The sequence below is a fragment of the Vibrio palustris genome (assembly GCF_024346995.1).
GTDB lineage: Bacteria > Pseudomonadota > Gammaproteobacteria > Enterobacterales > Vibrionaceae > Vibrio > Vibrio palustris.
In genome coordinates this window covers 1,151,876-1,267,218 of sequence record NZ_AP024887.1, presented here as the reverse complement: position 1 = coordinate 1,267,218, position 115,343 = coordinate 1,151,876, and the positions used below count along the sequence as shown (strand labels likewise).

Annotated in this window: 100 protein-coding genes and 2 CRISPR repeat arrays (2 of these 102 running past the window's edge); of the genes, 51 read left to right on the top strand and 49 right to left on the bottom strand. The window is 44.1% G+C overall.

Features of this window, described 5'->3' with window-relative positions; all coding sequences use genetic code 11:
* The 6 genes from OCU30_RS06060 to OCU30_RS06035 all read left to right on the top strand — a co-directional run.
* Positions 1–69: the 3' portion of an L-serine ammonia-lyase gene (locus OCU30_RS06060; protein WP_077313074.1), read on the top strand. It extends 1,293 nt beyond the left edge of the window; the window shows 69 of its 1,362 coding nt (coding positions 1,294–1,362); its start codon lies off the left edge, out of view; it ends in the stop codon at positions 67–69.
* A gap of 180 nt (positions 70–249) precedes the next feature.
* Positions 250–1,431, top strand: a complete 1,182-nt coding sequence (macA, locus tag OCU30_RS06055; RefSeq protein WP_077313075.1) for a macrolide transporter subunit MacA — start codon at positions 250–252, stop codon at positions 1,429–1,431.
* Positions 1,431–3,419 (top strand): MacB family efflux pump subunit, encoded by a 1,989-nt coding sequence (locus OCU30_RS06050; RefSeq protein ID WP_077313076.1) that lies wholly within the window; start codon positions 1,431–1,433, stop codon positions 3,417–3,419. The genes macA and OCU30_RS06050 overlap by 1 nt, the downstream gene beginning before the upstream one ends.
* 6 nt (positions 3,420–3,425) lie before the next feature.
* Positions 3,426–4,844, top strand: coding sequence for an efflux transporter outer membrane subunit (locus tag OCU30_RS06045; RefSeq protein ID WP_235861826.1), 1,419 nt, complete (start codon positions 3,426–3,428; stop codon positions 4,842–4,844).
* 232 nt (positions 4,845–5,076) lie between these two features.
* Positions 5,077–7,014, top strand: a complete 1,938-nt coding sequence (locus OCU30_RS06040; RefSeq protein ID WP_077313077.1) for a RecQ family ATP-dependent DNA helicase — start codon at positions 5,077–5,079, stop codon at positions 7,012–7,014.
* Positions 7,015–7,111: 97 nt separating this feature from the next.
* Entirely contained in the window at positions 7,112–8,149 is a 1,038-nt protein-coding gene (locus tag OCU30_RS06035) for a purine-nucleoside phosphorylase (protein ID WP_077313078.1), read from the top strand.
* A gap of 72 nt (positions 8,150–8,221) precedes the next feature.
* On the opposite strand, the gene OCU30_RS06030 is transcribed toward OCU30_RS06035, so the two are convergent.
* Together OCU30_RS06030 and OCU30_RS06025 are read right to left on the bottom strand one after the other, a co-directional pair.
* A complete protein-coding gene (locus OCU30_RS06030; protein ID WP_077313079.1) occupies positions 8,222–8,563 on the bottom strand; it encodes an MliC family protein in 342 nt (113 codons plus the stop codon).
* Positions 8,564–8,596: 33 nt separating this feature from the next.
* Positions 8,597–9,640 carry a DUF1176 domain-containing protein gene (locus OCU30_RS06025; RefSeq protein ID WP_077313080.1) on the bottom strand — a complete coding sequence of 348 codons (1,044 nt, stop codon included), beginning with the start codon at positions 9,638–9,640 and terminating at the stop codon, positions 8,597–8,599.
* A gap of 203 nt (positions 9,641–9,843) precedes the next feature.
* Between OCU30_RS06025 and OCU30_RS06020 the strand changes: the two genes are divergently transcribed.
* The 3 genes from OCU30_RS06020 to OCU30_RS06010 all read left to right on the top strand — a co-directional run bounded on the left by OCU30_RS06020 (position 9,844) and on the right by OCU30_RS06010 (position 12,871).
* Positions 9,844–10,290, top strand: a complete 447-nt coding sequence (locus OCU30_RS06020; RefSeq protein ID WP_077313081.1) for a DUF2946 domain-containing protein — start codon at positions 9,844–9,846, stop codon at positions 10,288–10,290.
* A 78-nt stretch (positions 10,291–10,368) separates the two neighbouring features.
* Positions 10,369–11,679: a PepSY-associated TM helix domain-containing protein gene (locus OCU30_RS06015; protein WP_077313082.1), complete on the top strand. Its 1,311-nt coding sequence runs from the start codon at positions 10,369–10,371 to the stop codon at positions 11,677–11,679.
* A 175-nt stretch (positions 11,680–11,854) separates the two neighbouring features.
* Positions 11,855–12,871, top strand: coding sequence for a lipoate--protein ligase (locus OCU30_RS06010; protein WP_077313083.1), 1,017 nt, complete (start codon positions 11,855–11,857; stop codon positions 12,869–12,871).
* Between the two features lie 104 nt (positions 12,872–12,975).
* Here OCU30_RS06010 and OCU30_RS06005 read toward each other — a convergent pair whose 3' ends face one another.
* From OCU30_RS06005 to OCU30_RS05975, 7 genes are all read right to left on the bottom strand, one after another.
* A complete protein-coding gene (locus tag OCU30_RS06005; protein ID WP_077313084.1) occupies positions 12,976–14,193 on the bottom strand; it encodes a tetratricopeptide repeat protein in 1,218 nt (405 codons plus the stop codon).
* A gap of 12 nt (positions 14,194–14,205) precedes the next feature.
* Positions 14,206–14,835 carry an energy transducer TonB gene (locus tag OCU30_RS06000; RefSeq protein WP_077313085.1) on the bottom strand — a complete coding sequence of 210 codons (630 nt, stop codon included), beginning with the start codon at positions 14,833–14,835 and terminating at the stop codon, positions 14,206–14,208.
* A gap of 3 nt (positions 14,836–14,838) precedes the next feature.
* The gene (locus OCU30_RS05995) at positions 14,839–15,246 is read right to left on the bottom strand and encodes an ExbD/TolR family protein (protein WP_077313086.1); all 408 of its coding nucleotides are present in this window, start codon (positions 15,244–15,246) and stop codon (positions 14,839–14,841) included.
* Between the two features lie 25 nt (positions 15,247–15,271).
* Positions 15,272–15,799, bottom strand: a complete 528-nt coding sequence (locus tag OCU30_RS05990) for a MotA/TolQ/ExbB proton channel family protein (RefSeq protein ID WP_077313087.1) — start codon at positions 15,797–15,799, stop codon at positions 15,272–15,274.
* Positions 15,800–15,808: 9 nt separating this feature from the next.
* The gene (locus OCU30_RS05985; RefSeq protein ID WP_077313088.1) at positions 15,809–17,188 is read right to left on the bottom strand and encodes a MotA/TolQ/ExbB proton channel family protein; all 1,380 of its coding nucleotides are present in this window, start codon (positions 17,186–17,188) and stop codon (positions 15,809–15,811) included.
* Entirely contained in the window at positions 17,185–17,955 is a 771-nt protein-coding gene (locus tag OCU30_RS05980) for a DUF3450 domain-containing protein (protein ID WP_077313089.1), read from the bottom strand. The genes OCU30_RS05985 and OCU30_RS05980 overlap by 4 nt, the downstream gene beginning before the upstream one ends.
* A gap of 77 nt (positions 17,956–18,032) precedes the next feature.
* A complete protein-coding gene (locus tag OCU30_RS05975) occupies positions 18,033–20,516 on the bottom strand; it encodes a TonB-dependent receptor plug domain-containing protein (protein WP_077313091.1) in 2,484 nt (827 codons plus the stop codon).
* An 869-nt stretch (positions 20,517–21,385) separates the two neighbouring features.
* Between OCU30_RS05975 and OCU30_RS05970 the strand changes: the two genes are divergently transcribed.
* From OCU30_RS05970 to OCU30_RS05950, 5 genes are all read left to right on the top strand, one after another.
* Positions 21,386–22,405: an ABC transporter permease gene (locus tag OCU30_RS05970; RefSeq protein ID WP_077313092.1), complete on the top strand. Its 1,020-nt coding sequence runs from the start codon at positions 21,386–21,388 to the stop codon at positions 22,403–22,405.
* 1 nt (position 22,406) lies between these two features.
* Entirely contained in the window at positions 22,407–23,450 is a 1,044-nt protein-coding gene (locus OCU30_RS05965; RefSeq protein WP_077313093.1) for an ABC transporter permease, read from the top strand.
* Between the two features lie 23 nt (positions 23,451–23,473).
* Entirely contained in the window at positions 23,474–25,318 is a 1,845-nt protein-coding gene (locus tag OCU30_RS05960; protein WP_077313094.1) for an extracellular solute-binding protein, read from the top strand.
* Complete coding sequence (locus OCU30_RS05955) at positions 25,315–26,175, top strand: ABC transporter ATP-binding protein (protein ID WP_077313095.1); 861 nt, start codon at positions 25,315–25,317, stop codon at positions 26,173–26,175. Before OCU30_RS05960 ends, OCU30_RS05955 begins: the two co-directional genes overlap by 4 nt.
* 106 nt (positions 26,176–26,281) lie before the next feature.
* Positions 26,282–27,118 carry an ABC transporter ATP-binding protein gene (locus OCU30_RS05950; RefSeq protein ID WP_077313096.1) on the top strand — a complete coding sequence of 279 codons (837 nt, stop codon included), beginning with the start codon at positions 26,282–26,284 and terminating at the stop codon, positions 27,116–27,118.
* Between the two features lie 68 nt (positions 27,119–27,186).
* On the opposite strand, the gene OCU30_RS05945 is transcribed toward OCU30_RS05950, so the two are convergent.
* Both OCU30_RS05945 and OCU30_RS05940 read right to left on the bottom strand, forming a co-directional pair.
* A complete protein-coding gene (locus OCU30_RS05945) occupies positions 27,187–29,175 on the bottom strand; it encodes a methyl-accepting chemotaxis protein (protein ID WP_077313097.1) in 1,989 nt (662 codons plus the stop codon).
* A 26-nt stretch (positions 29,176–29,201) separates the two neighbouring features.
* The gene (locus tag OCU30_RS05940) at positions 29,202–30,185 is read right to left on the bottom strand and encodes a substrate-binding domain-containing protein (protein ID WP_159439104.1); all 984 of its coding nucleotides are present in this window, start codon (positions 30,183–30,185) and stop codon (positions 29,202–29,204) included.
* A gap of 486 nt (positions 30,186–30,671) precedes the next feature.
* Here OCU30_RS05940 and asnS point away from each other — a divergent pair, with 486 nt between their 5' ends.
* The 4 genes from asnS to OCU30_RS05920 all read left to right on the top strand — a co-directional run bounded on the left by asnS (position 30,672) and on the right by OCU30_RS05920 (position 36,348).
* A complete protein-coding gene (gene asnS, locus OCU30_RS05935) occupies positions 30,672–32,072 on the top strand; it encodes an asparagine--tRNA ligase (protein WP_077313099.1) in 1,401 nt (466 codons plus the stop codon).
* Positions 32,073–32,335: 263 nt separating this feature from the next.
* Entirely contained in the window at positions 32,336–33,526 is a 1,191-nt protein-coding gene (locus OCU30_RS05930) for an amino acid aminotransferase (RefSeq protein WP_077313100.1), read from the top strand.
* Positions 33,527–33,734: 208 nt separating this feature from the next.
* Entirely contained in the window at positions 33,735–35,624 is a 1,890-nt protein-coding gene (locus OCU30_RS05925) for a DUF294 nucleotidyltransferase-like domain-containing protein (protein WP_077313101.1), read from the top strand.
* A gap of 7 nt (positions 35,625–35,631) precedes the next feature.
* Positions 35,632–36,348 carry a 3'-5' exonuclease gene (locus tag OCU30_RS05920; RefSeq protein WP_077313102.1) on the top strand — a complete coding sequence of 239 codons (717 nt, stop codon included), beginning with the start codon at positions 35,632–35,634 and terminating at the stop codon, positions 36,346–36,348.
* A 103-nt stretch (positions 36,349–36,451) separates the two neighbouring features.
* On the opposite strand, the gene OCU30_RS05915 is transcribed toward OCU30_RS05920, so the two are convergent.
* The 3 genes from OCU30_RS05915 to OCU30_RS05905 all read right to left on the bottom strand — a co-directional run bounded on the left by OCU30_RS05915 (position 36,452) and on the right by OCU30_RS05905 (position 40,303).
* Positions 36,452–38,335 (bottom strand): methyl-accepting chemotaxis protein, encoded by a 1,884-nt coding sequence (locus OCU30_RS05915; RefSeq protein WP_077313103.1) that lies wholly within the window; start codon positions 38,333–38,335, stop codon positions 36,452–36,454.
* Between the two features lie 263 nt (positions 38,336–38,598).
* Entirely contained in the window at positions 38,599–40,170 is a 1,572-nt protein-coding gene (locus tag OCU30_RS05910) for a BCCT family transporter (RefSeq protein WP_077313104.1), read from the bottom strand.
* Entirely contained in the window at positions 40,160–40,303 is a 144-nt protein-coding gene (locus tag OCU30_RS05905; protein ID WP_159439105.1) for a hypothetical protein, read from the bottom strand. Before OCU30_RS05905 ends, OCU30_RS05910 begins: the two co-directional genes overlap by 11 nt.
* 249 nt (positions 40,304–40,552) lie before the next feature.
* Between OCU30_RS05905 and OCU30_RS05900 the strand changes: the two genes are divergently transcribed.
* Positions 40,553–41,029 (top strand): MarR family winged helix-turn-helix transcriptional regulator, encoded by a 477-nt coding sequence (locus tag OCU30_RS05900; RefSeq protein ID WP_077313105.1) that lies wholly within the window; start codon positions 40,553–40,555, stop codon positions 41,027–41,029.
* An 82-nt stretch (positions 41,030–41,111) separates the two neighbouring features.
* Here OCU30_RS05900 and OCU30_RS05895 read toward each other — a convergent pair whose 3' ends face one another.
* Complete coding sequence (locus OCU30_RS05895; RefSeq protein WP_077313106.1) at positions 41,112–41,501, bottom strand: MarR family transcriptional regulator; 390 nt, start codon at positions 41,499–41,501, stop codon at positions 41,112–41,114.
* Between the two features lie 214 nt (positions 41,502–41,715).
* Between OCU30_RS05895 and OCU30_RS05890 the strand changes: the two genes are divergently transcribed.
* Entirely contained in the window at positions 41,716–42,396 is a 681-nt protein-coding gene (locus OCU30_RS05890; RefSeq protein ID WP_077313676.1) for a DUF2982 domain-containing protein, read from the top strand.
* On the opposite strand, the gene OCU30_RS05885 is transcribed toward OCU30_RS05890, so the two are convergent.
* The 5 genes from OCU30_RS05885 to gyrA form a co-directional block, all read right to left on the bottom strand.
* A complete protein-coding gene (locus tag OCU30_RS05885) occupies positions 42,393–43,046 on the bottom strand; it encodes an MBL fold metallo-hydrolase (protein ID WP_077313107.1) in 654 nt (217 codons plus the stop codon). The genes OCU30_RS05890 and OCU30_RS05885 overlap by 4 nt on opposite strands.
* A gap of 50 nt (positions 43,047–43,096) precedes the next feature.
* Positions 43,097–44,704: a L,D-transpeptidase family protein gene (locus OCU30_RS05880; protein WP_077313109.1), complete on the bottom strand. Its 1,608-nt coding sequence runs from the start codon at positions 44,702–44,704 to the stop codon at positions 43,097–43,099.
* A gap of 168 nt (positions 44,705–44,872) precedes the next feature.
* Positions 44,873–45,472 carry a GTP cyclohydrolase II gene (locus tag OCU30_RS05875; protein WP_077313679.1) on the bottom strand — a complete coding sequence of 200 codons (600 nt, stop codon included), beginning with the start codon at positions 45,470–45,472 and terminating at the stop codon, positions 44,873–44,875.
* 197 nt (positions 45,473–45,669) lie between these two features.
* Positions 45,670–45,855, bottom strand: a complete 186-nt coding sequence (locus tag OCU30_RS05870; RefSeq protein WP_095532886.1) for a hypothetical protein — start codon at positions 45,853–45,855, stop codon at positions 45,670–45,672.
* A 410-nt stretch (positions 45,856–46,265) separates the two neighbouring features.
* Positions 46,266–48,944, bottom strand: a complete 2,679-nt coding sequence (gene gyrA, locus OCU30_RS05865) for a DNA topoisomerase (ATP-hydrolyzing) subunit A (protein ID WP_077313111.1) — start codon at positions 48,942–48,944, stop codon at positions 46,266–46,268.
* A 365-nt stretch (positions 48,945–49,309) separates the two neighbouring features.
* On the opposite strand from gyrA, the gene ubiG reads away from it, so the two are divergent.
* The 4 genes from ubiG to yfaE all read left to right on the top strand — a co-directional run bounded on the left by ubiG (position 49,310) and on the right by yfaE (position 54,286).
* Positions 49,310–50,020, top strand: a complete 711-nt coding sequence (ubiG, locus tag OCU30_RS05860) for a bifunctional 2-polyprenyl-6-hydroxyphenol methylase/3-demethylubiquinol 3-O-methyltransferase UbiG (RefSeq protein ID WP_077313113.1) — start codon at positions 49,310–49,312, stop codon at positions 50,018–50,020.
* A gap of 441 nt (positions 50,021–50,461) precedes the next feature.
* Positions 50,462–52,744, top strand: coding sequence for a class 1a ribonucleoside-diphosphate reductase subunit alpha (nrdA, locus tag OCU30_RS05855; RefSeq protein WP_077313116.1), 2,283 nt, complete (start codon positions 50,462–50,464; stop codon positions 52,742–52,744).
* Positions 52,745–52,874: 130 nt separating this feature from the next.
* Positions 52,875–54,008, top strand: coding sequence for a class Ia ribonucleoside-diphosphate reductase subunit beta (gene nrdB / locus OCU30_RS05850; protein ID WP_077313118.1), 1,134 nt, complete (start codon positions 52,875–52,877; stop codon positions 54,006–54,008).
* Positions 54,008–54,286: a class I ribonucleotide reductase maintenance protein YfaE gene (gene yfaE, locus OCU30_RS05845; protein ID WP_077313120.1), complete on the top strand. Its 279-nt coding sequence runs from the start codon at positions 54,008–54,010 to the stop codon at positions 54,284–54,286. The genes nrdB and yfaE overlap by 1 nt, the downstream gene beginning before the upstream one ends.
* Before the next feature lie 38 nt (positions 54,287–54,324).
* Here the strand turns inward: yfaE and OCU30_RS05840 are convergent, their stop codons facing one another.
* Both OCU30_RS05840 and OCU30_RS05835 read right to left on the bottom strand, forming a co-directional pair.
* Entirely contained in the window at positions 54,325–54,579 is a 255-nt protein-coding gene (locus OCU30_RS05840; protein WP_077313122.1) for a 30S ribosomal protein S6 modification protein, read from the bottom strand.
* A gap of 228 nt (positions 54,580–54,807) precedes the next feature.
* Positions 54,808–56,049 carry a CinA family nicotinamide mononucleotide deamidase-related protein gene (locus OCU30_RS05835; protein ID WP_077313124.1) on the bottom strand — a complete coding sequence of 414 codons (1,242 nt, stop codon included), beginning with the start codon at positions 56,047–56,049 and terminating at the stop codon, positions 54,808–54,810.
* Between the two features lie 465 nt (positions 56,050–56,514).
* Here OCU30_RS05835 and OCU30_RS05830 point away from each other — a divergent pair, with 465 nt between their 5' ends.
* Positions 56,515–58,125 carry a methyl-accepting chemotaxis protein gene (locus OCU30_RS05830; protein ID WP_077313126.1) on the top strand — a complete coding sequence of 537 codons (1,611 nt, stop codon included), beginning with the start codon at positions 56,515–56,517 and terminating at the stop codon, positions 58,123–58,125.
* 495 nt (positions 58,126–58,620) lie between these two features.
* Here OCU30_RS05830 and nhaA read toward each other — a convergent pair whose 3' ends face one another.
* The 4 genes from nhaA to OCU30_RS05810 all read right to left on the bottom strand — a co-directional run bounded on the left by nhaA (position 58,621) and on the right by OCU30_RS05810 (position 64,239).
* Positions 58,621–59,799, bottom strand: coding sequence for a Na+/H+ antiporter NhaA (gene nhaA / locus OCU30_RS05825; RefSeq protein WP_077313128.1), 1,179 nt, complete (start codon positions 59,797–59,799; stop codon positions 58,621–58,623).
* 201 nt (positions 59,800–60,000) lie between these two features.
* Positions 60,001–61,131, bottom strand: a complete 1,131-nt coding sequence (locus OCU30_RS05820; protein ID WP_077313130.1) for a lipocalin-like domain-containing protein — start codon at positions 61,129–61,131, stop codon at positions 60,001–60,003.
* Complete coding sequence (locus tag OCU30_RS05815; protein ID WP_077313132.1) at positions 61,131–63,587, bottom strand: ABC transporter permease; 2,457 nt, start codon at positions 63,585–63,587, stop codon at positions 61,131–61,133. The genes OCU30_RS05820 and OCU30_RS05815 overlap by 1 nt, the downstream gene beginning before the upstream one ends.
* Positions 63,568–64,239 (bottom strand): ABC transporter ATP-binding protein, encoded by a 672-nt coding sequence (locus OCU30_RS05810; RefSeq protein WP_077313134.1) that lies wholly within the window; start codon positions 64,237–64,239, stop codon positions 63,568–63,570. The genes OCU30_RS05815 and OCU30_RS05810 overlap by 20 nt, the downstream gene beginning before the upstream one ends.
* A 412-nt stretch (positions 64,240–64,651) precedes the next feature.
* On the opposite strand from OCU30_RS05810, the gene OCU30_RS05805 reads away from it, so the two are divergent.
* On the top strand, positions 64,652–66,097 hold the full coding sequence (locus OCU30_RS05805; protein WP_077313137.1) for a DUF2867 domain-containing protein: 1,446 nt from the start codon (positions 64,652–64,654) through the stop codon (positions 66,095–66,097).
* Between the two features lie 37 nt (positions 66,098–66,134).
* Here the strand turns inward: OCU30_RS05805 and OCU30_RS05800 are convergent, their stop codons facing one another.
* From OCU30_RS05800 to rsuA, 3 genes are all read right to left on the bottom strand, one after another.
* The gene (locus OCU30_RS05800; RefSeq protein WP_077313139.1) at positions 66,135–66,785 is read right to left on the bottom strand and encodes a DUF2913 family protein; all 651 of its coding nucleotides are present in this window, start codon (positions 66,783–66,785) and stop codon (positions 66,135–66,137) included.
* A complete protein-coding gene (locus OCU30_RS05795) occupies positions 66,785–67,984 on the bottom strand; it encodes a Bcr/CflA family multidrug efflux MFS transporter (RefSeq protein WP_077313141.1) in 1,200 nt (399 codons plus the stop codon). The genes OCU30_RS05800 and OCU30_RS05795 overlap by 1 nt, the downstream gene beginning before the upstream one ends.
* A gap of 110 nt (positions 67,985–68,094) precedes the next feature.
* The gene (gene rsuA / locus OCU30_RS05790) at positions 68,095–68,790 is read right to left on the bottom strand and encodes a 16S rRNA pseudouridine(516) synthase RsuA (protein WP_077313144.1); all 696 of its coding nucleotides are present in this window, start codon (positions 68,788–68,790) and stop codon (positions 68,095–68,097) included.
* A gap of 82 nt (positions 68,791–68,872) precedes the next feature.
* On the opposite strand from rsuA, the gene radD reads away from it, so the two are divergent.
* The 4 genes from radD to OCU30_RS05770 all read left to right on the top strand — a co-directional run bounded on the left by radD (position 68,873) and on the right by OCU30_RS05770 (position 73,185).
* Positions 68,873–70,636 carry a DNA repair helicase RadD gene (gene radD / locus OCU30_RS05785; protein ID WP_077313146.1) on the top strand — a complete coding sequence of 588 codons (1,764 nt, stop codon included), beginning with the start codon at positions 68,873–68,875 and terminating at the stop codon, positions 70,634–70,636.
* A 126-nt stretch (positions 70,637–70,762) separates the two neighbouring features.
* A complete protein-coding gene (locus OCU30_RS05780) occupies positions 70,763–71,152 on the top strand; it encodes a PepSY domain-containing protein (RefSeq protein ID WP_235861827.1) in 390 nt (129 codons plus the stop codon).
* A 16-nt stretch (positions 71,153–71,168) separates the two neighbouring features.
* Positions 71,169–71,828, top strand: coding sequence for a response regulator transcription factor (locus OCU30_RS05775; protein ID WP_077313149.1), 660 nt, complete (start codon positions 71,169–71,171; stop codon positions 71,826–71,828).
* On the top strand, positions 71,818–73,185 hold the full coding sequence (locus OCU30_RS05770; RefSeq protein ID WP_077313151.1) for an ATP-binding protein: 1,368 nt from the start codon (positions 71,818–71,820) through the stop codon (positions 73,183–73,185). Before OCU30_RS05775 ends, OCU30_RS05770 begins: the two co-directional genes overlap by 11 nt.
* A 173-nt stretch (positions 73,186–73,358) precedes the next feature.
* Here OCU30_RS05770 and OCU30_RS05765 read toward each other — a convergent pair whose 3' ends face one another.
* Positions 73,359–74,099: a glycosyltransferase family 2 protein gene (locus OCU30_RS05765; protein WP_077313153.1), complete on the bottom strand. Its 741-nt coding sequence runs from the start codon at positions 74,097–74,099 to the stop codon at positions 73,359–73,361.
* Positions 74,100–74,385: 286 nt separating this feature from the next.
* On the opposite strand from OCU30_RS05765, the gene rplY reads away from it, so the two are divergent.
* The gene (rplY, locus tag OCU30_RS05760; RefSeq protein ID WP_077313155.1) at positions 74,386–74,664 is read left to right on the top strand and encodes a 50S ribosomal protein L25; all 279 of its coding nucleotides are present in this window, start codon (positions 74,386–74,388) and stop codon (positions 74,662–74,664) included.
* Positions 74,665–74,914: 250 nt separating this feature from the next.
* Positions 74,915–75,243: a CRISPR direct-repeat array (repeat unit 28 nt; unit sequence TTTCTAAGCTGCCTGTGCGGCAGTGAAC).
* Between the two features lie 212 nt (positions 75,244–75,455).
* Here the strand turns inward: rplY and OCU30_RS05755 are convergent.
* The 9 genes from OCU30_RS05755 to OCU30_RS05715 form a co-directional block, all read right to left on the bottom strand.
* Positions 75,456–76,208 (bottom strand): MATE family efflux transporter, encoded by a 753-nt coding sequence (locus OCU30_RS05755; RefSeq protein ID WP_205408775.1) that lies wholly within the window; start codon positions 76,206–76,208, stop codon positions 75,456–75,458.
* Positions 76,205–77,344 (bottom strand): type III-B CRISPR module RAMP protein Cmr6, encoded by a 1,140-nt coding sequence (gene cmr6, locus OCU30_RS05750; protein ID WP_077313158.1) that lies wholly within the window; start codon positions 77,342–77,344, stop codon positions 76,205–76,207. Before cmr6 ends, OCU30_RS05755 begins: the two co-directional genes overlap by 4 nt.
* Positions 77,337–77,807: a type III-B CRISPR module-associated protein Cmr5 gene (gene cmr5 / locus OCU30_RS05745; protein WP_077313160.1), complete on the bottom strand. Its 471-nt coding sequence runs from the start codon at positions 77,805–77,807 to the stop codon at positions 77,337–77,339. Before cmr5 ends, cmr6 begins: the two co-directional genes overlap by 8 nt.
* Positions 77,804–78,649, bottom strand: coding sequence for a type III-B CRISPR module RAMP protein Cmr4 (cmr4, locus tag OCU30_RS05740; RefSeq protein ID WP_077313686.1), 846 nt, complete (start codon positions 78,647–78,649; stop codon positions 77,804–77,806). The genes cmr5 and cmr4 overlap by 4 nt, the downstream gene beginning before the upstream one ends.
* 14 nt (positions 78,650–78,663) lie before the next feature.
* Complete coding sequence (locus OCU30_RS05735; protein ID WP_077313162.1) at positions 78,664–79,836, bottom strand: type III-B CRISPR module-associated protein Cmr3; 1,173 nt, start codon at positions 79,834–79,836, stop codon at positions 78,664–78,666.
* Positions 79,833–81,707 (bottom strand): type III-B CRISPR-associated protein Cas10/Cmr2, encoded by a 1,875-nt coding sequence (gene cas10 / locus OCU30_RS05730; RefSeq protein WP_077313164.1) that lies wholly within the window; start codon positions 81,705–81,707, stop codon positions 79,833–79,835. The genes OCU30_RS05735 and cas10 overlap by 4 nt, the downstream gene beginning before the upstream one ends.
* Positions 81,708–81,709: 2 nt before the next feature.
* Complete coding sequence (gene cmr1, locus OCU30_RS05725; protein WP_077313165.1) at positions 81,710–83,035, bottom strand: type III-B CRISPR module RAMP protein Cmr1; 1,326 nt, start codon at positions 83,033–83,035, stop codon at positions 81,710–81,712.
* 192 nt (positions 83,036–83,227) lie between these two features.
* Positions 83,228–83,675: direct repeats of the CRISPR family, unit length 28 nt; unit sequence TTTCTAAGCCGCCTGTGCGGCGGTGAAC.
* A 130-nt stretch (positions 83,676–83,805) separates the two neighbouring features.
* Positions 83,806–84,369, bottom strand: coding sequence for a type I-F CRISPR-associated endoribonuclease Cas6/Csy4 (gene cas6f, locus OCU30_RS05720; RefSeq protein ID WP_077313167.1), 564 nt, complete (start codon positions 84,367–84,369; stop codon positions 83,806–83,808).
* 3 nt (positions 84,370–84,372) lie between these two features.
* Positions 84,373–84,720, bottom strand: a complete 348-nt coding sequence (locus OCU30_RS05715; RefSeq protein ID WP_139343475.1) for a type I-F CRISPR-associated protein Cas7f/Csy3 — start codon at positions 84,718–84,720, stop codon at positions 84,373–84,375.
* 653 nt (positions 84,721–85,373) lie between these two features.
* Here OCU30_RS05715 and OCU30_RS05710 point away from each other — a divergent pair.
* Positions 85,374–85,982 carry a cytochrome c oxidase assembly factor Coa1 family protein gene (locus OCU30_RS05710; RefSeq protein WP_159439106.1) on the top strand — a complete coding sequence of 203 codons (609 nt, stop codon included), beginning with the start codon at positions 85,374–85,376 and terminating at the stop codon, positions 85,980–85,982.
* Between the two features lie 301 nt (positions 85,983–86,283).
* Positions 86,284–86,523, top strand: coding sequence for a hypothetical protein (locus tag OCU30_RS05705; protein ID WP_077313171.1), 240 nt, complete (start codon positions 86,284–86,286; stop codon positions 86,521–86,523).
* Here OCU30_RS05705 and OCU30_RS05700 read toward each other — a convergent pair.
* Complete coding sequence (locus OCU30_RS05700; protein ID WP_077313173.1) at positions 86,515–87,687, bottom strand: flagellin N-terminal helical domain-containing protein; 1,173 nt, start codon at positions 87,685–87,687, stop codon at positions 86,515–86,517. The genes OCU30_RS05705 and OCU30_RS05700 overlap by 9 nt on opposite strands.
* Before the next feature lie 149 nt (positions 87,688–87,836).
* The gene (locus tag OCU30_RS05695; RefSeq protein ID WP_077313175.1) at positions 87,837–88,811 is read right to left on the bottom strand and encodes a calcium/sodium antiporter; all 975 of its coding nucleotides are present in this window, start codon (positions 88,809–88,811) and stop codon (positions 87,837–87,839) included.
* A 305-nt stretch (positions 88,812–89,116) separates the two neighbouring features.
* On the opposite strand from OCU30_RS05695, the gene OCU30_RS05690 reads away from it, so the two are divergent.
* Together OCU30_RS05690 and OCU30_RS05685 are read left to right on the top strand one after the other, a co-directional pair.
* On the top strand, positions 89,117–90,298 hold the full coding sequence (locus tag OCU30_RS05690) for a DEAD/DEAH box helicase (RefSeq protein ID WP_077313177.1): 1,182 nt from the start codon (positions 89,117–89,119) through the stop codon (positions 90,296–90,298).
* 238 nt (positions 90,299–90,536) lie between these two features.
* Positions 90,537–90,755, top strand: a complete 219-nt coding sequence (locus tag OCU30_RS05685) for a hypothetical protein (protein ID WP_077313179.1) — start codon at positions 90,537–90,539, stop codon at positions 90,753–90,755.
* 95 nt (positions 90,756–90,850) lie between these two features.
* Here OCU30_RS05685 and OCU30_RS05680 read toward each other — a convergent pair whose 3' ends face one another.
* Positions 90,851–91,153 (bottom strand): DUF1289 domain-containing protein, encoded by a 303-nt coding sequence (locus OCU30_RS05680; RefSeq protein WP_077313181.1) that lies wholly within the window; start codon positions 91,151–91,153, stop codon positions 90,851–90,853.
* 149 nt (positions 91,154–91,302) lie between these two features.
* On the opposite strand from OCU30_RS05680, the gene OCU30_RS05675 reads away from it, so the two are divergent.
* The gene (locus OCU30_RS05675) at positions 91,303–91,770 is read left to right on the top strand and encodes an META domain-containing protein (RefSeq protein ID WP_077313183.1); all 468 of its coding nucleotides are present in this window, start codon (positions 91,303–91,305) and stop codon (positions 91,768–91,770) included.
* A 65-nt stretch (positions 91,771–91,835) separates the two neighbouring features.
* On the opposite strand, the gene OCU30_RS05670 is transcribed toward OCU30_RS05675, so the two are convergent.
* The 3 genes from OCU30_RS05670 to OCU30_RS05660 form a co-directional block, all read right to left on the bottom strand.
* Positions 91,836–92,783, bottom strand: coding sequence for a class I SAM-dependent methyltransferase (locus OCU30_RS05670; RefSeq protein WP_077313689.1), 948 nt, complete (start codon positions 92,781–92,783; stop codon positions 91,836–91,838).
* Positions 92,784–92,826: 43 nt separating this feature from the next.
* Entirely contained in the window at positions 92,827–93,531 is a 705-nt protein-coding gene (locus OCU30_RS05665) for a TIGR01621 family pseudouridine synthase (RefSeq protein ID WP_077313185.1), read from the bottom strand.
* A 143-nt stretch (positions 93,532–93,674) separates the two neighbouring features.
* On the bottom strand, positions 93,675–94,961 hold the full coding sequence (locus OCU30_RS05660; protein WP_235861840.1) for a sodium-dependent transporter: 1,287 nt from the start codon (positions 94,959–94,961) through the stop codon (positions 93,675–93,677).
* A gap of 474 nt (positions 94,962–95,435) precedes the next feature.
* Between OCU30_RS05660 and cls the strand changes: the two genes are divergently transcribed.
* The gene (cls, locus tag OCU30_RS05655) at positions 95,436–96,890 is read left to right on the top strand and encodes a cardiolipin synthase (protein WP_077313189.1); all 1,455 of its coding nucleotides are present in this window, start codon (positions 95,436–95,438) and stop codon (positions 96,888–96,890) included.
* A 69-nt stretch (positions 96,891–96,959) separates the two neighbouring features.
* The gene (locus tag OCU30_RS05650) at positions 96,960–98,150 is read left to right on the top strand and encodes a cystathionine beta-lyase (protein ID WP_077313191.1); all 1,191 of its coding nucleotides are present in this window, start codon (positions 96,960–96,962) and stop codon (positions 98,148–98,150) included.
* An 89-nt stretch (positions 98,151–98,239) separates the two neighbouring features.
* Here OCU30_RS05650 and OCU30_RS05645 read toward each other — a convergent pair whose 3' ends face one another.
* Complete coding sequence (locus OCU30_RS05645; protein ID WP_420856671.1) at positions 98,240–98,830, bottom strand: DNA-3-methyladenine glycosylase I; 591 nt, start codon at positions 98,828–98,830, stop codon at positions 98,240–98,242.
* A gap of 470 nt (positions 98,831–99,300) precedes the next feature.
* On the opposite strand from OCU30_RS05645, the gene sapA reads away from it, so the two are divergent.
* The 7 genes from sapA (at position 99,301) to OCU30_RS05610 (ending at position 106,265) form a co-directional block, all read left to right on the top strand.
* Positions 99,301–100,923, top strand: a complete 1,623-nt coding sequence (sapA, locus tag OCU30_RS05640; protein WP_077313193.1) for an ABC transporter substrate-binding protein SapA — start codon at positions 99,301–99,303, stop codon at positions 100,921–100,923.
* The gene (locus OCU30_RS05635; protein WP_077313694.1) at positions 100,923–101,885 is read left to right on the top strand and encodes an ABC transporter permease; all 963 of its coding nucleotides are present in this window, start codon (positions 100,923–100,925) and stop codon (positions 101,883–101,885) included. The genes sapA and OCU30_RS05635 overlap by 1 nt, the downstream gene beginning before the upstream one ends.
* Positions 101,872–102,759, top strand: a complete 888-nt coding sequence (locus OCU30_RS05630) for an ABC transporter permease subunit (RefSeq protein ID WP_077313195.1) — start codon at positions 101,872–101,874, stop codon at positions 102,757–102,759. The genes OCU30_RS05635 and OCU30_RS05630 overlap by 14 nt, the downstream gene beginning before the upstream one ends.
* Positions 102,759–103,745: a peptide ABC transporter ATP-binding protein gene (locus OCU30_RS05625; protein ID WP_077313197.1), complete on the top strand. Its 987-nt coding sequence runs from the start codon at positions 102,759–102,761 to the stop codon at positions 103,743–103,745. Before OCU30_RS05630 ends, OCU30_RS05625 begins: the two co-directional genes overlap by 1 nt.
* A 6-nt stretch (positions 103,746–103,751) precedes the next feature.
* Positions 103,752–104,570, top strand: coding sequence for a peptide ABC transporter ATP-binding protein (locus tag OCU30_RS05620; protein WP_077313199.1), 819 nt, complete (start codon positions 103,752–103,754; stop codon positions 104,568–104,570).
* 131 nt (positions 104,571–104,701) lie between these two features.
* Positions 104,702–105,445 carry a substrate-binding periplasmic protein gene (locus OCU30_RS05615; protein ID WP_235861828.1) on the top strand — a complete coding sequence of 248 codons (744 nt, stop codon included), beginning with the start codon at positions 104,702–104,704 and terminating at the stop codon, positions 105,443–105,445.
* A 40-nt stretch (positions 105,446–105,485) separates the two neighbouring features.
* Complete coding sequence (locus tag OCU30_RS05610; protein WP_077313201.1) at positions 105,486–106,265, top strand: ABC transporter permease; 780 nt, start codon at positions 105,486–105,488, stop codon at positions 106,263–106,265.
* 207 nt (positions 106,266–106,472) lie between these two features.
* Here the strand turns inward: OCU30_RS05610 and focA are convergent, their stop codons facing one another.
* Complete coding sequence (gene focA, locus OCU30_RS05605) at positions 106,473–107,321, bottom strand: formate transporter FocA (protein ID WP_077313203.1); 849 nt, start codon at positions 107,319–107,321, stop codon at positions 106,473–106,475.
* Positions 107,322–107,688: 367 nt separating this feature from the next.
* Here focA and OCU30_RS05600 point away from each other — a divergent pair, with 367 nt between their 5' ends.
* Together OCU30_RS05600 and OCU30_RS05595 are read left to right on the top strand one after the other, a co-directional pair.
* Positions 107,689–107,919 carry a TIGR02647 family protein gene (locus OCU30_RS05600; protein ID WP_077313206.1) on the top strand — a complete coding sequence of 77 codons (231 nt, stop codon included), beginning with the start codon at positions 107,689–107,691 and terminating at the stop codon, positions 107,917–107,919.
* A gap of 231 nt (positions 107,920–108,150) precedes the next feature.
* Positions 108,151–108,975, top strand: coding sequence for an NAD(P)H-binding protein (locus OCU30_RS05595; protein WP_077313208.1), 825 nt, complete (start codon positions 108,151–108,153; stop codon positions 108,973–108,975).
* Positions 108,976–109,084: 109 nt separating this feature from the next.
* Here the strand turns inward: OCU30_RS05595 and OCU30_RS05590 are convergent, their stop codons facing one another.
* Both OCU30_RS05590 and aspS read right to left on the bottom strand, forming a co-directional pair.
* Entirely contained in the window at positions 109,085–109,663 is a 579-nt protein-coding gene (locus OCU30_RS05590; protein ID WP_077313210.1) for a thymidine kinase, read from the bottom strand.
* Between the two features lie 183 nt (positions 109,664–109,846).
* Positions 109,847–111,631, bottom strand: coding sequence for an aspartate--tRNA ligase (gene aspS / locus OCU30_RS05585; RefSeq protein ID WP_077313212.1), 1,785 nt, complete (start codon positions 111,629–111,631; stop codon positions 109,847–109,849).
* 279 nt (positions 111,632–111,910) lie between these two features.
* On the opposite strand from aspS, the gene OCU30_RS05580 reads away from it, so the two are divergent.
* The 4 genes from OCU30_RS05580 to OCU30_RS05565 form a co-directional block, all read left to right on the top strand.
* Complete coding sequence (locus tag OCU30_RS05580; RefSeq protein ID WP_077313214.1) at positions 111,911–112,777, top strand: DUF72 domain-containing protein; 867 nt, start codon at positions 111,911–111,913, stop codon at positions 112,775–112,777.
* 166 nt (positions 112,778–112,943) lie between these two features.
* A complete protein-coding gene (gene cmoA / locus OCU30_RS05575; protein WP_077313216.1) occupies positions 112,944–113,675 on the top strand; it encodes a carboxy-S-adenosyl-L-methionine synthase CmoA in 732 nt (243 codons plus the stop codon).
* Between the two features lie 87 nt (positions 113,676–113,762).
* On the top strand, positions 113,763–114,734 hold the full coding sequence (cmoB, locus tag OCU30_RS05570; protein ID WP_077313219.1) for a tRNA 5-methoxyuridine(34)/uridine 5-oxyacetic acid(34) synthase CmoB: 972 nt from the start codon (positions 113,763–113,765) through the stop codon (positions 114,732–114,734).
* A 182-nt stretch (positions 114,735–114,916) separates the two neighbouring features.
* A protein-coding gene (locus OCU30_RS05565) for an ATP-dependent zinc protease family protein (protein WP_077313221.1) crosses the window boundary here: on the top strand, positions 114,917–115,343 show its 5' portion. 332 nt of this gene lie beyond the right edge of the window; the window shows 427 of its 759 coding nt (coding positions 1–427); it begins with the start codon at positions 114,917–114,919; its stop codon lies off the right edge, out of view.

Below are 115,343 nucleotides of genomic sequence, written 5' to 3'. Positions count from 1 at the left end.
GGCAAAGACATGAATGCAAAATACCGCGAAACCTCTCAAGGCGGCTTAGCGGTAAAAGTCTTCTGTTAAGGCTTAATTAGCTAATAATCATATATTTATAACCGGGGGCGAAAACAAACGTTTGCCCCCGGTTTATAGATAAGACTGTAATCCATTAATATTTCAGCCTTTTTATCTTTGCATCTCTGCTCAATTCGTTTTATAAATATCTAATACGTTTCATTCACCCACCATGAGCACTCACAATCTATGCCTACTTTTTTAAAACGTAAAATCGTTTTTATCCCGTTAATTTTATTAATTATTGCAGGTGGTGCTTATATCTTAATGGCTCCAGAACCAGAAAAACCGCAATATACGACTCAGCCGGTCACCCGGGGTAACATTGAAAAAACCGTATTGGCGACAGGTATGTTGCATGCATCAACCATGGTGGAAGTCGGCGCGCAGGCATCAGGACAAATTAATCGATTAGCGGTCAATTTGGGTGACGATATCAAACAAGGTCAGCTCGTCGCACAAATCGATAGCATGACGCAACAAAATACTCTAAAAGAAGCACAGGCATCACTCAATAGTCTGCAAGCTCAACTACGCGCCAAACAAGCACAAATCCGCCAGGCGCAAGCAGAATACCAACGTCAACAAGCCATGCTCAAAGATCAAGCCAGCTCGAAGGCCGATTATGAAAGTGCTGAAGCTAATCTTGCCATTTTTAAAGCAGAGGCCGAGCAACTGGATGCAAAAATTCAGCAGGCGACCATTTCACTTGATACCGCCAAAGTCGACTTAGGATACACCACTATTTCAGCTCCTATGGACGGCACCGTTGTTTATAAAGCGGTATCCGAAGGTCAAACCGTCAATGCCAATCAAACCACTCCCACCATTATTGAGTTGGCTAACTTAAACAAAATGACCGTCAAGGTTGAGATTTCCGAAGCAGATATCATTCATGTAAAACCTGGCATGCCGGTGCATTTCACCATTATGGGCGATCCCGAACATCAATACGTAGCCAAGCTGCGTGCGATAGAACCGGGGCCGACTATCATGACTGGCGATGACAGTAATTTATCCGCAGGTGATAGTGATGCGATTTACTATTATGGATTATTCGATATTGCCAACCCAAATCACATTTTGCGAATTGGTATGACAGCTCAAGTCTCTATTGTTCTACAAGACGCCAACAACGTATTGATGGTGCCCTCTCAAGCTGTTAGCTCTACCACTGACGACACAGGGAAAAATCATTATACAGTGCCCGTTTTAGAGCAAGGAAAGATGGTCTATCGTGATGTGACTATCGGCGTAAATAACAAAGTGAATACAGAGATAGAATCTGGACTAAAACAAGGAGACGAAGTGATTGTTGGTATGCCAGGCGGTGACAACTTTGCCGATAAAATCGGACGAGGGCCGTTTTAATGTCAACACCTTTACTTGAAGTTCGTCATGTCTCTCGCTCTTTTAGCGCCGGCGACGAATCATTAACGGTACTCAATGACATCAATTTAACGATTAATCGGGGCGAAATGGTCGCCATTGTTGGCTCCTCGGGTTCCGGTAAATCAACGTTAATGAATACGCTAGGCTGTCTTGATCAGCCGACCAAAGGTCAGTATCTGGTCAATGGACAAGATACTTCACATATGGAATCGGATGAACTAGCTAGATTAAGACGTGAGTATTTCGGGTTTATTTTCCAACGCTATCACTTGTTAGGAGATTTGAACGCCCTTGGTAACGTTGAGATGCCCGCCGTGTATGCCGGCATAGAACGGAAAGCCCGCGAAGAGCGTGCGGCGGCTTTGCTTTCTCGGCTCGGCCTGCACGATAGACTGGATCACAAACCGAATCAGCTCAGTGGTGGGCAGCAGCAACGCGTTTCTGTCGCACGCGCGTTGATGAATGGTGGTGATGTTATTCTTGCCGATGAGCCGACCGGCGCGCTTGATAGTAAAAGCGGACAAGAGATGATGCAATTGTTGCGCGAGTTGCATCAGCAAGGTCACACAATCGTCTTGGTCACTCACGATATGGCAGTCGCCGAGTTTGCCGACCGAATTATAGAAATTAAAGATGGAGAAATAATAAGTGACACCGTCACTGAAAAATCATCTTCTCCAACCATAGCATCAGATCCTGTCATCTCGACCACACAACCGCCTGACGATGCCCCGCCCTCAACACGGAGCTTTCGTTTCGCGGGTCAGTTTGTCGATGCATTAATTGAGTCATTCAAAATGGCTCTCATTGCCATGTCCAACCATAAGTTACGCACGTTTCTGACCATGCTCGGCATTATTATTGGTATTGCCTCTGTCGTATCGGTAGTGGCATTGGGGCGAGGCTCACAAGAAGCGATTTTAGCTAACTTCAAATCCATGGGGACGAATACGATTAGCATCTATCCAGGGAAGGGATTTGGCGATCGAAAATCAGGCCGCATACGAACACTTAATTACAGTGATGTCGAAGCGTTAAAAGCGGCGCCTTATGTCGATAGTGCCACTCCGCAAATCTCTACATCTGCAGTCGTGCGTTATTTGGATAAAAATAAAACCGCCCGCCTCACTGGCGTTAATCAAGATTTTTTCCGTGTGAAAGGCTTCAGCTTAGCCAGTGGGCAGTTATTCAATGCACAAAGTACCCGCGCCATTGCATTAGAAGCCGTCATTAACGACAACACGAGAAAAGAGATCTTTCCTGACACCAATGCGGTTGGCAAAGTGCTGATCATCAATAATATTCCAGTGCGAATCATTGGCGTTACGGAGCCAACCAGTAGTCCATTTGGCAATAGTGAACAGCTCGAAATTTGGGTTCCTTATACTACGGTTAATACGCGATTTTTAGGCAGTTATTATTTAAGCACCATCATTATCCGCATTAAAGATGGCACGCCAATGAAGTCTGGCGAGCAAGCGATTAACTCACTCATGAAGATGCGTCATGGCGTGAAAGACTTCTTTACGTTTAACTTTGATACCGTGCGTAAGAATGTTGAGAAATCGACGCAAACAATGGCTATTTTAATCTCTGCGATTGCTATTATCTCGCTCATTGTCGGCGGGATCGGTGTAATGAACATTATGCTGGTATCTGTCACAGAGCGAACCAAAGAAATTGGTGTGCGCATGGCCGTGGGCGCCCGACAAGCCGATATCTTACGCCAATTTCTTATCGAGGCCATTCTCGTGTGCCTGTGTGGTGGTGCGATTGGTATTGGCTTAGCCTTTGGAATTGGGGCGGTATTTGACGCTGTGGTCAAAGGCAATATCCAAATGGTTTACTCAACCGCTTCCATTGTCTATGCGTTTGTATGCTCTACCCTCATCGGGATCGTGTTTGGCTTTTTGCCAGCGCGTAATGCTGCGAAACTCAACCCAATTGATGCCTTATCTAGAGAGTAGTTTGTCATGATAAAACCGATAATTCATATGACCACGGTGGCAATGTGCGTTTCATTTATGGTGGGATGTGTCAACCGTTCAGAGTTTAAGGCTCCACAAACGGATGTCCCAGCCCAGTGGCAACATAATAAAGCAATCGATAGTAAACGGGCCATTACCAGCCAGTGGTGGACTCAATTACACGATCCTAAGCTGAATCAATTAATTAAGCGTACACTCAACACCAATAACGATTTAATTCTTGCTGCACTCACGCTCAAAAAAGCCCGTTTGAATGCAGGCATTGATGAAAGAGCACTTTATCCAGATGTTAATTCTACAACGTCCGCTCAACGCTCTAAAGCACTCGACAACGGCAATAGCAGTACAGCAAGCTATTCAACCAATCTTAGCTTAAATTATGAAATCGACTTATGGAGCAAGCTGTCTCGGCAAAGTGATGCCAGCTCATGGGCCGCGATGGCTAGCCAAGAAGATTTAGAAGCGACCGCACAAAGCTTAGTATCAACAACTGCCCAACTTTATTGGCAAGTTAATTATCTCCACCAGCGCTTAGAGCTGAGCAAAGAAAATATCGCGTCAGCAAAGTCCACTTTGAAGCTGGCAAACAGCCAATATTCTCATGGTGCGGTGTCACGATTAAATGTGCTTGAAGCAAAACGCAATTTAGCGGGTTTAGAAGCGACTCACAGCAGTTTTGTGCAGCAGTTTTTAGAAGCTCGCAATGCGTTGGCAGTCTTATTTAATCAAGCGCCTAAAGCGATGTCATTACCACTCAAACCGTTACCAACCGGCGAATTACCGAAGATCCATGCCGGTATTCCAGCGCAACTACTCAAACGTCGCCCTGATGTTAAATCCGCTTTGTATCAATTAAAATCCGCTTTAGCCTCAAAAGATGCTACCGATGGTGCATTTTTCCCACAACTGAGTTTAACCGGTGCTATTGGTGGGACATCTGAGCAATTGAGTAACTTGCTGTCTAACCCTATTGGTACGCTGGGGGCCAACCTCACTCTGCCATTTTTAAATTGGAATCAAATGCAGTTGACCCGTGATATATCAGATGTGAATTATCAAACCGCAGTTGTCAATTATCGCCAAACGCTCTATTCCGCGTTCGAAGATGTGAATAATGCCCTATCCGCACGGATTAATTTGCGTATCCAACAAGATAAGCTGCAACAACAGTTCAATAATGCCTCAGAAGCCGAATCCATTTATCTTAGTCAATATGAAAACGGAGCAATCAGCATTACTGACTTGTTAGATGCACAAGAAAATGCCCGTAATGCCAAAGCCGCATTACTAGAAAATCGCTATAACCAATTAGTCAATTTAGCGACGGTTTATCAGAGCTTAGGCGGGAAAGATGTTCTCACCGACGCAGAGCCACTGCTTTCCGGCGAAAACACATCATCTTAACCACTTGCTTTGCCTTTATCTATGTAGTCAAAGCAATACGTTTAGACACCGCCTCATAACATAGTGCTGCGAATACCACGTCGCGGGAGACGCTCTGGCGAAGCGTGGTTCGCATCACACAGAGATACCATAGAGCTTAAAGTCGCATTAAATTAGTTATATTGATAAGGACTTTATACGCTATTTGGGTACCAACACCGCTCGTATTTATCCCCCAGCCGAGGACAGCAACATGACGACTCCCATTGAAGACACGCTACAACACTATTTTGGCTTTGATACACTCCGGCATGGACAATCAGAAGTCATTTCACGTGTCGCGGACGGTCAATCAGCTGCGGCGATATTTCCCACCGGATCAGGTAAATCACTCTGTTATCAACTACCGGCCTTACATCTCCCGCATCTCACTTTGGTGATATCCCCACTCCTGGCGTTAATGCAAGATCAGTTGGCGTTTTTACATAGCAAAGGGATTGCTGCGGCGAGTATTGACTCAACCCAAGACCGAGCCAGCGTACAGCAAGTCATGCAACAAGCGCGCTCAGGGGAGCTGCGTATCTTGATGATTTCCGTCGAGAGACTAAAAAACGAACGTTTTCGCCAGTTTATATCTCAAGTGCCGATTTCGCTCTTGGTTGTCGATGAAGCACACTGTATTTCTGAATGGGGTCATAACTTTCGTCCTGACTACTTAAAACTGCCTCGTTATCGTCATGAGTTAAACATCCCTCAAGTGTTATTGTTGACGGCGACCGCAACGGAGCAAGTCGTCACTGACATGAGTGAAAAATTCGCCATCCCCCGTGATGCCATCACGATTACCGGTTTCTATCGCCCCAATTTAACGCTCTGTGTACAGCCATGCCAAGACGCAGACAAAACTGCTCAATTAGAAAATATACTCCAACAAGCGCCTCATTCACCGACAATTGTCTACGTCACATTACAAAAAACCGCTGAAGATGTCGCCAGTACTTTGCAACGAGCTGGGATCAATGCCATCGCCTATCATGCAGGGTTAGCCAATGACCAACGCGAGTTTATCCAATCTCAATTTATGCAAGGTCAGATTCCGTGCATTGTCGCTACAATCGCCTTTGGCATGGGCATAGACAAAGCCGATATCCGCCGAGTGATTCATTATGATTTACCCAAATCGATAGAAAATTATTCACAAGAAATTGGCCGAGCTGGGCGAGATGGGCAACCGTCAGATTGCATTACACTTGCCAATACAGAACATGTGAATGTGTTAGAGAATTTCATCTACGGAGATACTCCCGACAAACCCTCGATTGCCACCGTTATTGAGCAAATCTATCAAAGTGAGCAAGGGGAATGGGAAGTAATGATGAATCGCCTTTCACGCGATAGCCATATCCGCCTACTGCCGCTAAAAACGTTACTGGTTTATCTAGAGCTTGAGCAAGTGATAGAAGCTCAATACAGCTATTTTGCGACCTATCGCTTTAAACTTATTGATTCAATCAAAAATATCATCGCGCGTTTTAACGGCGAGCGACGTCAATTTGTTGCCGACATCTTCCAATGTTCTATTCCTGCCAAAATATGGTACACATTAGATTTTGAGCGCTTATGGCAACAATGTCATGCCGATCGCCGCCGAGTAATTGCAGCAATTGACTACTTTCATGAACAAGGCTGGATCGAATTAGAAAGTAAGCAAATTACCGATGTCTATCGGGTATTACATACCGAGACTCCAGTAGTAGAGGTGGTGGAACGTTTACATCAACTCTTTTTGCAAAAAGAGCGCAGTGAAATTGAACGAATTCAGGTCATGCTAGACTTTTTTGCGAGTAATAACTGTCTGAGCCAAGAGCTGGCGCGCTATTTCTCTGATAACCATGCTCCCCAGCATTGTGGGCATTGCTCAGTGTGTTCAGGCTCGGTCGCACAACTGCCTAGTGCTGAATTAGCCCCGCTGCCTCATGATGCCATTCCGCAGTGGATCGCGCCGTTTGTTGAGGCTTGCCATCAGCAGGATATTACGCTGACAAACGCTGCAATTAGTCGTTTTCTATGCGGTTTAACCAACCCAATGACAACGAAAGTGAAAGCCAATAAAATGGCTGGCTTTGCACAGTTGGCAGACTATCCTTTTGCACAAGTCAAACAAGCCGTTCGTGAGCATAGAGCGGACTAGCCCTTCATTATCCTGATACGCGTCTTGAGATAACCTTCTGGGGATCCTCAGAAAATTTTGTTAGTATCTTGGCGCTTTTTACTTTTATAGGGATATCATGATAACACGTTCTTTTCTCACCGCGCTGAGCGCCCTTGCCGTTGCTGGCTCAGCCAATGCTTATACGACCGATAAACACACTATTATTACGCCAAAAGTCATGATCATCACCATGTTTGGTGGCGAAGCTAAGCCTTGGCTTGACGAGGAAAAGTTTACGCGCTCCATATCATTGCCTGGGCTCAACCCCGAGTATCCTAATATGTCTTGTACCAATAATGATGTATGTATGGTAACAACCGCAATGGGCTATGCGAACGCAGCCACCACGTTAACTGCGGTCGCATTCAATTCTCGCTTAGACCTATCGCATACTTATTTTATTATTGCGGGTGTCGGAGGTGTAGAGCCTAAATATGGGACACTAGGTTCAGCTCATTGGGCTCGTTATGTGATTGATGGAGGGTTACTGCACCGCATCGACACACGCCAAACCCCAAAAACATGGCAGCATGGTGTCTTCGAATTAGGTAGCGATGCTCCCGGCAAAAAGCCACAATGGCATGCTGGTACAGAAGTGTATCATCTCAACGAAGCTCTGGTTAACCAAGCGTATACAATCAGCAAATCAGTGAAACTATTCGATACGCCACAAGCGCAAAAGGAGCGTTCGACGTTTAAAGCAAACTCTATTGCTGCGAGTAAGCCCCGAGTGTCTATCTGTGACACGCTCTCCAGTGATACGTTTTGGGCCGGGTCTAAGATCGCGCAAGCCATGCAAAAACACGCAGCTTTACTCACGCAAGGTAAAGCAAAAATTTGTACAACACAGATGGAAGATAATGCCAGTCTTACCGCATTGAAGCGCGCGTCGCAAGCCAATCGCTTAGACTTCGATCGGGTATTAGTCCTACGTACGGCATCCAATTTTGATCAAGAAACGCCAGAAAGCACACCACTAACGACATTAACGCAAAGTAAAGCTGGCTATAAACCGGCCACCGTCAATGCGTACCGCGTTGCTCATGCTGTCTCATACGCAATATCGCACCATTGGTCTGATTGGAAAGACGGGATAAAACAACAAGTTAAATAGAACAGGTTACGCAAAGAATAAAAAATGGGGAACGTTCTGTTCCCCATTTTTAAGACGCAATGCTCATATCCCTTATCGCGCTTGTACGCAATGATACAAGGTATTATCAATGGTTAGGAGCGCCGAATTGTCTTTAGCCCAAAACTCAATAGACTCGCCAATATAACGCGCACCAGATGCAGACTCGGCACCTTGTAACACCGTTGTATCCGTTTGCGTTGATAACGCTATAACGTCGGAATCGGTATATTGCACATATACATCGTCTAATGAGCCACAGTGATAAGTCACCGCATGAGGGATAGACGTGTCAGAATCTAGCGGTGCCGATGAAGACCCCACTTCGACGCAGCCAGTCAGCCCTAGACTACTCATGGCGAGCATAGCGATCATGCTAGAATTATTCCATATCATAATATCTCCTCAACACGTTCTATCCCTCTCAGATTAGCGTGACGCAACAACCGCATGATACTGCGTCATTGCATCAATACCGCTCGCAATTTCGCGGCACAATCCTGTGGTACTTTGTGTGACTTTAGCAAACTTAAATCCATCGAACACCCATTTACCATGAGTCATACAATCGCCAATACCGCGACCTTTATGAGTATACGCCAACACACCGTGCTGGTAATGATTCACTTTTTTACTGACAATCTGTGGCTTAAAAAACGGTTTATCATTTTTCACCACCACCGCTAACTGACCTTGGTTATACGCACCTGAGTAGCATGTAGCGGTCAGTAATGTCCGCTTTTCCGTTAATTTAGCGACGTTAAAATGCGCTAATGGTACCGGTTTTCCTTGCTTTTTCGGCGCCATATCAGGACATTGCGCCTGCATAAGCTTATTCATCACAGGACTGAAGTGTTGATAAGCAGCTTGTCCTTTTTTCACAGGTTTTACGTTGTCATCAATGACATTGACTGGATAAATTACTGGCACAAAAGGAGCTGCGGGGACACTTGCAGTAGAGTTATTACCTTTATCGATCACGGCGCTAGGCGTGCCATTACGTTGTTGAATATCATCCATTTGACGAAATACATCACGTGCGCCCTGCGTTGATATCGGCCAACTCTCTTTACCTTCAGAGACGATGATGCTCGGTGAATTGCTCTGCATTGCATCAGTTAAAGCATTCACTTGTGGGCGCGTTAAATGACCACTGTTGGCAATACGCCCCAACGCTTGTCCATTGACCGTTAGACGGTAAGATTGCCTATTCTGGTGAGTGTGTTGGGCGGATTGAAAGAAAACTTTACCTTGAAAATCGGCGTCCCCGCCAGCTCGGCGAGTTAACTTAACTGCGGATGGATGCTCACTGCCGGGCTTCGTATATCCTGCGGCGCTACAGGTATTTTCATTATTACACACTAATATCCAATCTTGGCGTTGCAATGGTGTTTTGTTGGCAGACACCGACGACGGTGTACTACAGCCCACCATCAAAAACGGCACACTGAATATGAGCAATGGTTTTAACATGCTAATGTCATTCCTTATTCGTCTAAATTATACCCATCGAACGTCTCGTAACTCACTCGCAGAGGCCGAGTCAGCAGAGTACACAAACGGCTAATTCTAAAAGGGTTCATTATGTTTTATGTCAACAAAATCACAAAACCTCTGGTAACGACTGAAATTAAACGGCAGAATCGACCCGACTGAAGTAAAAAAAGCTAACGATTATGGTATATTCCCGCTTCTTCTCGGGGATTGGATTGTTCACTTTGTCGCAACAACGATTTAGACAGCCTAAATTTTTGCATATTGTCAGTCAGTTGGCTTTGTTTGCCATTTTGCTGCTGTACATTGCCCCTGTGATCTCGATGTCTATTGTCATGACGCGTCACCAACCGCTCATGGATATGTCATCGACCATGACATCGTCTAAAACGGTAACGATGGCAGCAATGTCACCATCATCCATGTCTCATCATGGCGGCTGGTGCCAATACTGTGACCTATTAGCAACCTTACATGGCTCGACGAGCTTGGCGCTGATCATGCCGCCAGTTGCGGGTCAATTGATTCTTACGCCTATCGAAGGTGGGCAACTCTCACCTATCGATAATCGCACATCCCATAACCTTCCTCGCGCCCCACCCGTAATACGCTCATTACCTTTTGTATAATCTAATTATTTCAACTAAGCCACGGTTTTAAACCTGGCATGGTTATACCGTTTATTTACTAATGAGAATTTTATTATTATGACTCGCTCAGCTCATAACTCGACCAATAGCTTGGCCGCATTTATTAAGCGTTTGCATTTCTATATCGGCTTATTTATTGGTCCTTTCATTTTTATGTCAGCCTTAACGGGTACTATCTACGTGATGACCCCACAACTTGAACACTGGGTTTACCATGATCAACTGACAACCACTTCTCAAGGTCCAGTACAGCCACTGAGTAAGCAAATTGCGGCCGCGCAGAACAGTCTTAAATCACCACTTGTAATTAAATCGGTACGTCCTGCCCCGCAACCAGGAGACACGACGCGCGTTTTATTTCGCGATCCAACATTAACGCGCTATCGTGCTAATACTGTCTTTATCGACCCTGTAACGTTAGAGGTCAAAGGCGATCTTGCCACCTATGGCACCAGCGGTATTTTACCATTACGTACCACCCTAGATTTCTTACATAAAGATCTCCTATTGGGAGATTTTGGTCGCTACTACAGTGAACTGGCCGCCTCATGGATGTGGATTGCGGCGATGGGTGGTATTATTTTGTGGTGGCGCCAGCGACGCAGTATTGCTCGCCAAGCTAAGGCTGGCACATTTGCACATTATCGTTCTAGACACAGTAAAGTGGCGCTATGGATAAGCCTTGGCTTGATCTTTTTTTCAGCGACAGGACTCACTTGGTCCAAATGGGCCGGAGGGAATATCGCACAATGGCGTCAAGCAATTGGCTGGGTAACTCCCTCACCAACACGTCAGCTCAATGATGAACCAAGTCATCCGGTGTCGATTACAAATCAAGAATTTGATCAAGTCCTTCACACAGCGCGTACCGCAGGTATTGAGTCGGGAAAAATAGAAATTGTCCCAGCTTACACGAGTGATCGAGCTTGGTATGTTCGTGAAATTCATCGCGCATGGCCAACACAAGTCGACTCTTTAACCGTTGATCCATCCACCATGCAAGTGATTTCTCACGCTGAGTTTGCGCACTTCCCACTCATCGCTAAACTGATCCGTTGGGGAATTGACGCCCACATGGGCGTGTTATTTGGATTACCGAACCAGCTAATACTCATCGCATTTGGTTTAGCTTTATGTGCGGTGATTGTTTGGGGATATAAAATGTGGTGGAAACGCCGCCCCACATCAGGCGATTCATTAGAACCATTAAGCAAAACATGGGCGGCGCTTTCTCCTCTATTACGTATTGTCGTGATTGTCATCGCACTAGGGTTAGGGTTTGCGCTACCTGTGATGGGGGTGAGTTTACTGATTTTCTGTATCATTGATGTGCTGCGCTGGAAATGTTTTCACGCAACCTCTAGCTAGACAACGTAACCGTCGATTTATCGCAAGAGGTGCCTAAGGCGCCTCTTTGCGTTATACGGGCGGAGACTGAAAGAATCCACTGGCGTCGTGATTAAAATATGCTATCGTCTCATCGATAAATCATCATGCCTGTTTAAACCATTGGTAGCATAGGCAACAGTGTTAGAGGAAGATAATGAATAAAACACGAGTGTTAATTTCCAACTCGCATAATCCTTGGTTTAATTTAGCCGTTGAAGACATCATATTTCGCTCTATGTCGGCCGATCAACGAGTCCTGTTTTTATGGCAGAACGACGATACCGTCGTGATCGGCCGTGCGCAAAATCCGTGGAAAGAATGTCGTACCGAGCAAATGGAACGTGACAACGTCACATTAGCACGTCGTCAAACTGGCGGTGGTGCTGTGTTCCATGATTTAGGCAATACCTGCTTTACATTTATGGCCGGAAAACCGGAATACGATAAAACCGTCTCCACGCAAATTGTTTTAGATGCCCTCGCCTCTTTAGGCATTGATGCCCAAGCCAACGGTCGTAACGATCTTGTCGTGAGCGATGAAAACGGCATCAGAAAATTCTCTGGCTCTGCTTATCGTGAAACGATCAATCGAGGTTTTCATCACGGTACTATTCTCATGAGTACTGATATGACGCGTTTGGGGGATTACTTAAACCCCGACGAAAAGAAATTGAAAGCCAAAGGTATCACATCGGTGAAATCTCGCGTGATCAATTTAAATACACTCATTGAAAACATTGATCATCCAATGATCTGTGAAGCCATGATTAATGCCTATTGCCACTATTTTGATACTGAGGTCGAGATTGAACACATCTCGCCCGATAATGCTGAATACTTACCCGATTTCAAAGAAAAATTTGCCAAACAAAGTAGTTGGGAATGGAACTTTGGCAGCACGCCTGCATTTGAGCACGCGCTAAGCGAGCGCTTTAGTTGGGGCGGCGTCGATATTCACTTAGATGTCGAAAAAGGCCAAATCTCTCGGGCACAGCTGTTTACCGATATGCTCGACCCGACACCAATTGAAGCACTACAAAGCGCGTTAGTTGGCTATAACTATGAGCCGCAAGCCTTATCTCAATGCATCGCGACCGTGCAAGCCGAGCTCCCTGAGCATACTGACCTATTGAACGATGTCAAAATCTGGTTGAACCAACAAGTTAGCTGATTAATACCATCGCGACTAAAAAAAAGGGAAGCCGAAGCTTCCCTTTGCTGCGTGCGACTGACTCACACTTAGCATCACTTTGTTAATACAAAGCCACACATTCTTTAGCCTTGTAGGTACGATATCCACGCTTGTGCCATCGGCTTAACCTCTTTCGATTGCACCGCTTTTTTCATCGCTTCTAACGCTTTACTGGTTTTATGCAATTCAAAATACGCCATCCCCGTTAGATACTTGAGTTCAGCTTTATTATCCGCATTCGCATCAGGCGAAGGCGTCTGCGCAAACGCTAATACACCTTGGTAGTCTTTATTTTGCAGCATCAGTTTAGTAATGCGCTGTTGAGCATCCCAAGTTGGCGCCATCTGGTACGCATCTTGGTAAGACTCAATCGCTTTATCCAATTCTTGTGCTTGATGATAAAAACTGCCTAACTGTTCAACGTGTTTGGCGCTACGTTCCACATTGCCCTGTTGCATCGCGGTCTCAAGAATTGTCGCCGCTCGATAAGGAATACTCATAAACGCTTCGAAATTCGATAACCGTAAAATTTCTTTTTCGTCGGTCATTAGACCTAAGTTATATGGCATTTCCAGCGCCGCTAACGCTTTTTTCTCTTGCTCAAGCTCCATATAGGCACCAGAGAGCTGAGTCCAGTAACGTTTTTTAGTTGGGTATTGAGTGGTTAAGCTTTTCAATACACCGACCATATTTTGATACTGGCCTAACTCATGGTAAGCCGCCATTAAAAGTAGATACCAGTTTTCACTGGGTGAGTCACTAAGCTTAATCGCTTGCTTCATTGGAGCCACAACATGACGATAGTCTTCAACCTGTGCATACGCACTCGCCAGTAACACATACGCGCTCGATTGCGGTTTTTCTTCAGTCGTTTTACTGACTGCAAACCACTGCTGCAATGTCGCAATTGACTCTTTATACTGCTCCTGTGCAAGATAAAGTTGTCCAAGGGCATAGCGCACTTGCTGAGCAACCTCAACAGGTAACCCCTGTGATTTAATCGCTTTAGCGAAGTATTCAATTGCCTTGGGGTAATTATCCTGCATCGAATATAAGTAGCCGATTTGTTGCATCAACACCGCTTTATCGAACTTGCGTGACGCCCCCTCTAACGCATGTTGCAACTTCTCATGCGCGTCGGAATACTTCTTCAACGCAATCAGACGCTGCACACTATTGACCACTCGATAGGTATAATCCGATAACTGCGGTTTAGATTTCGCATACACCGCCGTTGACGTTACCATATTGGTTAACAGCAAAGTTAAGGATGCCAGTAACACTGTCAGTATTTTTCTCATCGTTTACCTTCCTTAGTTAACCGAAAACTCAATTTCTTGAGAAATCCGTGCCGATGTCGGTTTACCATCCACCATTTTCGGTTTAAAGGTCCACTTCGCGACGGTACGCCTTGCCGTTCGACCAAGATTAAGATGACGCGGGTCTTCTTTGACCACTTTGACATTTTCTACCGCACCGTTCGCATTGACAGTAAATTCCAGTTGCACAATGCCTTTTTTCAAGCCAGAACGGGCCGCTTTACGTGGCATCTGCGGCAAAAACGTCGCTAATGGTGTCGGACCGTTACTACCAACAGCTTGTCCACCACCTTGGCCAAAACTGCCTAATACAGAGCCACCGCTAATATTAACGGGTAAGTCTAAATTGGGCATGTCCATGGCCATTTTTTGCACTGTCGGCTTAACCGTCGACGTCACTTTTAACTTCGGTGGTGGTGGCGGACGCTTCGGTGGTTTGGGCTTAGGAAGTTCACGCTTTTTCTCTTCAACTTTGTTATCGCGCTTAACACGTACAAAGTCGACCATGCTGACATCATCGCCAGATTTCAGCTGATGGTGCTCTTTGTTAACCAGCTTGTCCATGCCCCAAAATAGGCTTAAACAGACAACGAGCGCCAGTGCTATTGCAGCCAAATAGCGCATAGCTTACCCCTTATGCTTCGCGGCAATCGATATGTTCTGAACGCCAGCCATCCGAATTTGATCCATCACTTTAACGACAACACCTGCTCCGGCTTCTTCATCTGCTTGAATAACCACCGCGCCTTCAGGACTTTCGGCTCTTAAACGTTCAATATTGGCGCGGACAGCATCAACTTCAATACGCCGTTTATCCACCCAGACATCACCACTTGCTCCGACTGCAACCATAATGTTGCCTTTTGAGACGGTTTGCGCCGTATTGGCACTCGGACGGTTCACTTCAATCCCCGCCTCTTTAACAAATGACGTTGTCACAATGAAGAATATCAACATAATGAAGACGATATCGAGCATCGGTGTCATATCGATTGCTGCTTCTTCATCATTTTCAGTACTATAACGTCGTTTCATGACCTATTACCTCTCAATCCTTTGTTTAGACCATGTGCTTAAGCTGGTCTTCTAATTTCTGAGTTGTTACTTTCGCTAGATGGTCTAAGCGAGAGCTAAAAAATAACCCAGACAATGAGGCCACCATACCGGCTAGCGTTGGGATTGTTGCTTTTGAAATCCCAGATGCCATGGCACGAGGACTCCCCGTGCCAACCACTGCAAGAATGTCAAAGACATGGATCATTCCCACAACGGTACCCAGCAAACCTAATAATGGACACAACGCAATCAACACTTTGATTACCGGCAATCCTCGCCGATTCTCAACACTTTGTTGCGATACCAATTCATTACGAATGGCGTGTGCATTCCAGCTTTTCTTATCATCACGTGCCGTCCATAGTTCTAACGCTTGCTTACGTAGCCTCGGCGCCATGGTCGCAAAGTAGAACCAGCGTTCTAACATCAGGACCCATAAAACAACGGTCAGAACAAAAATGGCAACAAGAACACTGCCTCCCATACCCAAAAAGCGTTGTATATGGTCAATTTGTGCATATAACCACCACATAATCGCTCCTTAGGCGTGTGCCGTATTCAATTTTTCTTGGTAACGAGCAATAAAACCAGCACTTTGTTCTTCAAGGATCTGTACTAAACGTCGACCTTTACTGTGAACCAGTGAATATAAGAACAGCAATGGAATTGCCACGACCAAACCAAGCATTGTGGTCACTAGAGCCTCGGAAATACCGCCTGCCATCAGTTTTGGATCGCCAGTACCAAACAAGGTAATCGCCTGGAAGGTACCGATCATTCCCATGACGGTTCCCAACAAGCCAAGCAAAGGCGCTACCGACGCAATCAATTTAATAATACTAATGAAGCGCTGAATTTGAGGGCCATGACGCAAGATGATTTCATCCAATTTAGATTCCAAATCCTCTAAATTATCCCCAGCATGATTTTTATATGCCGCGATCACTTCACCAAGTGGATTCCCCTCAATAACTGCATCCGATTTCGCTTGTTTGCGCATTTTCCCGCCGATCATCGTCAAACGGATATAACAGGCGATCGCAATCAACGCACCTACCGCACCTAAAGCGAGGATGACATAACCGACCACACCGCCTTGCTCAACACGTTCTTCTACCGTTGGGCTTTGTACCATCAAGGATAAAATCGCGCCACGAGACGGATCTAAGAAGATCGGTTGATAGTCTTGCTTGCTATGCGTAAAGGTATCTAGTAATCCAGTCATCGAACTTGATGGTTGACGAGATAACTCTTCAAACTTACCCGTTGCTGGGGTATATGTGAGGTATTTACCATCAGCAATGGCATTAAACTCTCCCACCAAAGTAACATCTGTGGTGGCTTGTTTACCTTCGCCATACACCACTGTCGCCGGTGTCGTTGTCGTTTCACCAGAGGCGACTAATTGATGTAAAATGATCTGCCAAAAGGACTCAAGCTCTTCAGTGGAAGGCAGCTCTTTACTGGAAGCAAGCTTACTCAGTAGCGCATCACGTTCAGGAAAACGGACATCATTTTGCGAAGCATGGAACGACCCTTTAAACTCCCCCGCATATTGGCGTACCACACCAAACATTTCGCCCAATGAACCAGAACGTTGCTTAAGCTTTGCCGTTAATGTCGTTAACTGTTTATCATTACCATCGAAGCTGGCTTTGAGTTTATCACCACGCTGGGTTTCCGCTTTAAGATCCGCTTTGGCTTTTTTCAGTAATTGCGCTTGTTGTTTTTCATCTTGTAAAAAGCGTTGCTCACGCTGTTTATTGAGTGTCGACTCAACCACACTTTGCGATTGTATTTTACTCAATAAATCATTTAATGTTTTAGCCGGTGCTGTGTTCGTTGCATCTGCCGCCCAAGTTGATGACACCATACATACACTAGAGATAAGTGTTAACACCCCAAGTTTTATCGGTTTCATAGTGAGGTCTCCCCTGTGTAGATTGGTAATTTGATAAGTGCCGGTGGCGCTTGTTTTTTAGCAATGCGGATGCCTTCTTGTACCGATGCACGGTAGCTTTCGGGCAGAGTTTCCCAAGTATGGGTTTGCTTATTCCACATCCCAGTTTCATCACCATCAGGAGATTGATATAACAACGCGACACGCCCTAAACGTAAAAAATCATACGTCACGGTTTGTCCATCACGCTTGAGGCTCGCTTTATAGGATTCAATCGTGCGTGAGAAGCTTTCTTCAATCTGATAGGCGTCCATGACCTTACGGAATTTTTCAGAGGTTGTGACATCTGGGCTATCCATCAACTCACGCAAAGAAGCAATACGTTGCGTACGTTCTTTTTGCTGGAATGGTAAATCAAGAGCGATAAATTCATCCAACGCATCGACCATTTTGAGCATCAATGGCACAACTTCCATCGAGGTTTGATCAATTTGCTCAATTTGGCGATGCAAAGACGCCAGTTCGTCTTCTTGCTTGCTCACCATACGCTCAACTTGGTTGTTATAGACACGCATGCTATCAAGTTGACGTAACGTCGCTTTGTAATCCGCGAACATTTGTTGCGTTTTATCCGAGTATTGATCGATTTTCTTCTGCGACACTTGCGCGGAAGTGTCTGTTTTTTGCTGTGTTGTTACCACAGAGCCTGTATCTGCAGCAAACAACGAGCTACTTGAAAGAATCAAAGCGGTTGTCACTGCGCCGATGCGAAAGTGCTTGCACTTCATATCGTCTCCTTGTGTAAAGTCAGTCTAAAATCTGGCGCGAAAATCCTTTCGCGCCAGTGGTTAAGGTAAATATGAGGTTATAGAGAGTAGCTTAAGCCGGCATAAACATAACGGCCGATGTTGTTAGCATTGGCAATATCATAACCGTCTGAATAGTTATAAAATGGCGCATCTTCATCCAACACGTTATCAATGCCAAAGGTTAGCGTTAAGCGATCAAAGCCGCTATAACTGACTTGCGCATCCCAGGTTTTCCACGCTTCTACATTAGAATGCCCTGGAGTTTCATAGCGCTGCGTGTACCCGCCCGTGTAATTGACGGTATTGACTACTGAATAGTCGGCAATATTCCACACTAAATTCGCTTTACCTTTAAAACGCGCACCGTCGTAGTAGGTACCGATGTATTCTTCAACATTACCTTCAGAATCACTACGTTTGTGTTCAATATTGTAGGTACCACGTAGCGTGGTTTTAAACTCGCCCACATTTGCGGTATCGAAAATATAGTGAATTTCGCCATCTAGCCCAGAGACTTCTTGCTTCGAAACATTCAGGTAGCTACTTTGCACGCTACGAACTCGCCCATCGGGTTCGTACGTCACACCGATATTGTTATCAACCAAATCTTGCGTATCTAAGGTATCAATCATATTGGTATTGGTAATATGGAAATAGTCCAATTTCAACGTCAAACCATCCGTTGGGTTGACAACCGTACCAAAGTTAAAGCTGTAAGAATGCTCAGCTTCTAAGTCTTTATTACCGCCGCTAACCACTTCAACTTCTTCCTTTTCGTCACCTTTACGCGGGTTTTTTACTGTTTGATAACTCCGAGTAGCACTCATGTTGACTTCTGGAAGCGTTGGCGCTTTAAAGCCTTCACTGTATGATGAGCGGAACATAATAATCTCAGAGGGTTGGTAACGCAGGGCCACTTTCGGGCTAAATGCACTGCCAAAGTCACTATAGTGCTCACCACGTGCTGCCAATTGCATCTCTAAGGTTTCATGTAATGGAACATGCAATTCAGAGTAGGCGGCAACCACATTGCGGTGTCCATCAGAGCCTGTGCCACCAGAACCAATAATCGAATTACTGGCATTGAGCGGATCAGGCGTGTCTTCACCTGCTTCATAGCGGAACTCGGTACCGACGGCAAGCTGCATATCACCCGCCGACATGGCGTAAACAGGGAACGAGGCGTCAGCATTAAAGAATGCCAGCTTAGATTCTCCTTCGCGTTCCGTGTTCGCTTTGGCATTGGCTAAAGAACTTGGATCGTTATTGGCAACAAACGGGTTATAGGCGCCGCTATCAATGGCATCTTTGTATCCGGTTTTGGTGACGTAATTTTTGCCTTCCGATTTAGTTTTGGTGTAATGGTAGCCACCGGACACACTCCAATCCACCTCAGTTTCAAACAGCGAGGTATAGCCTTCCAGCCCCGTAACAAACCGCACAGAATCGGTGGTAATTTCGTTTTTACGTGCTCCTGCTTCCATAATGCGATGGTACAAATACACATCTTCGCCATAGGTGTTATTGGGATTAGCGGCACCGACTCTCGTTAACTCGCTGTCCGGCGTGGGTGCCAAATGCGTTTTGGTTTGTACCCGGTTATAGCTCAATTCCGTATTTAACGTCAGATCTGGATTAAGTTGATGCGTTAAGGTAGACAACAGACTAAAACGTTCGGTCTCTGGCGCAATTTGGCCATATTCAGCAAAATCGTACACACAATCTTCGCTGCCGCCACACAAGGAATCGATTTCATTACCGGTTGCATCTGACATCACGGTACCTGGAACACCGTAAGAACTGCGCCAGTCATCGCCGCCTAAGCGGGTTTGATCGGCAGTATGGGTATTAGAGCGGTTTTTCTTTTCAATGTTATTCTTGCGTACAAAGTTCGCCGTTACCATAACGTTAGTAAGGCCATCATTGAAATTTTTACCCCCCGTAGCTGTTAGATCGAGTGTTTCGCCATCTTTTTTGGTGGTTTCGCCAACTTTGGCATTAAAATCAAAGCCTTCGTAATCACGTTTAGTGATTAAGTTAATCACACCGCCAATCGCGTCTGCACCATAAATCGCCGACGCGCCATCTTTCAAAATATCGATACGCTCAACGGCAGAAAGGGGGATAGAGTTGAGATCGACGAACGTATCAGAAGTGTTTTGAGCAAACGCATAATTGGCGACGCGGTGGCCGTTGAGTAAGACCAAAGTACGGCTTTGTCCCAAGCCGCGCATCGAGACGCCTGAAGAACCGGCGGCGAAACCATTGGTAAAAGAAGCGCCATAACTGTTGCCGCCATTTTGCGTTAAGCCGCGCAGTACGTCACTGACATCCGTAGCTCCCATTTGTTTGATGTCCTTCGCGGTATAGACATCCACTGGGCTCGGACCTTCCATGTCCGTTGTCGCAATATGCGAGCCCGTAACTTTCATTTTTTGCATTTTTTCGACATTGTCTTCGGCATTAGCAGATGACACACACACAACGGTGCCTAATACCAAACCAATGGCCACTGATAGGCTGGTTCTTTTATTTAACATCCATATTCCTTACGTTTGCTTTCCATATTCGTTGTAATATTTGTCCTAACTAAGCCATAGTGCACCTTGATAGCGCCTATGTTATGTATGCTCAATACGTCTTAAAGTTAGGAGTTATTGATATACACCCCCAGGAGTCATGTCGTCAAACAGCCCCCCTGAACCATTAAGAAAGTGTAAAACGCTGGATTATTATTCAAATTTGGTTGTTTGTCATGATTTTGTCATCAATTGTCAGAACAAAAACAATGGATATAATATATATGAATGATTTATGGATATTTTATGACATAGTGAAATCGTTAGTTACATAAAAGAACATAATTTTAATAATCATTTTTAATATAGCATTTAACTCTTTTTGATAGCTTTATCATCACTTAAAAGAAGAGTGCTTTTTTATGTTATCAATTCGCTAGAAAATTAGGATTTCGTTGGCTATTAGCACGCTAAAGTGTTCGTAATGTGGTATTAAGCGCCTCATTACTTGTGTTTTTTCATTCAGTAAAAGTGATTAAATTAATATTATTAGAAATACAACTATAAGTAGTAAAAACTCTAATTTATTATTTAGTAGTTTTTTTTACTTTTTTTACCACTACAAAAATTCTGGTTAAGCGAGTTGAAGTAATATTTTATTTGTTATATGTTTCGAAATATAAAGAGATTTACGGATTTAATTGTTTCTTTCGCACTTTATTTGTGCTAAGTAACCAAAATGGTGCAATATCTTTGTATCAATTACATGAACTTAATCATATAGCAAGGTTCTACGCTAATATCATGTAAAATAACACGCAATTATACTTCTCTTTACCCCCCTAGTCGTTATGCATTGGATGCTGACAGTAAACACGGAGTTTTAAATTATGCTGTCTTATTTTTTACGGCGATTCGCGTTAATCATTCCAACCTTTTTAGGGATTACGGTATTAATTTTTGCGATCACCCGCTTTGTCCCTGGTGGTCCTGTTGAGCGCATGATTTCAAAAATGCAGGCTCAATCGGAAGGTGGTGCCGCCATTGGAGGCCACTCAAACGCTTTATCTAAAGGTCAAATAGCCGAGCTAAATGCATTTTATGGCTTAGATAAACCCGTCACCACCGCTTATATTGATTGGCTTACCAAATTAGTTCACCTCGATCTTGGCGAATCTACACGTTACTATCAGCCCGTTTCAACAATGATCGCAGAACGATTGCCAGTGTCATTATTTTATGGCGGTATGACTTTCTTCATTAGTTATTTTATATCCATTCCACTTGGGTATTGGAAAGCGATGAAGCATGGTTCTTTATTTGATTCTGCGTCGTCTGTGATGATCTTTATTGGCTTTGCCCTGCCCGGTTATGTCGTCGGTGTACTATTAATTACGTTTTTCAGTTATCAACTGGAATGGTTCCCAATGGGCAGCTTTGTCAGTGACGACTATGATGATATAACGTCTAGCTATCTACAAATCAAAGACATCATGTGGCACGCAGTACTCCCTTTAATTTGTTATCTTATTGGTGACTTCGCCATGCTAACCATGACGATGAAAAATAACCTGATGGAAAACTTGTCCTCAGATTATATTCGCACCGCAATTGCTAAAGGATTACCTTTTAAAACAGCAGTACGTAAACACGCACTTAGAAATAGCTTGATTCCGGTCGCCAGTCATTTTGGTAACTCACTATTATTTTTTATGACTGGATCGTTTTTAATCGAAGTGATTTTTAATATCGATGGAATTGGTTTATTAGGATATGAATCAATTATGGAACGCGATTATCCAGTGGTAATGGGTATTGTCGCAATTAACGCCGTATTATTGATGCTTGGCAATATTTTGTCCGACATCTGCGTTGCATTAGTCGATCCTCGCGTGAAATTTGGAGCTTAGCATGTTGGCAATCAGTCCATTAACCCGCAAGAAAATCACCAACTTTAAGCGTATTCGTCGCGGGTATTACTCTTTCGTTATCTTAACTCTATTAATCTTTCTTTCCTTAATTGCCGAACTCTTTATTAATAGCAAAGCACTCATGGTGCACTATGAAGGAAATAATTACTTCCCCGTGTTCAGTCATGTTCATCAAGCCAGTGAATTTGGCCAATCTGGCAGTGGCGAGGTTAATTATCGCCAACTACAGAAAACCTTTGAACACCAGCAAGGAGACAATTACGTCATTATGCCGATTGTCCCTTTTAATCCTTTAGAACAAGATTTTAGCGGCCATTATCCACCGACATCGCCGAATGCCGAGCAACAGCATTATTTAGGTACGGATGTCATCGGCCGCGATATCTTAGCGCGTTTAGTTTATGGATTTAGAACCGCAATTTGTTTTGCACTGGTCACTATGGTGCTGTCGTTTATGATCGGGATTACGGTTGGCTGTGCGATGGGCTTTATTGGTGGTAAATTCGATATGTTTTTCCAGCGCTTCATCGAAGTATGGTCCATGGTGCCCTTTCTATATGTCATTATGATTTTGGTTTCTATAATCCAACCAACCTTTACGCTTTTTGTCGCCATCAACGTCTTGTTTAATTGGATAGGGATCACTTGGTACATGAGAACCATGACCTATAAAGAAGCCTCTCGTGATTACGTAATGGCAGCCAAGGCATTAGGCGCGTCTTCCAGTCGTATTATTTTTAAGCATATTCTACCTAACACAATGGTGATGGTTGTCACCTTGGCTCCTTTTGCCATTGCCGGCAATATAACAGCGTTAACGGCATTAGATTATCTAGGGCTTGGTTTAATGCCACCGACTCCCAGCTGGGGAGAATTACTTCAACAAGGTAAATCGAATTTAGACTCTCCTTGGATAGTCTCTTCGGTCGTATGCTCAATTGTTGCTATTCTAGTGATGGTCACTTTTATTGGCGAAGCAGTACGTGCAGCGTTCGATCCAAAAAAATTCACACGCTATATTTAAGTTTCATAACTAAGGACAGGTTTATGAAAGGATTATCTCTTACCACGCTAGCTCTGCTCAGCGCACTTTCGAGTGGTGTTTCTGCCGCCAACCTACCGAGTCAACTACAGTGGGTGCATCATGATGATGAGCCGTTATTCGCGTCAGACAAAGCGCAATTTGGCGGCACATTTCATACCTTTATGAGCAGTTTTCCTCAAACTCTACGCAGTGTTGGTCCTGATGCCAACTCAGGCTTTCGCGCTTATTTAATGGATGGCACTCCTAAATTAGCGGGACGTCATCCCAACACTGGAAAATGGATCCCACAACTGGCTACCGCGTGGGCCTTTGGCGACGATCATCAAACCGTTTATTTTAAATTAGATCCTAAAGCCCGTTGGTCAGATGGAGAAAAAGTCACCGCCGATGACTACTTATTCATGCTGACTTACAATCGCTCAAAAGATATTGTCGATCCTTGGTATAACGACTTTTTCACCAACAAAATTACCGATGTGGTGAAGTACGATGATTATACGATCGCCATCAAATCTGGCGTAAAGATGACCAACGATGAGCTCATGATTCAGATCAACATGCCAAGTAATGGTTTACAGCCACGCCCAAAACACTTTTTTTCTAATGTCAGAAATGACAACAATAATGATGGAATGCCTGATGATTTTGTACGGCGTTACAACTTTAAATCCGAACCGACCACAGGTCCTTATTTCATTGACAAGATAAAACGCGGTAAACGTGTTGTATTCAAGCATGTCAAAGACTGGTGGGGGTACAGCAATCGTTATTACCAAAACCGGTATAATGTGGAAAAAGTCAGTTATCGTGTCATTCGCGATATGGATATCGCCCGCAAACATTTTGAGCGCGGTAATCTTGAGACTTTCGGGTTAGTCTTACCTTCTCTATGGCATGGAAAATCGAATACCGAACCTTATCAAACAGGATATATCGATAAGTTTTGGGGGTATAACCAAACACCGCAAGGCGCTGGCGGTTTATGGATGAATACAAAAGATACGTTACTCAGTGACCGTAATATTCGTGCTGGTATTACCTACGCTACCGATATTGATGGCATGATTAAAAAGGTGTTACGTGGCGACTATATGCGTCTACCAAGTGGTATGGGATTTGGTCATGGGGGCTATGATATTAAAGGCGAAACTGCGCCAAAATTTGATACCACACGCGCTATTAAGTACTTTGAAAAAGCCGGATTTACTCACATTGGATCTGACGGGATCCGCACCAACGATGCAGGCCAACGCCTAAGTTTTGCTATCACGTATAGTTCTAGAATGCATACACGACGTATCGCTTATTTAAAAGAGCAAGCCAAAAAAGCAGGCTTAGACTTTACCTTAAATTTACTCGATGGGTCATCGGCATTTAAATACATGCTAGAGAAAAAGCATCAAATTGCATTCCTGCATATGGGAGGTGGTGAAGTTCCCGCTTACTGGGAGTATCTCGATTCTGACAATGCCAAGCCACAAACCAATAACTTTACCAATTATAGTAACCCAGAAATGGATACCTTGATTGATAAATATAATCATGAATTTAATACGCAAAACAAACAGGCTCTCTCACATAAAATTGCACAAAAAGTAGCGGATGAATATTTAATTGTCCCTGGTTATATGGTGCCCTACACACGTGAGGCTTACTGGCGCTGGCTGAAATTCCCGAAAAATGCGATGACGAAAAAGACGCTTGGCTTATTTTCACCAATCGGAATTGCTAATTTTTGGATTGATGAAAGTACCAAAAAAGCAACAGAGCAAGCGATGGATGAAGGTAAAACCTTTGAACCAATCACGATTATTGATGACCGTTTTAAAGTAGGAGGTCAACAATGACGACGGATGTCATTCTTAAAGTCGATGATTTACACGTCTCTTTTACCAATGATGACGACACCGTCGAAGTGCTCCATGGCGTCAACCTGTCTGTTTATGCTGGACGAACATTAGGCTTAGTCGGCGAATCAGGCAGTGGTAAAAGCGTGACGGCCATGTCAATCATGGGGCTGCTTCCGCAGCCTTATGGTCAAATCACCCAAGGCAGTATTATGTACCGTGGGATAGATACCGTCACATTACCTGCCAAGCAGCTTTGGCAAATGCGGGGAAATCGCATCTCTATCATTTTTCAAGACCCGATGACCGCATTAAATCCAGTTCATACCATAAGAAGTCAATTGTATGAAATATTAGAATTGCATCGCCCTGAACTCAATAAAAAAGCACGCCATGCGGTCGCATTAGAGATGCTGGAGAAAGTGCGTATACCTTTACCAGAAAAGCGGTTGGATGAATATCCGCATAATCTATCGGGGGGCATGCGCCAACGAGTTATGATTGCCATGGCGCTTGCCTGTAAACCCGATATTTTGATCTGTGACGAGCCCACAACCGCACTGGATGTGACTGTCCAAGCTTCGATTCTCGATCTGATGAATGACCTACAAGCCGAGACAGGCATGGCAATGATTTTCATTACCCATGACTTAGGAGTCGTCGCTGAAGTATGTGATGATGTCGCGGTTATGTATAACGGTAAGATTGTTGAATATGCAGAGATTTTTGAACTATTTGACTTCCCAAAGCATCCCTATACCGAGAAACTGCTGGGCCTTATGCCAAGTTTAGATAGTGCACCTAAACAACGAATAGACATCAAAACACTCCCTGATGATGCCTTTATTGAAAGCTAGCGTTAAGTATGGCGTTGGAAGAAGCATCTTAGTCACCCGTTATGAAGGTTAGCAAGCGACTGAGCATGGGAAATGAGGATGATCAAAAACAGCATCAGAGGATAATATGGCTGAACTATTAAAGATAGAAAACATTAAGCAACACTTTGTCTCTGGCAAGCGGTTGTTTAATCAAGGCTATGTCATCAAAGCAGTCGATGGCGTATCTTTTTCGCTACAACAAGGTGAAACATTAGGTTTAGTGGGAGAATCTGGCTGTGGCAAAAGTACCTTAGGCCGCACTATTCTTAAACTGCTTGAGCCCACAGAAGGCCACATTTATTTTGAAGGCCAAGACATTACGGATTTATCGCCCAAAAAAATGGCCGTTCTGCGGCGTGAAATGCAAATCGTATTTCAAGATCCGATGGAATCGCTTAACCCTCGGCATAACATTGGCATGATTGTCCAAGAACCCTTTGATATTCACGGCATCGGAACGCAAGCGCAGCGCCAACAATGGGTCAAAGAGTTACTCGTAAAAGTCGGCTTACCCGAAAATGTAGTGAGTCGTTACCCTCATGAATTTTCAGGTGGACAACGTCAGCGTATTGGTATTGCGAGAGCCATTGCACTCAAGCCAAAATTGTTAATTTGTGACGAATCGGTCTCCGCTTTGGATGTGTCGGTGCAGGCGCAAATTTTAAATTTGCTGCTTGATTTACAACAAGAAATGAATCTTGCCATGATTTTTATTTCACACGATTTATCGGTAGTTAGGCATGTATCTGACACCGTCGCGGTGATGTACTTTGGTAAAATTGTTGAAATGAAAGACGCGGTATCGCTCTATGCCAATCCAGAGCATGAGTACACTCGCACCTTATTATCTGCCATTCCTATTTCTCACCCCAAAAATCGTAAAAAACGCCGTGCGGCGCAACTTGCCGTATCAGAGATATAACCCAGTATTCATCAATCACTTGGTACTGATAATGTGAATAAAAAAGGGAGCTAACGCTCCCTTTTTTATTAGACTTTAAATTGCTCTATTAGCGCCAATTGTCGCCGCGCCTGATCGCGTAAATCATCACTCGATGCTGCATTACTTGCAGCCCCTTTAGCCGTTTCTTCTGCCGAATCATTAATATGCACCACACTACGACTGATGTCTTTCGCCGTAGAGCTTTGCTCTTCGGTCGCTGTCGCAATTTGCATGTTCATATCAACAATTTGACCAATCAATTGGCTCATAGCCACCAGCCCTTGCCCTGCTTGCTCGGAGACCGCAATATTGGAATCATTTTTACTCAGGTTAACATTGATAACCTCGACAACCGCTTTGATTAACCGTTGCATGATCTCAATCATTTGCTGAATTTCTTCTGTCGATTGCTTGGTACGACTAGCCAGACTACGCACCTCATCAGCGACCACAGCAAAGCCACGCCCTTGCTCCCCTGCTCGCGCGGCTTCTATCGCAGCATTTAAAGCAAGCAGATTGGTTTGCTCTGCAATGTTTTGTATAGTATCGATGATAGTATCGATTTTCTCACCATACTCATTTAACTCAAGTGCGGTTTTCGACGTTTTTTCAATTTGCTCCGCTTGCTCTTTGATATTGGCAATCGCTTGTTTAATACTCTCGCCAACTTCATTGGTTTGGCCATGCGCTTGCTCTGCTGACATCATGGTATCTTGCGCACGTTGCGCCACTTCAGACACAGAGCTTTCCATCTCTGTCATCGCCGATGACGTCGATTCAAGTAAAGAGCGCTGATTCGATACCGCCGCTGTCGTCGTATTACTGATTTCAGCATTGCGATCGGCCACTTGAGACAGCATTTGCGCTGAGTCCGTTAACTGCGTAAAGGTGCTCCGTAAATTCGTTACCAAACCATTAAGATAACGCCCAAGCTCTCCAAACTCATCTTTTGATTCTTGTTGGAACGTCACCGTCAAATTACCTTCGGTCACTTGAATTAATGCTTGTTTAAAATCACCAATCGCCTTGCGCACCCATTTAGCAATCCATGTTGATACAATGATCGCCACTAACAAGGCAATACCACTCACAATCAACATTGCTAGCGTAATAAAAGCAATACTATCATGAGTACGATCCCGTGCTTGCGTCGCAAGTTGCGCGGCGGCTTGAGAGAATTCAATTACAGTATTTTGTAGTTGGCTGGTATTCTGACGAATCGCGTTCAGATTAGTATCTGTCTCTTGTTTAAGCCGCTCTCTATCTATATACAGATGATATAAGCCATCTTTTGCTGTCATTTCGTGCAATAAAGGAACCAGCATGACACTAAATAACTTACCCATGTCTTCATCGTGTTCTTTAATGGCATCAAATCGATTTTTAATCACAATATCCATACCATCAAGCCGTTTGGTCAGCTTATCAAGATCACGCCCCACCATGTATTGACTAAACGCAGTAAGTACTTGGCTTGCTTCACGATTCAACCCTGTAATCGTTGATTTAAAATCTGCATTGTTTTGGTAGTAACGTGGTTTTGAATATTTTGATAAATAGTAAGTTAACTGTTGCTCGATACTGGTAACCACTTTATTGTGTTTATCAATATTTTTGTCGTTGATTAACCGTTCACGTCGAATCCGAAATAATGCTTTACTTGCTTGCGTATATTGGGCTCGCAATGACTCAATAGACGTTATTTTCGCCTCGATCGCGCCGTCATCATTCAGTGCTTGCTGTTTCAACTGTGCAATACTTTCGGCTATTTTGTTGCCTTGAGTTTGAAATTTACTTTCAAGCTCATCAATTTTTGCTACCGACTGCTCGGCAAAAACACCGATCACATAGTTATTTTGTTGCAACATGTCACTACGTAAAGTGGCAACTCGTTGATTTATTGGAAAGGCAACGTCAGTCACCTGAGCGATATTCGATTCTATTTTATCCACAGAAAAGTAGTTCACACCGACTAATCCCAGCAGAAATATAACCAAGATGGTAAACCCGCTAATAATCCTAAAGACTAATGACATACTCTGTTACTCCAACCTTTCTCGAATTACTGATCGTTGTCGAGCAACGTCTGGTAATTATCTTTAGTGATTAATTTGAATGGAACCCAATGGGGATTAACGACAAATCCTTTGTTTATCATACGATAAGCAACATCAACGGCGGCTGCGCCTTGGCGGTGACCATCTTGCAATACAGTGACATCGACATCGCCTTTTTGCATCGCTAAAAGTGCATCATGTATGCCATCAACTCCGCCAGTATAATAAGATTTAACATCTTTACCGGAATCGTGGAGTGCCATAATGCCCCCTAAAAGCATCTCATCATTATTGGAGACGAGAATGTCGAAATCGACCTGATCCTTAACCCACTTCTCAACAATGTTATATCCTTGATTACGCTGCCAGTTACCCGCTTCAGCAGCGACCACGGACATATCTGGATATTGATCAGTCACGTTATAAACATCTTCGGTCCGTGTCACAGCAGCCGGATGGCTCATCTCACCTTTGAGCAATGCAATCTTCCCTTTGTAATTCGCCATTTTAGCCAATGCTTCCATTTGCATTGTACCGGAGTCTACTTCGTTCGATCCTACATACACGGTATTGGGCGGCATAAAGAATAAATCATCGACAGGCTCAGTATTGATAAAAACTAACGGTACTTCTTTTGCAAACTCAAACAATTGTTTATTTTGCTCTTTAGTACCAGTGGCAAATACAATGACTGCATCCGCTCCTGAATCAATATAATGACGAATTTGCTTAACCTGCTCAGCAAAATCATTATCCACATCCTCGATGTAGACATAATCGTTGCGGGCGTCAATGGCCTGCTCGATGCTTTCAGTAATCGTATTGCGAAAATTATCTTGAGAACTAACCGAAACGGCTATGAACTTAGCGTGCGCTTGCGCCGTTAAGACACAGCAAAACAATACTAATAGTGAATTAAGCCAGCCTCGCCGACTGGATTTAATTAAACTGAATACCTTATTCTGGTCGATTCGAACCATCCTAGTCATCACCACTTCCTCATTAGTCATGGAGAATCTAATTCGCTTTCAAAACACATATTAAGAAAAGAATTAGTTACTGTTATTTAATGAATACAATTACACAAAAACAAATAGAACAATATTCTCGACGTAGAGCGCGTTATTTATCGGCTTTTAAGTAAACTTATGTAATATAGTGTAAATGTCTAACAAATGAGATATCAGGACTGTGATAGCAGCTGCATATTAAAATAATTATGACCGCGAAATAATGATTCGTGATCGATCCCGCATTCGCACGTCAATAGCGTGTAAAATGGCAAGCCGCCACCTATTCGCCCAAATAATGTGCATTTTCGTCACATTAAGGGTTGAAGCGCAGGAATTGACAGGTAATATGGTGCGCTGCAACTGTAAAATTCCCTGCAACTCGATGTTTAGGCTATTTTTTGCCCAATACAGGGCAAAAACCACACGTGTTGTATTTTTACTTCTATGGAGACATAACAAAACATGACTTACGCGCCTGTAACAGACGTACTAAGCGGAAAGCTAGCAGTAGACAGTGAAGTCACTGTTCGTGGCTGGGTTCGCACACGTCGTGATTCCAAAGCTGGAATCTCTTTTCTTGCCATTTACGACGGCTCTTGTTTCAACCCGATTCAGGCCGTGGTTCCGAATAATCTGAATAATTACGAAAACGAAGTACTGAAACTGACTACCGGTTGTTCAGTCGAAGTTACAGGTACGATTGTTGCGTCTCCAGCGAAAGGTCAAGACTTCGAACTCGCCGCGACCAATGTGAATGTCGTTGGTTGGGTTGAAGATGCGGACACGTACCCAATGGCGAAAACTCGTCATTCTATTGAATACCTTCGTGACGTTGCCCACCTACGTCCACGTACCAATGTCATTGGTGCCGTCGCTCGTGTGCGTAACTGCTTATCGCAAGCCATTCACCGTTTTTACCATGAACAAGGCTTTTTCTGGGTCTCTGCACCACTGATCACTGCGGCCGATGCAGAAGGTGCGGGGGAAATGTTCCGCGTTTCAACACTGGATCTTGAAAACTTACCGCGCACAGCAGCAGGTAACGTTGACTACAACGAAGACTTCTTCGGTAAAGAAACCTTCTTAACGGTATCTGGTCAATTAAATGGTGAAGCATACGCGTGTGCTCTGTCGAAAGTGTATACGTTTGGCCCGACATTCCGTGCAGAAAACTCAAACACCAGCCGTCACCTTGCTGAGTTTTGGATGGTTGAGCCAGAAGTGGCATTTGCGGACTTAGAAGATATCGCGAAATTATCTGAAGACATGCTTAAGTACGTCTTTAAAGCGGTATTAGAAGAGCGCCGTGATGACCTTGAGTTTTTTGCTCAACGTATCGACAAAGAAGCAATTACTCGTCTTGAGAAGTTTGTGGATTCTGACTTTGCTCAAGTCGATTACACTGACGCCATCGATATTTTGATTGCATCTGGTAAAACGTTTGAGTTCCCAGTCGAATGGGGTATCGATCTAGCCTCTGAACATGAACGTTTCCTAGCGGAAGAACACTTCAAAGCGCCTGTGATTGTGAAAAACTATCCAAAAGACATCAAAGCATTCTACATGCGGATGAATGAAGATGGCAAAACCGTCGCTGCAATGGATGTTCTGGCCCCTGGTATTGGTGAAATCATTGGTGGCGCACAACGTGAAGAGCGTTTAGACGTACTTGATGAGCGTATGCGCGCAATGAACATCGATCCAGAAGATATGAACTGGTACCGCGATCTCCGTCGTTACGGCACAGTTCCACATGCTGGCTTCGGTCTTGGTTTCGAGCGTTTAGTCTCTTACGTTACTGGTATGGGTAATGTCCGCGACGTTATTCCTTTCCCTCGTACACCACGTAACGCCAATTACTAAGCTCAAAATCAGTAATTAGTACTGCGAAAGGCGACCCAAGGGTCGCCTTTTTTATTGGAGCACGAACTGAGTGCGGCAGTTATTAGCATGGCTCGTGTTATCGATAGAGGATGTCGCTATTTTATCTCACTATCACCTTCTATCAGCCAAGAACCTAGAGGCTAATTATTTGTGATCTTTTCGGTCTCGAGCAGTTGTTTCGACGCCACGAGACAGGTATAAATACACTAAGATTTCTCTTTCACCCTGACACGGATATTATTATGTTTGAAAAAATTGTCGCTGCGCCCGCCGATCCTATCTTAGGACTTACAGAAGAATTTAAAAAAGATCCTCGCCCAGAAAAAATCAACCTCGGCGTTGGCATCTATAAAGATGAATCAGGCGAGACTCCAGTTCTTGCGACAGTCAAAAAAGCAGAAGCCGCATTACTTGCCAATGAAAAAACCAAGTCTTACTTGAGTATTGAAGGCTCCTATGAATATGGCTTGGCCGTGCAAAAATTATTATTTGGTGATGATGCCTCGATTATCACCGAGCAACGCGCAAAAACCGCGCAAGCACCAGGCGGCACAGGCGCTCTACGTATTTCAGCCGAATTCATCAAACGTCACTTTGGCGCAGTAAAAATTTGGATAAGTAACCCGACTTGGGCAAACCATAATGCCGTGTTCTCTAGCGCTGGGTTAGAAATCGCTCAATATACCTATTATGATGCGGCCGCCAACGATAAAGACTTTTCAGCAATGTTAGCGGATTTAGAACATGCTTCGGTTGGCGATGTTGTGTTATTACATGGTTGTTGCCACAACCCTACCGGCATCGATCCGACTTTCGAAGAATGGCAAACTTTGGCGCAGTTTATTGCTGATAAAGGCTTGATTCCGATGTTTGATTTTGCTTATCAAGGCTTTGCAACCGGTGTAGAAGAAGATGCCGCAGGTTTACGCGAGTTTGCAAAGTGTAATCCAGAAATCCTTGTCGCCAGCTCTTTCTCAAAAAACTTTGGTTTATATAATGAACGCGTCGGTGCATTTACCTTAGTGGCAGCCGATGCCACAACCGCGAGCAATGCATTCTCGCAAGTGAAGAAAATTATTCGTGCCATTTACTCAAACCCACCCGCGCACGGTGCGGCAGTTGTCACCCATATTCTAAATTCAGTAGAGCTGCGCGCCGAATGGGAACAAGAAGTCGCCGATATGCGTCAACGTATTCATAATATGCGTCGTCTCTTTGTGCAAACGCTCAAAGACAAAGGCGTGAGTGCTGACTTTAGCTTTATTGAACGCCAAAATGGCATGTTCTCTTTCTCTGGCCTCAATAAACAACAAGTCGCTCGTTTGAAAGACGAGGCTGCGGTTTACATTGTAGGCTCTGGCCGTATTAGTGTTGCAGGCATGACGAAAAATAACATGCCGCCATTGTGCGAAGGCATCGCTAAGATCTTATAATTGGGATAACTCTTGTATAAAAGCCAGCCGTTCGCTGGCTTTTTTATTACCTCTGTCCCACTATTGTCAGGTCTTGGTCTCAATTTATATCAACGAGTGCAAGGACACAGCGTAAGCCGCTATTTTAGTGTAAAATAGTCCATTCCAATATCGGCAAACTGTGACACTGAAGATATATAGAACAACACGTTATTATAAGGAGCCTTCAATGGACGCTGAGCTGCAAGAAATTATTACCTTTCTCAGCCAATACCCTCCGTTTAACGATCTGCCAGAAGACATATTGGCAGACGTCGCCGGACAAATTGAGATAGCCTATTACCGACAAGATACCCCTATTATTCACTTTGGCGACTACATCGAAGACTTATTTATTATTCGCAGTGGTGTGGTTGAGTTATACCGGCGTAAAGGCGAACTCTATAACCGCTTAACTGAAGGGGATATGTTTGGTCAAATGGGCTTATTAACCAACAATAAAGTCCGCTTCCCCGTCACGGCCATTGAAGATACGCTCGTCTACTGTATCCCTGTTGCCCTCTTCCAACATCTATACGATGAGTATGATAACTTCGCCGATTTTGTTGAAGTTGAAGATAACGCCCGTTTGCGCCAAGCCGTTTCTAGCCAAACCGATGAAAATGACTTAACCACAGTAAAAGTCACCAGTTTATTAGCCGGTGAACCTTTGTTCGTGCATACCGACGCGACGATTCAAGAAACTGCGATTAAAATGTCAGAAGAAAACACCTCATCGGTATTGATCATTGATCCAAACCGTACTGATGACGATGAAGACGATAGTGCTGCCGTTGCAGGTATTATTACCGACCGTGATTTATGTCGCCGTGTACTTGTGACTGGGATGGATCATAGCCGTCCAGTTAGCGAAGTGATGACAACCGATGTGATCTCTTTGGATCATAATGCTTATGTCTACGAGGCCATGCTGATGATGTTACGTTACAACGTCCATCACCTGCCCGTCTTAAAAGAAAGTAAACCCATCGGTATTATTGAAATTTCTGATATCGTTCGTTATGAATCGCAAAACTCACTGTTACTCGTTAGCAGCATCTATCAGCAAAAAACCATTGATGACCTTGCGCAAGTCGCAACACAATTACAAGAAAGTTTTGTCCGTATGGTGCGCGAAGATGCCAACTCGCATATGATCGGTACCGCAATGTCGACCATCGGGCGTAGCTTTAAACAGCGTATTATTGAATTAGCAGAAGAAGAATTAGGCCCACCACCGATTCCATTCTGCTTTTTAGCACTTGGCTCAATGGGGCGTGATGAGCAATTGGTCGTCACCGATCAAGATAACGCGATCATTCTTGATGATAATTATAATGAAGAAAAACACGGTGCCTACTTCGAAAAAATGGCACACTTCATTTGTGACGCCCTAAACCAATGTGGCTATACCTATTGCTCAGGTGACATAATGGCCACCAACCCAGAGTGGCGTATGACTCGCCGCCAATGGGAAGCGTGCTTTGCCGATTGGATTGATAACCCAAATCCTAAAGCTCTCTTAAATGCCTCTATTTTCTTTGATTTAGACGGTGTATACGGCCGCTTGAAGTGGGCAGAGCAACTCAACGGATTCGTCGTTCGCCGTGCGCGTCGCAACAACCGCTTCTTAGCCTGTTTAGCTCGTAATTCACTCAACCGAACCCCTCCTCTGGGCTTTTTCAAAAGTTTTGTGATGGAAAAAGATGGGCAGCATAATAATTCCATTAACTTAAAACGTCGTGGTACCGCTCCACTGGCGGATTTAATCCGTGTGCATGCGCTCGCAGTCGGTTCACGTGCAAAAAACTCCTTTGAACGTCTTGATGACATCATTGACGCCGGTATTTTACCAAAGGGACGCGGGCAAGATTTACGTGATGCATTAGAATTTATCTCCGTGGTACGTATTCGTCACCAAGCGATTGATATTGAACAAGGCCAAGAGCCAGATAACAATATTGAACCAGAAAACTTATCCGATTTTGAGCGACGTAACCTCAAGGATGCATTCCAGATCCTAAGTAACGCGCAAAACTTTCTAAAATATCGCTATCAAGCCAGCGGCAGCTTTAAGTAGGAAAATTATGAGACAATCATTTGGCGCACCAAGTATTGATTGGCCATATAAGTTTCGTGCCAAGCTTAAAATGACCAAATACGAACCACTGAAACGCTTTTATGAAGCGGTGCCACCAGAAAAAGGCACACCGATTAGTGAAGTGGAATTTTTAGCGATGGACTTTGAAACAACAGGGCTCAATACGGATAAAGATGAGATTATTACGATTGGCCTGGTACCATTTTCATTAAATCGTATCTATTTAAATCGCGCCCGTCACTGGACGGTGCGCCCACGGCAAAAATTACAAGATGACTCCGTGATTATTCATGGTATCACCCATAACGATATCATGGACGCGCCAGATCTCAATGAGATCATTAATGATGTCTTAGAGGCGATGCAAGGAAAAATCATGGTGGTGCATTTTCGTAAGATAGAACGAATCATGCTCGATAAAGCACTGAAAAGACGAATTAAAGAAGGCATTGAATTTCCACTGATTGATACAATGGAAATCGAAAACCAGATTCAACGCCAAGTGTCAGGTGGCTTTTTAAATCGTTTATTAGGACGTCGTCCAGCGTCTGTACGTTTGGGTCAGTCTCGGCTGCGGTATAATTTACCCCCCTATACGGCGCATCATGCATTGACAGATGCGATTGCGACCGCAGAATTATTCCAAGCGCAAATGGCCCATCATTTTACTCCGGATGACCCCATTCATAATTTTTGGTTGTAACATCTAGTACTAATATAACTAACCACTCTTTTTATCAAAAAAAACCGACCCCTCAAGGGGTCGGTTTTTTCATCACTCACCGTCAAATGCGGTTAAGAGTATTTTACAACTTGAATCGACCGATTTGCTCTTGTAACTGATGAGAGAGGCTCGATAATTCAGACGCTTGTTCTGCCGCTTCACCCGCTTCTTTAGCAAGATCTTCAGACACATCTCGAATACCAGAGGTATTACGCGTAATTTCTGACGTGACCGATGCTTGCTCTTCGGCAGCTGACGCAATTTGCGTCGCCATATCACTAATGACTTCAACTGATTGCTGAATTTGCGTCAAGCTTGCCGCCGCTGCTGTCGCATCTTCTACAGATGTATCCGATAACTTATGACTTTCATTCATGATATTCACCGCTTTGTGCGTGGTGCTTTGTAGAGTTTCAATCATGCTTTGAATTTCAGTGGTCGAAGAATGTGTACGCTGGCTGAGTACACGGACTTCATCGGCTACAACCGCAAAGCCGCGTCCTTGTTCGCCAGCACGTGCTGCTTCAATCGCAGCGTTCAGCGCAAGCAGGTTAGTTTGCTCTGCAATACCTTGGATCGTTGCCAAGATAGAATTGATGTTATCAGCATGTGATTGCAGCTCTTCAATTACTGTAGTGGCTACACCAACTTCATCAGCTAAACGCGCAATTGAACTCTGTGTTTGCTTAACTTGCCCACTACCATGTTTTGCAGCGCTCACCGCTTCATTAGAACTACTCGCGGTATTATCGGCATTGCCTGCAATTTCATGGGTTGCCGCCGCCATTTCATTAATCGCTGTCGCGACCATATTGATCTCATCTTGTTGCACACGAATCCGTTCACTACGGCTTTCTGCATGTGTCGCCGTTGTGGTTGATTGACTATGCAGGCTTTGAGAGATACCTCTTAGAGTCATCATCATACTGTGCATATTACCGACAAAGATGTTGAAATTTGACGCCAATTTACCAACTTCATCCTGACTAGATACCGTCAAACGTTGTGTTAAATCTCCTTCTCCAGAAGCGATTTCACCCAAAGCGTTTGAGACTCGTAATAAATCTTTCGTGAGAATAGTGACAACATAAGCCATCACAAACAACATAATCACAGTGATGACAAGACCAGTGATGATCAGCTGATTTAACATACTGTAATATAAAGCAAACTCAGTATCTTTATCTAAATTCAGCGCCAGAATCCAATGGGTATTTGGCACGGATGAGAAATACATGAGTTTTTCTTGGCCATTCACATCAAACTGAACTAATTTCCCACTTTGCACAGCCGCTTGAATCCGATTCATTGATAAATCGTCGTCTAGTGCGGTAATCGGTTTGAGAATATTTTGACTGTTTTGTGTCGCGAGAATGGTTCCATTTTGACTATCAATTAATGAGGCAGAGGCATTTTTACCAATATTAAGACTAATAACACTCTTCACCAATTGTTCAATCAATACATCCCCAGCTAATACCCCTTGACGGCCACCCGCATGATGAATTGGTGTCGCTAACGTTACCATAAGCTCGCTTGTCGCCGCATCGCGGTACGCGGACGTTAACACCATGTGATTGGCTTGGGTGGCACTTTTATACCAACCACGTACTCGTGGATCGTAGCCAGCACTATTACGTTCAGGGCGAGAGCGTAGCATCTCTCCGGTACGTGTACCAAAATACACATCATCGAAGTTACCTGCTTTTCTGGCTTGCACAAGGAACGGTTCAATGTCATTGGCTTGCGTATTATCTTCCAGTGCCTTGATTAAGTTTTTACGTTGATCTATCCAACTCGCAATACCTTTATTGGCACTTTGCGAAACGGCCTGCGCCCTTAGTTGTACGCTGTTTTGAGTTTCTGATTGTAATTTACTCGCAGCAATCCAAATCAACGTTGTTGCCATAACAGCAAGTGCTAACACACTTACCGCAATTAATTTTTGTTTTAACGATAGATTCATAACAGTCTTTATCTCAAAAAGGTCTATACCCATATCCTTTCATATTTCTTACTTATGTGACATCTTTTTTTACGCTTACATGTTATATAAATCTTTTTTTTTACACTTAAATAACACTAAAACCTTAATTGCAGCTATTTGCTTGGTTTTTTGTTATTCAAATCACTCATTACACAAACGAATATACATAAGCAAACAATAAAAAAGGGCTGAGTTTGCACTCAGCCCTTTACATCATTTAGCACACTTATTGGTGCCAATCATTAATATTCTTCCGTGTTCATTCCTTTGACTAAGCTAAAGCACATTAACAACAAGATGATCGTGAATGGTAGAGCAGTACAAATGGCCGCCGCTTGCATCGCTTGAACCGCGTTACTGCCACCAATCCATAATAAAGCAATCGCAATCGCCCCTTCCATAATGGCCCAAAATACACGTTGTAACGTTGGTGCATCAAGCTTGCCGCCAGCAGTGATACTATCGATCACCAATGACCCTGAATCTGAAGACGTAATAAAGAAGACTAATACCAATACCACGGCAATCATAGACAATACCGTTCCGTATGGTAGCGCTTCAAACATTTGGAACATGGCTAACGACACATTGGTAATGCCTTTATCACCTAAAATGCCTACATGATTGATAATTTGGTCAATCGCCAAACCACCGAATACCGACATCCAAACGACAGTCACAGCGGTTGGGACAATTAATACAGCGGTCATAAATTGACGAACCGTACGGCCACGCGAGACACGTGCGATAAACATACCAACAAATGGTGACCAAGAAATCCACCATGCCCAGTAGAACACGGTCCATGCTTTAAGCCACGTTTCATCAGGGCGATCATGGGGGTTACTTAGCGCAACAATATTTTGAATATAAGACACTAACGTTTCTGGAATCGCCGCAAATGTCACATCGTAGCCTATAAAAGCGACCACTAAGAGCAAAATAAAGGCAACCACCATGTTGATGTTAGACACGACTTTTACGCCGCCATCTATACCGCGAATAACCGAGATGGTCGCTAAAATTGTCACACCGACAATGACGATAATCTGTAAGCTGATACCATCTTGAAACCCAAACACATGATGTAAACCACTCGCTGCCTGCTGCGCACCTAATCCTAACGAGGTTGCCAAGCCGAATAAGGTAGAAATAACAGCAAGAATATCAACTAAATGTCCAGCCCAACCCCAAGCGCGATCGCCTAGCACTGGGAAAAATATAGAGCGAATCGATAATGGTAAACCTTTGTTGTAGCAGAAAAAGGCTAAAGAAAGAGACATCACACCATAAATGGCCCACGGGTGTAAGCCCCAATGGAACATAGTGGCACCTAGCGCCAGTTTTGCCGCTTCAGGCGTGTTTGCTGTCACAGCCAAAGGTGTGCCATAAGCACCTGTATAGTATCCTGCCGGTTCTGCTACACTCCAGAACATTAAGCCGATACCCATACCTGCCGCAAACAACATTGATAACCACGAAAAGAAAGAATGTTCAGGTGTAGCCTCTTTGCCACCTAAACGAATGCGGCCATAAGGCAATACAATCATTGCTAGGCAGAAAATAATGAAGAAGTTGCCTGCCCACATAAACAGAGCATCAAAATTATCAATGATTTGACCTTTAATACCATTAAGGACACTTTTTGCTGTATCAGCATCCGACACTAATGTCGCCACTAAAAACAGAAGTATTAAACCAGCACTCACACCGAATACGGGGTTATGAACATCAAATCCCCATTTTTGGACATTATCTTGTCCTACCGTATAGTCGGTATTATCAATACTGTATTTATCAATACTATTTTTCATTTGACCTCTCTATAGATAGTTCTTGATTGACCCCAATAGTAACGAGTACTAAAGCAATATCATCTTCCATTGTCATTTTTTGTTTCGTACTCGATTCGTTTACTATCCAATCATCAGGCCGACGATTATACATAATAACGCACCCTAGTCTAATCAAATGGAAATTAAACCGTGAAAAGTGTCATAAAACTGTGATTTAGCACATTAATTGACCAATAAATACAAAAATAATGCTTTGTCTACTAAATATTTCACCTCATTCTATTACTGTATAAAAGCGAAATCTAAAGGAAGAAAAAAGTATGACATCAACACTTTTCAAGTGTTTGTAAGTGCGCTATTGTCGCCGACAAGTACAATCACTCTCTTTCGGATAAACAAATTGGAAAAACATGAAGAGGTTCTGGTCGCCATCCGCCAGATAATCCGAGCTATCGACTTGCACTCAAAACAATTGAGCAAACATGCAGGTTTAACGGGGCCGCAATTAATTTTAATGCGTTCAATAGAAACGCTTGGTCAAGTCACCATTCGTGAACTATCGAAGCACACTAATATGAGCCAAGCCACTGCGACAACGATACTGGACCGTTTGGAACGTAACGGTTACGTCACTCGGGTACGCAGTCAATCAGATAAACGCAAAGTCCACGCGCATCTGACTGAGTCTGGCAAAACCATACTCGCGAAAGCGCCACAGCCTTTACAAGATAATTTCGTCGCACGCTTTCATAAATTAGACGAATGGGAGCAAACTCTGTTGTTATCTTCTGTCCAGCGTTTATCAACGATGATGAATGCAGAGAACATGGATGTGGCACCAATGTTAGAGCTTGGTAGCATATCCAAGGGTGTATAGTATTGTTGATGATTTATAATTAAAAAGGCCCTGAACATATTCAGGGCCTTTTTAATGTCTATAAGGTCATTTATAAGGGCTATTACACCGCTTTATAAATGACTTTATTTCCACTAAGTTGTTCTTTTAAAACTAACTCTTCTTGAAGTAGTTTTTTCAACGCACCAGTCGCCCAAGAGGCCGCTTTCGCATCTTCTTGACCCGCAGATAGACCGATGGATTTTGGATTGATACCGTTAGCATTTGCGACGACAATATCTAATACTTGTTGCTGTTTAGGCGTCAGTGTTACGGTTACCTTTGCTGGCGCAGCGACGCTCTCTTGTTGAGGGGTCACAATGGCGGCTTTCTTTGCAACAGGCTCAACCTTAGCTGATGTATCCGCTTTCGGTGTAGAAGATAAGTTCGCTACAATCGCCTTCATACGCTTTTGCAGTTTCGACTGCACTTTGCGCTTATGAGCAAGTCTCATTGAGTATGTCTCCATTTCACTGCGTGGGTGCAGTGGTGAAAATTGAAGCGCGCTTTATACCAAATATTCCTGTTCATTTGTAGGGGCGGATACCACTTACCCCTAAAAAAGCGCGCTTTCTTCGACAAGCGGCTACTATTTAGCCATTAATTGTCGATTTATTGCGTGAAATACTTTAAACGATAATTGGCTTTACAAACGACGAAGAATGCTTATGCAAACCTTACACCTTCATAATCACACTTGGGATATCCATTCACCGCGCTGTCGGATTGTGTGTTTCATCGCCTTAATCGTATCCTTAATCGCGATCATGTTTTCACCTACGTTGACAATAGCACTCGCCGTTGCGGGTTTGATTGCCCTTTTATGGGGAGTCAGCTATTGGCTTATTGTCAGTAGTCGCGTGCAATACACCTTAACGGCGACACATCTACAGCAACATTTAGCTAAAGGCGGCTGGGTCGTAAAGTGGAATAATATCCATCGTATCGATGTCTGCCAAGATGGTGGTTCAGATAGCTGGGGCGCACCATTACCTTGGGTCGGCATTCGTTTAAAGCGCTATCAACCGTATTTGTGTAGTATTTGTCCCCGTATTGCCAGTGATATTCTCATGGATCAGCGTTCACTGCTTTATCTCGGAGTTAAACGTCACCCTAAGTACGCATTAGAGGACATTTTGCTGGATGCCGAGCCCTATTATGATGAGCACGGTCACCGGTATGCTGGCTTAATTGGTATGCTCGCGAATCGTATGCGCTATCAACGGGAGTTTCATGGCTATGACATCTATTTATCGGCGTCTGACCTTGATCGTAGCCCGGAGGAGTTTGTCGGCTTGACTCGGCGCTACTTAGCCGCCGCCGAGTCAGAGCTGCTGGAAGAGAATTAAAGCGCGACGTCATCCCCAACAAAAGGATTACTGGCTCGCTCCTGACCAATGGTTGATTTTGGTCCATGTCCAGGTAAAAATGTGACATCATTACCCAATGGCCACAATTTCGTCTTTATCGACGTCACAAGCTGGTTAAAATCGCCTTGTGGGAAATCGGTACGCCCTACACTACCGTTAAACAGCACATCTCCTACAATCACTAAGCGTGAACTCTCGCTAAATAACACCACATGGCCTGGAGTGTGGCCTGGGGTATGGTAAACCGATAACGTTTCATTGCCGAATGTAATCGTATCTTCTTCTTGTAACCATTGATCTGGTAAAAACGGACTCACAGGCGCAAATCCGAACATTTGGCATTGTTGTGCCATTCCTTCTAACCAAAATGCATCAGCTTGGTGAGGACCGACTATCGGCATTTGACCGAGTAATTGCACTAATTCTTGTGTACCACCAACATGGTCTAAATGCCCATGAGTCAAAACAATCTTCATTACGTTCACGCGAAGCTGTTCCACAAGCGCGGCCAGTTGCTGGGCATCGCCCCCCGGATCCACCACAATTCCCTCCATGGTTTCATCGCACCACACGATTGAGCAATTTTGCGCAAAAGCAGTAACTGGCACCACTTGATATTGTAAAGACATAATCGTAAGACCTTATTAATTCACATTTTTGCTACTATGACATTGAGATTTTACTTTGACAAGCGGGTCGAGACATCAGCCAATGTTGAATGGGGTGTTGGATTATCGATAAAGACATCATGGTGATAAATATCGTTACGGTAATGAATCTTACCTTCAGCATACCACGCTGTTTGATAGATCAAATGTACCGGGATCGCTTGTTGTAAGCGCACGCGGCTGTTCGCTTGGCTATGCGCTTGTTGCGCGTCCTCTTGCCTCGAGCCTGGTTGCGTCATAAGGACTTGTGCGAACTGCTTAGCATGCTCGACACGAATACATCCAGAGCTAAAGGCGCGTTGCTGTCGTGAAAATAAATACTTATGCGGGGTGTCATGTAAATAGATTGCACGAGCATTCGGAGTAACAAACTTATACTGTCCTAATGAATTATGAGGACCGGCTTTTTGTCTTAGCCGATAAGGAAAAACAGCCTTATCGATACGCTGCCAATCTATCGATTGCACGGCGACGGTTTTAGGATTACGCCAACTTTGAATAATTTCTAATTCATGAGTTGCTAGATAACTTTGATCTTGGCGTACTTTCGGTAGAATATCATCCATCATTATACGATAAGGCACGTTCCACGTTGGATTAAATACCACCGTTTGCAAACGCGTATTCATAACCGGAGTCGGACGGCTTCGACGTCCCACAATAACCTTCGATTGAAAAGCCACCTGCCCTTGATACCAATATTGCATATGATACGCCGGAATATTCACTTGCACATATGAACTCGCGTTTTCAGGCCACAATCTAATCCGTTCCGCGTTCACAGCGAGCAAATATTGGCGTTGTGCAATCGACATATTCAACCAATGTAATGTGGTTTTATCCAGTTTCCCGTCGGCTGGTAAACCATGCATCACTTGAAACGCTCTAATCGCGTGTTTTAAAGGTGGGCTAACGACCATAGAAGAGCGATCTACGGCACTAACATCAACATTAACGATGGCCAAACGTTGGACTAATATCGCTTTATGCGCGATAGGCTGTCCCAGCACTAACGCGCTGTCTGGGCGAAATTCTGCAACCTTAGCCTCTTGATGGTTAAGTAAAGACTCGTAGGCGTCAACCAATTGTTTATAAGCATCACTCTGCGGTGTGGCTTGATTAATCAGTACCGACACCGCTTTATGCTCGACAGCCCTTTGTAGCTCAACAACACTGGCTTTACTCAACGAAGGTAGCGCAATATTTAAAGGACGCTTAAAAAACCAGGTTTGCCCTTTCGTGGGAGCATATTGGGCATACTGCAAATACAAGATCAATGCATCCGTCGCTAATAAATCGTAACGGAACCAATCTTGCCTTGCATGATACAGACGCAAATACTTCAACTGACGATCAAACAAAGGGCTAATGCCAGCGGCATGAATTAATGTCAATTGCCGTTCTAGTGCTGATCTATCGTGAGGGTTTTGCCATATCCGTTGGTAATCGTTACTGGAATAAAGACTCTGTAGTTGCTTTGGGTACTCAAGAAAATAGGTCACGGGCTCTTTGGGTGTAATCCATCCTTGCTTAACAAACTCATTCAAACCTTGTGCATAGACAACTTGAGAAATACACGTCAATCCTATAGCAAGACAATAGACGATGACTCTTATCATTATTGATATCCGTTACTGTGTATCGCTTAATGAGTATGGCAAAGTTTATATAATTTGCCGCTCAGGTGATCCACTTAATCTCTGAGGTTGAGACGCGACCCAAAGATAATTAAATAAATAAAAAAAGCCCCAGTGAAAACTGGAGCTTTTTTAATCAGCAGCATGCAATTAAGTTAGCTTAAGTTGATGATGACCATGTGAGACCTTCGCTTTTAAATAGCTTTCGTTGCCATCTTTAATATGCGCTCCGGTGTGAACAACATCGACAATCTCAACACCAAATTCTTTTAAATCATGAATTTTCTTTGGGTTGTTGGTCACCAGACGAATTTTACTAATATTCAATGCTTGCAGCATTTGCGCCGCTTCAGAAAAATCACGCAAATCGTCGGGAAAACCCAAATGGTTATTCGCTTGATAGGTATCCATGCCTTCGCTTTGCAGTTGGTAGGCATCAATTTTATTATATAAGCCAATACCACGCCCTTCTTGACGCAGATACAAAATAATACCGCCGTGCTCTCCCATCTTCGCGATGGTTTCATCAAGTTGCTCGCCACAATCACATCGAGAGGAGTGAAAAACATCGCCTGTCAAACATTCAGAATGCATACGTACTAAAGGGATGTCTGACTGCGTATCTGCTTGTTTAAAGATCAGTGCAACGTGTTCTTTGTCTGAATTCAACCCATGAAATGATAAAATCTCAGCATCAATGCTGCTGTTAGCGCCGACTTTTAAGTCTACTCTGGCTCTTACTTCCGCCATATTTTCACTCACTTTATTCATTGTTGATGCATCTTAGCGAAACATGCATACAATTTCTATTTTTTGTTGTAGTTACTATGGGGCCTAGCTGGTGGGTTTTCAACGGTAAGCCACAGCTCATGGCAACGCCCAAAACACAAAAAACCCGACATTGGCCATATCGGGTTTATTTAAGAACATCTATTAAGGGTAACGTATCAATGACGTTGGCTGTTTTTCCACATAGTAAGTTCAATCCAGATTTGCTCCAATTCTTTTAACTCTTCATCGGTCAAAAATGACAATGTCGGCTTACACTGAGGCATGGCATTCGCTTGTAACGAGCTGATGCGCTTATAAAAATCCTGTTTTAATTGAATAATCGCTTCTTGTTCCAATGCCATTCCCCATAAACTTTAATTAAGTCTCAAAAATAATACCATTTTTCATTTTATCATGGCAAATAAACACTATATATGTGACAAGTGTCACAATAAATAGGGTTTTCGCAATCCTCTGTCTCAAACGTTTATCTTAGTGCCGTTTGCTGCCAACCAAAACTCAATGACTTACTTTGTATTAAGTATAGGAAAAGAAATTTAAAAGTCAGAAATTTTTCACCATTATTTTCATTTTTATATATAAAAATCATAAAGATCCATGGATCAAGTTCGATCCTTCTTCAACGATTTGGGATCGTCTCCCTTCGCGGGCTAAATGATGCTCATATAAGTACTTGCCAACATATTGAAGTATAAAAAAAGCCGGAGATCATCTCCGGCTTTTCACTTGCATCAACAATGATCAACTAAGATTAATCAATCTCTGATTCATCATCGTTTGCTTCAGATTGCGTGTCAGTTGTTGTATCCGCATTTTCTGCGCCTTCAACACTCTCATCCACACTATCACTTTGCGTCTCACTGGTTGACTCTTCACCCTCTTCTAGCGGTAAGTCTTCTTCAGCAATTTCTTCGATACGCTGTAGTGCAACCACATCTTCGCCTTCAGAAGTACGAATCAAGGTTACGCCTTGGGTATTACGACCCACTTGACTGACTTCATCAACACGCGTGCGCACTAACGTGCCCGCATTGGTGATCATCATGAACTCATCACGCTCATCTGCTTGAACAGCACCGATAACCGGACCATTACGCTCAGACACTTTGATAGAAACCACACCTTGTGTAGCTCGGCTCTTCGCTGGATATTCGGCAAGCTGAGTACGTTTACCGTAACCATTTTGTGTCACCGTCAGAATATCACCGTCGGTATGTGGCACAATCAATGACTTCACATGATCGCCTTCAGGTAATTTCATACCACGCACACCGGATGCAGTACGTCCCATCGCACGTACTTGGCTCTCGTTAAAGCGTACCACTTTACCCGATGCTGAGAACAACATAATGTCGTTATCGCCATGGGTAATATCTACACCAATCAACGAATCTTCTTCACGAAGATTAACCGCAATCAAACCGTTCTTACGTACATTTGAGAACTGATCCAACGAGGTTTTCTTAACCGTACCGTCACTGGTTGCCATGAAGATATAATGATCTTCAGAATACTCACTCACTGGCAGAATCGCAGTAATACGCTCCTCTGGTTCAAGTGGCAAAATATTCACAATCGGCTTACCACGCGCCGTACGCGTTGCATGCGGCAATTGATATACTTTCAAGCGATATGCTTTACCTCGTGTTGAGAAACACAAGATATTATCATGAGTGTTGGCAACCAACAGACGTTCGATAAAGTCTTCGTCTTTCATACGCGTAGCGCTCTTACCACGACCACCACGGCGTTGCGCCTCGTAATCACTCAGGATTTGGTATTTCACATAGCCTTCATGTGACAACGTCACAACAACGTTTTCACGGGCAATCAGCTCTTCCATGTCAATGTCATGGCTCGCCGCGGTAATTTCCGTGCGACGTTCATCACCGAAATTGTCACGGACAATTTCCAGTTCTTCGCGAATCACTTCCATCAAGCGTTCAGTACTCGCAAGAATATGTAAGTACTCAGCGATTTGATCCAATAGACCCTTGTACTCTTCGAGAATTTTTTCGTGCTCTAGACCCGTTAAACGGTGTAAGCGTAATTCAAGAATCGCTTGAGCTTGTTGCTCAGTGAGGTAATACATACCATCACGAATACCAAACTCTGGCTCTAACCATGCAGGGCGAGCAGTGCCTTCGTCACCAGCACGCTCAAGCATGCTTGCAACATGACCCAGTTCCCAACCGCGAGAAATTAAGCCAGTTTTCGCTTCAGCCGGTGTCGCAGCTTGGCGAATAAGCTCAATCACTTCATCGATATTCGCTAATGCCAGAGCCAAACCTTCCAAGATGTGCGCACGGTCGCGGGCTTTACGTAATTCGTAAACCGTACGACGCGTGACCACTTCACGGCGGTGGTTAACGAAACACTTCAGCATATCTTTTAAGTTAAACAGCTGAGGTTGGCCTTCGTTCAACGCCACCATGTTAATGCCAAAAGTGGTTTGCAACTGCGTATTGGTGTAAAGGTTGTTTAGTACCACTTCACCGACCGCATCGCGCTTACACTCGATGACAATACGCATACCTTCTTTGTCGGATTCATCACGCAGTGCGCTGATACCTTCGACTTTTTTGTCTTTTACAAGCTCGGCGATTTTTTCAATCAAACGCGCTTTGTTCACTTGGTATGGAATTTCGGTAACAATTATGGTTTCACGACCATGTTTGTCAGCTTCGATATCCGCTTTAGAACGCATGTAAACTTTACCGCGTCCTGTTTTGTATGCATCCACAATACCTTTACGACCACTGATCATCGCAGCCGTTGGGAAGTCAGGCCCAGGAATATATTCCATCAATTCGTCAATGGTGATGTCTTCATTATCAATATAAGCAAGACAGCCACTCACGACTTCATTTAAGTTATGAGGTGGAATATTGGTTGCCATACCAACTGCGATACCCGACGCACCATTAACTAGTAAGTTAGGAATTTTAGTCGGTAGCACCGCTGGAATACGTTCCGTACCGTCATAGTTATCAACATAATCGACGGTTTCTTTATCGAGATCGGCTAACAGCTCGTGAGCCATTTTCGCCATACGCACTTCCGTATAACGCATTGCCGCAGCCGAGTCACCATCGATCGAACCAAAGTTACCTTGGCCATCAACCAGCATGTAACGAAGTGAGAAAGGTTGAGCCATACGCACGATAGTGTCATAGACGGCTGTATCACCATGCGGGTGATATTTACCGATTACGTCACCTACCACACGAGCAGATTTTTTATAAGGTTTATTCCAGTCATTTCCCAGTACATTCATTGCAAATAACACACGACGGTGTACTGGTTTTAGGCCATCACGCACATCAGGAAGAGCACGACCGACGATGACTGACATCGCGTAGTCGAGGTAAGAACCGCGAAGCTCGTCCTCAATATTGATGGGCGTGATCTCTTTAGCAAGATCGCTCATAGAGCCATTATCCCTCTATAGTTTGATCGGTATATCCAGAACCGAGAATAAGGCGGGTTTCACGACTCATCAGTCCTTAGACACCGAATCATTATTCTGTCTGAATATAATTGATACGTATAAGGTGAAAAAATATAACACAAAAATCGAAACTTCGGCATTACTTTCCCAGTCCTTTTATCAGCATGTGATGTTAGCAGCCCTGTAGTTGACGATAAAAGCAACAAATTGAAAGTGCGCCCTTCTCCCTTGAACAAAAAAACAACACATAAGCAAGAATATGAGCGAACCGCTAGGAAAGTCGACCCGGAGAGTTATAATAGCCGTCTCTTATAAAACGGTGATAAAAGGTTAGTAGGCTCCCCATGACACAATCACAGAATGTTGATCCACTCGAAATCAAAAAGTTTGAAGATATGGCTTCACGTTGGTGGGACTTAAATGGTGAATTTAAACCATTGCATCAGATTAACCCACTGAGATTAAACTATGTGATGGATAAAGCGAACGGCCTATTTGGAAAAACTGTCCTCGACGTTGGCTGTGGCGGCGGTATTCTTGCTGAAAGCATGGCCAAAGAAGGCGCCGAGGTCACCGGTTTAGACATGGGTAAAGAGCCCTTAGAAGTCGCGCGTTTACACGCACTCGAAACAGGGACGAGTCTATCCTATATTCAAAGTACGATTGAAGATCATGCCAACACCCACGCGAATCATTATGACGTCGTCACATGTATGGAGATGCTAGAACATGTACCAGATCCACAATCTGTGATCAGTGCGTGTTGCACACTCGTTAAACCTGACGGACATGTGTTTTTCTCTACATTGAACCGTAACTTTAAATCGTATTTATTCGCCATCGTTGGCGCTGAAAAAATCTTAAAGATCGTTCCCAACAACACCCATGATCATAATAAGTTTATTCGCCCATCAGAGCTAATGAAGATGATCGACCAAACCCAATTACAATCACACGGTATTACGGGCTTACTCTATAATCCATTGACTGATACTTATCGCTTAGGTCGTAAGGTCGATGTGAACTATATTGTGCATACGCGCGCATCATCGTAGACAAAGTAAAATAATAGTGTTGGATACTTCGCGCCTATGCTATCGCTTAGCGGCGCGAATTTGAGCAATCGCTGCAGGTTTATACAATAAAAATATGAGAGCGTTTTTGGTCGAAAGATCAAGAGATTTTTTTTTGATTTGCTCGATAATAAATCGATTCTTGGTAGGCAAATATTTCGCTCCAATCCTACCCGTTTGTTGTCAGTTAGCGACTACTAACTGTTTTTTTTTGTTTACCGAGTTATCCACAAAATGTGCAAGATCTCGGACTTGCATTAGCCCTCCGATAGCACTATCTTGTAATACGAAAACATACAGACCCCTACATATAGTGTTTTGACCCACTAGATGTAGGGCGAGCTTTTTTGAAGAAAGCGGCATTAGCAAGCATTCAAACATGTTGATGCCGTTTTTTCAGTTTCATTAGGGAAATAAAGCAGAATGAACCAAGAACTCACTGTCACAAAACGTGATGGCCGTACAGAAAAGATCAATTTAGATAAGATTCACCGCGTAATCACATGGGCGGCAGAAGGTTTAACTAATGTGTCAGTTTCTCAAGTAGAACTCCGTGCTCATATTCAGTTCTATGAAGGCATCACCACTTCTGATATTCATGAAACCATCATAAAATCTGCAGCCGATCTGATCTCTGAAGAGAGCCCAGATTATCAATATCTAGCTGCGCGTCTCGCCATTTTCCATTTACGTAAAAAAGCGTATGGCGATTACCAACCACCTCGTCTTTTCGATCAAGTATCGAAAATGGTGGCGCTTGGTAAATACGATAATCACTTGATGGAAGATTACACAGAAGAAGAATTTGATCTTCTCGACTCCTATATTGATCACGACCGCGATCTTAATTTTTCTTACGCGGCAGTGAAACAATTAGAAGGCAAATATTTCGTACAAAATCGCGTTACTGGTCAAATTTATGAAAGCGCGCAATTCTTGTACATGCTGGTTGCAGCCTGCTTATTTGAAAACTACCCAAAAGAAACTCGTCTGGATTACATCAAGCGTTTTTATGATGCAACGTCGACGTTTAAGATCTCCCTACCAACACCGATTATGTCTGGAGTGCGTACTCCAACACGTCAATTTAGTTCATGTGTTCTCATTGAATGTGGCGATAGCCTTGATTCCATCAATGCAACAGCAAGCTCAATTGTTCGTTACGTATCACAGCGTGCTGGTATTGGTATTAATGCGGGTCGTATTCGTGCTCTAGGGTCTGAAATTCGCGGTGGTGAAGCTTTCCACACGGGTTGTATTCCATTTTATAAATACTTCCAAACCTCAGTGAAATGTTGTTCACAAGGTGGGGTTCGTGGCGGCGCAGCGACTGTTTTTTACCCTCTATGGCATGGTGAATCTCAATCGCTCCTAGTATTAAAAAATAACCGCGGTGTAGAAGAAAACCGAGTTCGTCATATGGATTACGGGGTGCAGCTTAATAAACTTATGTACCAACGTTTGGTTGATGGCGGGAATATTACCCTATTCTCTCCATCCGATGTTCCAGGTTTGTACGATGCGTTCTTCCAAGATCAAGCAGAGTTTGAGCGTTTGTACGTTCAATACGAAAATGATCCTGCAATCAAGAAAGAAAGCGTAAAGGCAGTTGATTTGTTCTCATTGCTCATGCAAGAGCGTGCATCAACAGGTCGTATTTATATTCAGAACGTCGACCACTGTAATACACACAGCCCATTCGATGAGCGTGTTGCACCAGTACGTCAATCTAACTTATGTTTAGAAATTGCACTGCCGACTAAACCGCTCTCGAACGTAGAAGATGACGAAGGTGAAATCGCACTGTGTACACTGTCTGCGTTTAACCTTGGTGAAATTAAATCTCTTGATGATTTTGAAGAACTCTCTGACTTAGTGGTTCGTGCGTTAGATTCATTGCTCGATTACCAAGATTACCCACTACCTGCGGCGCGTGTGTCAACCATGAACCGTCGTACTCTTGGGGTTGGTGTCATCAACTATGCGTACTATCTCGCGAAGAACGGCGTGAAATATTCAGATGACAGTGCACTCGCTCTGACTCACCGTACATTTGAAGCCATGCAGTATTACTTGCTTAAAGCATCTTTGGAACTTGCAAAAGAGCGCGGTCGTTGCCCATCGTTCCACGAGACAACGTATGCACAGGGTAAACTGCCAATCGACACGTACAAGCAAGATCTTGATGCACTATGCGACGAGTCATTGCATTACGACTGGGATACGCTGCGTCAAGACATCATGACGCACGGTCTACGTAACTCAACACTGACGGCATTAATGCCATCTGAGACATCATCACAAATCTCAAATGCAACTAATGGTATTGAACCACCACGTGGTTATGTGTCAGTTAAAGCCTCAAAAGATGGTATTTTAAAACAAGTCGTTCCTGAGTACAGTAAGTACAAAGACAACTACGAGCTATTGTGGAATATCCGTGGTAATGATGGGTATTTACATCTCGTCGGTGTGATGCAGAAATTTATTGATCAATCTATTTCAGCGAATACAAACTACGACCCTAGCGTTTATGGTTCTGGTAAAGTACCGATGAAGCAATTATTGAAAGATCTGCTTACCGCGTATAAATACGGTGTCAAAACACTGTACTACCATAATACTCGCGATGGTGCGTCTGACGCCCAGAATGATGCGGTACAACCTCAAGATGATGATTGTGCTGGCGGTGGTTGTAAGATTTAACTTTATAACTGACTGAACTCAGAGGGGAGACCATAGTATTATGGCTCCCCCGCTCCATTAGAGCATTACCCAATAAATTCTCTCATCTTTACTCGCTTGTTTGTAAAGATGCATAACGGATGAAAGTGACATGGCTTACAGTACTTTTACGCAAACTAAAAACAACCAATTGAAAGAACCCATGTTTTTAGGTCAACCTGTCAACGTGGCGCGCTATGACCAACAAAAATATGAGATTTTCGAAAAGCTAATCGAAAAGCAATTATCATTCTTCTGGCGTCCAGAAGAAGTCGATGTATCCTCCGATCGTATCGATTACGCAAAGCTACCTGAGCACGAAAAACATATTTTTATTTCTAATTTGAAATACCAAACATTGTTAGATTCTATTCAAGGTCGTAGTCCAAACGTGGCGCTACTCCCATTAGTATCATTACCAGAATTAGAAACATGGATTGAGACTTGGTCATTCTCAGAAACCATTCACTCACGTTCATATACGCACATCATTCGTAATATCGTTAATGATCCAGCACTGGTTTTCGATGACATCGTCGAAAACGAATACATTATTAAGCGTGCAGGCGATATTTCGAAATATTACGATGAGTTGATTGCCCTTTCGAATGACTATCATCGTTATGGTGAAGGCACACATACGATCAATGGCGAAGATGTCACCATCACGCTTAACGGCCTGAAAAAACAACTTTACCTATGCTTGATGTCGGTAAATGCCCTAGAAGCCATTCGTTTCTATGTCAGCTTTGCTTGTTCTTTTGCGTTTGCAGAACGTGAGTTGATGGAAGGTAACGCGAAAATCATTAAGTTAATTGCTCGTGATGAAGCACTCCACTTAACGGGTACGCAGCATATGTTGAACTTACTGCGCAACGGTATGGATGACTTCTCGTTCCTACAAATTGCGGAAGAAGCAAAACAAGAATGTTTTGATATCTTTAAAGAAGCAGCAGAACAAGAAAAAGAATGGGCTGAGTACTTGTTCAAAGATGGCTCAATGATAGGCCTTAATAAAGATATTTTATGTCAGTACGTCGAATATATTACCAATATTCGTATGCAAGCTGTTGGTCTAGAAGCGGCATACCCAGAAGCAACAACTAACCCAATTCCATGGATCAACGCCTGGTTGTCTTCTGATAACGTACAAGTTGCCCCACAAGAAGCAGAAATCAGTTCTTATCTGGTTGGCCAAATTGACAATCAAGTCAGTTCTGGTGACTTTGAGGGCTTTGAACTGTAATGGCGACGGTCAAAATCAACAAACAATTAATTATTGAATCGAACACTTCAGACACATTGCTGGAAACGTTTGAAAAAGCTGGGTTAGAACCAGAATACAATTGTCGAGATGGGCACTGCGGTGCGTGTCGCTGTCGGCTAACAAGTGGGTCAGTCGAGTATGTTGGTTTTGCCATGGCATTTCTAGAGCCTGGCGAAGTGCTGCCTTGCATTAGTAAGGCCAAAACAGCACTAGAATTGGACGAGGTCAATTACCAACCTAAGTCAAAATTCGCTTAGTCACGGCACTTGATAAGTCGCCAAGAAAAAGCCAGAGTTTACACTCTGGCTTTTTTTACATCTAATAGAAAATCTTCGACAAAAACGCTAGAAACGGCTTTCGCACCAATCTCTCGCCCATCAGCGTCAAATAGTGATAACCGATAGCCAAGATCTCCCTTCTCATCTTGGTAAAAGGGAATGCCTCGCCAAAGAGATGCCATATCATAACCACTATGGCTAAGCACTTCACCTAACAGTACTTTTTGATTCGATACTGCATACCAAACTAATATTTTTGATTGATTAAACATACCTGCCTCATGCCGCTTTATTATTTATTTAGAGCATTCAGTGTAACGACAATCGAAACAGGAAAAAGCGCAATTTTTGTGCTTTTTGAAGCATCACATCAAAATCATACGCTTAGTAATTAGACTGATTGAGCATATTGAATCGCATTTTACTCAAAGCGAGTATAAGCTTAAATTTCAATCTATTACGTGCCAATTATGTGACCATGTCACCGAAAAAGAGGAAATTTAATTTAACGCACTTGCCGGAATGAATAACGCTTTAATTTCCTTCGCTCCGCCGCATTGAGTTAAGACAGGTTTCCCTGATAAATAACGTCTTAGCATATCCGCTAGCAGTGTTCCTATCACGATCTTTTGTTCGTCAGCAGAATACTCACGAGTAAAGCGGAAAATTTGTCCCCATTCTCCTTCAGGGGCAGACAGTGCCAAAGAGAACTGCCCGTCAGCAGACAAGGGGCCAGTCACCAACGCAAGCTCAGTACCACACTTATCTTTCGTCGCTCCGGCTAACGCAAACACAGGCGCCAGGCCATCACTTTCACCTAAATTCGATTCAACATCGTGACTCAATATCCAGCTATGCCCACTGCGTGCTTCTATGTCAGTATTACTCATCAACCAATGAGACAACCAGCCTTTAGTCGATTGCTCCGCAATAGAGAGATGCAGCCCTTTACTTGCAACCAATTGACCAAGATGTTCCAACATAGGCTGATCAATACTCACTATATGCTGTTCTATATGCTGAAAAATCAGTTTAGCCACTTTTAAGCGGCGTTCATTATCCGCCTTGGGCCCAAAGAGTTTCACTTCGATAAATGGCAAGTACGAACGATAGCCAAGCGAATACCCTTGTGGTAACTGCAGCTTATCTAGACGATCCGCGATACCGGATTCAGACGAACCAAAGGTATAAAAATAACTGCACTCTTCACCGACTTGATCCGGGTACATGGTTTTCAGATCAGGGAGTACTTGCTCTGTAACCATTCGCTTAAACTCACTGGGTACACCCGGCGTAAAATAGAACCAACAATCATGGATTTTCATTTTAAATCCACATGCCGTTCCTATTGGGTTAACGATAATTTGTGCCCCATCGGGCAGCCTAGCCTGCTTAATATTGCTCTCCGGCATTGTCTTATTACGTGAGCTAAAATAAGCACGCATTGTTTCAACCCAAGAGTCAAACAAGACCAAGGGGCTGTCTGCGGCTTCTGATGCCGCTTCCGCACTCAAGTCATCTGTCGTTGGACCCAAACCACCATTCACAATAACGACGTCACAATTAAAAGCCAGCATGGTGAGCTCTTCAACCAAATCTTGTTTGGCATCACCTACGGTTGAACGTTTACACAAAGCAAAACCATGATGAAAACATTCACGTCCTAACCAAGCGGCGTTGGTATCCACAATATCGCCATGTAACACTTCTTCGCCCGTGCTTAACATTGCTACTTTCAGCATCGATTTCTCACCTCTGATTGACCGGTCGTTGCGCCAATGATTGATAACACATTACCGACCTTATCTTATGTATATCGACATTACTTATCTCATTAACAAGTGAGTATGTCATGTCACCTCAATTTTGATAATAAGAATTGTCTTTTTCTTATTCGGCCCTGCTCTCCACCGAGAAGACGTCCTCATATAGTGAACTATTTGACAGACAGTCATGTAGCCATTGTACGCATGTTTTAAGGAATAATTCACCTACCCATAGTCGTTTTTCTATTTTTTTCAATAACGTGGTCATACTTATATTTTTTTAAAAAAATTGATCTAGTTAACGTTCTACTCTGTTTAAATTCGAAAAAAAACACGAATAGACCACTCTTAGTGAGGGAAAAGGAAGATTTCCAATCATTCTTTGGATTGCCCAACCCATAAATTGTTTCTATAGACTAATTAGCTAGGTGGTAAACCAATATGTTTCAGCTTAAACATGTGAAGGTTGGACGAAAGTTCACCATATTAATCGGAGCCAGTTTACTGGGATTTATTATACTTCTCTTCATGTCTGCAACAGTATTAGAACGTGACTTAAAAGCCGAACGAAAAGATCAGTTAAAATCCATTATCGAAGGTACGGTTTCACAAATGCAGTATCTCAGTGACACATATCCAGAAAAACAAGCGAAGGAAATGGCCAAACACCTCATCGATAGGTTTCGATACTCTGATGGTGACTATATCTATGTGCTCAATAGCAGTAGAGAAGTATTGGTCCATCCAGACTCAGCATTAATCGGCCAAAAAATGGGAGAATCTGGTTCGAATACAGGCTCTATAGCGTTTTGGCAAAAAGTCGTTTCAATGGGAGATGGTGGGAAAAGTGGCACGATTGAATATCAATGGCCCGCCCCCGATGGCACCTTTTCAGAAAAAGTGGCTTATGTCCAAGGATTTGCACCTTGGGGTTGGGTTGTATCGACAGGAATACTCATTGACGATATAAATGCTGTCGTTTATACACAAATTTTATATATGGTCGTCGTGGCGTTTATCGCTATGCTCGCAATGATCACACTAGGGATCGTGATTCGCCGCTCAATTGTCAATCCGTTGCATATTATTATGGATACGATGAAAACCATTTCAAAAGGCAATATGACCGCGCGAGTTGATTATGACGGCCGTGATGAAATCGGTATGCTTGGCCGCGGAATTAATGACAGTATCAGCGATTTGCATATGGCGTTGGTAAAATCTGTGGAATCTGCCTCATCGGTCTCTGCTGCGTCAATACGGATTGCGTCTAGTGCCGAAGAAACCAGTCAAGCGGTGAATAGCCAACAACATCAATTGAGTAACCTAGCCACCGCTATGAATGAAATGAGTGCTACAGTATCTGAAGTTGCCCGCCACGCCGAAGACACGGCAGAAGATACGCAAAGTGCGACCCAAGAAGCCAATACGGGTAATAAAGATGTGAATTCGAGTGTGGATAGTATTCGAGCATTAACCAATGAACTCGAGCTGGCCAATACCAAAGTGAATGAGCTAAAAGAAGGCGTCATGGAAATCAGTGAAGTCACTGCTGTGATCAGTGGCATTTCAGAGCAAACCAATTTGTTAGCATTAAATGCCGCTATTGAAGCCGCTCGTGCTGGCGAGCAAGGCCGTGGTTTTGCTGTCGTGGCCGATGAAGTACGCAACTTAGCCAGTCGCACTCACCACTCCACCGATGAAATTCAAACAACCATTACTCGCTTACAACAGTTAGCAGTTGCGTCAGTGAGTTCGATGGAAGCGAGTCAAAAACTTGCATACTCCAGTGTCGAACGAGCAGAAAATGCAGGTAAAGATTTAGGTTTAATCGTCACGCACATTCAAAAAGTGAACGATAATGCGGCGCAAATTGCCACCGCCGCGGAAGAACAAAGTGTGGTCGCAGAAGATATGAATAAAAACGTGAGTAGTATTAATGACTCCTCATCTGAAATGTCGACCGCAGCGAATTATCTTGCTAAGGAAAGTGAGCAATTAGCCGGACTATCACGACAATTAGATGATGAATTGAAACACTTCATCTTATGACACCTGGCTTAACCCCCCTTCATACCAAGCGGTGAAATGAAAGTAAGCCTCATCAAAAGCAATGCATTAAGAGCATTGCTTTTTTATTAAACTATATAAAGCCTTAGCGGTAATAAAGTCATACCCACGACCACGCCTCAACGCGATTAATACCTTATGTCACTACCGCGACTCAACGTTTAGTGGTATCCATTACGGTTATTGAATTCCTAACTCAGTATCGTCATTACGCGATTGAAGCTCGCTTTTTCTTAACAAAGTGAGACAGCCTTGTGACTCGTTTATGTAACCGCGCCCACTAAACTCCACATCTTACGAGCGACACATGGACTCGGTTCAGATAGCTGAGAACTGACAATCATGCTGTTGGTCAATATAATCGCTCAGTATAAAAACCGTTTAGAACCTTATTCATGCCGGATAAATAAGCATAAAAAAAGCAGCGCTCGAGGCGCTGCTTTTTCATCATCAACGTAGGTAGAATACCTTATACCGTTAACTCTCTTCTGTCATCGGGTTAGGAACATTGCCTTTCTTTGGCAGCGACAAACTTAACAAAATAAAACCGACGATCGCCGCTATCGTCGAGCCCATCAAAATACCTAATCTCGCATAAGTATCGTAATGAGAGAGTTCACTACCGAATGCCAAAGACGCGATGAAGATCGACATTGTAAAACCAATACCACAGAGTACCGATACGGCAAAGATTTGTGTCATATTCACACCTTTCGGTAATTGAGCAATACCGGATTTCACAGAAATCCAACTAAAGGTGAAAATACCTAATGGTTTACCAATGAACAGAGCTAATGCCACACCGAATGGTAACGTTGACAGCAAGCCATCAATCGACACCCCTTTTAGTGAAATCCCCGCATTAGCGAAAGCAAATAACGGTAAGATGGCAAATGACACATAAGGGTGTAACGCATGTTCTAGACGTCCTAACGGGCTGTGTGACTCTTCGGTTTTTCCTTTTAATGGAATAGCAAAACCAATCACTACCCCCGCTAGCGTGGCATGGACACCAGATTTAAGCACTGCAATCCATAAAATCGCACCAATAATTAAATAAGCGGTGATACTAGTGACACGTTTCGCATTCATGATAAACAATGCGGTTGTCGCGAGAAATCCTACGCCCAACGCAATTGTTGATAAATCACTACTGTAAAACAACGCGATAATTATGATGACACCCAAATCATCAATAATCGCCAATGCTAATAGGAATACTTTTAAGCTCACTGGCACTCGCGGCCCCAATAACGCCATAATACCTAATGCAAACGCAATATCCGTCGCTGCAGGGATTGCCCAGCCTTGTATTGCTTGAGAGTCTTGATAGTTAAACGCCACATAAATTAATGCAGGTGCTAACATACCGCCGACAGCGGCAATGGCAGGAAAAAGTGCGGTTTCTTTCGATTTAAGCGCACCGTCTAAAAGCTCTCGCTTTACTTCCAGTCCAATCAATAAGAAAAATATCGCCATTAAACCATCATTAATCCAGTGAGCAACAGAAAGCCCTAAGATATAGTGATGCAATGCTCCATCATAGACATCGTACAACGGAGAATTTGCGACTATCATAGCGACGATAGCAGCAATAACGAGTAAAACACCGCCAGATGATTCCGTTTTAAAAAACTTGGTTAACAGCGCAGTCATTCAATTATCCTTATAATTGTATTCAAGATAACAACTTATCACACAGTGTAGCGCTAACCCATGTTTCTGAATAATCGCTTGTAATGAACAAACCCATCGGAAAAACCGAAATATCAGAAGGATAGCCACGTAAATACTGATACTTAGAGTATAGTTCAAAACATGTAATATTCGATGAGTCTTAGCAAAGAAAGTGTCGTATTAATAACCTGTTAACTGCATAAATCCAGTTGCAGCGTGCGAGCCACTCACATTGATGGGCCCCGCCCAATTGGGCAGTAGTAAAGGTGACCAATCGTTTCGGTTAACGGCTGTCACCGTAAAGTCCATATCATAGTTAGGTAACACCACGTGCCACTGATAAGGAATATGGTGCGATTGACCACTGACTCCCATTAAGGTTGGGGTCATTTGAATATCTTGCGCAGTTAAATTGACACTCTCACCACTATTAAACGTTAAGACACCTTTCACCTGAGGGGCTTGGTCAAACTCACGAAAACGCGTAATAGATAATGTTGTGCCTGATACCAGGTGGATAACGATCCAATCTCTACCTGTCTGTGGCTGTCCAAGTAAATGATTACCCCAGCGTTTCCCCAACCAAGCTTGTCCAGAGACTGGGATAGCTTCTGCTTGATTAGGCAATATGATACGGCCTTCTATCGCCACTTTGGGGATCTGCCATCCGACTAACGAAGACTCCCCTAATGGTTGCTTGGGCGTTTCTTTACCCCACGTTTCTAACCCCTGATGCCCAGGAAGTACCACATCAGACATCGAGGTAAGCGATAATTGCATACCCCATTGATTCGTCATTACCTCTAACTGCCCAGGTAAAGGCGATGCATTATCACCGCTAAAATGCCAAGCATCTATCCATAAATCGAATGGCGACACTTGTAAGCCTGCTTGCCCAGAACCACTGCGAGCAATCCGCTGGGCATACCAGTGATGATAACGATCAGACACGGTAACTTGAGCTAAATATAATTGGGGGTGCTCACCGGTATCGTGAGCTAAGCGAATGTATTGCCAATGAATACCATAGCGGTGCCCCGCCTCTGTGGTCACATTTGCTGCCAGAGTCCACCACTCGTGTTGATAATTATTATGGAAACGCAAACCATCCGGTAGTGTCACATCTTGTCGTTTAGAAATCGGCGGATAATCTTGATCACTACTCGTTGTGAAGCTATACCCACGGTGTTGGTTATGTGACGGTGATAATGGGTGCGTTTCGTTATGGCTCATAAACAAGTGATAGGCAATGCCACTCATTAACACCAATAAGATAACGATAGCAATAATACTGACTCTTCGGCTTACCATTATACCGCATCCCTAAATGACGTCATTGGTGAGCGTCTAACTAAACGCAGTACTGGTAACGCACCTGCAATTAAGAGTGCGAGCATAGAAAGCAGCGAGGTTTGTAGGTATTTTTCTGGAATCATTTGCACATCCATCGTCCAACCAAACGAATCTTTAATAAATACATTCATCATTAATTGCGATGACCAAATGCCTAATGGGATCGCAATCGCGACGGCAATCGCCCAAAATACCAAGAGTTGTAATGCGCCCATACAGACTAATTCTTTCGCAGAGACGCCCAGCACTCTGAGTAATGCCACATGTCGCTTGCGAGAAAACTCTCCGGCAACGGTCGCAAAGAAGATACCAAATACCGCGATAAGCATGGTGATATTGCCTAATGTATCAGTAATTAAAAATGTCCTATCAAACATTTTCATCGCCTGATTATGTAAATAGGCATTACTGTGTACACGCTCAACATCAAATAAGAAACGCTCGTTTAACCGTGATTTTAACCCTGCCGCATCATGTTGTCGGTCATGGGTTAATACCGCTAAAGCAACACGCCCCTGCTCAGCAAATGCGGATAACCAATGGTATTGAGACACCATAATTTGTCCGTAAGGGTTACCATAATCATAATACACGCCAGAAATAAGCCAATGCTTGCCCATGGGAGGCGGTAAATCGATAAATTGTCCCGGTCGTAAATGATGTTTTAATGCTAACGTTTCGCTAATCATCACCGAGCGAGATGCGTGTAAAAAATACCAATAATGAGGGACCGCTAATTTTACTGTCAACGCATCGCGTTCACGCGGCGAATTGCCGGTACTAACGATTTGCAACGTCCCTTTATTTGACGACACATCTTTTTCCCAGCGCCACCACACCGCACTGACTTCCGGCTGCTCTTCTAGCCAGTGGCTAACAACGGCCGCTTTATCACTGCTCGGGTATAAATATAAATCTGCGGCCAAGCGTTCATCTAACCATTTGTCCGTGGTGATTCGAAAACTCCCAACCATGGTTTCAACACCAATATTAGCCGCCATCGCGATAATAAACGCCATAGTCGCAATGCCGCGAAAGCTCATACTGGCCGCGGCATCTGCAAAAAACCACCGTGCTTTTACCCAAGGTAAACGAAAGGATAAAATATCAAACGTTTTCCAAATAATATAAGGCGTTAGCAACGCAACACTGAGTAAGATCAAGCCAATTAAAATAAAGCTTTGTGTCTGAGTCGTCGGCAATTGATTAACGAATACGGCCGCAATAATGAGTAACAAAGCCAATATGGCTTGTATCGTAAACTCTCGCCCAGCAAAACGAATTAATGATAATTTCGCCGTCAAACGTATTGGCGGAGATTTCAATAATCGGATTAATGGCCACGCACAAGAAAGAAAAGCCCCCACCGTTGCCATGACTAAGGTATAAAAACTCCACCCCCAATCCCAATGTACCGATAACCCGACATTGGCGGCATATAAATCACGTAAGCTTTGTGAGACTGATGGGATCAATTGATTGGCTAGCATCAAACCAAACACATTACCACATAACCAACTCACCAATATTAAACCGACTAACTCAATGCTGATTGCTTGCGCAAGCTGGATATGAGAGACCCCAGCTTGACGTAACAACCCCACCAGCGGTTGACGTTGAATCATCGAGAGCGACATGGCTTGATAAAAAATAAATAACCCAACCAGAAATGACAACATCCCCATCGCGGTCAGATTGAGATGAAACGCATGGGTCAAACGTTGTAACTCAGGTTTCGCGGTGCGTACCACAACCAAATCATCGGGTAATTGTTGTTGCAAGTTATGCAGTTGGTGAGATGTCATATCGCCACAAGCAATGACTCCCAACCCTGAATCATGCTTTAAGGCACGCACAACCGATAAGTCAGCAATGGCATGGGTGCCTTTTACTTGCCCTTGGTGATCAATCATAATCGGGCCAATCACAGCGCCATTATCTAACGCGACATCTTGGCCTTGTTGCCATTTCTGTCGTTTTGCTAAATCGGCACTCACCATCACGGGATATGGCGGATACATCAACGCCAATGTATTGGCTTTTTTAATCGTCAGTTGGCTGTCCAGCGGCAACATCGCCGTCGGATCAATGCCCATTAACGTCAACTCTTGACCATTCGCCGTGGTCATCGGGTAACTATCTAATGGCACACATTGAGAGAAACCGGCACGACGTAACTGAACATACACCTGCTGTGGTACGCGTTCAGCCATGCGCTTAGGACGAATACGGTAAGACAATGGCGTTGAGAATAACTTCTCACCGCTTTGATACGATTGCAGAGCATAATGATTGATCGCCGTAACACCGGATAGCAAAGACACCCCGAGCGTCAACCCTAGCCATACAAGAATTAACTGGGTTGGATAGCGACGATAATGACCAAGTAGCGCTTTAACTACGGGCCACAACATGCAAATGCCCTCCTTGCAATTTGATGCAACCATCCATATGTTGCGCAACTTTCTTACTGTGAGTCACCAATAATAACGTGCAAGATACTTCACGCGCTAAATTCGTTAATAAACGCATGACCGCTTCTGCATTACGTTCATCCAAACTGCCTGTCGGCTCATCGGCCAGTAAAATACTTGGCTCCATATACAACGCACGCGCAATCGCTGCGCGCTGTTGCTGCCCGCCCGACATTTCTTCAGGATACCGGCCAAGCAATGGCATCAGATCTAGAGATGAGAGGATTTGACGCCATAAACCAGGATCTTGAGGCAGACCTTTTAACTGACGACAAAACCGAATATTATCCGCGACATTCAAGGTTGGCAATAAATTAAACTGCTGAAAAATATGACCAATATTACGCCGACGATAGAGGGTCCTTTGTCGCTCACTAATATTGTGCATAGGAAAATCGTCAAACCAAATTTCCCCACTATCTACAACATCCAACCCAGAGATCAGATTCAGTAAGGTACTTTTACCAGAACCGCTTTCTCCCATCAGTGCAAGCTGATCACCACGATGAACGGTTAACTTTGCGCCTTGCAGCACAGGGTGAAATTCTCCGCCCTCTTTATAGCCTTTAGATAAGTCAACCAGTTGTAACATCCTTTCTCTCACCGTGATTATTTTGGAAATGAGAATCTACACGAAAACCCTACTATGAGAAAGCGTTTTACTGCGCTCCAACCGCTAAGTCGCCCCGACCTTATGATTGTCGTCGAACAATACCGCGTCATGATCTTCACAGTTCACCGTTCGTGCCCATCCTACTAAGCGAGTGCTTAAATGAACACTCGCATTCTAGGGCACATATTTAATCGTAAAGCCCTAGTTTTTGTGTGATTATGGTAACATAATTAATTATTGAATGTGCAATGATAGATAACTAATAAGATCATATATTTAGCAAGTAAATTCGCCGCTCTTTTTGCCTCACCGTTGCTGGATACATTCGCCAACTTAGATTAAGCCAAAAGTGCGTGCACATCGCTTTCTCGCGCTCGGTTAAGGATGACTCATGAAGCAAATTATCGTTCTTGGTGCCTCAGGCTATATTGGCTCTCAGCTTGTGCCATTATTGCTCTCCCAAGGCCATCATGTGACGGCTGCCGCTCGGCACCGCGAAACATTAGAAAAACGCTTTACCGACCATCCAAATCTATCACTAATCGCCTTAGATTTAGCTGATGATGCCGCGGTACATGCCTGTATTCCCGACTTTGATACCGTATTCTTCCTTGTTCATGGTATGTCTCATGGCGATCACTTTATCGACTATGAATTATCTCTTGCTCAGAATGTCTGTAATGCCCTGCGACATAGCCATGTACAGCATGTAATTTACCTTAGCGCTCTCCAGCCCAAACACGGTACATCAGCCCATGTGGACGCGCGTCGCCAAACAGGGGTAATACTCAGAAACAGTGGGGTTCCAATCAGTGAGCTACGTGCCGGTATCATTATCGGCCCAGGGTCGGCGGCTTTTGAAATCATGCGTGATTTTGTTTATAACCTGCCTATTCTGATTACGCCCAAATGGGTAGATGCGAAAGCAAATCCGATTGCGCTCGATAATCTCAATCACTATTTACTGGCACTGGTACTCGATCCGCCTAATGATCATCAAACTTTCGACGTCGGTGGGCCCAGTATTGTCAGTTACCGAGAACAGTTTAAGATCTTATGTCATTTAACGGGTAAGCCCTATCGCTTATGGTCTACCGCCTTACTCTCCCCCAACATGGCTTCCCATTGGCTCTCTGTTATCACCTCTGTTCCGGCCCCGATTGGAAAAGCGTTACTCGGCGGCTTAGAGCACGATTTTATTGCCCATGCTACGCCCATCTCCATGCGCTACCCACAACGTTTGCTTACCTATACCGAGGCATCCTCGGCCGCTATCGCGCAAGATGGCGAGTTTATTCGCCGTAAAGTTTGGGGGTACGATCCTGTCGCGATTAATCGCTGGCAACCAGGATTTGGGTATTACCCTAAACAAGCTGGCGCCTCTCTCTCTACGCAAGTATCTGCTGAAGCGCTCTGGCAAATAATTCAACAAACGGGCAGTCGGCAGCAGGGCTATTTTTACGCGAATCCATTATGGCGATTACGAGAGTGGTTAGATATTTTCGTTGGGGCGGGACGCCCAATCAGGCGCAGTCCACCAGGGCCAGAATTACAGGTGGGGGATTATATTGACTCTTGGAAAGTGATCCGGTGCCAGCCTAAACAGTTTTTATCACTATTATTTGGGCTACGCGCGCCAGGGTTAGGTCGTCTAGAATTTACGATTAGAGAAGAAAATGAGCAGCGAAAATTAGACATTCGTGCTTGGTGGCACCCTAAAGGATGTCGTGGCTTATTATATTGGTTTGCTATGATGCCTGCACACGTCTTTATTTTTCGCGGTATGGTAAGAGTCATTGAGAAAAAAGCACGTGCATTAGACAATGAGCAATGCTGATCCTCAATAAACGAGTCTCAGCATTGCCCTTACCACATTACGCTTGGAAACTTAACGGAATTTCAGCCAGCTGTAAGCCTTGGTTACCAGGGAATATTTGATATTCTCCATGATATTTAACCACAGATTTATAATCGGTTTGTTTGTGCAAAACAAAGCCCGCATTAGAGGCTAATTCAATAAACGCTTGGTGATTCCCGCGGACAAACCAGCTCATTGGACGAACAAGCACTTCGCCATCAAAACAGCTATCACATTGATCCGCACACAAGGCTAACGAGTTTTGCCCATCGGTATAAATTTGGACTTTACGCTGCCCAACAATCGGCTCTGACGTGGATACTTCCCACCCTAGCCCTTCCATCTCATCCAAAAAGGCTTCGATTTTTTGGTCGGTAATGGTCACAGGTTGAGCGTAACACTGAGCATAATACGCCGCGATCCGACGAAACGTCGGCAATAAATGTGAATCATTGCCTTGCGAACGTCCGGCTTTTTGCCAGCGCACTAAATCGTCACGGACACAGCGGTCAAAACGCTGACTTTTAAGCGCTTTTGTTACCCAACGTACCAAAAAGTGGTTATTGGCCACCGGTGCGTCAACCAACTTACCTGCCGCGTGCTCCGCGTCCAATTCGGCTAATGCCGAGTTCACCACATTTTGAATTTCTAAATAATAATCAGTCATTATGCATTTCTTCCAAACAGCCAATAAAGTCCACCAGAGAGGAGCGAACATCCGGCCATAACCACAATCATCGGCCATTGTACGCCATCAGGCAGCGCGGCGACTAAGGTTCCCACTAAAGAACCAATACCAAACCGTAATGTGCCCGCCATTGAAGAAGCCGTTCCCGCCATGTGGGGATAACCACTGAGTAACAGCCCCATCGAATTACTGCCGATGGTCGAAATCGTACCAATAAACATGACGACAAAAGGCACCATCCCCCACAAACCGAGGTTAAGCCACCAGCCAACGAACAGACCCGTTCCAGCCAGTAATTGCACCACTAACCCAAAACGCAGCATGGCATGCGAGCCGACTTTTTTAACCAAACGACCATTAATAATGGTAAAAATGATCAACGCTACAATATTTAAACCAAATAAATAACCGAACTCATTCGGCGTTACATGGAATAAATCAATATAAACAAACGATCCTGCCGTTAAAAACGCAAACATACCAGAAAAAGAGAAGGCTCCAGATAAAATCAATCCCATGGCCTGAGGATTGGTGAGCAAAGTTTTATAGTGGCGTAGCGTATTCATTAAATGAACAGGTTGACGGTTTTCCGCTTTCAATGTTTCAGGAATCTTCCATAACACCAAAGCAATAACCAGCAATGAAAAAAGGGTTAATACCCAAAACACCGCGCGCCAGCCGTACCATACGGCCAAGTGCCCACCTATCATTGGCGCCAGCAATGGCGCGAGCGTCACAACTAAGGTCACAAATGACATCGCACGCGCAAAATCTTCACGATCAAACATGTCGCGCACCACAGCCTGAATCACTACCGCCGCTGCCGCACCAGCAAAACCTTGCGCCGCACGCACCCATGTCAGCTCAATCACGCTTTCAGCAGTAGCGCAAGTCATGGCAGCAAGAGCAAATAAAATGGTGCCAATAATCATGACCGGACGACGTCCGTAACTATCGGCCAATGGCCCATGAATTAACTGACCAAGAGCAAAGCCTGCGGTATAGACAGTCAATGTCACCTGCACCGCGCCTGATGTCACGCCAAAATCTTTCGCGATGTCTGGCATTGCCGGTAAATACATATCAATCGCCAACGGCGTTAATGCACCGATGGAGCCCAGGACAATAAACATGAGAAGTCCGATATGAGACTGGGAATTTGATGTTGTTGAATTCATAAATCTCCAAAAAAATGAAGTGGTGCGAACACACCACTTCATGCTAATCGTTGATGAGCAGTGCTATCGCTATCTCCATCAGAAAACGGCAACACTGGTATCGTTAAGGCTTAACGCCACACCGAGTTTACTTCGTCCTCGGTTAAGAAACGGTAATCACCCGGTTCTAAATCGTCATCAAGTATAATCGCACCAACACGCTCACGATGCAGACCGACAACCTTGTTACCCAATGCCGCAAACATACGCTTCACTTGGTGGTATTTACCTTCATGAATTGTCAGCAACACTTGCGTTTCATCTACCACCTCTAATTTTGCAGGTAAGGTTTTGTCACGCTCATTACGTAATTCAATACCATCAGCAAATTGCTGCTCGTAATCCGTTTGCACCGGATCGGCAAGCCATACGCGGTATGTTTTCTCACACTTATGCTTAGGTGATGTCACCCGATGTGACCATTGACCGTCATCAGTAATCAATACCAACCCCGTTGTATCGGCATCTAAACGGCCAGCAAAGTGTAAATCTTTCATGTTTGCTTCTTCTAACAACACAAAAGCCGTATCGTTATAATCGTCGACATGTGTACACACAAACCCTTGCGGTTTATTTAGCATAATGTAACGAGGTCCCGACAAGACAAGTTCACGCTCGTCCCACTGCACGGTACATTCATCGGTCACATGGACGGCTCCTTTTTTTAGAACAGAACCATTGACCTTGATATCACCACTTTTTAGAAGCATGGTGGCTTCTTTACGTGTCACGCCTAACGCATCACACAAAAATTTATCTAAACGCATGCATACCTCATCTGCTTTAAGTCAGGTATTATACCTATCCTAATTCAATTAGTTGAGCCATTTCACAGAATTTATTTCAATCATGTATCAATTACGCCCCTATCAAAGTGACTCGGTCAAAGCCGTGATCCATTATTTTCGCCATCATACGACACCAGCGGTGATTGTATTGCCAACCGGTGCCGGTAAGAGTTTAGTGATCGCCGAGCTCGCAAGGCTAGCGAAAGGGCGAGTTTTAGTACTCACCCATGTCAAAGAACTCGTGGAACAAAATCACGCCAAATATGAGAGTTACGATCTCAAAGCGGCGATTTTCTCCGCCGGTTTAGGGCGAAAAGAAACCGATGAGAAAGTTGTGTTTGCCTCGGTGCAATCGATGGTTAATGATCTCGACGCCTTTCGCGAACAATTTTCCTTATTGGTCATCGATGAATGCCATCGCGTTCCTGACAATGAAAATAGCGCGTATCGTAAAGCCATTGCGCACCTACAAACCGTGAACCCGAACATCAAAGTGCTCGGGCTCACCGCCACCCCTTACCGTTTAGATATGGGCTGGATTTACCGCTATCACACGCGCGGCCAAGTGCGAACCGAGCAGCCGCGTTTTTTTCATGATTGTATTTTCGAGTTACCGATTCGTTATCTATTAGACGAAGGATTTCTCACGCCCGCTCGCATCTTAGATATGGCAGTATTAGGGTATGATTTCTCATCCATACGCCCCTCTGCCAATGGTTACTACAAACAAGACGATTTAAACTCGGTCTTAAAAGAATCCCAGCGTGCAACCCCAGCCATTATTGAGCAAGTCATGGATTACGCCCAAGACAGAAAAGGGGTGATGATTTTTGCCTCAACCGTTGATCATGCCAAAGAAATTCTGGGCTATTTACCTGAGCACGAATCGGCGCTGGTCATTGGTGATACGACGGCTGATGACCGTGACGATATTATTGAACGCTTTAAACAACAACAATTAAAATACTTAGTCAATGTCTCCGTGCTCACTACCGGCTTTGATGCCCCTCATGTGGATCTAATTGCGATTTTACGCCCAACAGAATCGATCAGTTTATATCAACAAATTGTCGGACGAGGCTTGCGTTTATCTCCCGGAAAAAGCGAGTGTCTCGTCCTTGAATACGCCGGTAACCATTACGATTTATTTCAACCAGAAGTGGGCGAACCGCCACCAGATTCAGACAGTGAGATTGTCACTATCCCCTGTCCTGCTTGCGGATTTAACAATAACTTTTGGGGCAAGCTCGATGCGAATGGCTTTCTGATTGAACATTTCGGACGCCGCTGTCAGGGCTACTTTGAAGACGAAGAGACGGGTGAAAAAGAAGAATGTGGCTATCGTTTTCGCGCTAAATTCTGCGGGGAATGTGGCGCCGACAATGATATTGCAGCTCGTCGCTGCCACGCTTGTGAAGCGGTATTAGTCGACCCTGATAAAAAATTACGCGAAGCCTTAAAACTCAAAGATGCCATGATCATCAATTGTGTGGACCAACGTATGGAAGCGGGGAAAAACCAATACGGTAAGCCCCAACTGAAAGTCATTTATCAAAGCGATCAAGATGCCGAAATCAGTGAAGTGTGGCCACTGAGCAATAAAACGCAAAAAAACAACTTTTTACAACGCTTTGTTAACCCACAATTAGTGGATAGACATCGGCCATTTACCGATACTGCACCGACAAAGATTGTCCAGCAGGAGCATCGGTTTCGTCCACCAGAAATCATTATTGCCCATAAAAAGGGGCGCTTCTGGACCATTCGCGATAAACTGTTTGAACGACCGACAGATGAAACCCTATTATTAGCAGACAACGGATAAATTCAGCTCTGATTCATATTCACCACGCTATGCTAGGCATTCATGCTAATACTGGTGTGTGTCATCAGTGTCGGTTGTCACTAGACAGGCAGACATTGACCACCAGCGACTAAGAAGGTGCTCTCTATGCGGATGAAACATTTGAAAATGTGCTTATTGCCAACAATACTCATCGGGTTACCATTATCTGCATGGGCCAATGACCATTTTCCCTCACCCGCACTGGATCTCTATGATGCACCGAATGGGACACAAGTTGAAATCAGCGAAGATCAACAAAAAGTCTATCAAGCCGTCAAAGATGGGGACATTCACCCCTTTTCTGCTTTGTATGCCAAAGTGGATCAACAATTACATGGGCGAGTGATTAAAGTCGAACTCAATAAAAACAACCAACAATGGGTGTACGAACTTAAGCTTGTTTATCAAAATAGCGTGTATAACGTGAGTTATAATGCCCAGTCATTGCATATGAGCGCCATACGCGGACGTAATGTAATGGCTCTCATCAAATAAAACACAGTGGAAAATCATGAAAATACTCGTTGTAGAAGACGATGTTCGCCTAGGCCAACAAATCATTGAAACCTTAGAAAGCCACGATTGGGTCCCTGAGCTCTCACAAGATGGTGTGGATGCCCTTTACCGAGCAACATCGGAAGAATGGGACGTCATTGTTCTCGATCTCGGATTACCGAAACTCGACGGTCTCACCGTATTAAAAAGTATGCGTGATGAAAACATTAACACCCCGGTTGTGGTATTAAGTGCCCGAGATAACCTGACCCAGCGAGTTGAAGGGCTCAATGCCGGAGCCGATGACTATTTAACCAAACCTTTTGAAGTAGTTGAACTGATTGCCCGCATCCGTGCTCAGTTACGCCGCGCTTCAGGTAACGCCTCCCCTATTTTACAAGTGGGCGATCTCAGCTTAGATACGCGCAGCTCTAAAGTTATGTGGCAAGGTACCCCCGTCAGTTTGACCGCCCTTGAATACAAAGTCATTGCCTACTTTATGCATAACGCCGATAAAGTCATCTCGCGTACCGAGCTAGTTGAACACATTTATAAACAAGATTTCGATCGTGACTCTAACACCATCGAAGTGTTTATTGGGCGCATTCGACGCAAAATAGCGCCTAACATTATCAAAACAGTCCGTGGCTTAGGTTATCAACTGCATGCAGAATAAACATACGGACGGCGCGAAAAAACAACTCAGCCTGAAAAGTCGTTTTTTATGGGCCGCCACGCTTTGGGTTAGTATTATGGTAGTCGCGGCGGGATATTTAATTCCCTCATTAGTCAAAAACTACCTCGTCGAAAGTACGCAAGAGCAAATGCGTTTAGCGTTAGATGAAATTACCGCCAACCTTCGGACCGATCCAAAAGGCCACCTACTGCTTCCGACTCGGCTATCCGATCCTCGTTATAGCCAACCTTATAGCGGCTATTACTGGAGCGCATCGCTAGACAAGGATCAATTACGTTCGCGCTCGCTATGGGATAAAACCCTGCACACCGATGACTCTGATCTCAAACCCGTCGTGAAAGGCGCACGCAATGAACCGTTACTGACACTCAGCCGGACCATTTACTTGCCCAATGTTTCCCATGGTATTCATATCACCGTTGGCATCGACCAAGCCCCAATGCAAAGCACAATACAGCAAATTATGGGACAACTGTGGACCATTCTTGGGCTGCTTTTTTTCGGCATCTTACTCTTTATTAGTATTCAAGTATCTTGGTCGTTACTGCCATTAAAACGTATGCAACGAGAATTAGCCGCATTACGCAACGGCGATCAATCGTGTTTGAATAATCGCTATCCACAAGAGGTCTCTCCTTTAGCGGATGATTTAAACGCACTACTTTTTCATTACCAAGAGCTATTAGAACGCGCCAGAAATCAATCGGGTAATTTGTCTCATGCGCTCAAAACACCGCTTTCCGTCCTCAAGAATGACGTTGCTCAATTAAGTCCAGCGGATCGCGAGCGTCTCTCTGAACCGCTCGCCCAAATTCAATCACAAATTGATTACCACCTCGGGCGTGCCCGTATGGCAGGATCGAGTAATATTTTATCGGTCAAAACCGATCCGAGTGAGCGCATTGATGCTATCGCCATGGCGTTTGATAAAGTCTACGCCGAGCGTGACATTACCTTAGTCAATGAGCTGGACTCGGATCTACACATTGCCGTTGAAGGTTCTGATTTTGATGAAATGATCGGTAATCTACTCGAAAACGCGTATAAGTGGTCAACCTCGTTAATTCGTGTGTATACCGAGCTTGAGCAAGATGGCTGGGTTAACTTATGCATCGAAGATAATGGTACAGGCATCGCCCCCGAGTTAATGAATCAAGCGCTACAGCGCGGCGTCCGCCTTGATGAAACCACTCCTGGCACTGGGCTGGGCTTAAATATTGTCAGCGAAATGGCACACAGTTATCGCGGTAAGCTGATTTTAGAGCGCGGCAGCCTTGGTGGGCTCAAAGCCAGTTTACGTGTCAAGATTGCTGCATCGAATACATCGCTTGGTTGATTCCGCCCTCTTTATACGGAGCTATACCCAATAAAAAACCTCGAACACTGGCAGGTGTTCGAGGTTTATTCGCGTTACGTCATCACGTTTTGTGGACACCCCATCAAGGATAGGTCGATGGTAAGAGAGGACTCATCTCTTAGCCTATCGGTGAAAACACCGCGAATTTGGTACTAGCGAGACTGCTCACGATAATGCCCAAATGGATATGGGATCTCTTGGTTATGCATCTCACCTAAAATCAAACGGCGTACATTGGCGCGCAGATACAAAGCGCCCGTCGATAAATAGCCATCTTGTACTAAACGCCTCGGATCGAACTCAAACGCAATATAGTGTGAAAGCATTCTATAGCGCGATGTTTTGGCGGCGCGTTTTACGTAATCACAATCCTCACACAACTCAATCTCTTCATCAAAACCACCAATCTTTTGGTGCACGGTTTTTGTTGAGAACAAACACGCCCCTACCGCGGTTGGAAAAAAGAACTGGCTCAAGAATAAGCCTGCATTAAACACACCGTAACCGGCTTTGAATTTCAGCGGCGCTTTCTGTACATTACGGTACACACCGGCCACATCTAATTGGCGTTGATTAATATCCTTCATGGCCTGTGCAAGAAAGTTCGGCTCTAAACGCGTATCCGCATCCAGAAATAGCACTCGATCATGCTGCGCTAATTTGACACCCGTATTACGACCTAAGCTCACACCACGTGCACCCATGTTGTGCACACGTAAACTCGGTAAATGCGGCTCATAGGTTTTGGCAATTTTAACCGTTAAATCGTCACTGGCAGAATCAACGACAATCACCTCAAAGTTACGATAGTTCTGCACTACTAAATCACTTAATAAACGGCTGATACGTTTTTGCTCATTTAACGTGATAATCACAATACTTACTGGTTTCATACGGCTTATCCTTGTTGGTTGCGCCACGTTGATTATGAATCTAACAAAGCCCAACTGAACGAAGAATGAGGCCGTCATTCACATTCCATTCATAGTGATTAATCGAGATAATACGCTTTATGTTACTTAAAACTCAGTGCGTTATATTTTTCTATTGCCCTGTCATGTGACTAATGATAGTATCCGCGCTCGCTTAGTTGCAGTTTATCTTGCAACAGCGTTTTACCACGGAGTACAAGGTCGCATGTACACGTGAAGTTTTTTTACTATTTTGAGAGTAAATACTATGAAATTTGAAGCAGTAGTACGTACTGAACTAGGTAAAGGTGCGAGCCGCCGCCTACGTCTTGCTGGCAACTTCCCTGCTATCGTTTACGGTGGTGAAGCAGCTCCAGTAGCAATCTTTTTGAACCACGATGACGTTCTTAACCAAATGGACAAACCTGAATTCTACGAAACAATCACTCTAGTGATTGACGGCGCAGAAGTTAAGGTTAAGCCTCAAGACGTTCAACGTCACGCGTTCAAGCCAAAAGTTGAACACATGGACTTCATCCGCGTTTAATTCCCTTACCAGGAATTGTCGGATTATTTCCAGTCCTTTTGCATATAGTTGATGCTCAGTCTTACCAACTGACTATCACAGAAAATTCGAAACCCCGATGCTACCAACATCGGGGTTTCACCGTTTTAAGCACCTGAAAAACCTCTTGAACAGCCACTTCCTCTCCCAAAAGAACTCCCCTAGCCCCTCTTCTTTTCACAGCCTGTGCGGCGGTGAACAACATCACGAAAACCTATGTGGAAGATGTGACTTTCTAAGCCGCCTGTGCGGCGGTGAACTTTTTAGTAATACGATGTTTCTGGGCGTTGGATTTTCTAAGCCACCTGTGCGGCAGTGAACCACTACTAAACACAACAATTGCAACAACTGACTTTCTAAGCTGCCTGTGCGGCAGTGAACAAAGGCCAAGAACTTTACGAAATGCTTTTGAATTTCTAAGCTGCCTGTGCGGCAGTGAACAAATACAAACGCCTAACTATTTCTGAATTCAATTTCTAAGCTGCCTGTGCGGCAGTGAACAATGGGGCGACTATGCAAGCCGCTGCAAATGTTTTCTAAGCTGCCTGTGCGGCAGTGAACTAGAAAAATATAACAAAAAGATACGTAATAGCAAAGGATTAGACAGAAAAACCCTTTTTACCCCTTTTTTTGAGCTTATTCCTAAGTCATTGTTTTTATTGATACATGAACAATGGTAAAAATAAAGGGTCTGCCGACTGATTCAAGGGCAAACCCTAAATACTATATTGATGCGCAAGCGTCACCCCAACGCGCACCATTTATTTCGTGGTTCAGCCAAGCTCATTTAACGATTCAAACTCTTGATCAGTACACGGAATTACAAGTAACTGCTCTTTACTTTTTGAGACTTTAAGAAGGTCTTCACCGAATTGACGACTCTTCAAGCTAGCGATATCAAACTGCTGAGCATCACTCAACATACCAATATAGCTAAGCACTTCGGCGCGATTGAAGGCTTTTCTAGGCATGGGTGGGCATTTTATCTCTTTGCCACTTTCCGACCGAAGAACAACCGTAATATCATCATTTACATGATAGTCAGAGTCGAATTGTTTAAATTCATCATCAGTGCAGTGTATGGTAAGTTTCTCATTTCCCTTGCCTTGTTGTATTTCTAGGATACGTTTTCCGAACTCTTTCTTTTTCATATAATTCAATGAAAATCGCTCTGGTCCACCCAGCATGCCTAAATAACCCAATACCTCTTGACGACAAAAATCTTTACGGCTCATCGGGGGGCATTCTTTCGTTTCACCTTCCTTGGTTTTTAAGACAACCGTAATCACTTCGTCGTGAGCCAACAATTCCCGCAACTTTTTATCAATAAAGAGATAAACAACCCCAGCTGCTATCAAACTGGTTGAGACTGAAACGACAATGCTATGAAGAAACTCCCCTGTAATATACAAAACCGATTCATCATAAATGCCAATTTCATTGCCGCATATCCCTGCTAAAACAATCGCTAACAGCGGCACTATAAATATCACCAGCCAAAACAGCCATGTTCGCTTGAAATTCATTTTTCACCTCTTAACTGCTTTAACCGCTCTTTTCTTATCTCGTGATTTTTATTTTTCTTATTCTTCGGAATATAGCCTATATCATTTAAGCACTTGGCTAGCGAAAAACGATCTTCAACTGACCAAGTCTGAATAACATAGTCAATACGCTCCTCTAATTTTTGAATATATACTTCGCTCCCCTTGTTATGTTCATAATCGTTATTTAATTCGCTACACACTTGATCAACGGTTTTCGCATTTTCAGCCTGCTGTTGACGTTGGATTGCTTCCTGTTTCCGTTTCTCACGGACTTCAGGCGGCAACCGCTTTTCAGCTTCCTGTTGTAATTCATGGTAAAGCTTGTCATTAACGCGCATATAACCATAACCCGCCGCTGTTTTTGCGCCGATTCCGTTATCTTGTAGCGCTTGAACCAGCATCTTCTGGCATAGTTCGACGTGCTCGGGCGCTCCTTCCAGCACAAACAGAAAACTACCTTGTACAGCGAGAAGATGATTAGGAATGGGGCTATCTTTATCTGATGGTGGTAGATAGTTATTATCCTTATCCTTTTTACCGTTGTAATAATCTTGGTGGTGGGTGGTCACTACATCCAATACAAACGGCTTTGGTTCAGGTTTGGCTTTATCTTTGTCAAACGGAATCCACCACGCATCATGAAAGGTGACAAAACCAGACCCACGTTTAACATCATCGCTATTACGGGTACCAAAGAACTTGGCGATCTCCTGCTTGAGCTCTTCACCATCTAGATGCTGCTCCGCCCAAGCGCGCACCACGCCTTTTATGCTAGAACCGGGGATATAAGGCATGCCGTAGTTGTGGCTTAAACTGCACCCGGTTTCTAATGCACCGTTGCCGGTTAAGCCAATAAGCAAACGGTTTTCAAGTGTCATCACGGTTTGGCTAAAGCGATGCTCGTCGCTTGTAAGATCAAACCAACGATTAAAGGCTTTGGGATATAGTTCGCATGTAAAATCAACCAGCTCTTTTAAATGATTGGTTTTGGCGTTATCACCGTTTTCCCCTGTGGTTTCTTTTAACCCTTTTTGCAGCCATAAACCGGGGTTAATGGTTGTACTATTGTAGTCATTGAACAAGTCATTAATCGCTTCTCGACGCAGTTTAGTCATGACTGGCTCCTTCGGTATCACCCGTTGCACCACGCTTTAATACACCTTGCACATAACGGCGCAACCAGCCTGATATTTCTAACGCTTCGCGGGTGTAGCGCATAATTTCCTTGAGATCAGAGCCAATAATAGTTTTATGGAATGCATCTCTATCGTGAACACCGTCAAAATCGTTATCAACCTTCTTAAAAACAGCGAGTAGATGATCCAATAATTTTGCATGGGCATCTTCAGAAGCTTTTGAAAGTAAAAACCCTGTGGCTTGTGGTAACCCATTTTGTAAAATCATAGCTGGCAGTTTATGCGCAATTGTTGCGTAATTTTTATGAAGCTTTTCACGGCGCTTTTCCGAAGCTTCCTTTTCTGATTGCTCGACTTTGTCATCCTGTGGAAACATAATATCTTTTACAGCCACAACCTGCTGATAGGTGGTTTTTGCAATGATTTGATTTCGTGAAATCATGAGTCACTCTCCTGCATCACCATTTGTACTAAACCACTGCCGACGCCTGCATTACCGCCCATTTGCAGCAGAGTCTTGTCTTGTTCTTTGAATTGGCAAGCTTGTTTGTTCGCTTTTTCATGGATACTGTAGCTCCCCCATAACACACATTCAGCGGGCAGGTTTTCTTCCGTCCATAATGCGCCGTTATCCACTACACCAGTGTCTTGGTTCATACGAATGCGAGTTCGGACTTCGGTAGCCGTTTCTGCTAAATAGGCAAACACATCATCAGGCAAAATCACAAAATGCTGTTGGAAATCCACTTGCGCGGCTTCATCATCCGCATACACGACTTTCGATAAACACTTGGCCCATTCTTGCGCTTTACCACACTTAACCGCATCGATATCCAACTCTTCAAACACGACTTTATTCGAGGCGATGTTTTCACTGTCTTCGCCCACACAGGCTTTATCTTTGCTTTCAATTGGCAGATCTATGGCTATTCCTAGCGCCTTTTTATAGCGCTGCAAAATAAACGGGCACGTGGCATAGGCCACAATGCCATACAGGCTGCGTACGGGTAGCAATAGTAAATGCGCATCGGTAATGGAGAGTGCACCGGCAAAATTATCACTCGTTCCTTTCGCTGGGCGCCCGAACAGTACGCGTGTTAGTTCATTTTCTTCACCATCTGTCGATAAATGCGCGCGCAGCACGCCACGTAGGGTTGCCCCCGGCACAATCGGTAAATTGGTGGCTCGCTCGCGAATAATCGGTTGATCGACAATGCCAACCGATTGGCCTGAGCCACAATGCAGGATCGTTTGCGTAATAAGATGATAGGTATGAAATGACATAATATGGTCCTTATTTAATTCTTTGATTCGTTCCATGAATACGCCATGGGCAGCGTCAGGCCAAAGCCATTGAGATTATGTTGCTTGTCGTCACACAAGTGAGCCATCCACAGATTTTCTATCTCTTTTTCTGTGGCCGTACCTTCGACGATTTCAAACCAATAAGTTGCCCCTGCGGGGATCATCCGCTCGCTAGCACGAGGTTTATTACTGGCGAGATCCCAACCCGATTGGGGCTGCCAGCGGTCGACGGCAGCGGCTTTGAGTTCCAGTTGTAAGTGCTGACAGCCAGGCGGGGTGCCTTTATCAAGCCACGCTGGCCACCATCCGTTAGCAAAAATAGTTGGCGTAAGAAACGTCAGGGTTAACCCACGTGCATTAATGATCTCTTGGGCAAAATTTTCGGGCGGTTCAGGCCATACATCACAACCAGTCACTTCTGCCAAGCGTCGTTCGCCGCCTAAGTTCATTGCCGTGAGCGATACCTCACCCTGAATACCTGCCAAAATGCCCACTTGTTGCGAGGGAAAAACATCCTGTTCGTTTGGCTGCTGCCACATCGTTAACCCTGTGGTTTGAAAGATTTTCCCGTCAACCGAATTGCGCGTTTGATTGTCACGCTCCACATGTGTGCGAATATCTGGCTCGGTGGGTGTCCAACCATTCTTTTTTTTATCTGAAAATAATTCTAGCTTTTCGCCTTTTCGCCACTTTAATAGATCGATCAGCGACCACCATTTGGGCCCCCCAACAGGTTTACCTTGAATGTCTTGCGACAAGAACAAAGGGAGTAACTCCTTGGGTAAATCACAGCCTTCGTCTTTATTCGGCTTTGCCGGTTGCAGCCCAATCAAGGTGGACTTACCGTCCACCGCAAAGTACTGCGCATCCGCCGGTTTCGGGACGAGAATATGCTTTTGTTCAAGGGTATCGATTGATTGATCAACTGGCATTTTCACCGCTAGTGGGCCTGTCACTGGCACCTCAAGCAGCGCCTTAAGCTGTTCTTGATTATTCTTTCTATCATTAAAATCAATGCCAATGGTGCGGCCATGTAAGTTTCGCAACGCCCCCGCGATGGTGGACGGCGGCGGGAATTTTGCCGCTTCGGCATCAGAAATCGCTTCAAATGGGCGACTGGAGCGGATAATCAGCGGGTCGAGAGGGTTTAATACAAAATAGTTCATGACATGTCTTCCTTGCCTAAATCCGCCGTTGTCCGCGCGGATAACCAACGGGCAATCCGCAGCATATTCGCCAGCTCATCCAATGATTGAGCCTGCGCCTGCTCTCGTAGCTGCTGTTTTAATAAATCGACTTGCTTTTTAAAAGTGAGCTTTTCATCTTTTGGTCGCTTGTCTTCTGGATCGGTTTTCTCCAGTTGCTCTTTCGAATATTGATGCGCAAAGGATGCACGAGTGAGCATACGTTCCATTTCACTCAGACGAATGCCCGCGCCCGTTTCTTCATCCACTTTGTCTTTATCCTGTGTCCACTTAAGGTTCTGGGACATGGCTAAAACATCTTGCATAATGCGAGTCGGTAATAAACCGTTGCTAAATCCAGCCACAAATTGATTCAAGGTGCTTATCGTCGCCTTATCATCCCAACGACAACGCCATGCAATTTCATGGCCCGAGCGAATGCCTAATTGGATTGCCAGCGCGTTGCGCGGTTTTTCCAGTCCATTGCCTTTGGCCAACTTCTCCGCTTGAATCGCGCGATGGCGCAGTTGGCGCATCGGTTGCACAAAGTGTCCTACTGCCAATCCCACGGATAAGGTTGGACACTCCGCACCAAGCGGCTTTGCTAGCGCTTTCATTGATTGCTTAAATAGATCGGCCAGCTCTTTTGCACAGACCAAAGCCGTATTAAGCGGCAGGAACGCGAGCACATCATCGCCGCCCGTGTAAATGGCATGACCGCCATGTTCACGCACCACACTTCGTACCTTGGTAGCAAATTGATGCAAGGCTTTAGAAATGGCTCTTGAATGTTTTGTTTCTTGCGCCTCTGAAAGTAGCTCACCCATACGGTCGCCATCGGCTTTGAGTAACACCCCATAAGGCACTGGTGAGCCTGACTCGTTGCCAATAGTAGATAAACAGTTAAGCAGCGCCTTTTTTGTCTCTTTGGCTTTGTCTAGATCTTTATCCAGGCCTTTCTCTTGTTCAATACGGCTGGGAAACAGGTATTCACCATCAAACGGGAAATCTTCATATTTATCCTCATTACCTGTAACGCGCGTCGCAAGCTTCACCTCGTCAACTAATGGCTGGTAACACTTTTTAAGTTTATCCAGTTGTTCAGAACTTAGAGACTGTAACCAAGGCTCCGCCACCACCCGCGAAAACGGGGTAAATTGCTCAAAATGCCCGGCTTTACGCTTGATAAGCCCTAAAATGTCCAACTCTTCGCGTTCACTCAATCCCAGCTGCTGCCGCTGTTCTTTATTGCTACGCACTTTATTGGTTAGCGTATTGTTGGCCCCATCCAGTGTCGATTTAAATAAGCCACTCTGCGTATCTTGAATCGGGCTAAAATCTTTGGTTTGTTTGCGCGCTGCAAGCAGCTTACCTAAGCGTTTGGAGGCGTCGCCATACTTGTGTGGTTCAAGCTTTACCCATGCCGCATAAGTTTCGAGAATATCGTGCTTTTGCTGCTCAAACCGTGGCCAGTCCACACTAAAGCCTTTCAGCTTGTTCTCGCGAACTTGATTTATGATGGCATCTAAGCGGGCTTTTGCCGCGTGTTTCGCATCATCAACAATACGACGTACCTGCTCAGGATTGTCGGCGTGAATCACCGCGCGAATAACATTGGCGATATTGGCTTCGATAACAGCCTCAGGATCTGAAGAATCAGGGTCTTGTGGTTGTAAATCAACATCTGGGCTTGGGAAAACTAAACACTTATTCTGTGCTTCGTGTAGCGACAGCGCTACCGCCCGCGAGACTTCAGACAACAACCACGAACCACACCACAAATCTTGGCTACGCCGCCCCGCTTCGATCAAACTTTGCACAGGGCCAATGCTGATGGCCACTAAATACTCCATGATTACTGTCCTTTTTCAAAATAGTCGAGGAAGGCGGAAAGGGGGTCATTACGTCGTCCTTCCATAGGCTTATCTTTTCCTGCAAGTAAACGCTGCTGCTCTGGCGAGAACGACCAATTCATTGGCTCATTTTTAACATTACTAGGTTTAGGCGACAGCTCTAACCGCTGATGTAAAGCCTTTTGCCAATCTGGTAGCAGTAATGCAGCTGACTCCCAATATTTACCATTGTAATACGGACATAAGACTAAAGGACTAGCCATACGCTCTTTGTCTTTATCTGCCACTTTTAGTGTATGATCATCTGGCTCTCGCCCTGGGCCACTATCCTGCTGAAAATGGAAAATAATTGGTAAGCCGAAAGAAGCCCGAGGAAAAAAGTTAGTTTTTGGATCACTGGGAGAGTGTTTTTTACTATGACTCTCTGCTAGGTTCCTAACAGAGTTAGCTTCCGGCCATCTACTCTGCCCTGCTGGTGATTTTGAATCAGGTTTAGGTGGATTTCGTCCAACATTTTTAGCTTGACGAAAATCTCTTAACTTATCGCAGCCATACCGCCAACAAACCACGGCATGAGCATCCGTCTCTGGCTTTCCATTTCGAGTCACTAATTCTAAGACACCACCTTTTTCTTCAACTTCACCTCGGGTTACTGGGATAATTCCATCGCCAGTCACCTTAACAGCGCCTAGACCGCGACGTGTTCGGCTGCCAACGCCACCAAAGCTAGACCACCAGCGTATGGATTCCTTCACCTCATTTATCTGCTCAGATATTAAAGCGCCTTCTGTATGCGTTTTAAAATTAAGCTGTAATTCAAAAAATAACCCCGTTTTGGCGATTTTATGGGGCAACTCTTCAATAGCAGTTTTATCTTTGCTTAACTTTCCTTGGGCAGAAAAAAGTGCATAAGCATGGCCCAACTCAGGATGAGGCTTCGGAACACTTTTAAATTTATTACGATCTTTATGGTGTCGTTCATATTCAAACGCTGCGACTTCACCTTTGCAATCGACATTCGATACCCGAATCTCCACCTGACTAACAGTCGCTCCATCATCACCAATCCCGCCCCAAATCGCGGTTTCTCTATCAAACATTTCTTTAGGGCTATTAAATGGGCCACAAGCAATCCGCCACCAAAAGCGCAGCTGTCCGCGAATCGAGCTAGCGCGAATCGGCATGTCCTTATCCACTTCGCCAGCCTTCACGCCACCACCATACATGGGTGTAACAAGCGTGCAGTTATAGGTTTGCCAAGTTTTGGTCGGGGTCGTCTTAAGTGCCTCTTGGAGTGATTCAAAATCCTGATTAGTTTTTCTTCGCATGAGCAATCCTTACTATCAACGCTGCTCAACCATAGTAATCGATTGAATTGAAATAAAAAGAGCCTGAACGGCGTTTTTAGACCCAGTGCATCAATATACATAATAAACCGACATATCTGAGTAAATTCAGACATCTAAAGACAGCAGATACCATAATCCTTCTAACAGCCTCGCAACCACGAAACTGTCAGTTATCTAAGCCGCCTGTGCGGCGGTGAACAATCAAGAAATCAAGAATTACTCAGAGATAACTTTCTAAGCCGCCTGTACGGCGGTGAACTATTCAACACAGAAAGCGCAGTACACGTCCGCTTTCTAAGCCGCCTGTGCGGCGGTGAACTGCCAACACTTAACGAACTATTGAAACAAGCATTTCTAAGCCGCCTGTGCGGCGGTGAACAACGTCAAAAAAGCAACCTGCAAGACTTAACTTTTCTAAGCCGCCTGTGCGGCGGTGAACTTTAACGCGATGGAGACGGGCGAAATCATCAATTTCTAAGCCGCCTGTGCGGCGGTGAACATAGAAGCTATCATTATATCCGGCAACGAATCTTTCTAAGCCGCCTGTGCGGCGGTGAACTCCCGCCGCTGATGTTGATAGTGTGATTTTGCTTTCTAAGCCGCCTGTGCGGCGGTGAACTAGATGAAACTAGCACTATCTTTATGATTTTTAAAGAGCTTTAGGTAGTTCATGGTAAAATACCCTTTTTTTCGCCAGTTATCACCAAGCCCGTCACAGCGGGCTTGGTGAGTGGTCAGAAAAAAAAGGGTTAAAACTTAGGAACCGCTGTCGTTGCGCTTAAACCATATTTAGAAAAGTTTATCTCGGCTATGTTTGGCGCGGATACCATCGTCTGTTTAATAAATAGTGGAAATTGTCGCCCTCCCGTCGATTGGCTTTTAATCCGCACAAAGGGCAAATCGGAGTGTTCCACCACACTGTCCGGAATGCGCGCAACGGCCTGCTCGTAGCTCAAACCATGGCGCTTCATCGCACGGCGACGTAACCGCTCTGGGTTACTTTGTACGTGTACACGCTGCACCAACCAATGCTCTTGCGTCTCAGGTACCGGTAAAATATCCGACACTTGAGTAAAATCACTCAGCCCTTTACGCCACGGCTGGTGTTCTAATTGCTCTAAACGCGGTTTTGCAGCATGAAGTCGTAACCGTTTACCCAATGACTTATTGGTCGCGTCAGGAAAGCTTACCCCAATATCATGGTCAGACGCCTCAACCAATGCGCGATGTAACTTGCTAAACAGCGCGTTCATCAATATGGGCGCGGTAAATTCGGGATCTTCTAAAATTTTTATGTCTTGATAATAATCCATGGTCTACTCCGATTTACTGCCAAAGACACCACCGCGAATGAGGTTGGCAATCACATAATGTTGTTGTTCAACATCAGGGGCTTGGCCTTTTTCCATCCATTTATCAAACAGTGTATAAAAGTCGTCTTTGTTACTGCGGTAAGCTTTACCACGGCTAGTGACAGATCCAAACGGTTCAGCCGAGATAGGCCCAACCTCTTCCGCGCCTTGGTACCACGTATCCACAGTGCGGATCGCATTGCCAATTTTTTGCGAGTGCAAGGCTGCGGTACCATCCACGTCATACAGCACTTTGCTTTTTTTCGAATTACCGTCAAGCACCAACTCTTGCGATGAGGGTTCGCCAACCAATCACACCTTCCAACACACTGTTTAAAATACCATTAATCAAACTAACGATAACAAAATACCGCAGGTATATTTTCTAGTTGTATCACCTTTTCGTGAAAAAAATAATATGCAGCGCATGGAATAATATTTACTACTAAGCTGCCTGTGCGGCAGTGAACGTTAATGCTGAAATTTCTGATGCCGAATTGCTTTTCTAAGCTGCCTGTGCGGCAGTGAACTCAGGTAACGCAATGGTATCAGGTAACGCAATTTTCTAAGCTGCCTGTGCGGCAGTGAACTAGAAACATATAACAAAAAGCGAAGTGATAGCAAGAGATTGACAAGAAAAACCCTTTTTTACCCTTTTATTTTGCTCGTTTTTAACCACTTGTTTTTAAATGATTTTTTATAACACCAAAAATAAAGGGTCTATCGATAAAATAAAAGGGTTAATGCAAAGCCCTACTTTCGGGCGGCACTATCTGTCCGCAGCCCTGCGAGTTATCTCGTTCAACTACCCACTATGCAGTTTTAGACCTGTATCTAAACAACTAATAAAACATCGCCCTTTGATTAAAACTCCTGAGACTTACCGCTATAATTTGCGCTTCAAAACCATTAATACGTGGTTGGCGAATAAAACTGATAATACGACAATAAAAATGAGGCTTATAATGGAGAATAATACATCGGGTCAAGGCAAGCATGCGGATATTCCGAGCGAGATACAAGGCTGGAATTGGGGTGCTTTTCTACTGACTTGGGTTTGGGGCATTGGGAATAATACCTACCGTGCATTTTGGATGTTTTGCCCGTTCGTCAATATCATTATGTTTATTGCGCTGGGGCTAAAAGGTAATGAATGGGCATGGCGACATAAACAATGGCAAAGTGTCGAGCACTTCAAGCGGGTGCAAAAAAAATGGACCATTGCGAGCCTTGTCTTTATTGGCGCGATGTTGCTCTTTTTTGTCGCTATGTTTGTTGGGATTGGTGGCATGATGAAAGATTCGAAGCCTTACCAAGTCTCACTCTATCAAGTTAAACAGTCATCCGAAGTCGTCGCAAAATTAGGAACCCCAATCAATAGTGGCTTTGTTAATGGCAATATGGCGTCATCGGGTGCAGGAGGGACGGCTAACTTTTCCTATGGGATTGAAGGGCCAAAAGGAAGCGGCACCGTGTATGTCATAGCGAGCAAACAGTTCGATTCATGGTCACTCCAGTGTCTGGTTGTTAATTATGAAGGCAGCACGAAGCGTACCGCGATTATTCCGTGTTAATTGTTGGGAGTTAACGGTGTAAAACGCGTCTTAGAGCCATGATGTTTAGCCACATCATGGCTTTTTTGATTGCAAATCATTAGCCACTCCCGCAAATTTATTAGGTTAGCCTGCACCGTTCACAAAACACACACACTTCTTCGCAAAAATCTTAAAAATAAGACAATTTTTAATCTGACTGATGATAAACTATGCACCAAAGGATCAATACACCACAGAGTGTAATGTGAGGCTTAATGTTAAGTAGCTTCATCCAGTGATGGAAATTAAATGATAAATCACAACGTTAGAAGGCTTAATTATGACACATACATATAACCTCACTTACATCGCGCGCTGTAAACAAAGTTTTGATGATTTCATTGAATCGAGTTTTTCACAGCAGGATTGCAAAATTCACTGTCAGTTTTCATTCGATGAAATAGATAATTTAGATTTAGCCCGTATTTTACCGACAGGCGTGAAAACCATTTCGTCTACATACAGCAAAGAAATCTTAGTTAAAGCAGAAAGTACTTGGGAAAAAGCCTCATCAGTCTAGTAGGCGTAACGCCTGCTGTGGATGCTGGTTGGCTTGAGCTAACATGGATGTATCGGCTTGCTTGATGATGTTGTATTGCGTTAATGCGCTCGCTTCATGCGCATAATCTGTATCTCGAATCTGCCCATGACTTCTTGCTACATTGGCTTGCGCCCCAGAAAGATTACTGATCGCACTGGAAAATCGATTCGCAACCGCCCCTAAACGCCCTCTTCCTGAGTCGACATATTCTTGGATACGATCAATCGCTTTAAGTACTTCATCCACCGAGTGTTGATTATTAAGTTCAGGTAATGCGTAAGTTTGCTCTTCGGTGTTATCTATTGCCCTCTCGCCTTTTACTCCCGTAAACAAAGCATTATTCAACGCACTCGGTCCCTCGAGTGGGTTATGCAATACCACGTCATCATTGGCAGATGAATAAACTAACCGTTTTCCACTATGCTCCTCGGTGGTTTCTATGCGAGCTTGCACATTGGTCTGTTGATTGATTTGAGCTGCAAGTTGTTCCGGTGAAGAGCCCGGGGAGAGTGCGACTGTTTGCAAGGGTTGATTGGGATCGGTTTGATTACGAAAACTCAAGCTATCACCCGGTTTTGAACGCCAGTCCGGCTTAACATACACATATTGCTCGCGTGATGTCAGGCCGTCATGCTGCTTGTGAACGACACTTAAATCAGGAATGAGGACGTTTACCGCCTCGCCCGATGACGCGCCGATTTGGAAAGAGCGTTCTTCATACAACCCATTAAGTAATGGTTGCCCAGCAAAACGCGTTGTGTTGGTGATATGATTTAAGGTATCACGCAGCGATTCAAATTCTTGGCCTAAGCTCTCGCGGTCATGCTGATTATTCGCGCCATTACCATACTGTAAGGTGAGATCTCGCATACGCATTAACACTTCGGAGTACTCTTGCATGCCACTTTCGGCCGTCTGTACAATCGAGATGCCATCGTGAGCGTTACGTACCGCGACCCCTATCCCAGCGGCTTGAGATTGTAAACGATTTGCAATTTGTAATCCTGACGCATCATCTTTGGCCGAGTTGATCTTTTGTCCGGTGAGCAATCGCATCATCGTTACATTCGCTTTATTATCCGTGCGACTTAACTGATGCTGAGCATGCTGCGCTGCGTAATTTGTCCGAATACTGATCGCCATTACCGTTGACTCAATCCATAGAGTAAGAGATTACCACACCTATGCAATAGGTGGCATTGATTACTCTATGTCGGCATGACTGATTAAAAGTTAAGGGTTATTCAATCATTTATTTACACCATGTCCGCATGTTGGTGGCGAAGCTGGTATTACTGTAAAACACTTGAAATAAGATACCCGTTATACATGAGATAGAAAATGAGCAAAACCGCTCCTTCAACGCGATTAATTCGCCCCGGACGGCCTTTAATACTTATGGCGGTCATGAGCAACACCACGGTGACCGCGAGCATGGTCATCCAGTCACGCCAAAAGATCTCTGGGCCGATGTTATCAACAGGATGAATGACACCCGCAATACCAATGACAGCAAGGATATTAAACATGTTTGAGCCAAGAATATTACCCAAGGCTAAATCATGCTCGCCTTTACGCGCAGCAATGACGGTGGCAGCCAGTTCGGGTAAAGAAGTCCCTAAGGCGATCACTGTCAGGCCAATCATTAAATCACTGACCCCCATCGCATGGGCAATATCCACCGCGCCATAAACGAGTAATCGCGAGCTACCAATCAGGAGCGCTAAGCTAAACACCAACCAAATTAACGCTTTTTTTAGCGACATTTCCGTGGTTTGTGGTTCAAGATCGGCCTCTTGCGCCATGCTGTCATCACCACCACGTAACCCACTGTAAATAGACCAAGCAACAAATACAAAAAAGCCCGCTAATAAAATCCAAGATTCAAGATGCGTTAAGCTGTTGTCCCATAACATCACACCTAAACACAGCGTAATAAATAACAAGATGGGCAGTTCTTTACTGACTATTTTTGAACGAACAGACAAAGGGGCTATCAGAGCCGTCAATCCCAATACCAAGCTGATATTGACGATATTCGATCCCAGTGCATTACCTAATGCTAGCGAAGGTGCGCCTTGCAAGGCCGCCATGGCCGAGACCACCATCTCTGGGGCCGACGTACCAAAGCCAACAATCACCATACCAATTAATAGTGGCGGCATACCGGCATAACGTGCCGTCGCCGAGGCACTCATTACAAAGCGATCAGCGCTCCACACTAATATAATGAATCCAGCGATAATTGCTGCAATCGATAATAACATTGCTATCGTCTCTTTATAGGTAAAAAAGGAGGGAACAAGCAGTTAAATGCGTTAACTGAAAGGCGTCCTATAAAGGTAGATGATACCTACCGATTATCACAATTCTTTATTGTATCTAGGTAAAAGAACACAAAAATCAGGCGCGTATACTGGGCTAGAGTATAAATAACCCACGCGTGAAATACAACGACGACGTAAATGACGACCAGCAGGAGAGTAATACTCTTAAGGCGCCTTAGAAGTATGTTATGATTGGTGACCAGACATTACTCGGCACTAACGCCACTAACTGATTGAGCTACTTCATGTCATTTGAAAAACTAGGCCTAAGCCAACCCCTAATTCAAGCCGTAAAAGCTTGTGACTATACGACTCCGACGGAGATTCAAACGCAGTCTATTCCGGTTATTTTACAAGGAAGAAATGTCATTGCGGCGGCGCAAACAGGGACAGGTAAAACCGCCAGTTATCTCTTACCCATCATTGAAAAATTATCGGTCAGTACCACCCAGCGTAAAAAACGGATCCGCGCGCTTATTCTCGTTCCAACTCGTGAGCTTGCCGTGCAAGTGGCACGTAATGTTGACAATTACACCCAATTTAGCGCGTTAAGTGGCACTGCCGCTTATGGTGGCGTGGATGATAAATCTCAGAAGCAAGCGCTACTTGGCCCGGTCGATATCTTAGTTGCTACGCCTGGCCGATTGCTCGATTTGTATGGTCAACATGCCGTGCATTTTGATGAAGTGGAAACGATTGTACTCGATGAAGCCGATCGCATGCTGGATATGGGCTTTATTGATGACATCAATAAAATATTAGACCGCCTTCCACAAGATGCGCAACAGCTGCTTTTTTCAGCGACCTTATCGAATAAAGTCCGTGAGTTAGCTAAAACCGCCGTGCCTGATGCCTACGAAGTAAAAATTGCTGCAACTGATGCGTCTAAAGCCAGCATTAAGCAATGGATGATCCCAGTCGATAAAGACAAAAAATCCGCTTTGCTGAGTCATTTGATCACCACACATGCATGGACGCAAGCGTTGATTTTTATTGAAACCAAACGTGGCGCGGCTAAATTAAGTGAACAGTTAGCTAAGCGCGGCATTGAAGCGGAAGCCTTTCATAGTGGGCGTAGTCAAGCGATTCGTAATCAGCTTTTGGATGATTTTAAAGCCGGAAAAATACAATTTATGATCGCAACTGGCGTCGGTGCGCGCGGGATTGATATTGATCATTTAGACCGTGTCGTGAACTATGATTTACCTTTTCCTGCCGACGATTATGTTCATCGTATCGGCCGTACTGGTCGTGCGCAAGCCACCGGTGAAGCCATTTCATTTGTCTCAAAAGACGATTTCAAAAACCTATGTATGATTGAGAGCCGACTGGGTCACCTGCTTGAGCGAGAGATTATTGAAGGGTTTGAGCCTAAAAAGCCACTACCGATCAGCGTGTTAAATTACGTGCCAAAGCATAAGCGTTAATGCCCAATCAATCGGCTGAACCTCAAATCAGCCGATATAAGCTGGCCGATGCCAATCGTTTGATAACACACCTCGCGTGCTCAATACAAAATCTAATGTGACAAGGCCTCTATGTGTCACATTAGCCCTGTTACCTCTTTGGTAGGGATTAGAAAAGATACTGGCTTGAAGTGTTGCTTTTTTAATCAGTAGAGGTTAATTTTTAACCTCTACTCATTCATTATGGAGGTTAACTACGATGAAGCGAACCAGTAATACTTACCGCCTCAATCTCATTAAGCAAGTTGCGAATAAAGCACAAGAAGATAAACCCGATCCGATGGCAGAGTACATTAACAGCATGCTAAGCAAGGATGAGAAAAAAGTACAACGACCGGCGACGAAAGGGAACTTCTCTGGTGTGCATTTTGATGAGCATATTGGTGGTTGGGTCAGCGATCGCTGGACTGGACAATAAAAATGATTCTGGCTGTTGATGAGCAGCAGCCTGCCTTCTCGCTCAATGACGCTACGCGCTTGTTACCTTCTACCAATCTGTCCACCACGCGTCGCTTATTCAAATAAATCTTGCTGTGGATCCCGCTCAAGATCTTGTGCTACAGACATCCTATTAGTAGGCGCATTACTTTTCTCATCATGATAATTAGCGCGGTGAACATCCGAGGACGCAGCCTGTTTACGACGATAACGCTGTTGGCATAATTTGATGACATAACGCTGCTCCGCTGCAGACATAGACTGCCAACGAAACCGCTCATCACGCTTACGCATACAGCCCTGACAATACCCTTTTGGGTCTGTGCTGCAGACGCCAACACAGGGGTTGGGGACAGAAAAAAACTCTAATTGCTCCATGAATACCTCCCCTCTTTTTCACTGAGGCGGAATCAACATCACATCTTCAAGTAATTGAATTGAACTCTCTTCATTTATAACGCATTACTGACATTTCGCCAGTATGATTAAATCAACGTCAGAATATGCTTATTTTATGGAGTTCTAACATGAAGCTTAGTTCAATTTCGTTTTTAGCCGCAATAGCGGGGACGGTTATCCTTACAGGATGTGCCAGCCAAAATGCCGCCCCTATCACCGCACAAGATCTGCAAGCACATCGCTGGGTATTAAGCACGGTCGATAAACAAGCGATCCAAACCGATCCCACAGCCTCACAGGCGTTTTTACAGTTTGACAACAGTATGATGGCGAGCGGCAATGCAAGTTGTAATAACTTTTTTGGTAAAGCTAAACTCGATGATAATCGCTTACGCGTCGATAAGCTGGCGCTTACCATGAAGCTCTGTCCAGATACCATTATGAAGCAAGAACAAATCGTCCATGGAAGTTTATCAGCTTGGAATAAACTGACATTAGAAGATGGCAAGCTGACGCTGAAGACTGCTGCGCATACTTTGGTGTACCAAGCAGAGCAACAACCTCAAGCGAAACAAGACACTCAAGCGAAGCAGTAAACATAAGCTAGAGCCAATAGTGGCATCGTCATTCTGCGATCCGATGCCACTGTTATTGTGCTTGCTTAAAGCTTACGTTGATAATGAAAGACTAATGCCTTTAAAGCCGCTTCGCTGTCTACGTCCGCAAATTCTGGCGGATTATCTAAACGATGAGAATACACGACATAGGGGGCATTTTCTTGCATGGCTTCAAGTAGGAAATCGCTACTGACCATTGGCGAATTGACACACGCAAGTACCTGACCTTGCTCTGCTAATAAATCCGGTAAACGTCGCAAAATTTTCTGATAATCTTTGGTGAGTGCAAAACTGCCTTTTTGGAACGATGGCGGGTCAATAATGATCAGTTCATAAGGCCCTGATTTACGTAATTTTCCCCAAGATTTAAATATGTCATGCCCCAAAAACTTAACTTGATTAAGGTTATGCTCGTTTAATTGATGATTCACACGCCCTTTACTGAGTGCTCCCTTAGCCATATCAATATTGACCACTTGATCGGCTCCACCCGCAATTGCCGCAACGGAAAAACCACAAGTATACGCAAATAAATTTAAGACATTTTTATGGCGTGCGTTCTCTTGTACCCATTGACGCCCTAGGCGCATATCAAGAAAAATACCCATGTTTTGGTTGCGACCAATATCCAGTTGAAACTTTAATCCATGTTCCTCGACCACTGGCCGTGCTTGCTGCTCACCCACAACGACATGAGTGGGCGCACCATCCACATAACGATGCTGAATAAAAATACAATAACCGTGTTTGTCTTGCCATAACGACGACTGGCTCAACGCTACGAGGCCTTGAGTCAACGCGTCAAGAAACGCATCATCGACGGCTTTAAATAGATTCACTTCAAGCTGGCCTTGTAACCAATCACAGGTTAACTGTTCAAGCCCTGGCCATTGCTGACCTCGGCCATGAAATAAACGACGCACTTCATTCGGATTACGCTCAAGCTCTGTGGCAATATGCGCGAAAAATAGCGGTAACGCCGCACTATCCATCGCTGGGAGTGAATGAGACAATTCTGTCATGTCTTTTCCTTAATTAAGAGGCAAGATGAGGGAGTGTCGGCCATGTTAATGTCCATGGTTCTAGCCACTGTTCAATACCGGCGCTGACCACAGGTTCGGACCATAACTCGCCACAAATTGCGTGTTGCCTTGGATCGCACACGACCGAGTATGACTCGTTATCATATTGAAATTGCAGTACAAACGCATGTAAGTAACCGCGCTCCGCCGCATTCTCTTGATGGTAAATCGGATCGCCTAAAATAGCCGACCCGACTGATTTTAAAGCCACTCGAATTTGGTGAGTTTTTCCGGTGTGCGGTTTACACAAGAATAGGCGCTGCCCGGGCTGAGCGGCCACAGACAGAAACTGCGTCACCGCAGGATGATGACGCGTTACGTCGAGCTTCCATGATGAGCGGCGCGACCGCGACATATCACCGATGATCGTTCCCTGTTTCTTCTTGGGCTTTTTTGCACCAATCGCTAAATACCACTTCTGCACGGATCGCAACGCAAACTGTTGAGATAAAACACTGGCTGTCTTCGCATTACGGGCTAGCAGCAATATTCCAGAGGTCATTTTATCCAAACGATGAACTAAGTAGAGCTGGGAGTCTTTTGTAACGGCGGCCACTTCTTGCAATAACATGGTATCGCCATCATCTTTATGGACTGAAATACCAGGATGTTTATTAATGACGATAAAATCGGGGTGTTGCAGCAATATATCAAACATGGGGCCTCACTCATTTAGCCGGCTATTATACTCATGTTCTACAAAACATCAGCCATGCATTGCTGGTTTATTACGATATTGATACTTATTTGCCATAAAAAAGAGCAGCCAAGGCTGCTCTTTTGTCGATGACGGTGATAGCGTTAGGTGAAAAATACCATCAGCATTAATATCGGACAGATAATCCGCACATACCAAGGCCAAATTTTCCAAAACCAACTATTTTCTAGCTCTGGATAACCTTGTTTTAGCTCGGCTAAGATTTGATGGCGATTCCATATCCATCCGACCGTCAACGTAATGAGTAGCGCAATGATTGGTTGCGAGTACACGGTCGTTAATTGAATCACTGCACCGAATAGTAACTGGAAGTTACACACTATCGTCGCTGAAATCGCGATAATGATACCACCAATGACTAATACTGCTTTAGTACGGCTCAATTTAAGCTCTTCCGTTACACAAGAGACTGGCACTTCAAGCATAGAAATCGAGGATGTCATGGCCGCAATAATCATCAATAAAAAGAAAATCACGCCAACGAATGCTCCAATCATGCCCATGCTATCAAACATTGCCGGTAACACGGTGAACACTAACGTATCGGAGTTTAATAAGGCGCCACTATCAGAAAATATCTCGACGCCATTATGTTTGGCGACAAACATTGCCGGTAAAATCATTAATCCAGCAATAAAGGCAACGCCAGTATCAATTAACGCGACTTGCGCAGCCGTTTTGGGAATGTTGGTATTTTTCGGTAAGTAAGAGCCGTATGTGGTCATAACACATACACCAAGTGATAACGAGAAAAATGCTTGCCCCATGGCACTCACCGCTAACCCGGGCGTGAGTTGCGAAAAATCTGGCACCAAGTACATTTTCAGGCCTTCCAATGCACCATCTTGCGTAAAGATATACAACGTAAGGACAATAAACAGTACAAACAATACCGGCATTAGACGTGTCGACCATTTTTCAATACCTTGGGCAACACCGTTCCGAACCACGTACATAGTCAATAACATGAACGCGATCATTAAGACTAAATTACGTGGCACACTATAAGTGGTTAACCACAAGCCTTGTTGTTTCATGCCAATCAGTGTTAAACCACTTTCCGCAAATGACCCCATTAACCAGCCTGCCACAATCCCATAGAAGCTCAGGATAAGCGACGCGACGATCATACCCACGATTCCCAATGCCATCATCGGCACTTTGCCTTTTGGCCAAGCTGCGCGAAATGAACGAATAGAGTTTGCTTGCCCATAACGCCCAATCGTGAGCTCAGCCACCAACATAGGGAAAGCCAAGAGGAACACCATAAGTAGGTAAACAATTAAGAAAACTGCCCCACCATTACTAGCGGCTTGTGTCGGGAAGCCCCACACATTACCAAGACCAACTGCGGAGCCAGCGGCTGCCATGATAAAGCCAAACCGCGAGGTAAACTGGCTTCTAGAACTACTTGCCATACAAGGATTCCCACCATTGCTATGAGTAAACTGATGTCATAACACGACGAGTGTATATAAAAATTTACACCCAATAACAATGCCGTGCCAGAGAGAAGATGGTAAGTAAACCAGCAAGCCAGTATAATTGGAAGACCTTTATGCTAAATAAACTGAATATTTCGTCATCAATCCCTCTAATTGGTGAATTATCATTCACATTGCCCTAAATCAAGCGCTAAGCGGCAACATAATATTCATCAAATCTCGTCTGGCTAATACTCCTGCTACTTGCGATAACGCGAATGACTGCTAAGGTCACCGGAGTTCACGTACGACGGTCATAACCGCAACGCCGACAAATCTCTCGATGTTATCGAAATCCTCTTTGCTCTGAGGGTAAATCGCATTACTATCCTAAATACGCGCATTTTGAGAAAAGGTTACATGGATAAAATTTATCATTTACTTACACTCATCGGTATCGGTCTTTATTGGTTTTTAGTGGCAGGTGTCACTTTGAGGGTGGTGCTCAAACGCAAAGCCGTCAGCGTGTCACTGTCTTGGCTGATGATCATCTACATCGTCCCCGTGGTCGGAGTCATTTTTTATTTTCTATTTGGTGAATTAAATTTAGGCCGTAAGCGTGCTGAGCGCGCTAAAGAAATGTTTGCCCCTTTTGAGCTGTGGTTTCGTTCGTTAAATGATTGCCAAGCTCACCGCCCACAAAGCATGCGCGCACACATTTTGAAAATCGATGAGCTATGTAACTACCGTATGGGTATTCCGGCACTTAGCGGTAACACACTATCGTTAAAAAATACCCCCAGTGATATTTTTCAATCGATATTGCGTGATATTGAACAGGCTAACTCATCGATTACGATGGTGTTTTATATCTGGCATCCTGGCGGATATACCGATTCCGTTGGCTCTGCCCTTATTAGTGCAGCAAAACGCGGGGTTGATGTAAAATTATTACTCGACTCTGCCGGTAGCGCCCGTTTCTTCCGTAGTCATTGGCACGATATGATGCAACAAGCTGGTATCCGAGTCGTCGAAGTGATGAAAGTCAGTCCATGGCGAATTTTCTTCTCACGCCTCGATTTACGTCAGCACCGCAAGCTGATTATCATTGATGACGCTATAGCCTATACGGGTTCTATGAATATGGTCGATCCCGCTTTTTTTGAAAAATCAGCGCAAGTCGGTCAATGGGTTGATGTGATGGTGCGCATTACAGGGCCAAGTGTGAATGTGCTGTCATGCATATTTGCATGGGATTGGGAACTCGAAACCGGTGAGCGCTCGTTCCCTCATATTCCTGAATGTGCGTTAGAAAGTACCGCGGCCTACTTACCTATTCAAGTCGTTCCTTCTGGTCCGGGGATGCCTGAATACCTTATTTCGCAAGTATTAACGCTCGCGATCCACCAAGCGCACCGTTCTTTATGTATTACGACGCCTTATTTCGTACCTAGTGCCGACCTCGTTTATGCGTTGAAACTCACCTCACAGCGCGGCGTGCAGGTAGATATTGTCGTTCCTAAATATAATGACTCTATGCTGGTAAAATGGGCATCGCGAGCTTTTTATAGTGAGTTGATGTCAGCAGGGGTACGAATACATGAGTTTGAAGGCGGACTGTTACACACTAAATCGGTGGTTATTGATGAAGCCTTTTGCTTAATTGGTACCGTCAATATTGATATGCGCAGTTTATGGCTCAACTTTGAAGTAACGTTAGCGGTCGATGACGAAGAGTTTACCCACTCCCTTTCTCAGCAACAGCAGGTGTATATCGATCAGTCAACTATGATTGATGCGGACGTTTGGGCGCAGCGTTCTTTGTGGCAACGCTTTATGGAAAGGTTGTTTTACTTATGCAGTCCGTTACTATAACTCACGCATGCATAACGATATTTAGAAACAACTTCAATGATTTACAACGAGAACACACAAGGATAGGACATGTCAGAAGGCAAAAAAACGCAATTTGTCACCGCGGGACGTAAGAAAGAATGGACCCACGGAGTCGTCAACCCGCCGGTACAGCGCGCTTCAACCGTGGTGTTCAACTCTGTGGCCGAAAAGAAACACGCGACGGCGAACCGAACTCAACAAACGTTATTTTATGGCCGACGTGGCACTGAAACGCACTTTGCCCTGCAAGAGGCTATGACCACATTAGAGGGAGGCGCAGGTTGTGCGTTGTTCCCATGTGGTTCTGCGGCAATCACCAACACCATCCTCTCTTTTGTCGGTGCTGGCGATCACATTTTAATGGTGGATACGGTTTATGAGCCAACACGCGATTACTGTGAACAAGTGTTACGTAAATTTGGGGTGGAAACCACGTATTATGATCCATTGATCGGTGCCGACATTCGTGAATTAATTCAAGACAATACTAAGATTATTTTCACTGAATCACCTGGCTCGGTGACCATGGAAGTGCAAGATGTACCGGCTATTGCTAACGTTGCTCATGAACACGACATCATAGTGATGCTTGATAATACGTGGAGTGCAGGTATTCAGTTCGACCCCTTTGCTCATGGCGTCGATATTTCGATTCAAGCGGCGACAAAATACATTGTCGGCCACTCAGATGTCATGCTAGGGACTGCCGTTGCCTCTGAAAAATATTGGCCGCAATTGCGTGAACACGCCTACCTAATGGGGCAATGTGTCTCTCCTGATGATGCTTACTTAGCACTGCGTGGTATCAGAACACTCGGTGTGCGTATGGCTCAGCATCATGCGAATAGTTTAGAGATCGCCCAATGGCTTGCCAAACGTCCAGAAGTGGATCACGTACGTCACCCAGGATTAGAAAGCTGTCCTGGTCATGAGTTCTTCAAACGAGACTTTGCTGGTGGTAATGGATTATTTTCATTTGTCCTGAACACCTCATGCCCTGCTGCAACGACCGCATTTTTAGATAGTTTACAGCATTTCAGTATGGGCTTTTCTTGGGGCGGTTTTGAAAGTTTAGTGCTTGCAAACGAGCCGGCGAGCTTTAAAACCTTGCGCACGATTGCTAATCCTAACTTTACGGGAACGCTTATCCGTATTCATATTGGCTTGGAAGATGTGCAAGATTTGATCGCGGATTTAGAGCAAGGTTTTGCTCATTATAATAACGCGCTCCATCGCTAAAAATAGGTCTATTGTTGCTCTCCCCCTCTATTTGTTCTTTCAATAGAGGGGGCTTAATATATGGTTGACCACAACCTATTAAAATGCGGTTACACCACACGATGTTTATAGGGGCATCCCACTAAATGATCGTTAACCATGCCAGTTGCCTGCATAAACGCATAACAAATGGTTTCGCCAACAAATTTAAAACCGCGCTTTTTCAAAAACTTGCTCATACGTTTTGAGGTGTCTGTCCACGCTGGTATCTGCTCACGGCTCGTCCAGTCATTAACAATGGGTTTACCGTCAACAAATTGCCACAACGCCTTATCTAAAGAACCCACTTCCTCTTGCAATGCAATAGCGGCTCTGGCATTCGAAAATACCGACGCGATTTTACGGCGATTTTTGACAATATCGTAAGGCCCAATAAATGCTTCCACATCGTTTTCAGTTTTTTGCGCCAAACGTGTCAGATCATACTGCATAAACGCTTCTCGATACCCTTCGCGCTTCTTTAAAATCGTTAACCAATTCAAGCCAGCTTGTGCACCTTCTAACGTCAAAAATTCGAATAGCTGAGTATCATCATGTACGGGTTTTCCCCATTCTTTATCATGGTATGTTTGCTCTAAAAAATGATTCAGTGGCCATGCGCAGTCAATCATACCGTTGTGATTAGAGCGTGTGCTTTCCATGGGGCATCCTTATTATTTATCGCATCTAGGGTTTTGATAGCCGATATTATCTTAGAGAATAACGGTATCACTATCACTATTACTTTGCGTAGACATTCGCGGTGTGTCGATATCCTTGGATGCTATCACCCAGGGATTTCATCTCACTTTCATGATTAGACACAGTTTTAATCATGCTCGCGATGATAAAACATGGCAACCACTACAAGAAATCGCTATTGTTAAGGAAGCATCTCGAGTGACCACGTATATTCACGACCATTACGCTAACATTTATAGATTACGCGTTCATCGATATCAAAAGCGAGTGAGCAAGCATCCAGTTAACATAACAAGTATGGGGAATACGATGATGTCTCGACGAAGTCAGTTTTCCCTTGGTTTAATCGATTTAAAAATGGTAAATTAGCGTGATTTTTCTTAAGGCCATGAATTCTGAAAGGCAACGTCCGCTCAGACTCGTTTTTGATATGAAAATACTTCTCAAATTAGCGTTAAGCATTTGCGCACTCAACCTGTTAACCGGCTGTGAAAAAACGGCTGACCAAAATAAGGTTCGTCAATCTGGGTTTGTCTATTGTGGCCAAGGCAGCCTGAGCACTTTCAATCCTCAGCTTGTTGATAGTGGCATCACTGTCGATGTATTAAGCCCGCAAATTTATAATACACTACTGACGCTTGACTCAGAGACCCTGAAACCTGTTCCAAGCCTAGCGAAAAGCTGGCATGTCAACCAAGCGGGAACCGAATACACGTTTGATTTACGCCACGACATTCCGTTTCAAACCACGTCTTGGTTTACACCCAGCCGCACTATGAACGCCGCTGACGTCGTATTCAGTTTTCGTCGTATTATTGATGCAAACAATCCTTACCACTATGTGCATGGTGGTGTTTACCCGTGGTTTACCGGACTTGATTTTCAAAATATGTTACTGAGCGTCAAAGCGGTTGACAAATACACGGTAAAATTTACGCTCAATCACCCTAATAATAGTTTTCTCGAAAACTTAGCGACACCACATGCTGTCGTGCTATCGAAAGAATACGCTAATAAGTTACAGCGTAACGGAGAGAAAGAGCATCTTGATACTCACCCTGTTGGTACAGGCCCATTCTATCTCAGCGATTATGAAATTAACGACTATGTACGTTTAAAGCGCAACAATCATTATTGGGATGGCGTGGCTAAAATGCAGCAAGTAGTGCTGAATATATCCCAACGCGGGACAGGCTCACTGGCCAAATTATTAAGTGGAGAGTGCGATGTTCTTAATGCTCCCATTGCCAGCCAGTTACCGACAATTAAACGTCATAAACATATTGCATTAACCTCAAAGCCTGCCATGAATGTCGCGTTTTTAGCCTTGAATACAGCGAAAAATGGGCTTGATGATGTTCGCGTGCGCAAAGCGATCAGTTATGCGATTAATCGCCAAAATATATTAGATTCCGTGTTTTATGGTACAGGCAGTATTGCTTATAATATTTTACCGCCGACTTCTTGGGCCTATAACCGCGATTCTTCACAAATTCGTTTTGACAGAAATTACGCGTTAGCCTTGTTGCGTGCAGCAGGTTTTGAGCATGGATTAGAATTAACCATGTCAGTCCCCGCCGCGCCGCGGCGTTACGATCCGAGCCCACGCAAAACGGCCGAGTTAATTCAATCGAATTTAGCCGATGTCGGAATAACGGTTACCTTGGTGCCAGAAGAGCGTTTAACACGCAATGAGCTCGCCGCACGTGATGATATTGATATATACTTAACTGGCTGGGAAGGTACTACAACCGATCCGGACAGTTTTTTACGTCCTCTACTCTCTTGTGATGCGAATAAAGCCGGCTTGAATTATTCAATGTGGTGTAATAAGGATTTTGATTTTATTCTCGATTTAGCACTGGAAGTCACTCGACCTCGCTATCGTTTGAACTTGTATAAACAAGCGCAAAATATACTCAATCAAGAATTTCCACTGATCCCACTCGCTCATGGAAAGCAATTTAACGCTTATAACGACTCCCTGTCTGGTATTCAAATGACTCCTTTCAACTTGCAGCCGTTTAATACAGTCGAGAGGGTGAAGAACTAATGCTAAATTATACTGTACGCCGCTTATTTCTGTTTATTGTGACCCTACTTGTATTAACTCTCGTCGGTTATAACCTGTTACGGCTCGATCCTATTTCGCCATGGTCACAACAAGCCTTTTTCCCAGGATGGTTAACTTATATTAAAGAGTTACTCCATTTAAATTTTGGGACCACCAAGGATGGCGTGCCGATTATTAAAGAGCTCGCGTTAGTCTTTCCTGCCACTCTCGATTTGTGTATTGTCGCGTTTATATTTTCACTAATTATCGGTTTGCCAATTGGGACCGTGGCCGGAATGAAACAAGGTAAAAACCTCGATACCGTGATTAAATTTGTGTCTATGTCCGGTTACTCTGCCCCGATTTTTTGGGTGGCATTAATGATGATCATGCTGTTTTCTTTTCATTTAGGCTTATTACCAGTCTCGGGTCGCTATGACTTATTATATGACGTGAAACATATTACCGGGTTTGCACTGATCGATGCGTTGCTATCCACTGGCCCATATCACACCGCGGCGGTGCAAAGTGTGATTACTCATATGATCATGCCTTGTATCGTATTGGCCATCTCTCCGACCACGCAGGTGATTACCTTGATGAGAACCTCGGTGTCTGATGTGATGTCACAAAACTATGTGCGCGCAGCAAGAATTAAAGGTTTATCCAATTTTGAAATCATTACGCAACATGTGTTACGTAATGCGATTCCGCCTATTATTCCTAAATTCGGTGTGCAATTATCCAGTATGCTGACACTCGCAATTATTACTGAGTCTATCTTCGATTGGCCGGGAATTGGTCGCTGGTTATTAGATGCATTATCCAGTCAGGATTACACCTCGATTCAAGCTGGAGTGATGGTGATTGGATGTTTAGTTCTCACCGCGATTATTATTTCAGATTTAGTTGGTGCAATGGTGAACCCACTGGTAAGGAAAGACTGGTATGCTAACCACTAATATTTATCAAGAAGATCACATCCCGACTCAGTTCCAGCGTTTTTGGCGCAGTTATCGAACCGATAAACTGAGTATGTTTGGGTTATGGGCCTTATTCATTTTAGTGCTTATTACGCTGTCTTCTTTATGGATTGCTCCTCATGATCCCCATGCGCAAAGCCATCAATTATTGTTACCGCCCTCTTGGGATATGAATGGCCAAGTTGAGCACTTCTTTGGAACCGATGATTTAGGTCGAGATATTTTATCTCGCCTTATCGATGGCACAAGGCTTACCTTTGGCGCCTCAATCATTATTACGTTTCTTGCTAGCCTTGTCGGCTGCTCGATCGGTTTTATGGCTGGGATGACGAAAGGTTGGGCATCCAGTATTTTGAACCATTTGTTTGATACTGTTATGTCTATCCCCTCTTTATTGTTGGCGATCATTTTTGTCGCTTTTTTAGGATTTGGGGAATTCAATGTATTACTCGCGATCGGTCTCGCGCTCATTCCACGTTTCATACGTTCAGTGTACTTAGCAGTACATAACGAAGTCGAAAAAGATTACATCATGGCTGCACGGCTTGATGGTGCGAGCGATTTTTATTTATTTTGGCACTCAATTTTACCGAATATATTGCCAATGATCGTCGCAGAAATGGCGTTAGCATTAACCAGCGCCATTCTGGATATTACCGCTTTAGGTTTTCTTGGTTTAGGCGCGCAAGCCCCTAGTACTGAGTGGGGCGCGATGCTTGGCGACTCTGTCGAATTGATTTATCTGGCTCCTTGGACCGTGACATTACCCGGTATCGCGATTATGTTTACCGTCATCATGGTCAACTTAGTCGGTGAAGGCGTACGTCAAGCACTAAAAGCGGGAGTGGAATAATGCCTATTTTAGATATTCGCCATCTCACGATCGAGATAGACACACCCCAAGGCTTGGTTAAAGCCGTTGACCGGATGAGTCTAACGATGTCCGAAGGTCAAATTCGCGGACTCGTCGGGGAATCAGGATCGGGAAAAAGCTTAGTGGCTAAAGCGCTCGTCGGTGTAACCAAAGATAACTGGCGCATTACCGCGGATCGGCTACGTTTGGATAATATTGATTTATTACAACTGACACCACGAGAGCGTCGCCGTGTGATTGCTCGTGATATTGCTATGATATTCCAAGAACCCTCTACGTGTTTGGATCCCTCTGATGAAGTGGGTAAACAGCTTGAAGAATCGATTCCCGAACGCACATTTAAAGGTCGCTGGTGGCAAAAAAGACGGTGGCGTAAACAGCAAGCCATTGCCTTATTACATAAAGTGGGCATTAAAGATCATCGCCGTGTCATGAAGAGCTATTCTTATGAGCTCACCGATGGTGAGTGTCAAAAAATCATGATTGCCATGGCCATTGCGACTAAGCCAAAATTACTGATTGCCGATGAGCCGACTAATGACTTGGACCCTATTACCCAATCACAGATCCTACGCTTACTAAGCCGTATGAACCAAGTGGGTAATACTTCTATCTTATTGATTGGCCATGATTTAAATACCATTACACAATGGGCTGATCGCATTACCGTCATGTATTGTGGACAATCCGTGGAATCAGCAGAGACGGCGCATTTGCTCGAATATCCTAAACACCCATACACCGTCGCACTCTTAAGAGCGATGCCAGATTTTAGTGATTGGATCCCGCCGAAACAAAAATTGCAATCATTGCCAGGTTCAATCCCACCATTACAGCATTTACCCATTGGCTGTCGTTTAGGCCCGCGCTGTCCACACGCGCAGCGGCAATGTGTTGAAGTGCCGAGAACTCGTTGGGTAAAAACCCACAAATATTCGTGTCATTTCCCTCTTAATATGGAGTAAGTAATCATGATTAATACCTCTTTATTAGAAGTGGATAATTTATCGAAAAACTTTGTCACCCGCTCAGGACTTTTTCACAAAGAAGTGCATCAAGCGGTGAAACCTGTCAGTTTTTGCCTTGAAGCCGGACAAACAGTCGGGTTTATTGGCAAAAATGGCTCGGGAAAATCAACATTAGCACGCATGCTTTCGGGTATGATTGAACCAAGTAGCGGCGAAATACGGGTCAATGGCGAACCTCTTGTCCATAAAGACTATACAACCCGTTGTAAATTGATTCGGATGATATTCCAAGATCCGAATACGTCTTTAAACCCAAGGTTACAAATAGGCCGTATTTTGGAAGGGCCTTTAAAGCGGAATACCGCTATGTCACCGAAAGACCGTATGAAACGCGTGAAAGATACATTAGTCCGTGTCGGATTATTACCCGAGCATGCCTATTTTTATCCACAAATGCTGGCAACGGGTCAAAAACAGCGGGTATGTTTGGCGAGAGCGTTAATTTTGCAGCCTTCGATTATTGTTGCTGATGAAGCGTTAAACGGTCTGGATATGGCCATGCGTTCGCAAATTATTAATCTCTTCTTAGATCTACAAGAAGAAATGGGCGTATCGTTTGTCTATGTTTCACAGCATATCGGCGTGGTAAAACATATCACAGACAAAGTAATGGTGATGCACGAAGGCGAAGTGGTTGAGTTTGGTAATACGCAGGACGTTTTGTCTAATCCACAACATCCCATAACGGAACGTATGATCGAAAGCCATTTTCATAAAGCGCCCAAATTCAAATCTAACAGTAAGCGAAGTTCCGCGCGCTAACTCTTGAGTTCAGATAGTAAAAAGTAGAGACAAGTCACTAAGAATTTTACAAATTAGTACTTTGCGAGTACGCAGGTTTTCACACCATGAGCTATGCTTATTGCTAGTGAAAACCAGAGGAAACGACAGTAATGCCTATCGCTCGATTTTTTATTTTACTGCTCTGTTACTCCATTATGCTCCCTGTCGCCCAAGCAGCGGAGCAAAAGATAGTTGTCGCCGCTCAAGGTGAGTGGCCTCCCTACATTATCAACACCAAACCAGCATCAGGGTTATCTGTCGAAATAGCTCGAGCTGCCTTCAAGAGTCAAAACTATCAATTAGTGATAGAGATCAAACCTTGGTCACGTGCTTTAAAGGAAGCCGAATATGGTAGAGACATTGTGCTAATTGCCGCATGGTTTTCTAACAAACGTGATAAAACATTGCTGTTCTCTAAACCTTATCTTTATAACGAAATCAGTTTAATTTCGCGCAAAGACAATGTATTTGATTGGAAGACATTTGAAGATCTCAATGGAAAAACTGTTGGGACAATACAGAACTATGCGTATGACGATGAATTTATGGCCAATCCTTGGACGAACAAAGTATTAGCTGAGAATCTCATGGTGAATATTCGTAAAGTCCTTGCCGGGCGAATCGACATGTTTATCGAGGAATACCGTGTCGCGCAGTGGACGATGAAAAAGAATGGTATTAATCCAAATGAATTTAGAAAAGTCTCGCCTAATGTCGCATTCAGTGGTTTATATGTCGCTTCTGGCAAAGAGAACCCTAAAGCGAAAGAATACATCGACGCTTTTAACCGTGGACTGAAAGCAATCCGTATTTCAGGAGAGCTTGAACGTATTATTCATCGCTACGAACAATAGTGGTAGACTGTAATATCGCAGCTAACGACTAAGCCATTTTATGCAGCCTATTATTGCGCTCTCTTGGGGCGATATCGCCTTCTTCTCGCTAATATTAATTGTGCCTTATGGTATTAATTATGTGTACCAATTACAGCTTGGTAAAGACAGCGCTATTGCATTAGTCAGAATGACAATCCAATTATTATTAGTGGGGAGTTATTTGACGTTCTTTTTCCAATTAAATAATTTCTGGGTCAATAGCGCATGGCTGTTGGTAATGGTTTTGGTCGGCGCCAGTAGCGTGCTCAGTAAAGCAAAGCTCAGACAGAAAAAACTGCTACTCTCAGTGACAGCGTCACTGCTAATAAGTATGTGCCCCGTATTAGCAATTCTGTGTATCGGCTTAATACACCCCTCACCTTGGTATAATGCTCAGTACCTCATTCCCCTTGCGGGTATGTTACTTGGTAATACTATCAGCAGTAATATTATAGGTTTGCAGAATTTATCGGCGTGCTTTCAACAGCGTTATGATGAGTATGAGGCGGCAATTGCGTTAGGCGCACGGCCTAGTGATGCTTCACGTATTTTTGTACAAGAGTCCTTAAGAAAAGGGAGTGCCCCTTTACTCGCTTCGATTGCGACTATTGGCTTAGTGACCTTACCCGGCATGATGACAGGACAAATACTCAGCGGCACGAGTCCACTGGTTGCTATTAAATATCAATTAATCATTATGATCGCTATTTTTGTCACTATGTCTTCATCTTTGGTTCTCACTTTACAATTCTCCTTACGTAGTTGCCAAAATTCGAGTGGTAAAGTCACCCTCAACTAGTACACACCCCCTAACTTCACGCCCTTAAATTGTGCAAATAACGCACTAATTTTTAGCAACTTTAGTTACTCACCTTTTCTGAAACAGGTTATCCACAGAAAATGTGGATAACCCTTAAGTCTTATATGCATCAGAACTCATCACTATAAAAAAAGACGCGATATCATCGCGTCTTTTCGTGTTAAGCAGGCTCAATTTGAGGATGACTTAGTCGCTTTTCTTTAAGAATACGACCCAGTACAACAATCCCACTACAAGTCCGCCACCAATCATATTGCCAATGGTAACTGGAATCAGGTTATTCAGGATAAACGTTGCCCAGTTAAGATCACCAAATTGCGCAACGGTGGTTCCCGTCATTTGCCAAAAACTTTCTGGAGCAAATGCTTTAATGCCGATGGCCATCGGTACTTGAAACATGTTAGCAATACAGTGCTCAAAACCACATGCAACGAACATTGCAACAGGCAACATCAGCAACAACACTTTGTCAGACATCGAGCGAGCGCCGAAAGTCATCCACACAGCCAAGCACACTAAAAGGTTACACATCAAACCTAATGCAACGGCTTGAATAAACGTATGGTGCAGCTTATGTTGCGAAATATGCATCGCATGGATACCGACCAAGCCATGATCACTCACATATTGCTGAGTCAGTAGCATAATCCCCACAAGTAACATGGAGCCGCAAAAGTTACCGGCATATACCACGGCCCAGTTACTAAGCATTTGCTTCCAGGTGATTTTGCCACACGCTTTTGCAACAAGCGTTAAGACTGAACTGGTAAAGAGCTCACCGCCGGTCACAACAACCAAAATTAAGCCTAAGCTAAACGCCAGTCCGCCGATCAGTTTAGTAAAACCGAACGCAATATCTTGAGTACCGGTTGTCACTAATGTGTAAAATACAAAAGCAATACCAATCTGCATACCTGCCGATATAGCCAATAAAAAAGATTTAAAAAGTGGTTTTGTTGCCTTACCAACCCCAACTTCAGAAGCACGCAAAGCCATTTGCTGAGGGGACAAAGCGTCGATTTGATTCAATTCCATAATAAGTAGACACGTTTTGATACAAAAAGTGGCAGAATCATCGCGTTAATTGCATACCAATTCAAGTGTTATTTGATTTTTTTAACTAAACAATACAAGTTATTCATACTTTTAAAATGTTTTATAACGAATTCTCTTATTTAGTACCTATTATCGCCGTACCTACACACACTGTCGTCATTCAATAACATTATTCGCTATCGACAACCGAATAATTAACACACTTATTACTTATTGTTTATTTATGCTTTTTTCTCGCGATCATCTGCTTATTTTCAGTGGGTTGGCTAACATTTCTATTGAGAATATCTTGCGCTAAATAACATTTGGTTTATGTTAGAAGCAGGCCTGTATTTAGGAGAACACAATGAAATTTTCACTAGAACAACTAGACGAGTTAAATCTACTGCTTCATTTTAACCTCGACAGTGCCGCCGTTGGGATAAAAGTACACAGCGACGCACCCAATACTCACCAATACGCTATTGATAGACTCTATAAGAAAGGCTTATGTACCCTGCCAGACGGAGGTTACTTAACCCATGAAGGTATTGAAGCAGCTGAGCAAGCTCAGCGGCTTTATCGTATTATGAATTAAGTGCTTATACCTTCAGTGCTGCAGTGCAACTCTGTGACTGCAGCCTTTTATTACCTTGCGGTTCTCACTTCTCTCACGGCATTCATCAGGTACTCCACTCCTTTTCGCTTGACTGATCATAGTATTAGGTTATTCCCTTCTTATGTATGAAGTGTAAGATAGTTAGCACTAAGTATTGGTGAGCAGTATCCGCCAGCGCTAAACAACATAATGTGAAAAAGGAAGACGACCATGAGCCAAGTTGTGATTATTGGTGCGGGTTGGTTAGGTAAACCCCTAGCCCAAGCATTACTTGCTGACGGCCATCATGTCAGCGCGACAAAAACCAGTATTGATGGCGTAAACTCGCTCCAAGAGTGTGGGATCCCCGCTTTTGTTTGTGACCTTGCCAAACCTGAGTTTCTAGAAGAAGATTTACGGCAACGCGATTGTGAAATCGTTATCGGTTGCTTTCCACCAAGATTTCGCCATGGCAATACCGATGATTACGTGCACTACTGGGCCAGTGTGGTTACACATGCACGTACCGCAGGCGTTAAAAAAATCATGATGGTGAGTTCGACCTCTGTATACCCAGCAGCTGAAGGTACGATGGTTGAATCGGATGCCAGTTATGCCCAAAGTTTATCGTCTGATATGTTTACTGATAACGCCAAACGGTTGCTGCAAGCAGAGCAATGTGTCATCGATTCTGGGTTAGATTATACCATTGTACGCTGCAGTGGCTTAATTGGGCCAGACCGCCATCCCAGTCGTTTCGTTGCCCACCTTTCTGCGATCAGCGACCAAGCACCGGCGAATATGATCCACCAAACCGATGCGGTCGGTGTACTGCGTTATGCAGCGACGCATATCAGCAAAGAAGTGCTCAATGCCACCACGCCTGATACCGTCAATAAAGCTCAGTTCTACCAAGAAGCACTCAAACAGGCTAATTTAAATACGTCTTTCCCACCCATCACTCATACCGGTGATAAGCGTGTGAGTGCAGAAAAATTATTGGGATTAGGTTATGATTTTCATTATAAAAGTACTCTGGATGCAATTACTTTATAACGGGGAATCGTCTCTCGGTTAAGGTGCATCGCTGTGCCACATTACTCTCATAAGTAACATAAAAAGCGGGATGACCAACGTCATCCCGCTTCTACTCATTCCATGGCTATTAACGCTTTAATAGTTCTTTATAATGCAAACGACATACAGACACGTATTTATCGTTACCACCAATTGACACTTGCTCTCCTTCATCGATGGGTACGCCTTGTTCATCAGTCCGAATCACCATATTCGCCTTACGACCACAGTGACAAATCGTTTTTAATTCCACCAGCTTGTCGGCCCACGATAATAAATAGCGACTCCCTTCAAATAATTCGCCTTGGAAATCCGTTCTTAGTCCGTAGCACAAAACAGGAATACGCAGCTTATCGACCACTTCAGTGAGTTGATAGACTTGTTGTTTGGTTAAAAATTGGCATTCATCAACCAAAATACAATGATGTCGCTTGTCTTCGTGCAGCGCTTTGACTGACGTATAGAGATCCGTCTGTGCATTATACAAATGCGCTGGCTCTTCTAATCCAATTCGTGAACTGACTTTACCCACACCAAAACGATCATCGATGGCGGCGGTAAAAATAGCCGGCGTCATACCACGCTCTTTATAGTTGAATGCAGACTGCAAAAGAGTCGTTGATTTACCGGCGTTCATTGCCGAGTAATAAAAATACATTTGAGCCAAGTGGGAGTTCCTTATTTCGTTGAGCAAGGCGTCAACGGTAAGCCAGAAATAATGCGCCGCATTGTAGCAAAAAACCACCCGCATAGCATGTATGTTCCACCACGTTTATTGCGGGTTTACACCAATAAAAAAGGCGCCATATAGGCGCCTTTTACATCAAAAATTGACATTAAGAGTAAAGGATTATTCTTGCTCTTGGTTGTCTTCTTGTGCTTCTTTAACGGTTAGTGCTAGCTCTTCAAGCGCCGCTGGGTTAGCAAAGCTTGGGGCATCCGTTAACGGACAAGCGGCTGCGGTTGTTTTCGGGAAAGCAATCACATCACGGATGTTTTCCGTGCCACACAATAGCATAACTAGGCGGTCTAAACCGAACGCCAAGCCAGCGTGCGGTGGCGTACCGTATTTTAATGCATCCAATAGGAAACCAAACTTCTTACGCTGTTCTTCTGCTGTAATACCAAGCACATCAAACACCGCTTGTTGCATTTCAGCATCATGAATACGCACAGAGCCGCCACCCACTTCGTAGCCATTTAATACCATATCGTAGGCATTAGAATTGGCGGCTGTTGGATTCGCTTTGAACTCTTCAGCTGTTACGCCTAATGGCGCCGTGAATGGGTGGTGCATGGCCGCCATATTGCCGTCTTCATCACTTTCAAACATTGGGAAATCAATCACCCAAAGTGGCGCCCATGAATCTTCATTGGTCAGGCCAAGATCAGAGCCGACTTTCAAGCGCAGCGCGCCCATTGCGCTCGCGACAACATTGGCATTATCAGCGCCGAACAAAATGATATCGCCAGATTGTGCATTAGTTCGCTCAAGTAGGCTTTCGATGATGTCTGCTGACAAGAATTTGGCGACAGGAGATTGCACCCCTTCCGCTCCCGCAGCGCGATCGTTAACTTTCATCCAAGCAAGACCACGAGCACCGTACACAGAAACATATTGTGTATATTCATCAATCTGTTTACGCGTCAATGATGCGCCGCCAGGAACACATAATACCGCGACACGACCTTTTTCATCATTGGCAGGACCTGCAAACACTTTGAATTCTACGTCTTTCAATAGATCCGCAACATCGATCATTTCCAGTGGGTTACGTAGATCCGGTTTATCGGAACCGAAACGACGCATCGCTTCACTGTATTTCATTACAGGGAAATCACCCAGCTCAACGTCGAGTAAATCTTTCCACATATCATGAACCATTTTTTCCGTAATGGCGCGAACTTGCTCTGCAGTCATGAACGAGGTTTCAATATCAATCTGCGTAAACTCAGGCTGACGATCTGCACGCAAATCTTCATCACGGAAACATTTCACAATTTGATAGTAGCGATCAAAACCGGACATCATCAACAACTGTTTAAACAGCTGCGGTGATTGTGGCAATGCGTAAAATTTACCTTTATGAACACGGCTTGGCACTAAGTAGTCACGAGCACCTTCTGGCGTTGCTTTCGTTAATACAGGCGTTTCTATATCAAGAAAATCATTTTCATCAAGGAAACGACGGACATAACTGCTCGCTTTTGCTCGCAGTTTAATACGATCACTCATCTCTGGACGACGTAAATCAAGGTAACGATATTTTAAACGCTGCTCTTCAGAGTTTTTCTGGTTAGAGTCAAGCGGTAACGGCTCAGAGCGGTTAATAATCGTAATGCCTGTCGCTAATACTTCAATGCCACCTGTCGGCATATCTTTATTAACTTGGCTATCAGGACGCTCACGTACCGTACCTGACAACTGAATACAGAATTCACCACGCAGTTGGTTTGCAACTGCAAACACGTCTGCCATATCTGGGTCTACAACCACCTGAACGATACCTTCACGATCTCGCATATCGATAAAGATAAGACCGCCTAAATCACGACGACGATTAACCCAGCCGCTTAGTTCTACAGTTTGTCCTGCAAGGGACTTGTTCAGATGACCGCAATAATGGCTACGCATAATGAATTTCCCAATCTCTTTAATTAATCTTATAAACTTGAATACGACAGTTAAATTACTGCCCTTATATGCCATTTATACGCGGAACAGGCAGCAAAATCGACCATTGAGCGTATAAAATCCGCGTATTTCCCGACACTTGATGAAATTTGATACAAATTCTCACGTAAACCGTTCCACCAAGCAAAAAACGGGCGTCGATTATAGCGCTAAACTACCGTAATACACAAAGCCCTGTTACAGTACATTTTCATTGAACTATTGTATTGATAATCGGTTATGCAAACACTTCTCTTACGTTTAGGCTTAACATTATGGTCCAACTCAGCTTGGCAGCCCTTTTTTTATGGGAAAGGTACACCGAGTTCTGAGCGACTCGCTAAATATTCACAAGTGTTCCATACCGTGGAAGGTAATACGACATTCTATGCATCGCCATCCGCCAGCACGGTTAATAATTGGCGTGATGCGACGAGCGATGATTTTCGCTTTACGTTCAAGTTACCTAAGTTCATTACTCACGAGCAACAACTGCGCGGTTGTCAACAAGCCTTGCATGATTTCCTTAAATTAATGACGCCATTACATGAAAAAATCGGTCAATGGACTTTGCAATTACCTGCGCAATTCTCACCCAACGAATTTGAGACCTTACAACGCTTTTGTCGACTTTTTCCTGCGGATCTCCCGTTAGGCATCGAAGTTCGCCACCCAGCTTTTTTTCAAAAAGGCGCTGAAGAAACTGCGTTTAATCAGTGGCTGATAGCCCAAGGCTATGATCGCATCGTTATGGACAGTCGCCCCGTCTTTTCTGTGCCCCCCACTAACGATATTCTCATCGAGGCGCAGCGAAAGAAACCACATGTGCCCGTCCATGCATTAGCCACCGCTTCGCATCCAATGATTCGTTTCATTGGATTACCCTCAGTGGAAGCGAACCTTGCATTTTTTCAGCCATGGTTAAAAAAGTTACCGCAATGGATTGGGGAAGGTAAACAACCATATTTAATGATTCATACTGCCGATAACCACAACGCGCCGCAATTAGCTCAGACCCTGTACCAACAACTGGCGAAGACTGTGGACTTGCCCTCATTAGCCGAATTTCCGGCCGCGGCTGACGCTCAGCAACTCTCGATGTTTTAACCGTCAATATAAGCAATGAGAGACAGTGCACAAGCGAATGATGATGGCAATATCGCTTGAGAATACAATCAATAATGACACCGAGGCGAATTTTGCATAAAATACGCGCCTTTTCGCCACTCGCATGGTGTGAGTTGTCGGCATATCATGCTGTTAAGGGGATTACATGAGCAACAAAGATACCATTTTCTCGGCACCTATCGATAAGATCGGTGATTTTACCTTCGACGAACGCGTCGCTGAAGTCTTCCCGGATATGATCCAACGCTCCGTACCTGGTTACAGCAATATTATTTCCGCTATTGGTATGCTCGCCGAACGTTTTGCTAAACCCAATACTAACGTCTACGATCTCGGCTGTTCTCTCGGCGCAGCAACCTTATCAATGCGCCGTCATATGGAAGGATGTGAAGGCGCGCAGATCATGGCAGTAGATAATTCTCATGCCATGGTTGAACGCTGTAAATTACACCTCAACGCCTATCGCTCTGATGTTCACGTACAAGTCATTGAAGAAGATATTCGTAACGTTGATATTCAGAATGCCTCTGTTGTCGTACTCAACTTTACTTTGCAATTTTTATCCGTAGAAGACAGAGAGCAGTTACTACAAAAAATTTATGACGGCTTGCGGCCTGGCGGCGTCCTCATACTTTCCGAAAAATATGTGTTCGAGAATGACAGCGCTCATGAACTGCTCATTGATTTACATCATGATTTTAAACGTGCGAATGGCTATAGCGAACTGGAAATCTCGCAAAAGCGTAGCGCCATTGAGCATGTCATGAAGCCTGATTCCATTACGACACATCGTGAACGCTTTAAGGCGCTGGGGTTTAGTAGCTACGAAGTTTGGTTCCAGTGCTTCAACTTTGGCTCTATGTTCGCCATCAAATAATTGCCATTGAAAAGTGGGCGTCGCAATACTAGTCCGCGTACCTTACTTTTCAATTTTATTTTGGACTAGTTTTCAGGTAATGGTTTCATGTTTAATTTTGGTAACGTCTATCAACTTCTGGCTCAAGATACCCGTTTGCAAGCGTGGCTCAATGTTTTGCCGCAGCAATTGGATGACTGGCAATCACAATCCCATGGAGATTTAGACCGTTGGTTACGCGCGTTAAAAAAAATCTCTGATGCGACGCCTGATCATATAGATATGAAAGACTCGGTATCCGTGCGTAATGAACAGCCACTGCACGAGGGTGAGCAACAAAAACTCGAAAATATTCTGAAGATCTTACACCCTTGGCGTAAAGGGCCTTACCATGTCCATGGCGTCCATATTGATACCGAATGGCGCTCAGATTGGAAGTGGGAGCGATTATTACCGCATATTAGCGACTTAACCAACCGCACCGTGTTAGATGTCGGGTGTGGCAATGGTTACCATATGTGGCGCATGCTAGGAGCTGGGGCGCGCCAAGTGTATGGAATTGATCCATCGACGTTATTTTTAGTTCAATTTGAAGCTATCCGCAAATTAATGGGCAACAGTCAACAGGCCCAGCTTTTACCGCTCGGTATTGAGCAACTACCAAAACTGGAAGCGTTTGACACGGTATTTAGCATGGGCGTGTTATATCACCGCCGCTCTCCATTAGATCATTTAATTCAATTAAAAGATCAATTAGTGTCAGGTGGTGAACTCATTTTAGAAACATTGGTGATTACAGGGGATGAGAATGATGTTTTAATTCCAGCTGATCGCTATGCGCAAATGCGTAATGTTTACTTTTTTCCATCAGCTAAGGCATTGAAAGTTTGGTTAGAAAAAGTTGGGTTTATCGATGTAAACATTGTTGATGAGAATGATACATCATTGGGTGAGCAACGCTCCACTGAGTGGATGACTCATAATTCATTACCTGATTATATTGACCCAAATAACCCATCACTAACCGTGGAAGGCTACCCTGCACCTCGTCGTGCAATATTAGTGGCTAAAAAGCCATAATTGACACAGCGCTAACCATCCTAACAAGAAATATCGATAATCTATTATTAAGGAAGCTTGTTGGCTTCCTTTTTACGTATTCTTAACGAATATCGCACAATTAGTCTGTTCATCATTTGACTAAATACGATATTATAAAATAACCAAGTCACTCACACTAATATCACGGAATAAGGTCGCAAATGTTTAAGCGAATAGCCCCCATCATCGCGCTAAGTATGTTGTCTGGTTGTACGATGATGCAAGGTGATAATTATCATCAAGCTACGCTCGCCGCCATCCATCGTTCAGAGTCAAACGTCAATGCTCATTTGACGAATGTCGAATTACAGCTGAGCAATCAAATGGATTTCATTGATAGCTTACAACGAGAAATACACGAATTAAAAAACCATGTCACCACTCTCGAACAGACGACCTCTCAAATAGAATCAAATACTACGGATAACGCTGAAGAGCAAAATAATAAATTAGGAAATTTAACCATCCCAGCTCATAAGCCACGTAATAAAATTGTTCTAGGCAGCGTTGAAAATGTCTCGATAGATGCCATTAATCAGTCTTTTAAAGCTCGTGTTGATACCGGTGCCGCGACCTCTTCATTAAACG

Coding starts and splice junctions, on each gene's coding strand:
- OCU30_RS06020 (WP_077313081.1), top strand. CDS start 9,844: ATGGTATATTCCCGCTTCTTCTCGGGGATTGGATTGTTCACTTTGTCG.
- cmoA (WP_077313216.1), top strand. CDS start 112,944: ATGAGCAACAAAGATACCATTTTCTCGGCACCTATCGATAAGATCGGT.
- cmr4 (WP_077313686.1), bottom strand. CDS start 78,649: ATGTCATTTCATACCTATCATCTTATTACGCAAACGATCCTGCATTGT.
- rsuA (WP_077313144.1), bottom strand. CDS start 68,790: ATGCGTTTAGATAAATTTTTGTGTGATGCGTTAGGCGTGACACGTAAA.
- OCU30_RS05915 (WP_077313103.1), bottom strand. CDS start 38,335: ATGAATCTATCGTTAAAACAAAAATTAATTGCGGTAAGTGTGTTAGCA.
- OCU30_RS05960 (WP_077313094.1), top strand. CDS start 23,474: ATGAAAGGATTATCTCTTACCACGCTAGCTCTGCTCAGCGCACTTTCG.
- OCU30_RS05945 (WP_077313097.1), bottom strand. CDS start 29,175: ATGTCATTAGTCTTTAGGATTATTAGCGGGTTTACCATCTTGGTTATA.
- ubiG (WP_077313113.1), top strand. CDS start 49,310: ATGACACAATCACAGAATGTTGATCCACTCGAAATCAAAAAGTTTGAA.
- OCU30_RS05950 (WP_077313096.1), top strand. CDS start 26,282: ATGGCTGAACTATTAAAGATAGAAAACATTAAGCAACACTTTGTCTCT.
- OCU30_RS05815 (WP_077313132.1), bottom strand. CDS start 63,587: ATGTTGTGGCCCGTAGTTAAAGCGCTACTTGGTCATTATCGTCGCTAT.
- OCU30_RS06035 (WP_077313078.1), top strand. CDS start 7,112: ATGATAACACGTTCTTTTCTCACCGCGCTGAGCGCCCTTGCCGTTGCT.
- OCU30_RS05795 (WP_077313141.1), bottom strand. CDS start 67,984: ATGAATTCAACAACATCAAATTCCCAGTCTCATATCGGACTTCTCATG.
- sapA (WP_077313193.1), top strand. CDS start 99,301: ATGAAAATACTTCTCAAATTAGCGTTAAGCATTTGCGCACTCAACCTG.
- OCU30_RS05835 (WP_077313124.1), bottom strand. CDS start 56,049: ATGCTGAAAGTAGCAATGTTAAGCACGGGCGAAGAAGTGTTACATGGC.
- OCU30_RS05735 (WP_077313162.1), bottom strand. CDS start 79,836: ATGAACTATTTTGTATTAAACCCTCTCGACCCGCTGATTATCCGCTCC.
- cmoB (WP_077313219.1), top strand. CDS start 113,763: ATGTTTAATTTTGGTAACGTCTATCAACTTCTGGCTCAAGATACCCGT.
- OCU30_RS05755 (WP_205408775.1), bottom strand. CDS start 76,208: ATGAATTTCAAGCGAACATGGCTGTTTTGGCTGGTGATATTTATAGTG.
- OCU30_RS06050 (WP_077313076.1), top strand. CDS start 1,431: ATGTCAACACCTTTACTTGAAGTTCGTCATGTCTCTCGCTCTTTTAGC.
- OCU30_RS05665 (WP_077313185.1), bottom strand. CDS start 93,531: ATGTTTGATATATTGCTGCAACACCCCGATTTTATCGTCATTAATAAA.
- OCU30_RS05880 (WP_077313109.1), bottom strand. CDS start 44,704: ATGATAAGAGTCATCGTCTATTGTCTTGCTATAGGATTGACGTGTATT.
- radD (WP_077313146.1), top strand. CDS start 68,873: ATGTATCAATTACGCCCCTATCAAAGTGACTCGGTCAAAGCCGTGATC.
- OCU30_RS05705 (WP_077313171.1), top strand. CDS start 86,284: ATGACACATACATATAACCTCACTTACATCGCGCGCTGTAAACAAAGT.
- OCU30_RS05680 (WP_077313181.1), bottom strand. CDS start 91,153: ATGGAGCAATTAGAGTTTTTTTCTGTCCCCAACCCCTGTGTTGGCGTC.
- OCU30_RS05645 (WP_420856671.1), bottom strand. CDS start 98,830: ATGGAAAGCACACGCTCTAATCACAACGGTATGATTGACTGCGCATGG.
- OCU30_RS05635 (WP_077313694.1), top strand. CDS start 100,923: ATGCTAAATTATACTGTACGCCGCTTATTTCTGTTTATTGTGACCCTA.
- OCU30_RS05580 (WP_077313214.1), top strand. CDS start 111,911: ATGCAAACACTTCTCTTACGTTTAGGCTTAACATTATGGTCCAACTCA.
- OCU30_RS06040 (WP_077313077.1), top strand. CDS start 5,077: ATGACGACTCCCATTGAAGACACGCTACAACACTATTTTGGCTTTGAT.
- OCU30_RS05805 (WP_077313137.1), top strand. CDS start 64,652: ATGAAGCAAATTATCGTTCTTGGTGCCTCAGGCTATATTGGCTCTCAG.
- nhaA (WP_077313128.1), bottom strand. CDS start 59,799: ATGACTGCGCTGTTAACCAAGTTTTTTAAAACGGAATCATCTGGCGGT.
- OCU30_RS05905 (WP_159439105.1), bottom strand. CDS start 40,303: ATGTATAATCGTCGGCCTGATGATTGGATAGTAAACGAATCGAGTACG.
- cas10 (WP_077313164.1), bottom strand. CDS start 81,707: ATGGAGTATTTAGTGGCCATCAGCATTGGCCCTGTGCAAAGTTTGATC.
- OCU30_RS05995 (WP_077313086.1), bottom strand. CDS start 15,246: ATGAAACGACGTTATAGTACTGAAAATGATGAAGAAGCAGCAATCGAT.
- OCU30_RS05630 (WP_077313195.1), top strand. CDS start 101,872: ATGCTAACCACTAATATTTATCAAGAAGATCACATCCCGACTCAGTTC.
- OCU30_RS06000 (WP_077313085.1), bottom strand. CDS start 14,835: ATGCGCTATTTGGCTGCAATAGCACTGGCGCTCGTTGTCTGTTTAAGC.
- OCU30_RS05800 (WP_077313139.1), bottom strand. CDS start 66,785: ATGACTGATTATTATTTAGAAATTCAAAATGTGGTGAACTCGGCATTA.
- OCU30_RS05910 (WP_077313104.1), bottom strand. CDS start 40,170: ATGAAAAATAGTATTGATAAATACAGTATTGATAATACCGACTATACG.
- rplY (WP_077313155.1), top strand. CDS start 74,386: ATGAAATTTGAAGCAGTAGTACGTACTGAACTAGGTAAAGGTGCGAGC.
- focA (WP_077313203.1), bottom strand. CDS start 107,321: ATGGAATTGAATCAAATCGACGCTTTGTCCCCTCAGCAAATGGCTTTG.
- cmr6 (WP_077313158.1), bottom strand. CDS start 77,344: ATGACTAAACTGCGTCGAGAAGCGATTAATGACTTGTTCAATGACTAC.
- OCU30_RS05685 (WP_077313179.1), top strand. CDS start 90,537: ATGAAGCGAACCAGTAATACTTACCGCCTCAATCTCATTAAGCAAGTT.
- OCU30_RS06010 (WP_077313083.1), top strand. CDS start 11,855: ATGAATAAAACACGAGTGTTAATTTCCAACTCGCATAATCCTTGGTTT.
- OCU30_RS05600 (WP_077313206.1), top strand. CDS start 107,689: ATGAAATTTTCACTAGAACAACTAGACGAGTTAAATCTACTGCTTCAT.
- OCU30_RS05990 (WP_077313087.1), bottom strand. CDS start 15,799: ATGTGGTGGTTATATGCACAAATTGACCATATACAACGCTTTTTGGGT.
- OCU30_RS06030 (WP_077313079.1), bottom strand. CDS start 8,563: ATGATATGGAATAATTCTAGCATGATCGCTATGCTCGCCATGAGTAGT.
- OCU30_RS05975 (WP_077313091.1), bottom strand. CDS start 20,516: ATGTTAAATAAAAGAACCAGCCTATCAGTGGCCATTGGTTTGGTATTA.
- OCU30_RS05710 (WP_159439106.1), top strand. CDS start 85,374: ATGGAGAATAATACATCGGGTCAAGGCAAGCATGCGGATATTCCGAGC.
- asnS (WP_077313099.1), top strand. CDS start 30,672: ATGACTTACGCGCCTGTAACAGACGTACTAAGCGGAAAGCTAGCAGTA.
- OCU30_RS05675 (WP_077313183.1), top strand. CDS start 91,303: ATGAAGCTTAGTTCAATTTCGTTTTTAGCCGCAATAGCGGGGACGGTT.
- aspS (WP_077313212.1), bottom strand. CDS start 111,631: ATGCGTAGCCATTATTGCGGTCATCTGAACAAGTCCCTTGCAGGACAA.
- yfaE (WP_077313120.1), top strand. CDS start 54,008: ATGGCGACGGTCAAAATCAACAAACAATTAATTATTGAATCGAACACT.
- OCU30_RS05985 (WP_077313088.1), bottom strand. CDS start 17,188: ATGAAACCGATAAAACTTGGGGTGTTAACACTTATCTCTAGTGTATGT.
- OCU30_RS05780 (WP_235861827.1), top strand. CDS start 70,763: ATGCGGATGAAACATTTGAAAATGTGCTTATTGCCAACAATACTCATC.
- OCU30_RS05930 (WP_077313100.1), top strand. CDS start 32,336: ATGTTTGAAAAAATTGTCGCTGCGCCCGCCGATCCTATCTTAGGACTT.
- nrdB (WP_077313118.1), top strand. CDS start 52,875: ATGGCTTACAGTACTTTTACGCAAACTAAAAACAACCAATTGAAAGAA.
- OCU30_RS05830 (WP_077313126.1), top strand. CDS start 56,515: ATGTTTCAGCTTAAACATGTGAAGGTTGGACGAAAGTTCACCATATTA.
- OCU30_RS05890 (WP_077313676.1), top strand. CDS start 41,716: ATGCAAACCTTACACCTTCATAATCACACTTGGGATATCCATTCACCG.
- OCU30_RS05595 (WP_077313208.1), top strand. CDS start 108,151: ATGAGCCAAGTTGTGATTATTGGTGCGGGTTGGTTAGGTAAACCCCTA.
- OCU30_RS05920 (WP_077313102.1), top strand. CDS start 35,632: ATGAGACAATCATTTGGCGCACCAAGTATTGATTGGCCATATAAGTTT.
- OCU30_RS05875 (WP_077313679.1), bottom strand. CDS start 45,472: ATGGCGGAAGTAAGAGCCAGAGTAGACTTAAAAGTCGGCGCTAACAGC.
- OCU30_RS05980 (WP_077313089.1), bottom strand. CDS start 17,955: ATGAAGTGCAAGCACTTTCGCATCGGCGCAGTGACAACCGCTTTGATT.
- OCU30_RS05840 (WP_077313122.1), bottom strand. CDS start 54,579: ATGTTTAATCAATCAAAAATATTAGTTTGGTATGCAGTATCGAATCAA.
- OCU30_RS06015 (WP_077313082.1), top strand. CDS start 10,369: ATGACTCGCTCAGCTCATAACTCGACCAATAGCTTGGCCGCATTTATT.
- OCU30_RS05940 (WP_159439104.1), bottom strand. CDS start 30,185: ATGACTAGGATGGTTCGAATCGACCAGAATAAGGTATTCAGTTTAATT.
- OCU30_RS05765 (WP_077313153.1), bottom strand. CDS start 74,099: ATGAAACCAGTAAGTATTGTGATTATCACGTTAAATGAGCAAAAACGT.
- OCU30_RS06025 (WP_077313080.1), bottom strand. CDS start 9,640: ATGTTAAAACCATTGCTCATATTCAGTGTGCCGTTTTTGATGGTGGGC.
- OCU30_RS05620 (WP_077313199.1), top strand. CDS start 103,752: ATGATTAATACCTCTTTATTAGAAGTGGATAATTTATCGAAAAACTTT.
- cls (WP_077313189.1), top strand. CDS start 95,436: ATGGATAAAATTTATCATTTACTTACACTCATCGGTATCGGTCTTTAT.
- OCU30_RS05670 (WP_077313689.1), bottom strand. CDS start 92,783: ATGGATAGTGCGGCGTTACCGCTATTTTTCGCGCATATTGCCACAGAG.
- macA (WP_077313075.1), top strand. CDS start 250: ATGCCTACTTTTTTAAAACGTAAAATCGTTTTTATCCCGTTAATTTTA.
- gyrA (WP_077313111.1), bottom strand. CDS start 48,944: ATGAGCGATCTTGCTAAAGAGATCACGCCCATCAATATTGAGGACGAG.
- OCU30_RS06045 (WP_235861826.1), top strand. CDS start 3,426: ATGATAAAACCGATAATTCATATGACCACGGTGGCAATGTGCGTTTCA.
- OCU30_RS05955 (WP_077313095.1), top strand. CDS start 25,315: ATGACGACGGATGTCATTCTTAAAGTCGATGATTTACACGTCTCTTTT.
- OCU30_RS05965 (WP_077313093.1), top strand. CDS start 22,407: ATGTTGGCAATCAGTCCATTAACCCGCAAGAAAATCACCAACTTTAAG.
- nrdA (WP_077313116.1), top strand. CDS start 50,462: ATGAACCAAGAACTCACTGTCACAAAACGTGATGGCCGTACAGAAAAG.
- cmr1 (WP_077313165.1), bottom strand. CDS start 83,035: ATGCGAAGAAAAACTAATCAGGATTTTGAATCACTCCAAGAGGCACTT.
- OCU30_RS05895 (WP_077313106.1), bottom strand. CDS start 41,501: ATGAGACTTGCTCATAAGCGCAAAGTGCAGTCGAAACTGCAAAAGCGT.
- OCU30_RS05820 (WP_077313130.1), bottom strand. CDS start 61,131: ATGGTAAGCCGAAGAGTCAGTATTATTGCTATCGTTATCTTATTGGTG.
- OCU30_RS05775 (WP_077313149.1), top strand. CDS start 71,169: ATGAAAATACTCGTTGTAGAAGACGATGTTCGCCTAGGCCAACAAATC.
- OCU30_RS06005 (WP_077313084.1), bottom strand. CDS start 14,193: ATGAGAAAAATACTGACAGTGTTACTGGCATCCTTAACTTTGCTGTTA.
- OCU30_RS05615 (WP_235861828.1), top strand. CDS start 104,702: ATGCCTATCGCTCGATTTTTTATTTTACTGCTCTGTTACTCCATTATG.
- cmr5 (WP_077313160.1), bottom strand. CDS start 77,807: ATGATTTCACGAAATCAAATCATTGCAAAAACCACCTATCAGCAGGTT.
- OCU30_RS05970 (WP_077313092.1), top strand. CDS start 21,386: ATGCTGTCTTATTTTTTACGGCGATTCGCGTTAATCATTCCAACCTTT.
- OCU30_RS05700 (WP_077313173.1), bottom strand. CDS start 87,687: ATGGCGATCAGTATTCGGACAAATTACGCAGCGCAGCATGCTCAGCAT.
- OCU30_RS05650 (WP_077313191.1), top strand. CDS start 96,960: ATGTCAGAAGGCAAAAAAACGCAATTTGTCACCGCGGGACGTAAGAAA.
- OCU30_RS05610 (WP_077313201.1), top strand. CDS start 105,486: ATGCAGCCTATTATTGCGCTCTCTTGGGGCGATATCGCCTTCTTCTCG.
- OCU30_RS05660 (WP_235861840.1), bottom strand. CDS start 94,961: ATGGCAGCCGCTGGCTCCGCAGTTGGTCTTGGTAATGTGTGGGGCTTC.
- OCU30_RS05690 (WP_077313177.1), top strand. CDS start 89,117: ATGTCATTTGAAAAACTAGGCCTAAGCCAACCCCTAATTCAAGCCGTA.
- OCU30_RS05770 (WP_077313151.1), top strand. CDS start 71,818: ATGCAGAATAAACATACGGACGGCGCGAAAAAACAACTCAGCCTGAAA.
- OCU30_RS05885 (WP_077313107.1), bottom strand. CDS start 43,046: ATGTCTTTACAATATCAAGTGGTGCCAGTTACTGCTTTTGCGCAAAAT.
- OCU30_RS05695 (WP_077313175.1), bottom strand. CDS start 88,811: ATGTTATTATCGATTGCAGCAATTATCGCTGGATTCATTATATTAGTG.
- OCU30_RS05870 (WP_095532886.1), bottom strand. CDS start 45,855: ATGGCATTGGAACAAGAAGCGATTATTCAATTAAAACAGGATTTTTAT.
- OCU30_RS05625 (WP_077313197.1), top strand. CDS start 102,759: ATGCCTATTTTAGATATTCGCCATCTCACGATCGAGATAGACACACCC.
- cas6f (WP_077313167.1), bottom strand. CDS start 84,369: ATGGATTATTATCAAGACATAAAAATTTTAGAAGATCCCGAATTTACC.
- OCU30_RS05925 (WP_077313101.1), top strand. CDS start 33,735: ATGGACGCTGAGCTGCAAGAAATTATTACCTTTCTCAGCCAATACCCT.
- OCU30_RS05810 (WP_077313134.1), bottom strand. CDS start 64,239: ATGTTACAACTGGTTGACTTATCTAAAGGCTATAAAGAGGGCGGAGAA.